The organism is Lysobacter olei (assembly GCF_054777355.1).
In genome coordinates this window covers 1-115,343 of record NZ_BAAHAT010000004.1, presented here as the reverse complement: position 1 = coordinate 115,343, position 115,343 = coordinate 1, and the positions used below count along the sequence as shown (strand labels likewise).

The window sequence follows — 115,343 nt, the reverse complement described above, 5'->3', positions numbered from 1 at the left end:
CGCCGGCCAGGCGCTGACCGTCGCCGCGGTCACCGGGCCGCTCGACGTCCCCTTGCCCACCGCACCTCTGTATGGCGGCATTGCCGTCCTGGCCGCGTTCAACCTCATTGCAACGCTGCACGCGCGGCAGGCCCGCACGGCCTCCAGCCTGGAAGCCTTGGTCCACCTGCTCGTCGACATCGCGGCGCTGGCGTGGCTGGTGGCGTGGAGCGGCGGGATGGCGAACCCCTTCGCGTCGCTGCTGGTATTGCCGCTGGCGCTGTCGACGCTGGCGCTGTCGCGACGCTGGGTCGCCGGCACCGCCGCAGCCTGTGTCGCAGCCTATGCCGCGGTGGCCACCTTTGGCCATGACCTGCCCCACGTGCATGGCGGCCCCGCCGCCGGCTTCAACCTGCACGTGTGGGGCATGGCGGTGAACTTCCTGGTGATGGTGGGCGTGGTGCTCTACTTCTCCACCCGCCTGGTGGGCCTGTTGCGCCAGCGCGAACGCGAACTCGCCGACCTGCGCGAACGCTTCGTGCGCAACGAAGGCATCGTGGCCCTGGCCACGCACGCGGCCTCGGTGGCGCACGAGCTCAACACGCCGCTGGGTACCTTGACCCTGATTGCGGACGATTTGCTGGACAGCCCATTGCCCGCCGATGCGCGCGATGACCTGGCCACCATCCGGCAACTGGTGGACGTGTGCCGCGAGCGCGTGCGCGAGCTGGCCCGCCCCGCCGAACACGCGCGCGAGGACGCAGTGGACTTGCAGCAGGTCATCGACCGCTGGCAACTGGTCAGGCCCGACGTGGAACTGCATCGTGAAGGCGTCTTGCCCGCCGCGTTGCGCGTGGACCCGGGTGTCGGCCATCTGCTGTTGGCGCTGCTCAACAACGCAGCCGATGCGGGACTCGCCAGCGACCATCCGCGCGTCGACCTGTCATTGCAGATGGACGGCCCGCAATTGATGGGGGGCATACGCGACCACGGCGCCGGCTTCGACCCCGCACGACCACCGCTGCCCGAATTGTTCCGTAGCGGCAAGCCACACGGCATGGGTGTGGGCCTGGCCCTGTCGCACGCCACCATCGAACGCCTGGGCGGCGACCTGTGGGTGGAGTCGACCGGCGCGCGAGGCAGTTGCGTGCGCTTTCGCGTGCCCCTCGCCCCCGGGGCCCTCGACATGAAGGGGTTGCCGATCCCCGGGGGCGCCGCATGAAGGGCCTGCTGGTCGACGACGACGCGCTGTACCTGCGTACGCTGCAACGCTCCTTCGCCCGCCGCGGCATCGAGACCGAGACCGCGATGGACATCGATTCGGCGCTTGCGCTGGCGCGTGCCACGCCGCCCGAGTTCGCCGTGCTGGACCTGAAGCTGGCACACGAGTCCGGCCTGGCGCTGATCGAACCGCTGCGCGCCTTGCACCCGGACATGCGCATCCTGTTGCTCACCGGCTATGCCAGCGTGGCCACCGCGGTGGAGGCGATCAAGCGCGGCGCCGACGATTATCTGCCCAAGCCGGCCACGCTTGCGGCCATCCTGCGCGCGTTGGGCCTCGCTCCTGACGATGAGCCCGCCGAGGGCCCCGATGTCGCGCCGGACACGATGACCCCGCTGCACCGGCTGGAGTGGGAACACATCCAGCAGGCACTCAACGACACCGGTGGCAACGTCTCGGCCACCGCACGCCTGCTGGGCATGCACCGACGCTCACTGCAGCGCAAACTGGCCAAGCGACCGGGACCGGAACGCACGCCGCGCGACGAGTAGCCAGCCCGCGCCACCCTCCCCGCTCCCGGAGACCGTTACGCGGCCCGCGATGCAGGCCGCGCACGACGCGTCAGTACTCCACGTTGAGCTTCAACCACGCGGTGCGGCCCGGCTCACTGATCCGCACCGGGTCGCCGGGGTAACCGAAGGCGCTGTTGCCCGCCAGGTTGAGGTGTTCGGCATAGCTGCGGTCGAACACGTTGTCGATGCCCGCACTCACGCGCATCCGTGTTCCGATGCGGTACGCCGCGTTGACCGAGAAGACGCCAAAGCCCTTGCTGGGCCCGATGTCCCGCCCCACCACGTTGCCTTCGTTCACACTGACCCGCGACTGGTCGTCCACGCCGCGCAGCAGCGCGCCCGCCGACCACGTCCGTCCTTCGTACGACGCGGACAGTCGCGCTTCCAATGGCGGCATCTGCGGCAGTGCGCGGCCGTTTTCGCGCTGTTCGCCCCAGGCATAGGCCAGCGAACCGTCCAGCTTCCACCCCTCGGCCGGGCGCCAGCCGATTCCCGCTTCGCCGCCGCGGATGTCGGCATCGATGTTGAGCGCACGGGTCATGCCGGCCATGGTGCCGGTGCCGTAGCGAAACAGGATGTAATCGTCGATGCGGCCCACGTAGGCCGATGCCCACGCCTCGAATTGCTTGCGCTTGTAGTGCAGCCCGAAGTCCAGCTGGGTAGTGGTTTCAGGCTGTACGCCCGCGAAGGCGTTGACGCTGCCGAAGGGGCCATTGGTCGGGGAAAACAGCTCCCAGTAATCGGGCATGCGCTCGCTGCGACCGATGCCGGCGTACCACCCCAGCGGGACGTTCGCCAACTCGCGTTCGTAACGGACGAAGCCGGCCGACAGCGTCTCGTCGCGCGTCATGCCAGTGGTCGGATTGGGCCGCGGCATCATGCCACCGGTGTCGGGGCGCTGGTCGGTGGCTTCCGCGCGATCAATGCGCGCGCCCGCGACCCAACGCTGGCGTTCGCCCAGAGGCAGCGTGGCCTCGGCGAAGACGCCGGTGTTTTTCAGACGGGCATCTTCCAGCCACGGCCGCAACAGGTACGTGCCGCGGCCGGGAGCATTGCGCCGGCGGTGCTCGTTTCGCTGGTGGTCCAGGCCCGCTTCCAGTTCCAGGCTGGTCCACGCCCATGACAGGGCCACCCGCGCTCCCTGCGTGCTGCGGCCGACGTTGGACGCCATCGCCATCGGCATGCGGCTGGTGGGGTCGGGGTCGCGCAGAGTGTAGTTGTCCATCACGTGGTCGACGCGGTTGTCGTACACGTTGGCCTTCACGCGCTGCAGTGCGCCATCGAAGCCGCCGCGCTCGAAGCGCAAGCCCACGCTGTCGCGGCGGAAGCGCGTGCCGTCCATGGTGCGACCGGCATAGGCCGCCTCGCCATCACCGATGCCGGCGCTGAGCTCCAGGACGGTATCCGGATCGGGCGTCCAGCCGAGCGCGGCGTCGGCGTTCCACTTGTTCCAGCCCGAATGCACACGGCGGCCGTCGCCATCCACGTAGTCGCCCGACTCGGAACGGTTGGCCGACAGCGTCGCGTAACCCAGCGGTTTTCCTGCGGCAACGTCCACTACCTGGTCGTTGCGCGCGTGGCTACCGGCCAGCGCACTTGCCAGCAGGCGAACGCCGGGCACTTCGAAGTACTCCGGATCGCGTTCAAACAGCACCGTGCCGGCCGAGGCGCCCGGCCCCCACAGCACCGTCTGCGGCCCTTTCACCACGGTCAAGCGGTCGTAGGTTTCTGGCGCGACGTAGGACAGGGTGTTGTCCATGCGCGACGGGCAAGCGCCATGCAGCGCGCCACCGTTGGCGATGAGATTCAGGCGCGAGCCGAACATGCCGCGCAACACCGGGTCGCCGTTGGTGCCGCCATTGCGCAGCGTGGTGAAGCCGGGGATGGTTTTGAGGTAATCGGCGCCATCGCTGGCCGGCACCGGCTGCCGCGGCAGGCGCGGGTCGGTGGCTACCGTCAGGGGCGCGGTGGGCGTCAGCGAGGTGACGACCACGGTCGGAAAAGTGACGGCGGCGTCCTGCAACGCCGCGACCCCGGTCATCTGTGGGGTCGGCGCGTCGAGCGAGGCACCCGACGCAGGTGACACGGGGGCCGCCACGGTGGAGGCCCCTACCACCGAATCGTCAGCGGGCGGCGCCGCCTGTGCGTAGGTCGCAACTGGCGCGGCGAACAGCGCGCCCGCCAGCGCCAGGAAAAGAGGATGGGAACGCATGGAATCTGCCCTGTGTGTGCTGGGCAAATTTCACCAAGACCCTCGCTGAATGGGGATGCGACACAATGTCGCAGGTGGCCCGTGCGCAGCCCGCACCGGGCGTCCAACGCCGGGTCAGGCGCGGTGGTACGGGTGGTTGGCCAGCAGCGCGGCCGCACGGTACAGCTGCTCGGCGGCCACCAGCCGCACCAGCATGTGCGGCAAGGTCAGCGGCCCCAGGGACCACTTCTCGTCGGCGCGGGCCAACACGTCCGGCGCGTGCCCCTCGGGGCCCCCGATCAAAAACGCCAGGTCCCGCCCCTGGCCGCGCCAGAACTCCAGGCGCTGAGCCAGGTCCTCCGACGACCAGGTACGACCACGACCGTCCAGCGCCACCACGCACGCCCCTTTCGGCAGTGCGGCAAGCACGCGCGCGCCTTCGTCCTGGGTGGCCCGGGCGGCATCACGCCCCTTCCCGCGCAGGCCGGGTTCCACTTCCACCAGATCCAGGGGGAGCCAGTGCGATAGCCGCTTCTGGTATTCGCCAAAGCCTTCGGCCACCCAGCGCGGCGCGCGCTCTCCCACGGCGATCAGCTTGGCCTTCATGGTGATGCTGTCCGTTGGCGGGCTCGGGTGGCGCGGGAGAGAACAACGGCGCCGATGCGGCGCCGCGTTCCAGACGATCGATGACGGGGAAAAGCCCTCTGGCGGACTTACGCGTCCGTCGGGCCGTCCGCGTCGTCGCCCTCGGGGCGCTGGTCACCCACGGTCCACAGCCGCTCCAGCGCGTAGAACTCGCGCACGCGCGGCAGCATGACGTGGACCACGACGTCGCCCAGGTCGACCAGCACCCACTCGGCCTCGCGTTCGCCTTCCACGCCCAGCGGCATCACGTCGAGCTGCTTGGCGAACTTCACCACCTCGTCGGCAATGGACTTCACATGGCGGGTGGAGGTGCCGGAGGCAATCACCAGGTGGTCGGTGACGGTGCTCTTGCCGCGCACGTCGATTTCGACCACGTCCTTGGCTTTGAGGTTCTCGACGGCGTCTCGGACTGCCTTGAGCAGGGCGTCCACGGACGGCGGCGGGCTCGGCATGCGGGTCTTGATGACTTGGGCTTGGCTGGACAAGGGCGCTGGACTCTCGGTTCTTGGGGGGCGGGGCAGTGAGCCGCCCCCGGTGGGGCGCGATCACGCCGCGTACGGCAAATTATAACGGAGGCCGGGGGCCGACCCGGTCCACGCCGCCGTCACCCGCATACAGGCCGTGACGCTCGATGTAGGTGGCCACCGCGGGCGGCACCCAGTCGCGCCAGGTGGCACTGCCCCGGACAATGGCCTCGCGGATGGCCGTGGCCGATTCCGGCCGGAGCGGATGGCGCAGACGCAGCACGCGGCCGGCGGTGGCCTGCCGCAGAGCGGCGGGATCCCTGGTCAGGCGGCCCTCGACCAGCGGTACCAGCGCGGGCGGCCACGGGGCGTCCAGGTCATGCCCCGGGCGCTCGGCGACGATGAAGTGGCACAGGCCGAACAACGCCTCCCAGCGGTGCCAGGTCGGCAACCCCAGGAAGCTGTCGGCCCCGATGACCAGCGCCACCGGCCGGCGCTCGCCTTCGCGCTCGCGCAGGTCGGTGAGTGTGTCGAAGGTGTAGGAACGGCTCTCCCGCGCCAGCTCCCGCCGGTCGACGTGCAGGCAGGACTCACCGGCGACGGCCAGGTCCAGCATGCGTGCGCGCTGTGCGGCCGTGGCACCCGGGCGCGAACGGTGCGGCGGGTCGGCCGAGGGCATCAGGTGCACGCTGGCCTGCACGGTGTCGCGCACCAGGCGGGCGATGGCCAGGTGGCCGTTGTGGATGGGGTCGAAGGTGCCGCCGTAGAAGACCAGCAGGTCGTCGGCCATCGCGGTTTACCCGGCAGCGAGCAGCAGGCGAGCGGCGCGTGGCTCGGCCACGGCCAGCAACACGCGCTCCAGCGCCACCCATGCATCGCCGGGTTCGCGGCCCTTGGCCATCCGGTCCACCCGCCCCACAGCCACCAGGAATCGGTCCCAATGGCCTTCGGCGTGGCGCTGCAACGCGCGCTTGTAGGCGGGCTGCTTGGAGTCCCAGACCCGCAGGGCCTTGAACTCGCCCATCAGGGCGCTGCCCCCTCGGGCCTGCGCGCGTGCGAGCTTCGCAATCAACTGCAGTTCACGCACCACCATGCCCATGACGGCGGGCACCGCCTCGCCTTCCGCGCGCAGGCCGGCGAGCATCCTGGACACCTGCGCGGGTTGCCCGTTGAGCGCGGCATCCAGCACGCGGAACACGTCAAATCGCGCCGCGTCGGCCACCAGTTCCTGCATGCGGTTTGCGCTGAGCGACGTTCCATCGGCCAGCAGCGCCAGCTTGTCGACTTCCTGCGCCGCGGCTAGCAGGTTGCCGTCAATGCGCTCCACGAGCACCTGCACCGCATCACGGTCGGCGCGGACGCCATGCGCCCGCAGGCGACGCTCGATCCAGTCAGGCAGTTCGTGCGGCTTCACCTGCCAGGCGATGGCGATGTGGCCAATGCGGCCAATGGCCTCACTCCATTTGCCACCGTGTTGCTTGCTCCACTCGCCGCCCGTGACCAGCAGGGTCACGTCCGAAGGCGGCGCGGCGCAGAACGCCTCGATCACCTTGATGCCTTCCTTGCCCGGCTTGGCCGTCGGCAGGCGCAGTTCGATCAGTCGCCGCGCGGCGAACAGGCTGGGGGCACTGAAACTGGCCTCCATGGCGGCCCAGTCGGGCTCGCGGTTGCCTTCCTGTTCGTAGACTTCGCGCTCGGTGAAACCCTGGGCACGGGCGGCCGCCCGCAACGCATCGGCGGCCTCCAGCACGCGCAGCGTCTCGGGGCCGGCGATCAGGTAGGCAGGCTTGAGCGGCCCGGACTCGAGCTGGGACGCCAGCTGCTCGGGCTTCAGCTCCATCTCAGGGCTTGTCTTCCACCGGGGCCGGCGTCGGGGCCGGCACGTCCTCCACCGGCGGAACGTCGCCCACGGCGTCCATCGCCGCCTTGGCCGCATCGGTCTCGACCGGCGCGGTGGCGCTGCCGCCCTCCTGGCGTCGCGCCACGGCGTCGATGCGGCGCAATACCGCCGCCGACATTTCGCGGCGCAGCTCGCGCACCAGCACCTCGCGCTCGCCTTCGGTACCAATGGCATTGGTCGGCGCGGCGATGTAGTCGCGCGACAGTTCGATGGCCTGCTGCGGCACCAGCACGGTGCCGTCGACGCGGCGCAGTTCGAAGATCACGGCATAGCGCAGGCTGTATTCCTGCGAGCGGCCGAAGGCGTCAATGGCGATGGGCAAATCGCCCCAGCGCTCGGACAGCAGGTCCAGCACCGCCGAGGGCGCGGCCTCGTCGGTGGCCGGCACGGCCCCGGCACGCGTCAGCGAATCCGCCAGCGACTGGGCCAGCGGGCTGTAGCGGTCCACCGACACCACTTTCACCGGCCCCAGGTCCGGCGGCAGGGTCAGCGCATTGCGCAACTGGAAGCCGCAGGCCGAGAGGGCCAGCACGAGAATTACAGGCGCAAGGGCGCGCAACGGGCGTCGGGTCATGCTGGAAGTCTGGACGAGGTGCCTCTTCGCATCAAGGCTGCCCGCTGAAGACAGTCCTGGAATCGCATCGGCCCAAGGACGGGAGGGCGGCACATCAGCCCGCCACGATGTTCACGATCTTGCCCGGCACCACGATGACCTTGCGCACGGCCAGCCCCTCCAGGTACTGGGCCACATGGGGCTCGGCCAGCGCCAGGCGTTCGGCGTCTTCCTTGCTGACATTGACCGGCACCTCGATCGTGCCGCGCAGCTTGCCGTTGACCTGCACCGCCAGGGTGACCGCATCGCGGACCATCGCGGCCGGGTCGGCGGCCGGGAACGGCACGTCCTCCAGCACGGTTTCCGTATGCCCCAGCGCCTGCCACAGCGCGTGGCACACGTGCGGGGTAACCGGGTTGAGCAGCAGCACCATCGCCTCCAGCGCCTCGTGGCGCACGGCGCGGCCGGCGTCGCTCATGTCGTCGAACTTGCCGACGTGGTTGAGCAGTTCCATCAGCGCGGCAATGGCGGTGTTGAAGCTGTGGCGGCGACCGTAGTCGTCGCCGACCTTCTGGATGGTTTCGTGCAGCTGGCGACGCAGCGTCTTTTGCGCCGGGGTCAGATCGGTGCCGGCCTGCAGCAGCGCGGCTACATTCGGGTGGTCAGGCTGCGACACATGGGTCAGCACTTCGCGCCAGAAACGGCGCAGGAAGCGCGCCATGCCTTCCACGCCGGCCTCGTTCCATTCCAGCGACTGCTCCGGCGGCGCGGCGAACATCGAGAACAGGCGCACCGTGTCGGCGCCAAACTTGCCCACCATCAGCTGCGGGTCGACGCCATTGTTCTTCGACTTCGACATCTTCTCGGTGCCGCCGATCACCACCGGCTGGCCGTCGCTGCGCAGCGTGGCGCCGGTGATGCGGCCGCGTTCGTCGCGCACCACGTCGACATCGGCCGGATTGAACCAGTCCTTCGCCCCGTTCGGCTGTTCGCGGTAGAACGTCTCGGCGATCACCATGCCCTGGGTGAGCAGGTTGGTCGCGGGCTCGTCGCTGCTGACCAGGCCCTGGTCGCGCATGAGCTTGTGGTAGAAGCGGAAGTACAGCAGGTGCAGGATGGCGTGCTCGATGCCGCCGATGTACTGGTCGACCGGCGTCCAGTACTTGGCGCGCTCGTCCACCTGCTGCGCGGCGCCCGGCGAGGTGTAGCGCGCGTAGTACCAGCTCGACTCCATGAAGGTGTCGAAGGTGTCGGTCTCACGCTCGGCCGCGCCGCCGCACTGCGGGCAGGTGGTCTTGCGCCATTCCGGATCCGACTTGATCGGCGAGGTGACGCCGCTGAACGCGACGTCTTCCGGCAGCACCACGGGCAGCTGGTCTTCCGGCACCGGCACGTCGCCGCACGACGGGCACAGGATGACCGGGATCGGGCAGCCCCAGTAGCGCTGGCGGCTCACACCCCAGTCGCGCAGGCGGAAATTGACGCGTCGCTGGCCGCGGCCCTCGGCTTCGAAACGTGCGGCCAAGGTGTCCAGCGCCTGCTGGAAATCCATGCCGTCCAGATCGCCTGAATTCACCAGCCAGCCACGCTCGGTGTACGCGCCCTGCTCCGCAATGGCGCGCTGGAACTCCTCGATAACCTGCACCGCGGCGTTGTTGTCGTACACGTCGGTGCTGGCGCCGGTCAGGGCATTGGACATCATGTCGACGTGGCGACCAGCGTGCATGCCGAGTTCGACCAGCGCATCGCGCACCGCGTTGGACACGATCACCATCTTGATCGGCAGGTGGTAGGCCTTCGCGAATTCCCAGTCACGTTCGTCGTGGCCCGGCACGGCCATCACCGCGCCGGTGCCGTAGTTCATCAGCACGAAGTTGGCCACGTACACCGGCACCTGTTCGCCGGTGAGCGGGTGGATGGCGCGCAGGCCGGTATCGCGGCCGCGCTTGACCTGCGTCTCCAGTTCGGCCTCGGACACGCCGCCCTGGCGCAACTCGGCGATGAACGCGGCCAACTCGGCATCCGTCTGTGCGGCATGCAGCGCCAGCGGGTGCTCCGCGGCAATCGACACGAAGGTCACGCCCATCAGGGTGTCGGGGCGCGTGGTGAATACGGTGATGGGCTCAACGGCATTGCCGGCGCCATCGACCACGTCGAAGCGGATTTCCAGCCCCTCAGAACGCCCGATCCAGTTGCGCTGCATGGTCTTCACTGCGTCCGGCCAGCCCGGCAGCGTGTCCAGGCCGTCCAGCAGTTCCTGCGCGTAATTGGTGATCTTGAGGAACCACTGCGGGATCTCGCGCTTCTCCACCAGCGCGCCGGTGCGCCAGCCACGGCCGTCGATCACCTGCTCGTTGGCCAGCACGGTCTGGTCCACCGGGTCCCAGTTCACCACCGAGTTCTTGCGGTAGGCCAGGCCCTGCTTCATCAGGCGCACGAACATGCGCTGCTCGTGCACGTAGTACTCCGGCGTGCAGGTGGCGAACTCGCGCGACCAGTCGATCGCGTAGCCCATCTGCTGCAGCTGCGCCTTCATGTGCGCGATGTTGGCGTAGGTCCACTTGGCCGGCGCGGTGTTGTTCTTGATCGCGGCGTTTTCCGCCGGCAGGCCGAACGCATCCCAGCCCATCGGCTGCAGCACGTTGTGGCCGGTCATGCGCTTGTAGCGGCTGATGACGTCGCCGATGGTGTAGTTGCGCACGTGACCCATGTGCAGCGCGCCCGACGGGTACGGCAGCATCGACAGGCAGTAGTACTTGGGCCTGGCCGAGGCCTCGTCCACCTCGAAGGCCTTGACCTGGTTCCAGTAGCGCTGGGCGGCGCCCTCGACGGTCTGCGGGTCGTAGGCCCGGGGGTCGGTGGCGTTGGAATCGGTCTGGGCGGCTTCGGTGGACACGGCGGCGTGCTGGACGGTATGGGGACCGGACAGGGTACCGCAGCGCACCATGGGTGACCATCGCGAGGGCCATCGGGGGCGCCCCCGGTCCAGAACCACCCCCAACCAATGGCCTAGAGGCACGGAGCGTGACCCGGGCTAGAGTCGGACGATTATTCCCGGGGGAACTTTTGCCATGCGCTATTGCCTGTCCACGCTGATGCTGATGATGGCCGCGTTGCCGGCCGCGGCCACCACGACCGCCCTCCAGTGCGGCGACGTGTTCGACGCGCGCAGCGGTAAGCTGACGGGTCCGCGCACCGTGGTGGTCCGCGACGGCAAGGTGGCTGACGTGCTGCCCGGTGGCGCCACCGTGCCCGACGCGCGCACTGTCGACCTCTCCGGCCACACCTGCACGCCCGGCTGGACCGACCTGCACGTGCACATGGCCAGCCAGTCCAGCCCGCAGAGCTATTCCGAAGGATTCCGTCTGGATGAGGTGGACTTCGCGTTCCGCTCGGTGGATTACGCCAAGAAGACGTTGATGGCCGGCTTCACCAGCGTCCGGGACCTGGGCGGCGAAGTGGCACCGCACCTGCGCGACGCCATCAACCAGGGGTTGGTCGATGGCCCGCGCATCTGGGCCGCGGGCAAGTCCATCGCCACCACCGGCGGCCATGCCGACCCGACCAATGGCGTCAACAGCGTGCTCGCCCACCTGATCGGCCCGCCGGGCCCGACCGAGGGCGTCATCAACTCTACCGACGATGCGCGCCAGGCCGTGCGCCAGCGTTACAAGGAAGGCAGCGACGTCATCAAGATCACCGCCACCGGTGGCGTGCTGTCCTACGCCAAGTCTGGCGATGCGCCGCAGTTCACCGTCGACGAGGTCAAGGCCATCGTCGACACCGCCCGCGACTACGGCTACCGCGTCGCCGCCCATGCTCACGGCGCGGAAGGCATCAAGCGTGCGGTCCTCGGCGGGGTGACCACCATCGAGCATGGCACCTACATGACCGACGAAGTCTTTTCGCTGATGAAGCAGAAGGGGACGTGGTATGTCCCCACGATCTATGCCGGCCGCTTCGTGGCGGAAAAGGCCAAGCAGGACGGCTACTTCCCTGAAGTGGTCCGTCCCAAGGCCGCGCGCATTGGCGCGTTGATCCAGCAGACCGCGGGCAAGGCATACAAGTCTGGGGTGAAGATCGCCTTCGGCACCGACATGGGCGTGGGCCCGCACGGCGACAACGCACGCGAGTTCGTCTACATGGTGGAGGCCGGCATCCCGGCAGCGGTGGCGTTGCAGGCCGCCACGATCCGCGCCGCCGAAGTGCTGGGCGTGGACGACCAGGGCGTGATCGAAACCGGCAAGCGCGCCGATATCGTCGCCGTCCCCGGCAATCCGCTGCAGGACATCGGCACGGTGATGAAGGTCGATTTCGTGATGAAGGACGGCAAGGTCTACCGCCAGCCCTGATCGCGAAATAGCCGTGGCGCGGCTCGCTCAGCGTAGCGACCGCGCCACCATCACGTAGGCCAGGAACCAGGCGAGAAGCGCGACGCGCTGGGCGACCGGCCCGGACAACAACCACGGCGGCAGCGCCGCGAACAGCAGCACCAGTGTGCCGGTGCCCAAGGCCCACGCGGCCGGGACGCGTCGCGATCGCCACAGCCCGGCGGCCATCAACAGCGCGCCCGGGATGAAGGCGATCCACCACAGCGTCCACATGCTCGCGTGACGCTGGCTGGTCGCACCGTCCAGATCGTGGGGATCCAGCGGCCAGACGCCCTGCGCCGCGAATGCCATCGCCGACAACAACCACAGGCTGGCACCAATCCGCGCGGCCCACCCTGCCGGCGCCCCCGCACCTGTCGACCCAGATCCTGCGACCAACGCCGCACGAAGCCCGGACGCGCTCCACGCCAGCAGGGCGCCCGGCACGATGAAGCCCAGCACGTTGAACGCCTGCGCCCGCGGCACGCCCTGGCCCCCCAGCAGGCCGACGGGCATCAAGCCGTGCACGTAACCCGGCAGCAGCAGTGCGAAGCCAATAAGGCTCGCCAGGCAAAGCAGCGCGGCAAGCCACGCGGAGGGGGCGGCACTGTGGGCCAACAACGGTCGATTCATGCGTGCATGCTAGCGTGCCCGCACCCAACCGACCGCTTCCCGGTTGCATGGTGCCCCGCCCGCCCCCATCTGTGCCGAAGAACCTGCCGAGAGCCACGCAATGACTGCCAACGCCCCCGCCGCCCACGTATTCGATGCCACCGCCGAAACCTTCGAAATGGAGGTGCTGCAGAAGTCGCTGCAGACACCGGTGCTGATCGACTTCTGGGCCGAATGGTGCGGTCCGTGCAAGCAACTGGGACCGATCCTGGAAAAGCTGGCGTCCGACTACAACGGCGCGTTCGTGTTGGCGAAGGTGGACGTGGACAAGCAGCAGGAACTGGCCGCCGCGTTCCAGGTGCGATCCATCCCGACCGTGTTCCTGGTCAAGGACGGGCAGGTCGTGGATGGCTTCCCGGGTGCGCTGCCGGAAGGCCAGCTGCGGGAGTTCCTGAAGCACCACGGCGTGGAGCCTGCCGAAGCGATCGCGCCCTCGGACGAAGCCGAGGCCGCGGCGCCCCTCGACCCGCATGCCGAGGTGGCACGCCTGCGGCATGAAGTGGCCGAGGCCCCAGAGCGCGACGAACTCAAGCTGGACCTGGCGCTTGCGCTGCTCAAGACCGGCGCCGCCGAGGAAGCAGAACAGCTGCTCGACGCGCTGCCCGCCAACCTGTCCACGGATGACCGCGCCGTCCGCGCCCGTGCCCGTCTGGGTTTTGCCACTGCGCTGAAGGGCGCGCCGGCCGTCCCCGCACTCAACGCCGCCGTCGCCGCCAATCCCGACGACCTCCGCTCCTGGCACCTGCTGGGCGTCCAGCACCTTGTCGCGGGCGACTCGGAGCAGGCCCTGGAGGCTTTCCTCGAGATGCTGCGCCGTGACCGCAATTTCGACGATGGTCTGCCCCGCAAGGCGTTGATCGACGCCTTCCGCGTCATCGAGGACGAAGACCTGGTGGGCCGTTATCGCCGCAAGATGGCCTCGCTGCTGTTCTGAGGCCGCCCGTCGGATCACCCCCTTGACTGTACGCATGCGTATGGCACGCTAGCCGCCCTGCCATACGCCCCTGCCCGATGAATGCTCGCCTGCTGCGCCACGGCCTGAACTGGTGGCCCCCCTTCCTGTTTGCCGGCATCCACGTCACCGCGCTGTCGGACGACTTCCGGCATGCCCGGGTGGAGCTGCGGATGCGCCCGTGGAATCGCAACTACGTCGGCACGCACTTCGGCGGCAGCCTGTTCGCGATGACCGACCCGTTCTGGATGTTGCTCGCCATGAACGCCCTGGGGCGCGAGTACTACGTCTGGGACAAGGAGGGCTCGATCGAGTTCATCAAGCCTGGACGCGGGGTCGTGCGCGCGGACTTCGACCTCACATCCGACGTCCTCGACGACATCCAACGCGCCACCGCGGACGGCGACAAGCACCTGCATTGGTTTTCCACCGATGTCGTGGACGCACGCGGCGAAGTGGTGGCCCGGATCCGCAAGCAACTGTACGTGCGTCGCAAACCTGAACACCGACCCGACGAGGCCGCTCGCGACCAGGCCTGAACGGCGGGCGCGCATGCGCGGTTGTCAGCGGACTGGGGTATGCTCGGGCCGCCACAGGGGGCCGTGATGACCAGCACTTCGATCAATCAGACCGACGCAGATGCGCCGCTGCCGGAGATTCGCGGCTTCAAGGTGATCCGTCTGATCAACCGGGGTGGCATGTCGTCCGTCTACCTGGGCGAGCAGATCGCGCTGGGCCGCGAGGTCGCGATCAAGGTGATGGCACCCCACGCCCTCGCCGACGAAGTCAGCCGACGCCGTTTCGAGAACGAAGTCCGCACCATCGCCCGGCTGGAGCACCCGCACGTGGTGCGTATCCACGACGTGGGTCGTACGTCGACCGGCCTGCCCTACTACACCATGCCGCACCTTTCGCGCGGCCACCTCGGCCGGCGCAATTACGTGGGCGATGAAGCCCGCATCATCGCCACGCTGCGCGCGCTGCTTTCGGCCCTCGACTATGCGCACTCGCGCGGCGTGGTCCACCGGGACGTCAAGGCCGAGAACGTACTCTTCGACGAAGCCGACCAGCCGCTGCTGGCCGATTTCGGCATCGCACTGCGGCGCGGCTTCGGGGCTCGCGTAACCTCGGCCGGGCTTGCGGTCGGCAGCACCGCTTACATGGCGCCCGAGCAGGCCCGCGGAGAGGATGTCGACGGTCGCGCCGACCTTTACAGCCTGGGTGTACTGACGTGGGAAATGCTCACCGGCTTGCTGCCCTACCGGGCGGCGGACGCGCTGTCGATGGCCGTCATGCACGCCCAGGACCCCATCCCGAAGCTGCCGCCCGCCTTGCGCCACTGGCAGGGCTTCATGAACCGGGCCTTGGCCAAATCGCCTCAGGACCGTTTTGCCAATGTGGCGGAGATGTCGGCGGCGCTGGACCTCATCGAGCGTCGCCACGGTTGGCCGGTGTGGACGCGACTGCGTGACCGTGCCGCGCGCGCGGGTCAGGTCGTGCGCAGGCGGCCCGGCGTGTGGGCCGGAGCGATGGCCGCGCTTGCGGTCTCGGTCGGCATCGCCTTCGCGCTGGGCGGCGGTCGCGAGAATAGCGACGGCTTCCTGACCTTGGGCGCACCGTCGTCCGACACCCCGACCGAGGCCGCGCAAGACGCCGTCGCCCCGATGCTGCGCCCGCTGCCAGAGGCGCCATTGCAGGCGGCGCTGGAGGATGCGCGCAGGCAATTGGGCGAAAGCAAACTCCTGGAGCCGGTGGACGACAACGCGCGGGCCAGCGCGTTGGCCGCCTGGCGCCTGGATCCGTCCAGCCAACAGGTGGCCGAAGTGCTGGATGCCCTGACGATGGCCTTGGGTGCGAAGGCGGCGTCCGCCATCCGCAGCGGGGACGACGCCAAGGCGCGCGAATTCATGGCCGCGATGCACCAGTTGGGCGAGCAGACCGGATCAATGACGTCGCCGGGCCACCGGGATGCCATGAAGCAGGCAGGCAAGGCCATCGACGTGCGCATGCGGGCGAGCGAGACCCGCGTGGACCACCCGGGTGCGCGTGCCACGGCGATACTGGCCCGCGACATCGGCTTGCCCGCGGCCACGGTGAAGGCACTGGTGGACCGCGCCGATGCCGTGCCTGCGGCGGGACAACGCGTGCCGGGTGATCCTGCCGGAAGTGTCGTCGGACGCAACCGCGTGGCGTTGGCCAGCAAGCCGGTAACGGTGGGCGATTACCAACGGTTCGCGCGCGCAACCGGACGCAAGGAGACGCTTTGCCGCGAGCGGATTTCGGTCCTACGCGTCATCAAACCGCGATCCTGGCGCGAACCCGGCTTTGCCCAGTCCGACAGCGCCCCGGTGGTCTGCGTGTCCGTGGCGGATGCGGAGGCGTATGCACGCTGGCGCAGTCAGCAGACCGGGCACCGCTACCGCTTGCCCTCCTCCGGGGAGGCGGGGTCCCTGGACGCCCAAACCGGCAACCGGGCGATGTCGCTGTGGTCCGCCGATTGCGGGACCAACTGCTCGCGCCGCGTCGCATTGGGGCCGTCCTGGCGCAGCAAGCAAGCCAATCGCCCGCTCATGGCTGATCGCGGCTACGACGACGTGGGCTTCCGATTGTTGCGCGAGCTCTAGCCGTCTGGGCGCCTATACAATGGCGCCCATGCGCAAACCCACCCTGCAACGGCTGTTCATCACCGGCCTGCTGACCCTCCTGCCGATCTGGCTGACGTGGGTCGTCGTCAAGTTCGTCTTCGTGCTGTTGTCCGACATCAGCCACCCGTTCACGACGCCATTGCTTGAAGACCTCGCCCTGACTTACCCGGCCACCTTGAACTGGCTGGTGGAGCCGTGGGTGCAGTACGGCATTGCACTGCTGGCCACCCTCGCCGTGATCCTGCTGTCGGGGCTGATGGCACGGCGCGTTTTCGGCCAGAGGCTGTTGCGCTGGTTCGAATCCCTCATTCAGCGCGTGCCGTTCGCGAACATCATCTACGGCAGCGCTCGTCAGCTCCTGGACATCCTGCAGACCAAGCCCGATGGCACGCAACGCGTGGTGCTGATCGACTTCCCGCACACCGAGATGAAGTCCATTGGCTTTGTCACCCGCGTGCTGCGCGAGCAAGGTACCGGGCGCGAGCTGGCGGCGGTGTACGTGCCGACCACGCCCAATCCGACCTCGGGCTACCTCGAGATCGTGCCGGTGGAGAAGATCACTCCCACCGACTGGACCGTCGACCAGGCCATGAGCTTCATCATCTCGGGCGGCGCAGTTTCGCCGGAGACGATTCCGTTTTCGGTACCACAGACCGCCGCGGACGCGGGTTGATGTCAGGCCACGTGCTTGGCGACCGGGCCACCCGGCTGTTCGTCGGGCTGGCGGCCTTCTTCTGCGTCAATGCGGCATTGGCCGAATTCATCGGGGTCAAGATCTTCGCCCTCGAGGACACCCTGGGCCTGCAGCCGTTCGAATGGAACCTGTTCGGCCAGAGCGGATCGCTGAGCTTCACCGCTGGCACATTGCTATGGCCGGTGGTGTTCCTGATGACCGACGTGGTCAACGAGTTCTACGGTCGTCGTGGCGTGCGCATGATCTCGTGGATCGCCGCGGGGCTGATCGTCTACGGCTTCGCGTTCGCGTTTGCGGCCATCGCGCTGGCACCCGCGGGCTGGTGGGTAGGCGCCGCGCAGGCGCAGGGTGTCCCGGACTACCAGGCCGCGTTCGCCGCGGTGTTCGGGCAGGGCCTGTGGACCATTGCAGGTTCGCTCGTCGCCTTCATCATCGGCCAGTTGATCGACGTGGCGGTGTTCCACCGCATCCGCCATGCCACCGGCGAGCGTTTCGTGTGGCTGCGCGCCACTGGCTCGACGGCGGTGTCACAACTGGTGGACAGCTTCGTGGTGCTCTACATCGCCTTCGTGCTGGGACCACAGAAATGGTCGATGTCGCTTTTCATGGCGGTGAGCACGGTCAACTACCTGTACAAGATGGTCGCGGCCATCGCGTTGATTCCCCTGATCTACCTGATGCGTGCTGCCATCGTCCGCTATCTGGGGCACGCGCGTGCGGACCAGCTGAGGGCGGAAGCCGCGGCCTGAACGCGGGTGGATGACCTTTGGCCCATGCCGTGAGGGCCGGAGGCGGGCGAGGCTCTGGGGCATTCACCCCGAGCCGGAGCCACCCATGCTGCACCGCCTGCCCCATCTTTCGCTGCTGACATTGGCCCTGGCCGCCACGCTGGCCGGCTGCGCCACCGCGCCGACCGCACCGTCCGCCACGGCGCCGGCGCAGACCGCCCCCGCGCAGGACAAGGCCACGCGACTGACTGCGCTGTATGAGCAGTACTGGGAAGAGCAACTCAAGCTCAATCCGCTCGCGGCCACGTTCCAGGGCGACCCCCGCTACAACGACCAGCTGCCCAACTTCTACTCCGCCGACTACCGGGCGCAGGCACGGGCGTTTACCGAGCGCTGGCTCAAGACCATCGAGTCGATCGGCGCCGAGGGACTGACAGGCCAGGACCTGCTCAGCTACGAGATCTTCGTGCGCGACGCAAAGCTGTCGCTGGAAGGCGACCGCTTCCCGGGTTGGCAGCAGCCGATCAACCAGTTCTACAACTTCGCCGCGATGGCGGTGCAGCTGGGCTCGGGCACGGGGGCGCAGCCGTTCAAGACGGTGCAGGACTACGACAACTGGCGCAAGCGCGGCGCGCGCATCCCCGAACTCTTCGACCAGGCCATTGCCAACAGCCGCGAGGGCATGAAGAGCGGCGTGGTGCAGCCCCGCGCGCTGATGGTGAAGGTGTTGCCGCAGCTGGATGCCCTGATCAAGGCCAAGGCCGACGACACGCTGTTCTGGATGCCAGTGAAGAACCTGCCGGCCTCGTTCTCCGATGCCGACAAGGCGCGCATCACGGCCGAATACCGCCAGATGATCGAGGGTGAACTGCTGCCGGCTTACAAGCGCCTGCGCAGCTTCATCAAGGACGAGTACATGCCCGGCACCCGCACCACGGCGGGCATGAGCGCGCTGCCCGACGGCGACGCCTGGTACGCCTTCAACGCGCGCACGTCCACCACTACCGACCTGTCCCCGGCCCAGATCCACCAGATCGGCCTGGACGAGGTGGCGCGCATCCACGGCGAAATGCGCAAGCTGATCGCGGAAGTGGGATTCAAGGGCGACCTGCAGGCCTTCTTCAAGTTCATGCAGACCGACAAGCGCTTCAGCTTCAATAGCGAGGAAGCGCTGCTCGCGCACTATCGCGGTCTGGAGGCAAAGATCAACGCGAAAATCCCCGAGCAGTTCTCGCTGTTGCCCAAGGCCCCGTTCGAGATCCGCCCGGTCGAACCGTTCCGCGCTCAGTCCGCGGCCGGTGGCTCCTACATGAGTCCGAGCGAGGACGGCACGCGCCCGGGCATTTTCTACGTCAATACCTACGACCTGCCCACGCGCAAGACGTGGGACGCCGAGGACCTGTACCTGCATGAGGCGATCCCGGGCCACCACTTCCAGATCGCGTTGCAGCAGGAACTGACCGACCTGCCAAAGTTCCGCCGCTTTGGTGGCGAAACCGCCTTCTCGGAAGGCTGGGGCTTGTATGCGGAGTCGCTGGGCAAGGACCTGGGCGTTTACACCGATCCGTACGACTACTTCGGCTACCTGCAGAACGAGCTATGGCGTGCAATCCGGCTGGTGGTGGACACCGGCCTGCACAGCAAGGGCTGGACCCGCGAGCAGGTGATCAAGTACATGCTCGACAACTCGGCCGAAAGTGAAACGCAGGCCACTGCGGAGGCCGAGCGCTACATGGCCATTCCCGGCCAGGCGCTGGCGTACAAGATGGGCGAACTGAAGATCAAGGAACTGCGTGCGCGGGCCGAACGCGAATTGGGCGCCCGTTTCGACGTGCGCGCCTTCCACGCCGAGGTCCTGAAGGACGGTGCGGTGCCGCTGTCGGTCTTGGAGCGCAAGGTCGACCGCTGGATCGCAGCCCAACGGGGTTGAAGCCTGCACGATCGGGTGATTGCGGGGGGCCGGCCATGCCGGCCCTTCTGCATTTCAGGCTGCGGAAGCGCCTGTGTGACCAGGGATGGCCCGCGCGCCGCAGGGCCTTTGTCCAGCGCTGTCAATTTCCTGCAAGACAAGGCAAACTCAGGGGACTTCCACTGTGCCGGGCTGCCGCCCGAGCCATTCGCACACACGCCCATGGCCCCATCCACTCACGCGCCCCTGCCCCTGCCTATTGCCGGCCGTCAGCGGATGATCCCGGGCGTTCCGCCCCTGGGGACGCCATGAGCCGCACAGGCATCCTGCTGGCGGATATCGGGGGCACGAACGCGCGGTTCGCCTTGTCGGGCGGCGGTGCCGATGATCCGCCGCTGGCGATGGACAGCGTCCGCGAGTTCTCGGTGGCCGATTTCCCGTCCCTGGCCGACGCCGCCCGCCATTACCTGCAACTGATCGAGGGCGAAGCCAGTCGCGGTGTGTTCGCGGTTGCAGGTCGCGTGGACGGCGACGAAGCCCGGATCACCAACCATCCCTGGGTGATCTCGCGTTCGCGCACGCGCGCCATGCTCGGCTTCGAGGAGCTGGCGTTGATCAATGATTTCGCCGCGCAGGCCATGGCGATCACCCTGCTGACGCCGGACGACGTCGCGGTGATCGGCGGCGCCACTTGGATGCCACCGGGGCGAGCCGACCATCGCACCTATGCGGTGATCGGCCCCGGCACCGGCCTTGGCGCCGGCGGCCTGATGATCCGCGAAGGCATTGCGCACCCGCTGGAATCGGAAGGCGGCCACGCCAGCTTCCCGCCCGGTACGCCCGAGGAAATCCAGATCCTGGAGCGGTTGTCGGAACAGTTTGGCCGCGTGTCCAACGAACGCCTCATCTGCGGGCCGGGGCTGGTCAACATCCATCGTGCGCTCAGCGAAATCGCAGGCGAGGATCCGGGGCCCATGCAACCCTCGGACGTGACACGCCGCGCCGCCGAAGGTGACGCACGCTGCCTGCGCACGCTGGACGTGTATTGCGCGGTGTTCGGCGCGATTGCGGGCGACCTGGTGCTGACCCTCGGCGCGTGGGATGGCGTGTTCCTGACCGGCGGCCTGGTGCCGCGCATCCTGCCGGCGCTGCAGCACTCGGGTTTCCGCCAGCGCTTCGAGCACAAGGGGCGCTTTTCGGCCGCGATGTCCCACGTTCCCACGGTCGCGGTATTGCATCCCCAAGCCGGGTTGCTGGGCGCCGCAGCGCTCGCTCGTCGCGAGGCGTCTCCCCTGCCCCGCTGATCACCGTCCACCGGACCGGAAAACGCGAAGGCCCCGCAGGTAAGCGGGGCCTTTGCATTTCTGCCGCACGCAGCGACGGCAGTTCCGCCATGACAAGGCCCACCAGACGGCGGGCCCTGCCGGCAGCCTTCAAGGTGTCGTGCTGGCCAAAGGGCAAGCCACCGCATCGGCGTGCTTGGCCGCACCGGCCACCACCTTGATGTCAGTGAATGCGGCAGAGAACGGCGCGGTGGCCGACACCGAGAAGGGCACTTCCACACCGCCGAGGTTAAGCCCGCGGTCGGCAAAGCAGGCCAGTGGCACCCTGACCGTGTGCTTGCTGCCCATCGCATAACCCGAGAGCGTGGCGGTCAGATCGACATCGGCGCCACAACCCGCGCCACAGCCCATCGACAGCAACACCGGCGCCTTGGGACGCTGATGCACCACAACATCGAACTGCAACGCCGCATCGGCACGGCCAAAGGAGATCAGGCTGTTACGCGCAGGATTGGCCGCGTAAAAGCGCGCCGGCGCCAGCCAGGTCACCTGCTTGGCGTCCTGCTGGGTGTTCACCTGCACGGTCTGCACGCGCAATGCCGGCTTGCCAGCCGGGAATTCGAAGCTGCGGTTGAGGTCCGCGCCCACCGGCCGGCTTGCGTCACCGGCAGCGACGTGCAGGTTGAACGGCGGAATATCGGCCATCTTGAATACCGGCAGCACGCTCGCCTCCGCGCAGGCCGCGGTGGTATCGACGGGCAAAGTGCCCAGCTGTGAGCCACTGCCGTGGCGAAGCCCGTACCCCACCGGGAACAACGGCGCCGCCTTCGCATTCGGACATGCCGTTGCCGGCCAAGGGAATCCGAGAGAGCCGCGGAACTCATGGGCGACACGGCTGCCGCGCTTGGCGAACAGCACGTCGGTCACGCCCTTGCCCTCGGTGCCCGGCAGCCAGGCTGCGACAAACACCTGCGACAGGTTCATGAGGTCGTTGGTGTAACGCGGACGGCCCGACAGCAACACGGTGATCACCGGCTTGCCGGCCGTTGCCACGCGCTGCAATACCGCGAGGTCTTCGGGATATTGACGGCTGTGGGCGACTGTGTCCGAAGGCGCAATGTCACCGTTGTACTCGGCGTAGGGCGTTTCACCGATCACGGCCAGCACGACATCGAACCCGCCTTGCGTGGCGCTGCTTCCGTCAGCGCTGTAAACGACATTGCCCTCGCCCACGGCCTCGCGCACGCCGGCCAGGATGGTGTCCGCGTTTGGAAAATCCGCGTTCGTGGTATCGGTACCCTGCCACGTGAGCGACCAGCCACCGGCCTGCAGCGGCACGCTGTCGGCACCCTTGCCCACCACCAGCACGCGCTGGTCGCGGCGGATGGGCAGCAAGCCGCCTTCGTTCTTGAGCAGAACCAGTGACTCGCGAACCGCGCGACGGGCCAGGTCCCGGTGCTGCAGCGCCTCGGCATCGCCGGCGTAGCGGTTGGCCGATGGCTTGCGGCCAAACAGGCCCGAGCGCAACTTGACCCGCAGGATGCGGGTCACGGCGTCATCGATTCGTGCCTGCGTGATTTCGCCGGACTCGACCTGGCGAATCGTGTTGCCGATGAACGCCTTCCAGTCATCCGGCACCATGATCATGTCCACGCCCGCGTTGATCGCCGGTGCGCAGCTGGCATTCGTGCATCGCGGCAGCTGGCCGTGGCCGTTCCAGTCACCGATGACGAACCCGTCGAAACCCATCTTGTCCTTCAACGCACCGGTCAGAAGATGACGGGCGCCGTGCATCTTGCCGTGTTCCTCGCCCGTGTCGGCATCGGTCCAACTGTTGTAGGAAGCCATGACCGTCTGCACGCCGGCCTCGATTGCGCCGTAGTAGCCCTGCGCATGCTCATTGAGCATCTCGGCACGGGTCACCCGCGCCAGGCCCTGGTCCTTGCCGTTCTCGGTAGCGCCATCGCCCAGGAAGTGCTTGGCCGTGGCCACGACGTTGCCGTCGTCCCGGAACCGGTCCTGCGCCCCAAGCACGTAGGCAACGCTGTAATCGCGCACCAGCGCGGCGTCGGAGGAGAAACTCTCGTAGGACCGCCCCCAACGGGTGTCCTTGACGACCGCCACCGCTGGCGCGAACACCCACTGGATGCCCGTCGCACGCACGCTTCGCGCCGTTGCTGCGGCGATCTGCTCGATCAACGCGACGTCATGCGCCGCGCCCAGCCCCACGTTGTGCGGAAACAGCGTGGCGCCGTGGATGTTGCTGTGGCCGTGCATCGCATCGGTGCCCCAGATCACCGGCACCGGAATCTTCGCATCGCTGGCCACCGACGCGTCGTAATAGCGATCCGCCAGCGATAGCCAATCGGCCACCGTCGCATGCTTGTTCTTGTCCGGCCATGAGCCGCCACCGTTGAGCACCGAACCGATGTAGTACTGCCGCACCTCGTCCGGCGTGATCGACTTGATCTCCGCCTGGGTCATCTGACCCACCTTCTGCGCCAACGTCATGCTGGCCAGGATCTCGGCCACGCGGGCTTCGATGGCCGCATCCCGGGTGATGCCACTGCGCAGCGCCGGCCAATCGGTCAGGGCGGCGCCGGCCGACGCGGCGGAAGGCGACGACTGACGCGGCGCCGGGGTGGTGGTACAGGACAGGCACGCCAGCATGCTGGCGCCCAACAAGGTCATGCGAATCAGATTCACTGGCATCTCCAGGGTATTGCGGCATGCGGCGCGCCCGGAGCGTCGCAGCCCAAAAACAGAAAGGCCGGGGAACACGGGAAAGCCCGTGTTCCCCGGCCATGCGATCACCCGCGTCGCGGGCCGGTCACAGCGTGTAGCGGAAGCCGAGCATGTACTGACGCCCGTACTCGGTGTATTCCTCGGGGAAGAACAGGCCCAGTCCGTTGGAGTCGCTGACCTCGGTGCGGAACGGCTCGTTATTCAGGTTGTTGACCTGGAACAGCACCGACAGGCCCGACAGACTGCTGGACTCGGGGAAGTCATAGCCCAGCTGCAGGTCGATGGTCCGCTCGTTGAGGGTGTAGCGATAGCTGCGCTGCCCAAAGATGTAGCTGTACTCGCCGCGGTACGGGTCGCGGAAGCGCTGGCTCAGGCGTGCGGAGAAACCGTTCTTCTCGTAGTACACGGTCGCGTTGCCCACGATCTTCGACAGACCGGGGAACGTGTCGGTGCTCGAGCCACCCGGGCCGTCCGGATCGATGGAGGACTCGGTGTACGAAGCGTTCAACAGGGAGCCGAACCCATCCAGCGCCGGATGAATCAGGCCGCCCTCAAGCGCCACGCTGAACTCCACGCCGCGCATGTAGCCACCGCTGCCGTTGGCGGGCGCCGAGAACGTACCCCATTCGGACGCCGGCGGCGTATCCGTTTCGAACTCATAACCGGCAAAGTTCCACGGGATGGTCTGGTTGTAGACGTACGACTCCAGGTCCTTGTAGAACGCCGCCAGGGCCACGTAGCTGGCCTCGCCGAAGTACTTCTCCACCGACAGGTCGACGGCGTTGGCGCGGAACGGTTCCAGCTTGGGATTGCCGCCGGAGCCGGCCCACTCACCGGCACCGTTGACGACGTTCACCCACACGCTGGCATAGGCGCCCATCTCGTTGATGCGCGGGCGCATCAGCTCCTTGGCGGCACCGAACCGGACATTCCAGCCATCGCCGAATTCCGCCACCAGGTTCAGGCTGGGCAGGATGTCGCCGTAGGACGTACCGACCCCGCGAACCGCCGCCGGACCGTCAGGGGTGATGGCCACGCCATCCGAACGCTGGTCGGTGTCGATGTACTGCACGCCGACGTTGCCGCGCAGCCGCACGTTGTCGGTCACGTCGATGTCCAGGTTGGCCTTGGCGTAGAAGGTACGGATTTCCTCCTCGATGGCCTGGTCCTTCTGCAGGTCGCTGTTGCTCTCGCTGAGGTAGACGTCGTAGTAGCGCGACAGCAGCGCGCGCGGATCGAAGGTCAGCACGTCGCCCATGCCGGCGAAGCCCAGGCTGGTGGGCGACTGCAGCAGGGAGGGATCGACCAGGGTCGGCACGCGACCGGGCAGGTCGGCGAAGTAGACCTGCGCGCTCTTGTCCTTGGTGCGCTTGGTGTAGTTGAAGCCCACGTCGTAGCTGCGCAGGAAGTCCGAGGATTCGACGACGCGGTTGAGGTCCAGTCGGAAGGACTTGATCACGTCCTCCTGCTGGGAATCCTCCATGCGGCCGTCGTGGCCCCACCCCTGTGCGTCACGCAGGTAGACCGAGTTGGGGTCGGACAGGTCGGGCAGCCCGTAATGCGCGTAGCCGGCCGTCAGCGGCACGGTGAAGTCGACATCCAGGCCACCGATCATGCCGGCGTAGGTCTCCAGCAACGACTGTTCACGCTCGGCGCGGGAATACGCGGCGTCGGCGGTCAGGGTGTAGACGTCCCACTTGAACTGGTTGTTCCAGCCAAACGCCGACAGCTTGTCTTCGCGCAGGTTGTTGTCGTTGCGGATGACCGGCTCGATGCCGCTCAGCGTGCCGCTGGTGACGACCGGGACACCGCCGTGCATCGTGGTGTTGGCCTGGGTGTAGGTCACCTGCCCGCCATTCCACCACGGGTCATTGGTCCACATCGCGCCGCGCATCCACTCTTCCTGGTCGAAGCGCGAGTGGTACAGGTCGAGCACGCTGTGCCACGTGTCGTTCGGCTTGAATTCCAGTACGACCATCACGCCATCACGCGTGGTGTCGCGGGACTTGACCCAGCCCTCCGCACCCTGGAGCGCAATCGCGTCATTCGGCTTGGCGCCCTGCGGCGCACCCCACAACGACGTGTTGGCCCACCACCACGACTTGTAGTGCTGCTCCTGGAACGGGGAGCTGAGCCGTGCGATGCCGACGGCCAGGCCGAAGGTGTCGTTGGCGAACTGGTCCACGTAGGACGCCGAGAGCCGGTAGCCCTTGTCATTGCCGCCGTCGGTCAGCTCGCCGAGCGAGTTGTACTCGCCGTGGCCACTGAACACGATCCGCTGCTCGCCAAAGTCGAGCGGGCGGATGGTCTGCATGTTCACGGTACCGGACAGGCCCTGGCCCACCAGCGATGCGTCGGGCGTCTTGTACACGGTGACGCCATTGATCAACTCCGCCGGGTACTGGTCGAACTCGACGCCACGGCTGTCGCCGGTGCTGGCCTGCTCACGCCCGTTGAGCAGCGTGCCCGAGAACTGCTCGGACATGCCGCGGATATGGATGACCTCGCCGCGCCCTTCCTTGCGCTGCATGGTCAGGCCCGGCAGGCGCGAGATCGAGTCCGCGATGCTGATGTCCGGCAGCTTGCCCAGGTCCTCGGCGGAGATGGCTTCCACGATGGAAGTCGACTCCGACTTGGTCTCGACGGCGGAAATGATCGCGGACCGGATGCCCGTGACCTTGACGGTCTCGACGGTCGTTTCGGCCTGCTGGCCCTGCGTTGCGGCTTGCTCCGCCTTTTGTGCTTCCTGTGCCTGCGCTTGTGCGCTGGCGATCAGCGCGAGGCAGCAGGCGGCTGCCAGCATGTGGCGTTGCGGACGTTGGCGTTGCATGCGTGCGGATGCGCCACGCGAGGTGGTCTTGCTGGTCATCAGGGTCCCCTCCCAAGGAATTTGACAGCGCTGTCATACCGCGCTCTCATGGTGCTGTCAATGAATCCATGGTCGCGACTACGGCCAACCCTGCCACCACCGGCCGGGAGCGGATGACGGGCAATGGATTTCGCGGCAGTGCAGCATGTCGTTTGCGCGCCGGACTGGGGACAATCGATGCGGGAGGAATGCGCGGGAATGAGCATGCAAGACCGGGGTGTCCAGACATTGGCCCGCGTGGGGCTAGGCCTGCTGTTGGGATTGGGCGTCGCGGCCGCCGCGCATGCCGCCGGCAAAGGACCCGCCCCTCAAGTCACCTCATGGGTCACGACGGACGACCATGCGCGCGCCCTGTCGCCCGCCGAGTCTCCCGCGTTTGGCAACCTTGGCCAGCTCCCCATCCATGTCGAAGTCGACGGCACACGCCACCAGCGCGTGGTCGGTTTTGGTGCCGCCCTCACGGACTCGTCCGCTTGGCTGATCACGCACAAGCTCAGTGCGGCGCAGCGCGATGACCTGCTGCGGGAACTGTTCGGGCGCGAAGGCCAAGGCATCGGGCTGGACTTCACCCGCCTCACCATCGGCAGTTCGGATTTCTCGTTGAGCCACTACAGCCTCGACGACATGCCCCGCGGCCAGACCGACCCCCAGCTCCGCCAGTTCTCCATTGCACCCAATCGCGGGGACGTCATCCCGGTGGCGCGGGCCGCCCTGGGGATCAATCCGCAGCTGAAGGTCATGGCGTCGCCGTGGAGCGCGCCCGGTTGGATGAAGACCACCGGTAGCCTCGTCAAAGGCACGCTGGCCGACGAGCACTTCGACGCCTTCGCGCGCTACCTGGTGCAATTCACCGAAGCCTATGCCGACGCGGGCATCCCGATTTTTGCGTTGACGGTGCAGAACGAGCCCGACTACGAACCCTCTGACTACCCGGGCATGCGCTTGAGCGCCGCGCAGCGCGCCAGGCTCATCGGCCGCCACCTTGGCCCGCTGCTGGCTCAACGCGGCTCAAGCACGCAGATCTTCGACTGGGACCACAACTGGGACAAACCCGAGCACCCGTTGGAGGTGCTGCGTGACCCTGTGGCGGCGCGCTACGTGTCCGCGGTAGCATGGCACTGCTATGGCGGCAATGTCGCGGCGCAGAGCCAGGTGCACGATGCGTTTCCGGACAAGGATGCCTACATGACCGAATGCTCCGGCGGCGATTGGGAGCCGGTGAAGAGCGGCGGCCTCACGTTCCTCGCCCGCGAACAGATCATCCGGACGACGCGGCACTGGGCGCGTGGCGCCCTGTTCTGGAATCTCGCACTGGATGAGCGCAAGGGCCCGTTTGCCGGCGGCTGCAAGACCTGCCGCGGCGTCGTCACCATCAACACGGCCGACGGCACCATCACCCGCAACGATGAATACTACGCCCTCGCCCATGCCAGCCGCTTCGTCCGCCAGGGTGCCTGGCGCGTTGGCTCCAGCGCGGGCAGCGACGGCATCGACAACGTGGTGTTCGAGAACGCCGACGACCACTCGATGGTGATGGTCGTGACCAATTCAGAACGCGCGCCACGGCGCTTCTCGGTCGGCCACCGAGGCAAGGTCTTCCATTACACCGCCCCGCCCCGCAGCCTCATCACACTCTCTTGGAACAGCGACCCGGCCGGAGGCAGCCGCTGATCCTCGCCGGGCGCCACGCGCCCGTCGGGGTACGATAGGACCCAAGGGGAATCACCGCAGACGCCACAGGGACCGATGCAGGCCAGGACGAAGGACACCAACGGAACACGCGCGCGCATCGAAGACGTCGCCGAAGCGGCTGGCGTCTCGATCAAGACCGTGTCACGCGTGCTCAACCACGAGCCCAACGTCCGCGAGGAAACCCGGCGACGCGTGGAAGAAGCAGTTGCCCGGCTGCAGTACAAGCCCAACCTGTCCGCGCGCAGCCTGGCGGGACAGCGTGCCTACGTCATCGTGCTGGTGTACGACAACCCGTCGCGCAACTACCTGACCGAGATCCAGGGCGGCGTACTGGAGGCCTGCCGCGCCCGGCATTTCAGTCTGGTCCTCGCGCCCGTCGACCCGGATGACCGCAACTACCTGCCCGAGCTGGTCGACCTGATCGATCACTCGCGCGCCGACGGACTGGTGCTGGTGCCGCCGCTGACGGACGACGCCAAGCTGCTCGACGCACTGCATGAGCGCCACCTGCCCTTCGCGTCCATTTCACCGCGCACGCCCGAGGGCCGCTTTGGCGTCACCCTCGACGAACGCGGCGCGGTGCGTGAGCTGATGGCGCACCTGATCCAGCTCGGCCACCGTCGCATCGGGCATATCAAGGGCCCGCCGCAGCATGGCGCCGGCACCTGGCGCCATTCCGGCTACCGTGAGGCGCTCAAGCAGGCCGGCATTCCCTACGACCCGGCCTTGGTGGTCAAGGGCGAGTTCACCTTCGAATCCGGCATGGAGGGCGCCCGGCAACTGCTCGACCTGTCCGATCCGCCCACCGCCATCTTCGCTGCCAACGACGACATGGCCGCGGGCGTGCTGCGTGTGGCCGGCGAGCGCGGACTGTCGGTGCCGGGCGACCTGTCGATCTGCGGCTACGACGACACGCCGCTGTCGCGGCAGATCTTCCCGTCACTTACCACCGTGCGTCAGCCGACCAACGACATGGGTCGCGTCGCCACCGAGGAACTCCTCAAGGCGATCCGCGACCCGGACGCTGGTGACATGGTGAAGATGGACTACGCCCTGCAGCTGCGGGAGTCGACCGGACCTCGCCGCAGCCGCCACTAGGCCATCACCAGAACACGGCGTACAGCGCCACCAGAATGGCGATCACCGCCAGGCTGGCGATATTGAACGACACATCGGTGCGGTAGCTGACATCGTCCACGCGGATGAGGTCGCCCTCGCCCGTGGGCTTGCCCATCAGCGACACCGCCACCGCCAGCGCCAGCGCCATCAGGAACACCAGGCCCACGCGGTCCATGAACGGCAGCGACGGCCATGCCAGCTTGAGCACGATCGACAGGGCGAACGAACCGATCGCCGCGGCCAGCGCGCCGGCCTCGTTGGCGCGCTTCCAGAACAGGCCGAGCATGAAGATCACCACGATGCCCGGGGTGAAGAAGCCGGTGTACTCCTGGATGTACTGGAAGCCCTGGTCGAACCCGCCGATCAGCGGACGCGCCGTGGCAATCGCCAGCACGATGGCAATGGCCGCGGCAATGCGACCGATGCGCACCAGGCCAACCTCATCGGTGTCCTTGCGCCACTTGGCGTAGAAGTCGAGGGTGAAGATGGTCGCGACCGAATTGATCTTCGACGCCAGCGACGCCACGATCGCTGCCACCAGCGCCGCGAACACCAGCCCCAGCACGCCGCTGGGCAGCAGCCCCATCATCGTCGGGTAGGCCTGGTCAGGACGCGCCAGCTCCGGCGCCAGCATCACCGCGGCAATGCCCGGCAGCACCACGATCACCGGCATCAGCAGCTTGAGGAACGCGGCGAACACCACGCCCTTCTGCGCTTCCTGGATGTCCTTGGCCGCCAGCGCGCGCTGGATGATGTACTGGTTGAAGCCCCAGTAGCTGACATTCATGATCCACATGCCGCCGACCAGCACGCTGATGCCCGGCAGGTCCTTGTAGAAAGGGTTGTCCTTCGACAGGATCATGTGGAAGTGCTCGGGGCTGGTCTCCCACAACTTGTGGAAGCCCGCCACCACGCCCGCGCCGTCGCCGATCTTGGCCAGCGTCAGGCCCGTAACCAGCAATCCGCCCAGCACCAGCAGCGATACCTGCACGATGTCGGTCAGCGCCACCGCCTTGAGGCCACCGTACAACTGGTACGCCAGCGCGAACGCGCCCAGCAGCGCCAGCGCCAGCATCTGGTCCATGCCCGTGACCTGGTTCACCGCGATCGAACCCAGCCACAGGATCGAGGTCAGGTTCACGAACACGTACAGGCCCAGCCAGAACACCGCCATCAGCGTGCGGATTCGGTGGCCGTACCGCTCCTCCAGGAACTGCGGCATGGTGTAGATGCCGTTGCGCAGGAACACGGGCAGGAAGAACTTGCCGACGATCAGCAGCGTCAGCGCCGCCATCCACTCGTACGAGGCAATGGCCAGGCCGATGGCATAACCGGAGCCGGACATGCCGATGATCTGCTCGGCCGAGATATTGGCTGCGATCAGCGACGCGCCCACCGCCCACCACGGCAGCGCCTTGCTGGCAAGGAAGTAGTCCTTGGCGGACTTCTGGTGGCCGGCCTTCTCGCGCGACACCCACTGCGCGAGAACGAAGATGCCGGCCAGGTAGGCCAGCACGATGGTGGTGTCGAGAGCGGAAAGTCCCACGTAGAACTCCTGGTTGGAGGGTGGCGGAACCGGATGTCGCGTGCCCCCGCATGCCCACTCCGTCGGCACCCTCGACGCCCGACCCGGCGTGATGGCACTCGATGGGCGCACTGGCGACCCCCGTCCCCCGGTCCGCTGTCAGCTGGCAGCGAACACGTCATCCCGATAGTGCACGACCGGCACAGGCTTCGCGGATGACAGCGCTGTCAGAATACCGCTCGGCGGTCGCATTGCATTTTGCAGTGCAACATCGCGCGACGTTGCGGCCGCCCGGTGCGCGCGAGCCTGCCGCCCCCCCAAAGAAGAAGGGGCCGGCAATGCCGACCCCTTCCTGTACCACCCGTTCGATCAGGCGCGCGAATCGCGGCGCTGCCCGCCACCGCCCGCACCGCGGCCACCCTGCCCGCCCCGGTGCTGCTTCGGCCCGGCATGCGCATGGCGTGCCGTCGGCTTGCCGTGCGGCCGGTTGCCCGGCTTGCGCGGCGGCTGGTTGCCGCCGTTGCCACGGCGCGGGTTGGGAATGGCCGTATCCAGGCGGATCGGGCGGCTCGGCGCATAGCCTTCCACTTCGACCAGCTCGATGTCGGCCTTCAGCAGGCGCTGGATCTGACGCAGCAGGCCGCCTTCGTCATGCGACACCAGCGACAGCGCCTCGCCCGTACTGCCGTTGCGGCCGGTGCGGCCGATGCGGTGCACGTAGTCCTCGGCCACCATCGGCAGGTCGTAGTTGATGACCAGCGGCAGGTTCGGGATGTCCAGGCCGCGCGCGGCGACGTCGGTGGCCACCAGGATGCGCACCCGGCTGGCCTTGAAGTCGTTCAGCGCCTTCTGGCGCTGCGCCTGGCTCTTGTTGCCGTGGATGGCGGAGGCCTTCAGCCCCGCGTCTTCCAACTGCTCGGCCAGGCGGTTGCAGCCGTGCTTGGTGCGGCCGAAGACGATGGCCTGCTCGCCGTGGCGCTTGGCCAGGATCTCGATCAGCAGGTCACGCTTGTTCGCCCCGTCCACCGGGTGCGCACGGTGCGCGATGGTCTCGGCGATGGTGTTCTGCGCCGCCACCTGCACCTGCTGCGGGTTGCGCATGAACTCCAGCGCCAGCTGCTTGATCTGCGCCTCGAAGGTCGCCGAGAACAGCATGGTCTGGCGGTCCTTCGGCAGCTTGCCGAGGATGCGCTTGATCGCCGGCAGGAAGCCCATGTCGAGCATGCGGTCGGCTTCGTCCATCACCAGGATCTCGATCTCGTCGAGCTTGACGCTGCCGCGCTCCAGGTGGTCGATCAGGCGGCCCGGGGTGGCCACCAGCACGTCCACGCCACGGCGGAACGCATCGACCTGCGGGCCCATGCCGGCGCCACCGAAGATGGCGATGGTGTTCATGCGCAGGTGCTTGCCGTAGCCACGCAGGCTGTCGCTGACCTGCACCGCCAGTTCGCGGGTCGGGGTCAGGATCAGTGCGCGCGGACGGCGGAAGCCCTTCACCGGCGTCTGCTTGGCCAGACGGTTGAGCAGCGGCAAGCCAAACGCGGCGGTCTTGCCGGTGCCGGTCTGGGCGCCGCCCAGCACGTCATGGCCGGCCAGCGCCAGCGGGATCGCCTCGGACTGGATCTGGGTGGGGGTGGTGTAGTTCTGCTCGGCAAGCGCGCGCAGCAACGCGGGCGCCAGGCCCAGGGATTCAAAAGACATCGGTACAGCTCCTTTTCGCCGCAAGCGCGCGGGGCGACCCTGCGCCACGCGCACGGCCACGGACCGGAGAACGGTTGCGTGATGACCCCAGCGTTCCCTTGAACCGCGCTGCGGGTGATCGGATTTTGACGGCACCGGATGCTCCGGGCCGTGTCTGCGCGACGAAAGACGTGCGGGATAAAAGCCGCGGTCGCATGAGGCACAAGGCCTGCGAGGGCGGCGGGCATACCTGGGAAACGTACCCTTTCGGGGAGGCAGCCGTGCGCTGAACAGGGCGGACTGTACGCTAACCCGCCCTGCTTCGCCAGCAAACGCCATCCTGCCGTTCAGCCAGCAGGCATACCGAGGCTCCCATCAGGCGTCGGCGTGCATCCCCGGGCGAGCCAACATCACGTCGACGCCAAGCCGGTCCCATATCTCGCCGGCCAGCGTTTCGCGCGCCTTGTCCTCGCCATGGACCAAAACCAGTGACGGCTTCGCGCCAAACTGCCCGTACCAATCCAGCAGGCCTTTCTGGTCGGTGTGTGCCGACAGGCCGCCCACGGTGTGCACCTGGGCCGACACCCGGTAGTCCTTGCCGTGGATGCGTACCCATCGTGCGCCGTCCACCAGGCGCCTGCCCAGCGTGCCCTGGGCCTGGAAGCCCACGAACAGGACGTGGGCGTGGCGCCGGCCCAGGTTGCGCTTCAGGTGGTGCACGATGCGGCCGCCATTGGCCATGCCACTGCCGGCGATGATGATCGCGCCGCCGTCCATCCGGTTGATCGCCATCGACTCGTCCGGCGTCTCGGTAATGCGCAGGTTGGGCATGCGGAAGGGATGGGGCTTGGAGCGCCACACCCGCTGCGCTTCGGCGTCGAACAGGTCTTCGTGCCGCTCGTACACTTGGATCACCTTGGCCGCCATCGGACTGTCGAGGAAGATCTTCCAGCGCGACAGCCCCCACTCGTCCCAGTATTTGGCAAACCAGTACAGCAGTTCCTGGCTGCGCCCCACCGCGAAAGCCGGAATCAGTACGTTGCCGCGGTCATGCCAGGCGCGTTCGAAGATCTCACCGATCTCCTCCACGGTCGCCAGGCGCTCGCGGTGGTTGCGATCGCCGTAGGTGGACTCCATCAGTACCAGGTCAGCCTCGGTGATCACCGCCGGGTCGCGCAGGATCGGCGAGCCCTTGGGGCCGACGTCGCCGGAGTACACCAGCTTGCGGTCATCGCCCCACAGCTCCACGCAGGTGGAACCGAGGATGTGGCCTGCCTCGCGGAACTGGATCTCCACCCCCGGCAGGATCTGTTCGCGCCGATCGTAAGGCAGCGGGCGCACCAGCTTCATCGCCGTATGCACGTCGTGCTTGGTGAACAGGGGCACCGCCATCGGCTCGCCGTGGCGACGATTGCGGTTGGCGCGTTCTGCATCGCTCTCGGCCAGCGACGCAGCATCCAGCAGCATCACTGGCATCAGGTCCGCGGTGGCGGCCTGTGCGTAGATCGGCCCGCGGTAGCCCCGATGCACGAGCAAGGGGACTCGGCCGATATGGTCGATGTGCGCATGGCTGAGCACCAGCGCGTCCACCGCCGTGGGTTCGAACGGAAACGCCTCGCTGTTGCGCCGCTCCGCCTCAAAGCTGCCCTGGATCATGCCGCAGTCCAGCAACACCCTTTGGCCCGCGACCTCGACCTCGTGCAACGACCCGGTCACCTCGCCGGCGGCCCCGTGGAAATGAACCCGCATGCCCTGCTCCTGAATGACTCGGCTTCACGCTAGCACACCCCCACCGTGACCAATGACACCCGCCCCCGTCGGCAAAGCCCGCTACTGTCGGTGGTGGCCCATTGCGGGCCCACTACCCCTCGCCTGTCCGGTCGGAGCCGCCCGTGAACCAACCCCAAGTCCTGTTGTTGTCCCTCGCCATCGCCGCCGGCCTGACCGCGTGCTCGAAGAAGGAAGAGGCCGCGAATACTGCCGATGCTGCCAAGCCGGCCGACGCCGCAGCCCTCACGCTCGACGAGAGCAAGCTCCCGGGCGTGAACCGACTCCAGATCGGCGATCTCGACACTTCCAAGGACGCGTGCACCGACTTCGGCGGCTACGTGAACGGCAAGTGGCTGGCCGCCAACACCATCCCGGGCGACCGCACCTCGTGGGGCGCCTTCGAAATGCTGGACGAGCGTTCGCAGGCCATCCAGCGCCAGCTGGCCGAGCAGGCCGCGGCCATGAAGGACGCCAACGGCGTCGAGAAGATCGTCGGTGACTTCTGGTCCACCGGCATGGACGCGGCCAAGATCAACGGTCAGGGCCTGGCGCCGCTGAAGTCGCACCTCGATGCCATCGCCACGCTCGACAGCAAGGAAAAGATCGCCGACTACCTGCGCACCAGCGCGGCCAAGGGCGAGAACTTCCTGTTCGGCTTCGGTCCGGAAGCGGACTTCAAGGACTCGAAGATGAACATCGCCTACGCCATGCAGGGTGGCCTGGGCCTGCCGGACAAGGGCTACTACTTCGACGCCGACAAGAAGGACAAGCTGGCCGCCTACCAGGCCCACGTCGCCAAGGTGCTGGAGCTGAGCGGCGTGCCGGCGGCCGATGCCCTCACCCAGGCAAAGGACGTGGTCGCGTTCGAGACGCGCCTGGCCAAGGTGTCCAAGTCCAGCGAGGAGATGTCGCGCGACGTCGCGCTGTACTACAACCCGGTGTCGCCGGCCGATGCCGACAAGCTGACCCCGAACTTCGCCTGGACCAAGTTCTTCGAGTCGCAGGGCGTGGCCGTGCCGAAGATGTTCTCGCTGGCGATCCCGGCGTTCCACCAGGAAGTCAGCAAGATGCTGGCCGACGTGCCGGCGGCGCAGTGGCAGAGCTACCTGCGCTTCCACACGGTCGATGGCGCCTCGCCGTACCTCGCTGACGCCTTTGCGGAAGAGCACTTCAGCTTCTACAACAAGACCCTTCGCGGCCAGAAGGAAATGAAGGAGCGCGGCAAGCGCGTGCTGGACACCGTGCAGCGCACCACCGGCGAAGCGCTGGGCCAGATGTACGTCAAGGTCGCGTTCTCGCCCGAGTCGAAGGCGCGCATGGAGCAGCTGGTCAAGAACCTCAGCGAGGCCCTCAAGGCCCGCATCGAGAACCTCGACTGGATGGGCGACGAGACCAAGAAGAAGGCCATGGAGAAGTGGGCCAGCTTCACCCCGAAGATCGGCTACCCGGACAAGTGGCGCTCGTGGGAAGGCCTGGCCACCGGACGTGACAGCTACATCGGCAACGTGCTGGCCGCCAACGAGTTCAACTACAAGTGGATGATGGGCAAGATCGGCAAGCCGGTCGATCGCACTGAATGGGGCATGCCGCCGCAGATGGTGAACGCCTACTACAACCCACTGCAGAACGAGATCGTGTTCCCGGCGGCCATCCTGCAGCCGCCGTTCTTCGACGCCAACGCCGACGACGCCCTCAACTATGGCGGCATCGGCGCGGTGATCGGCCACGAGATGATCCACGGCTACGACGACCAGGGCAGCCGTTTCGACGCCACTGGCAAGTTCGAGAACTGGTGGACCGACGCCGACGCCAAGGGCTTCTCCGGCCGCACCGACAAGCTCGTGTCGCAGTTCAACGCCTATGAGGCCGTGCCGGGCAAGTTCGTCAACGGCAAGCTGACCCTGGGCGAGAACATCGCCGACCTCGGCGGCCTGGCCACGGCCTTCGACGCACTGCAGCGCGCCACCGCCGGCCAGCCGGACCCGAAGCTCGACGGCCTGACCCGCGACCAGCGCTTCTTCGCCAACTGGGCCACCGTGTGGCGCCGCAACTTCACGCCGGAAGAGCTCAACGTGCGCCTGACCACGGACCCGCACGCGCCCGCCAACTTCCGCGCGGTTGGCGCACCGTCCAACCTGCCGGCGTTCGCGGCGGCGTTCTCGTGCAAGCCGGGCCAGCCGATGGTCCGCGAGGGCGACAAGCAGGTCGTGATCTGGTGAGTTGACACGGGTCGATGACCCGCACGTGTCTGGCCTTTTCTCGTCGGCCAACAGCGGAGGCCCGGGGCGACCCGGGCCTCCGTTTTTCGTTTCGCGCCCCGTACGTCGAGGGTTGCGTCGCGCTGCCGAGGGCCGCCAACCCCGGGCTCGGTGTGACGACGGTGTTCAGTGCCGCCAAGGACACGATTGCTAGACTCGGGGCACCCCGTTGCAAGGACCCGCGAATGCCCCTGCGCCCACTTGCCTGCGCCCTGGCCCTCGGTCTTGTCGCCCTCGCCGCCCACCCTGCTGATGCCGCGAAGAAGCGCAGCAGCAAAGCGGCCGCCTCATCGGCCAACGCGGCCTGCTCCGACTTCTACACCCACGCCAACCGCGACTGGCTCGCGTCCCATCCGCTGCCTACCGGCGTTGGCGCCATTACCGCCCTGGGCGAACTGAATGCTCGTGCCGCACGGCAGCAGGTGGAACTGCTCGATGTCGCCATGCGCCAGCCGCAGGACAACGTGCAAAAGCTGCTGGGTGATTTCTGGGCCAGCGGCTTGGACGAAGCGGCCGTCGAGCGCGACGGGGCCGCCCCGATTCAACCGCTGCTCACCCGCATCAATGCCATTCGAAAGGCGAAAGATGTCGCGCCGTCGATCGCCGCCCTGCACCAGGTCGGCATACCGGTGGCATTCGATTTCGGCGCCGATGTCGACCTCGCCGACCTTGACCGACACATCGGTTACTTCAGCCAAGGCGGCCTCGGCCTGTCCGACCCGGCGTTTTACACCCGCACCGATGCCGCCACGCAACAGGTGATGGCCCGCTACCGCGAATACGTGCAGCGGCTGCTCGCCCTCACCGGCACGCCCCAGGGACGCCTGGCGCAAGAAGCCCAACAGGTCATCGATCTGGAAACGCGCATCGCGCGGCTGCACGCCTCCCCGTCGACCTCGAACGACCCACGCAGCCTGTACGCGCCGGTGGCCACCGCATCCCTGGGCAAGCAGTACCCGCGCCTGCAACTGGATGCCTTCCTCCGGGCGCAGGGCGTGAACGACGACCGCGTGTCGCTCGCCAATCCCGGCCTGTTCTCGCAACTTGATGGATTGGTTTCCAGCCTCAAGCCCGCGCAGTGGAAGACTTACCTGCGCTGGCGGGTCGCTGACACCATGGCGCCCTACCTGTCGAAGTCGTTCCAGGACGCCAGCTTCGATTTCCGCGGCCGGCTCTTGGCCGGGCAAGCGGCACCCGCGCCGCGCCCCCAGCGCGTGCTGGACGCCATCAACCTCGCGGCCGGCCCGATTCTGGCCAGGCAATACGTCGGTGCCTATTTGCCTGCCGCAACCCGTGACCGTGCGTTGGGAATCGCCAACCAGGTGCGCGATTCCCTAGCCGCTGCGATTGATCGCGACACGCGACTGGGTTCGGCCGCCAAGGTCGAAGCCAAAGCCAAGCTCGCGGCGCTGAAGATCGAAGTGGGCGCCCCTCGCCGCGACCTGGACTACAGCGTGCAACCGATGGGACGGGCCAGTTTCGGCGGCAACATGCTGATTGCCTCCACTTGGCACCATCGCGAGGAAATGAGGCGCATTGGCCGCGGCAACGCCGACCGGCGTTGGAACGTCCTGCCTCAGCAACCCGCGCTCACCTACGACGTGGCGCAGAACCGCTTGATCGTGAGCGCCGCGATGCTGCAACCGCCGGTGCTGGATCCCAACCGGGACATTGGTCGCGATTACGGGGCCTTCGGCGCCCTGGTCGGCCACGAGCTCAGCCACGCCGTCGGACCGCGCGGCCGCCTGGTCGATGCCAAGGGTGAGGTGCGCGACTGGTGGAGCGCAACAGATGCCGCGGCCTGGCACGAGCTCGGCAATCGCGTCGCCGCGCAGGTGAGCCAACGCCCCGTGCCCGGCGCCGCTAGCATGCGTGTCAACGGCAGTCGCGTGCGCGACATCGCCGTGGCCGACCAGTCCGGGGTCGAGCTTGCGTGGGCGGCGTTTCGCGCCGCCGCACCGTCTGCCACCCGCGATGCCCAACAGGGCTTCTTCAGGGGCTGGGCGGGGCTATGGGCGGAGCAGGTGGCGCCCGACCTCGCGAATGAGCGCGCGCTGCACAGCGCCTACGCCCCCGGGCCAGTGCGTACCCACGCGCCCTTGGCGAACTTGCCAGGCTTCGCCAGCGCTTATGGCTGCAAGGCCGGTCAACCGCTGCAGGCCCATGCCACCGACCGGGTCACGGTCTGGAGGTAGTCCACGCCTGCGGAACAGCACCGTCTCTCGGGCGGTGCTGCCAACGGGACGCCCTCAGCGCACGATGCGCATGCGGGGCGGGCCTTTGCGGCCAAACGGCGGCTGCCCACGCCAGTAGCGGATCAGCAGCCAGCCAAACACCATGCCGCCCAAGTGCGCGAAATGTGCCACGCCCGGCATCGTATTGGTGATGCCCATAAGCAATTCGATCACGCCATAGACGATCACCAGCGTGCGTGCCTTCATCGGGATGGGCGGGATCAACAGCATCACGCGCTGGTTGGGGAACAGCATCCCGTATGCCAACAGCAGGCCAAAGACGCCGCCCGACGCACCCACCGTGGGATACGCCTCACCGCCCTGGGCCATCGTCCACCAGCCCACCGCCAACTGGAACGCGGCGGCGCCCACGATGCACGTCAGGTAATAGGTGAGGAAACGCTTTTCGCCCCACGTGTGTTCAAGCGGCGCGCCAAACATCACCAGCGCCAGCATGTTGAACGCGAGGTGGGCGAAGCCGCCGTGCATGAAGCCGTACGTCAGGACCTGCCACGGCAGGAACCCACCTTGCGCATACGGGTCACTGCCACTGTCGAGCGGCCAGAGCATGAACGACGCCAACGACGCATCGCCCACCACCAGTTGCAGCAGGAAGACCAGTCCATTGGCGATCAGCAGGGCCCGCGTCACGGGCGGCAGGTTGGCGAACATCGCGACTCCTTCGTGTCCGCACATGGTAGCCGCTGCCAGCCCGGGAAGGGCCGTCGCCCCCTCAAGGCTGGGCCCGTCGCCAGCCCCTGTTCAGCCAGCCTGAGGCCCCCACACCAGGTCGTCCAGCGTGGCCGCGGCGCGCTGTCCGCGCACCCGCCCAGAGTCCACCACGATCCCCTCGGCGCGCAGGCGCGCGCTTTGTTCCAGATAGCCCTCGGAGCCCTCGGGGAACGCGATGCGCCCATCCGAGCGCAAGACGCGATGCCAAGGCAGGCTGGCGTCTACGTTCTGGCTCAGCAGCCTGGCGACCAGTCGCGCCCGGCCGGGCAGTCCGGCGCGCCGCGCGACCTCTCCATATCCGGCCACCTCACCGCTCGGGATGGCCCACACCGCCGCGAGGATCCGGCGGCATGCCTCTTCGGCAGGAATGGCGACGGTCTTTGCGCGCATCGCGGTAGCATAGACCCAAGCCCGTCCGCGAATGGAGCCGCCCGTGCGCAACTTCGAATCGATCCGCCGTCACGTCAAGGCGTCCGGCTTCCACATCAAGATGGAAGACGAGGACGTCCTCTGCATCGAGTTGTCGCTGGAACAGGGCACGCGACACCAGGCAATCTTCCTGTCCGAGCTGGACGACGATGACGGCCGCCCTTACCTGCGCGTCAGCACCGCGGTGGCGCCGACCACCGGCCTGGATGCCCGCCGCGCCCTGGTGTTCAACTGGGAAAGCCGCGTGGGTTACCTCTGCATTGGCGACCTCGACGGCGTGCCGTACCTGCAGCTGTGTGAGAACCGCCCCTACGAAGGCCTGGATGCCGCCGAAGTGGATCGCCTGGTGCTGGAAATCGGCGGACTGGGCGATCGCATGGAGCGCATGATGTCGGCCGGCGGCGACCTGTTGTAGCGCAGCCCAGCCCTGACATCTTCGGCCGCTTGTGTACCTACGGCGGCAGGCCGGTGTCCGCGGTGACACCTTCCGGAAGCGCGGCACCGCGGCACGAATGGGATGCGCCGCCCCGATGAAACGCAAGAGGCCCGCATACGCGGGCCTCTTGCATGGGAAGCGCTTTGCGAAGCGCCCTGGGCCGTCAGACCCAGCCCATCAGCACGAACAGCTCGTAGCAGAGCCAGGCCATGAAACCGGCCGCAGGGATCGTCAGGATCCACGCCCAGATCATCTTTTCGACCACGGTCCACTTGATCGAATTGAAGCGCTTGGCCACGCCCACGCCCATGATGGCCGACGAGATGTTGTGCGTGGTCGACACCGGGATGCCCAGCGACGACGCCAGCAGGATCACCGACGCGGCGCTGGTCTCGGCCGCGAAGCCGTGGATCGGGTGCAGCTTCACCAGCTTGTGACCCAGCGTCTTGATGATGCGCCAGCCACCGGCCGCGGTACCCGCCGCCATCACGATGGCGCAGGTGATCTTGATCCACGTGTCGATGTCGTTGTTGTCGATCGCGCCCTGTGACGGGTGCAGGAAGGCCAGCCACGACGGCAGGTTGTTCAGCGTGCCATCGGACTGCGCCGCCACCAGAGTCAGCGCGATGATGCCCATGGTCTTCTGCGCGTCATTGGAACCATGCGCGAAGCCCATCGTGGCCGCACTGGCCAGCTGCATCTTGCCGAACAGGCTGTTGACCCAGCGCGGGCGGGCCAGGCGTGCCAGCAGGCCGCCGCTGGAGGCCATGCCGGAAATGATCGCGAACAATATGCCCATCACCACGAAGCCGGCCATGAAGCCCAGCAGCGGTGACGAGAACATCGGCACGATCACCTTCCACAGCACGCCGGCGCTCTTCCAGACCGGCTCCTTGGGCTCCGACCAGACGATGGCGTCGAAGTTGTTCATGGCCGCGGCGAAGGCCGCGCCGCACAGGCCGCCGATCAGCGCATGCGAGGACGAGGACGGCAGGCCCAGCCACCAGGTGATCAGGTTCCAGACGATGGCGCCCACCAGCGCGCACAGGATCAGCTGCGAGGTGACGTCGACCACGCCGGCATCGATGATGCCCGACGCGACGGTCTTGGCCACCGCAGTGCCCCACAGCGCGCCGATGAGGTTGGTGCCGGCGGCCAGCATCACCGCCTGCATGGGCGAGAGCACTTTGGTCGCCACGACCGTCGCGATGGAATTCGCGGTGTCGTGGAAGCCATTGATGTACTCGAAGATCAGCGCCGTCGCGACGACGACGAGAACGAGGGTCAACATGATCCCGCTCCCGTCAGGAATTCTTCAGCACGATCTCGTACGCCACCACCCCTGCTTCGCGGCAGCGGTCGATGGCCTTCTCGAGGATCTCGAAGAACTCCTTGAGCAGGAACATCTGCAGGTGGTCGAGCTTGCCCGAGTAGATGTCGCGGTACAGCTCGAGCATCAGCCGGTCGGCCTCGTTCTCGATGGCACGGAGCTTGTCGTTGAGCTCCTTCATCGGCTCCAGCTTCATGCCGCGCAGCGCTTTCACCATCTCCACCACCACGCCCGAGGCCTGCTCCAGCATCGCCGCGCGCGGGGCGAAGTCGATGTGGCCCAGGTGCTGGGTCGCCAGCGAGTAGCGGTCGGCGAACTTCTCGATCTGCTTGGGAATCTTGTAAAGCGCCGAACCCAGCGCCTCGATGTCCTCGCGCTCGATCGGGGTGATGAAGCTGTTGACCAGCTCCTGGCTGATCTTTTCCGAGGCCGTGCGCTCGCGCTGGCGCGCCAGCTTGAAGGCATTCAATGCCGGCTCGCGGTCGGCCGCCTTGAGCATGGCGTGCAGCGCCTTGGCGCTCTCGTGCCCCGCGGCCGCCGCTTCCTCGAGGAGGGTATAGAACTGGTTGCCTTGGCCAAAAATGGTTTGCAGGGAGAACATGCGGGGCCTCTGGGTGCCGGGGCTCGGGAGCCGGGTTAAGGGTAAGCGGGCGGAATTATGACGGTTTCGAGACGCTCGCGCTGCCCTCAAGGCGGCGTGAAGGGCCCGCCTGCTAAGATCATCCGGCGGTTCTCCCTGCCGTATGACTGCCCGCTCCATGGACGACGACCCTGATCCGGCGCCTACCGACGCCACCCCGACAGCCTCGCTGACCCCGCCCCGCCCCTCGGGCGCCCCGGAGTGGAGCCGATGCTGGAGCTGCTGATCGTCTTCGCCCTGATCATCCTCAATGCCTTCTTCGCGATGTCGGAGATGGCGCTGATGACCTCGCGCAAGCTGCGCCTGAAGCAACTGGCCGAAACCAGCCGTGGCGCCCGTACCGCGCTGGCCTTGGCCGAGCAACCGGACAACCTGCTGTCCACCGTGCAGGTGGGCATCACCCTGATCGGCGTATTGACCGGCGTGTTCGGCGGCGAGTCGATCGGCCTGTTGATTGCGGACGCCATCGACAGCCTCGTCCCGGCCGCGCGCGAGTACGCACGCTCCATCGGCGTAGGCACGGCGGTCGGCCTGATCACCGCCTCGTCGGTGATCTTTGGCGAGCTGATTCCCAAGCGCCTGGCCCTGACCAACCCGGAGGGCATTGCGTCGGCCGTGGCCATCCCGCTGGACGGTCTGGCTCGCGCGGCGCGGCCGGTGGTGGCGGCGCTGGGGGCGATCAACCGCGGCGTGCTGCGGCTGCTGGGCTTTGGCGACGATGCCCGCAGCGAGATCAGCGAAGAGGAAATCCGCCTGCTGGTGACCGAGAGCCACGAGCAGGGCGTGATCGACGCCGACGAACGCAAGATGATGAACCGCGTGCTCAGCCTGGGGGACCGCACTGCGGAAAGCCTGATGACGCCGCGCATGCGCATCACTTGGCTGGATGCCAGCGCATCGCTGGAGGAAAACCTGGCGGCGATGCAGGACAGTCCGTTCTCGCGCTTTCCGGTCTATCGGGACAGCGACCAGGACGTGGTCGGCATCCTCGAGGCCAAGTCCCTGTTGCGCGTGTTGAAACCCGGCGTCCCGGTGGACCTGTTCGCCGACCTGCGCGAGGCGCTGTTCGTGTCCGAGTCCACGCACGCGCTCAAGCTGCTGGAGATTTTCCGCGAAGAGCAACAGTCACTTGCACTGGTCGTCGACGAATACGGCGACGTCAGCGGCCTGGTGACCATCAACGATGTCATGGGCGCCGTGATTGGCCGCCTGCAACCGGTGGAGGCCGATGCCGAAGCGCACGCCCCGGTGGTCCAGCGCGCCGACGGTTCGTACCTGCTCGATGGCGCCCTGCCGGTGGAGGACCTGCGCGAACTGTTGGGAGGCGGTCGCCTGCCCGACGAGGACGAACACGACTTCCACACCGCCGCCGGCATGGTGATCGCGCACTTTGGTCGCATCCCGCACGTCGGCGAACACTTCGAGTGGTCGCACTGGCGCATCGAAGTGGTCGACCTGGACGGTCCCCGCATCGACAAACTCCTGCTGCAGCGCCAGGCGCCTCCGGCCGGGGATCCCGATGACGCCGCAGCGGCCTGATCGCCACCCCCACGACGTCGGGACGCGGGCGCTGCTGGACCTCATGGCCAGTGGCGCCCCCACGGATCGGCTGCGCCTGGGCGACGTGCTGGCCGGACTGGGCAACCGTTCCTTCGGCATGATGCTGTTCATCGCCACCCTACCCGCCTTCATCCCCATCCCGGGGGTCGCCGGCGCGATCAGCGGGCCGCTGGTGATGCTGGTGGGGCTGCAATTGCTGATCGGACTGCGCCGGCCCTGGCTGCCACGCGCACTGGCCCAGCGCGGGCCACAGCGTCAGGCGCTGGTGCGCTTCCGCGACCGGCTCGCGCCCTGGCTTGATCGGCTGGAGCGCCTGGTGCGGCCACGTGGCGAAGGCGTCCTGGATGTGCGGGTGGCCAGTTGCTTCACGGGCTTGCTGCTCGTGCTGCTTGGCCTGCTGCTGTCCCTGCCGATCCCGTTCACCAACTTCGTCTTCGGCGCCCTTCTGCTGCTGTTCGCCCTGGCGCTGCTGGAGCGCGACGGCTGGCTTATGCTCGTCGCCTGGGCCGCGGGCATTGCCGGCATCGGGGTGTTTGGCGTGCTGTCCGGCAGTCTGGCGAGCGCCGCCAGCCGCTGGATCGACCTCGCGATCTGAGGGCGAACCGGCGTTATGCCTGCCGAACCGGGGCTCCGCCCAGCAAGGTCATGAACTCGTCGATCGCCACGGGATAGCCGATCCAGTAGCCCTGGGCCAGGTCGCAGCCACGCTCACGCAGCAGCGCGTACTGCCCCTCCTTTTCCACGCCCTCGGCGACCACGGTGATGCCCAGCGAATGGGCCATCGCGATGATCGCGCTGGTGAGGGCGAGGTCGTCCGGGTCGCGCAGGATGTCGGCAATGAAGCTGCGGTCGATCTTGACGCCATCGACGGGGACCCGACGCAGGTGGCTGAGCCCCGAGAAGCCGGTGCCGAAATCGTCCAGCCACACCTTCACTCCGGTCTCCCTCAGGCGAGACAGCAGGTTGCCCGCGTGGATTTCGTCGCCGATCACCGCGGTCTCGGTCAGTTCCAGGTGCAGCTGCTGCGGCGAGAGCCCTGTCTCGGCCAGCGTCGCGGCCACCACGCGCGGCAGGTCGCCGCTACGCAGCTGCCGCGGTGACACGTTGACCGAGACAAACGGCATCGGCCCGCCCGGGTTGCGTGGCTTCCACCGGACCGCATCCCGGCAGGCCGCGCGCAACACCTGCGGCCCCAGCGATTCGATCAGGCCACTCTGCTCCGCGACTTCAATGAAGACCGAAGGCGCCACCAGGCCGTGTTTCGGGTGTCGCCAACGCAGCAATGCCTCGGCGCCGACCATTTCGCCATCCGACAGGCGGAACACGGGCTGATAGACCAGGCTCAATTCGCCGCGATCCCACGCGCCCCGCAGCTCATGCTCCAGATGCACGCGGCGCTCCACCGCCTGGTCCATGGCGCGGCTGTAGAAGCGGTAACAGTTCTTGCCGGCGACCTTGGCCTGGTACATGGCGATGTCGCCATTCTTCATCAGGGCGGTCGCCCCCGACGCATCGTCCGGGAACAGGGTGATGCCCACCGAGGTGCTCAGGAATACCTGGCGGCCTTCGACGGTGATCGGCTGGCTGAGTTCTTCGACCAACGCCTCCGCCAGCCGCGTCGCGGTCCAGCGCACTTCGTCGCCATAGACCGCCCCGGACTCCACCAGGATCACGAACTCATCGCCGCCAAACCGTGCGAGCAGCGCACTTGCCCCGCCCACCCGTTGCACCAGGTCCTGGATACGGTTGGAGAACTGCACCAGCACGTCATCGCCGGCTTCGTGTCCCAGGGTGTCGTTGATCCGCTTGAAGTCGTCCACGTCGGCAAACAGCAAGGCCAGCTGCCGCCCGGCGCCGTGCAGCGTCAGCAGACGCTGGTCCAATGCCTCGCGGAACGCCAGCCGGTTGTGCAACCCGGTCAACGCGTCGGTGTAGGCCATGCGCCGGATCTCGCGGTCATGGCGGGCGACGCTGGTTCCCATGCGCGAGAACGCATTCATCAGGTCGCCGATTTCGTCATTGCGCCTGTTGGTCGGCAATGCGGTGTCGAAGTGGCCGGCCTCGATGGCACGCGCGGCATCGGCCAACTGGCGGATCGGCCGCACCAGCGATCGCTGGATGAGCCACGCCATGCCGGCCGCCACGACCGCCAGCACCCCGCCCAGCAGACCGATCCACAGCAGGTGTTGCTGCCCGAGCGCCTGCAACTGGCCGCGCAGTCCGGCGGAGGCGCGCTCCTGCTGCTCGCGCACTACTTTCAGGTCGTAGCCCGCTCGAACACCGCCAATGCGCAGGTCCCCGATGGTGATCGGCGCCGATACGTCCATGGTGTCGCCCAAGACCTGGGTGTGCACCCGCCGGGCACCGATGGCCTCGTAGGCCATCGGGTCGTTCATGAGCAGGCCGTACTCGGGAATATCCTCGCTGCCGTCGTGGATGATGCGTCCCTGCGCATCGAACACCTTCACGTAGCGGGTGCCGGGCTGCCGCAGCGTGGTCTGGCCCAGCCGGCCGATCGTATCCAGATCCGAGTAATACAAGGGGTTGGCCATGGTCTGCGCCAACTCGCCGACGACGCTCTCGGCGTTGCGGCGCAACGTATCGTTGGCCATGTCCTGCATGGCCGCGCGGCTGGTGACTTCGACGGCTTCCTGCATGCGCTGCTGGCGCTGCCAGAGCACGCCCATCGCGGACAGGACCAACAAAACGACCACGGCCATCAACAACAGGAAACGGGCCTGAAGTCCCAGTCGCAACTTCATTCGACCTCCCGGTGCACGCGGTCGATCCCCGTGGCCAACCGCGCAAGCGAGGCCCGCGCCGGCTCATCCAGGGGCAGGAAACGCGTGGTTCGGAAGAACTTCAGCAGCGCCTCGCTCGCGTCAGGATCGGCCGCGGCATCCACCAGGACCTGGGCCAGCCGTTCGCGCACCCGCTCGTCCAGGTTTCCACGCACCAGTTCCAACGCACGGGGATACGGCTCGGACTTGCCGATGATCACCAGGTCGCGCGCGAAGCTGGGCGGCATGCGCCGCGGGTTTTCCCAGTCCAGGTTGCTCATCGCACCAGCATCGACCAGGCGCTTGTGCACCCACGTGGATATGTTCAACTCCGACCGCGCGAACAGATAGCCCACCTCGTCGGACGCCACGCCATCGCTCGGCGCCAGCAGCAGCTCCAGGCGCAACCCGCGCTGCAGCAGTTCGGCCGCCGGCACGTAATAGGCACTGGTCGAGGAGAAACGCTGGAAGGCGACGCTGTGCCCGCGCAGGTCATCCAACGACTGGATCCCGCTGTCGCGTCGGACGAAGAAGACGCTGCGGTAGTAGCTGGTCCCGTCGCGCTCCGTCAGCAGGATCGGCTGCGCGTTGGCCCGCTTCTGCAGCAATACGGCGCTCGCGGCGGTCTCGGTGACCCAGTCCACCTTGCCACGCCGCAGGTAACTGGCCATCTGCTGCGCATCCTTGGCCATGAGGATGTGCCCCTCGCGAATGCCGACACTGGCCATCCGCGGCACCACGTAGTCCAGCAACGGCTTCAGTTGGGCGTAGTGCTCATGGGGATCGTCGCTGATCCGCCCCAGCACCAGCACGCCATCGTCCGACCCCGCCTTGACCGGGAACACCGCGCCACAGACAAGACCCAGCAATGCCAAGGCGAGGCCACGAAACTGAACGATCAAGGAACACATCCGGATACCAGACCGTCTCGCAGACTAAACGAAACCGTTGCGCGCGGGTATACGCCCGGCGGCGGTGCCTCACGCATCGGGAGCCCCGTCCGGCCGGAATGCCGGCACGCGATCAATCCGGCTTGACGCCCAGGCGGGCGGTCCGCTCCACATCGGCCAGAATGCCCCGCAGCAGGCGAACCTCTCGCTCATCCAGGTCGGCCCGCAGGAACAGGCGCCGCAGCTTGCGCATGGCCGATTCCGGCACGCGACCCTTGTGGAAGTCGATGAGGTCCAGCACGTCGCCCAATTGGCCGAAAAAGCCCTCCAGCTGGGCGTGGGAGGCGAGCGGATCGGTTCGCTCGGTCGCGGCCGCAACGGTCCGGGGTGCCAGTGCGGGCGCACCTTCGTCCAAGCACAGCAAGGCCAAGCGCAACTCATACGCCAACACCTGCACCGCCATGGCGAGGTTGAGCGAGCTGTACTCGGGGTTGGCCGGGATGTGCACCGCGGCGTGGCAGAGTTGCAGTTCCTCGTTCTCCAGGCCGGTGCGCTCGCGCCCGAACACCAGCGCTACCTCCCCGCCCGAGCCGGCACGGCCGATGGCGCGCGCGGCCGCTTCGGACGGCATCAGCTCCTCCAGCGCCACCCGGCGACTGCGGGCGGTGCAGCCCAGCACAAAGTGGCAGTCGGCCACCGCTTCGGCCAGGGTGGCATGGGTCACGGCGGCGGCGAGGACGTCGTCAGCACCGGCGGCCAGCGAGTAGGACTCGGCGTTGGGGGCCTTCTCGGGCGCCACAAGGACCAGCCGCGACAGGCCCATGGTCTTGATGGCACGGGCCGCGGAACCGATGTTGCCGGGGTGCTGGGTGCCGACCAGGACGATGCGCAGGCGGCTGGCGAGTGCGTGGGGTGCAGTGTTCATCGGCGGTAATGGTAAACTGGTCGGCCGGCCTCGAGCCGGATCGCTCTTTATCGCCGCCAGTCCGACCCCAACCTCAGCCACGAGAGGCCCGTTGCCATGCAGAAACCCGCCGTCACCCTCATGGTCAAGGCCGCCCGCGCCGCCGGCAACGTGCTGCTGCGCCACATGTACAAGCTGGACGCGCTGAACGTGGTGGAAAAGGACCGCATGGACTTCGCCAGCGAAGTCGATGGCCTGGCCGAGAAGGAGATCATCAAGGAATTCCGCCGCTCCACCCCGGACTACGGCATCCTCGGCGAGGAAAGCGGCCCGCTCAACGGCGCCGAGGGCCGGGCCCGCTACGTGTGGGTCATCGACCCGCTGGACGGCACCAGCAACTACCTGCGTGGCATCCCACACTTTTGCGTGTCCATCGCGCTGCTGGAAGCCGGTGAACCGATCCACGGCGTGATCTTCGACCCGCTGCGCAACGAGCTGTTCACCGCCAGCCGCGGCAGCGGCTGCGTGCTCAACGAGAAGCGCGTGCGCGTGGCCGACCGCAAGGACCTCACCGGCGCGATGCTCATCACCGGCTTCCCGCCGCGTGAGCGCGCCCGCGCCAGCGCCCAGCTCAAGTGCGTGGACAGCCTGCTGACCGAGGCCGAGGACATCCGCCGCACCGGTTCTGCCGCGCTGGACCTGGCCTACGTGGCCTGCGGCCGGGCCGACGCCTATTTCGAGGCCGGCGTGAAGCCGTGGGACATCGCCGCCGGCGCACTGATGGTGCGCGAAGCGGGCGGCAAGGTCTGCGATTTCCGCGGGCGCACCACGGGTCCGATGGACGTTCGTGGCATCAATCCTCGCCCGCTCGTGGCGGGCAACGTGCGCGTCGCCGAAATGCTGCAACAGCGCATCGTCAACACCGGCTACGCCGCCGCGTTCGATTGATCGGCGGGGCGCCGGGTTAACCCGGCCGGCTACCACCACCTCCAGCGCAGACAACTCCTAGGCAGGGGCCGCGGTGTCATCGCCGCGGCCCTTTTCTGCATGCACCCGTGCAGCCTTTTTTGGCCCGGGTGGAACCATGCGCACGTCAGACCTCTCGCCCCTGGAACGCGTCCTGCACCTGCTGGCCACGGTGCGCCCCGGCGAAGGCCGCTGCATCGCGCTGATGGTGCTGCAGGTGTTCCTGCTGCTGCTGGCCTACTACCTCATCCGGCCACTGCGGGAGGCCCTGATCCTGGCCGAAGGCACGTCCGTGGTGCGCAGTTATGCCGTGGGCGCGGTGGCGGTGACGCTGATCTTCCTGATCCCGCTCTACAAATTGCTGTTCGACCGCCTCGACGGGCACGGTCGCAAGTCCAGCGTGCTGCGCTGGGTCATGGGCTTCTTCATCGCCAACCTGCTGGTGTTCTGCGCGCTGGGCGCCGCCGGGGTGCCGATCGGCGTGCCCTTCTTCGTCTGGGTGGGCGTGTTCAGCGTGATGCTGCTGGCCCAGTTCTGGGCGTTCGCAGCCGACCTCTACAACATTCGCAGCGGCCAGCGCCTGTTCGCGATCATTGCCGTGGGCGCGGCACTCGGCGCCTGGTGCGGCAGTCGCCTTTCAGGATGGCTGATACACGTTACCGGACCGTTCCTCCTGATGCTGGTGGCAGCCGTCTTGCTAATGGTGGCCCTCGGGTTGAGCGTGCTCGTCGAGCGCAGCGTCCCGCCCGAGGCCAGTGCAAACGAGGTGGCCGCACCCGTCGCCCGGCCGCTGCAGGGGCTGGGTGATCTGCACTCGGGATTCGACGTCGTGTTGCGAAGCCGCTACCTGCTGTTGATTGCAGTGTTCGTGGCGCTGGTCAACTGGATCAACTCCACGGGCGGATTCATCCTCGCCAGTTTCGTGGAAGAGTACGCCGCCCAGCGCGTCACGCCGGGCAATGTGGAGGCGGAGCGCGAGGTCATCGGCCAGTTCTATGGCGATTACTTCGCATGGATCACGCTGCTGCAGCTGTTCCTGCAGATGTTCGTCGTGTCGCGCGTGCTCAAGTACCTGGGCATGCGCGCGGCGCTGATGATGCTGCCGGTGGTCATGGTGGCCAATTACGGTCTGATGGCCGGGATGCCGGTGTTCGCGCTCGTCCGCATGACCATGATTGCCGAGAATGGCGTGATCTACTCACTGCACGGCACCAGTTGCCATTCGCTGTTCCTGCCGCTGACCCGCGAGCAGAAGTACGTGGGCAAGACGACCATCGACACGTTCTTCTGGCGGTTCGGCGACCTGCTGCACACGTTGACCATTGTGGTCGCGGTTCAGTGGCTGGAGGTGGGGCTGCCCCGCGTGATGCTGTTCAACCTGGCACTTGCCGTGGTGGCTTTGGGCGTTTCGCTGCTGATCGGCCAATACCACGCGCGGGCCGTGAAGGCACATGGCTCCGGGCGGAGAACCCGAAGCCGGGGCGCGTATGTGCCGTCCGGGGGGCCACGCGCCCCATCGTCAAGGTGATGCGCGCAATGCCTTTGCCCGCGCCAGCAGCGCACGGATCTGGCGGACATGCAGGTATGGGGCCAAGGGCGCCAGTTGTTCCTGCGTGACGTTGGACAGGGCCGCCCGGAACTGCGGCGAAACGACGATGGGTGTCTGGCGCAACTCCGGCGGTCGCCCCTCCTCCGTACTGAAGGCACGGGTATGGTCGATCATCCAGACCTGCCAGTTGGCGTCGTACAGGATGTTGCCGGTATTGCGGTCCAGGTTATGGACGAGCACGTCGAAGGCATTGATCAGCTGGTGCTGGCGGGCATAGCTGCAGTCCGAGTCGTACTGCAGTTTCTGCTGGATCCGGTCGGTCTCGTTGTGCGCGCCTTCCACCCAATACTGCACCAGGCCGCGTTCGCCGCCGACCTGGCGCTCGACCGCCACCGGCACCATTTGCAGTCCCAGGATGCGGTCGAGCTTGTAGGCGGCAATCTCGTACTGGTAGCGATCGGCCTTGTCGTACCGGCGTTCCCAGCGACCGTTCGGGCGAAGGTCTGGATCACTGTCAAAGGATTTAAATACCGCCCGCACGCGCAGGCCATCGCGCTCCAGGGTCAGGCGCCGAGGCTTGGTGACGCCCAGGTCCAGTTCCTCATCCCGGACGATCGGCGCGTTGAGCAGGAACGCCTCCAGTTGCGCATCCGTCATCCCGGACGGCCGCAACCATTCCCGATTGGCTTCGGTGCGGGGCGGCGCGAGCCCCTGCCCCACATGGAAGGCCTGGACGCGACCGCGCTCGATGACCAGCGCCGCAGGAATGCCTTCGTATGCGGCCTTGTTCATGCCGGTATCAATGCGCGCCACCTGCCCTTCCAGGCGAAGGCTGACGCGATGATCCAGTGTGGGGGTGTGCCCCACGACCACCCGGGTCGCGCCCAGCGAGCGCAACGCGCTTTTGACGACCTCCGACTCCGTATAGGGATGGCACAGCGAACTGCCCCGGTACCAGACCGGCCCGTTTGACTGGAACGGCAATCCCTTTACCGCTGCCACAATTGCCTGGGCAGGGCCCCGTGACGGAGGCGGACTTGCGGAATCGAGTACGGGCGCAGAGGCCAGTTCATTGGCGACGGCCAGGATCCGGTCGAAATCGTCGGTGGGCTTGAGTGCACCGGCCGCCACCAGCGCATGCCAGCTTTCGGCAAACGCACGCACATCGCGCAGGGCACTGGCGTTGACCTGCTCCAGCGTCTGCCCGACGAGTTTGTCTGACAGCCCGCCGTGGACAAAGAGATCATCGTTGATCGTGATCATGACGGGCCGCTGCAGCAACCAGCGTCCGATGCGGCCCTCCGGGGCCAACGCCTGCATGCGCTCCAGGTAACCGGGACGCGCGCCGATGGCGGCATCGCGCGTCTCACCCTCCCGGGTGGCATAGGTGCCGAATTCCCCCGGGCTGACATACCGGAGGTCGCCCGTCAGCGACATCACCTCATGGTTGCCCAGCAGCGGATGCACCGCGCCGCCCGCGGCGGCGGCCTCCCCCTGAAGGCGCATGAGCAGCTCAACCACCTTCAAGGCCTCGTCGCCACGACTGAACAGGTCCCCGGTGGAAACCAGGTGCGTGCGCCCACCTGTCCAGCGAAGGCCTCCGTCGACAAGGCCCGTGCCCTTCAGGGCCTGGACGAACTCGGGGTAAGCGCCGTGCACGTCGCCGATCGCGACCACGCGATCAACGTTGCTGAACCGGTAGGGTTGCGCACCGGCCGACGCAGTTGCGAACGCCATCAGCAGGCCGGCGACCCAAGGTCCCCATGGGCGGCGAAGCCTTCTGGTCAGGTCAGACGGGCGCATCGGGGCCACTCCATCCGGGCATGAACACTAGAACGGAAAGAGGCCGCACAAGGCGGCCTCTTCCAGACGAACGCTGCGCCAAGCCTTACGGGCGACGCGCCAGCGCCTCCTCGTCCTTGGCCTTGGGCATCAGGTCCTGCTTGGTGACCTTCAGCGGACCCAGGGTCAACAGCGGCGCGGCCACGAAAATCGAGGAGATCGTGCCCAGCACGATGCCGACGATCATGGCTTCGGCCATGCCCTCCAGCGAACCGCCGCCGTACACGTACAGCGCGACCACGGTCAGCAGCGCCACCACCGAGGTGATCACGGTACGCGACAGGGTCTGGTTGATCGAGGTGTTGAGGATCGTCACCGAGTCGGCACGCATCGAACGGAAGTTCTCGCGGACACGGTCGAACACCACGATGGTGTCGTTGATCGAGAAGCCCATCACCGACAGCACGCCGGCCAGCACGGTCAGGTCGAACTCACGGCCGCTGATCGCGAACCAGCCCAGCACCACCACGACGTCGTGCAGGGTGGTCAGCACCGCCGACACCGCGAACTTCTTCTCGAAGCGGAACGAGATGTAGAGCAGGAAGCCCACCACCACGAAGATCAGCGCCCAGACGCCGTTCTGCGCGAGGTCCTTGCCCACCTGCGGACCCACGAACTCGCTGCGCAGCACCTTGCCGGGGTTGCCCTCAAAGGCGAGCGCCTTCTGCACGGCTTGCGCGGTGTCGTGCTGCCCATGGGAAGCCGCATCGCCACCCTCCTTGGGCTGCAGTCGGATGAGCAGGTCATTGCCGGAGCCAAAGGTCTGCACCTGGGCGTTGGCAAAGCCGGCGTTGTCCAGCCGCGCGCGCACGTCATCGATGTCCACCGGACGCTCGAAGCGCAGTTCGGTAACGGTGCCGCCCGTGAAGTCCAGGGCGAAGTTGAAGCCCTTGAACGCCATTGCGCCGATGGAGACCAACAGCAGGCCCAGTGCCAGCGCCAGCGATACCCAGCGCAGGCGCATGAAGTCGAACTTGCTGTCGTACGGGAAAACATTGAACGGTTTCATGGTCGCGTGCTTCCCGTCAGATAGCGATGGACTTGAGCTTGCGGCGGCCGCCGTAGATCAGCGTGGCGATGCCGCGCGAGACCGAGACCGCGGTGTACATCGACGTCAGGATGCCGACGATGGTGGAGATGGCGAAGCCCTTGACCGGACCGGTGCCGAAGGCGAACAGCGCCACGCCGGCCAGGATCGCGGTCAGGTTGGCATCGGCAATCGTGCCCGAGGCCTTCTCGTAACCGGTGGCGATGGCGGCTTGTGGTGGCACGCCCGCGCGCAACTCCTCGCGTATGCGTTCGTTGATCAGCACGTTGGCGTCCACCGACATGCCCACGGTCAGCGCGATACCCGCCAGGCCCGGCAGCGTGAGCGTGGCTCCGAACAGAGACATGACCGCGATCAGCGCCAGCATGTTGATCAGCAACGCCAGGCAGGTGATCACGCCGAACATGCGGTAGTAGACCAAGAAGAAGCCCAGTGCGAACAGGAACGAGAACGCCACGGCGCGCATGCCGCGCTCCACGTTCTCACGGCCCAGGCTGGGACCGACGATGCGCTCTTCGATGAAGTCCATCGGCGCGGCCAGCGAGCCGGAGCGGATCTGGCGGGCTAGGTCGGTGGCGAACTGTGCACTCTCCAGGCCGGTGGTCTGGAAGTCCTTGCCGAACACACCGTTGATGCTGGCGACCGAGATCACCTCCTCGCTGACGCGGGTGGTGCGGATTTCCTGGCCATCGACCACGCGCACCTCGGGGATGCGCTCGATGTACACCACCGCCATCGGCTTGCCGACGTTGTTGGAGGTGAAGTCGAACATGCGCTGGCCGCCTGCGCTGTTCAGCGTGACCGACACGGCCGGCGAGCCGGACTGCGAGTCAAACGTCGAGGTCGCGCGGACCAGCTGGTCGCCGGTGGCGATCACGCGCTTGCTGAGCAGGATCGGCATCGGCTTGCCGTCCGGACCCTTTTCGGTGCGGTAGTACAGCTTGGCATCCGGCGGGATGATGCCGCTGGCCACGGCATCGTAGGCGTTGGCTTCCAGCGCGGCGCGGTACTCCAGCGTGGCGGTGGCGCCCAGCACGCGCTTGGCCTGCGCGGTGTCCTGCACGCCCGGCAACTGGACCACGATGCGGTCCTCGCCCTGGCGCTGGATGATCGGCTCGGCCACGCCCAGCGAGTTGATACGGTTGCGCAACGTGCCGACGTTCTGCTCGATGGCCTCAACGGCCAGGCGCTTGATCTCAGCCTCCGGCAGCAGCACCGTGACGACGTTACCCGTCGCCTCGATCTGCATGCCCTGCTGGCTGGTCGCCAGCAATTGGCGCACCTTCTCGGCCTCGGCCGGGTTGGACAGGGTCGCGATCACGGTGTTGTTGGCACCCCGCTCGACCGACTCGTAACGAATCCGGCTGTCGCGCAACTGCGCGCGGATGCCTTCAGCGGTCGCGTCCAGGCGCTTTTCAATCGTCGCCTTCTGGTCCACCTGCATGGTGAAGTGCACGCCGCCCTGGAGGTCCAGGCCCAGCGTCATGGCGCGGGCGCCGATCTTCTCGAGCCACGTGGGCACGGTGGACGCCAGGTTCAGCGCAACGGTGTAATCGTTGCCCAGTGCCGGGCGCAGCACATCGGCTGCCTTGCCCTGTGCATCGGGATCGTTCAGGCGCACCAGCAGGTTGCCCTTGTCGATCTCAACCAGCTTTGGAGTGACGCCCGCCTTGGCCAGGTCGGCCGAGACACGGGTTTTCAACGCTTCGTCCACCACCGCGCCGCGGTTGGCGGTGACCTGCACGGAACTGTCCTGCGGGTACATGTTGGGCAACGCATACAGCGTGCTCAGCACGAGTACGACCAGGATGACGAAGTACTTCCAGCGTGCGTAAGTCAGCATCGATTGGACCCCACGGCGGCACTCGGGCCGCCGTCTATCGGCGTAAGGTTGGCGTCAGCAGGTGTTGGAGCCGGCTCAGGCCGACTTCAAGGTGCCCTTGGGCAGGACGTTGGCGACCGCGCCCTTCTGCACGCGGATCTGCACGTTGTCCGCCACTTCGACGGTGATGAAGTTCTCACCGATGTCGGTGACGCGGCCGGCGATGCCGCCGTTGGTCAGCACCTCGTCGCCCTTGGACAGCTTCTCGAGCATGCCCTTGTGCTCCTTGGCGCGCTTCATCTGCGGGCGGATCATCAGGAAGTACATGATCGCGATCAGGATGATCGGGAACAGCAGGGTGCCCATGCCGCCGCCAGCAGCCGGAGCGGCCTGGGCGTACGCGGGGGCGATCACGAGGTCGAGCAGGTTCATGTCGGTCTTCCGTCAATACAAATAAGCGGGGGATTATGCCATGGGTCCCGGCATGGCCGGTTTCAAGCGCGCATTGGACATCGCCTGCCCCGTCCGGGGCCATCAGGTCGTCCCGAATGTCGGCCTGCCCCGGCGACCCGCAGGTCTGACCGGGATCGGAACGAACAGTTCCCGCCCGCTCAGTCCCCGCCGCCGGCTCGCGCGGCATAGAACGCCTCACGGAAGGACTGGAAGGCCCCCTGCCCGATCGCCTCGCGCATCTGGGCCATCAGCCGCTGGTAATACCGAAGGTTGTGCAGCGTACCCAACATCGGCGCCAGCATTTCATTGCAGCGGTCCAAGTGGCGCAGGTAGCTGCGACTGAACCCACGCGAGCACGCGTAGCAATCGCAGCCCTCCTCGATCGGGCGCAGGTCGCGCTCGTACTTGGCATTGCGCACCCGCACCGTGCCGAACGAGGTGAAGTAGTGCCCGTTGCGCGCGTTGCGGGTGGGCATGACGCAGTCGAACATGTCGACGCCGCGCGCCACGGCCTCGACCAGGTCTTCCGGCCGTCCTACGCCCATCAGGTAGCGCGGGCGGTCCTCCGGCAGTTGCGGGGCAATGTGGTCCAGGGTGTGGTTGCGCACCTCTTCCGGCTCGCCCACCGCCAGGCCGCCGATGGCATAGCCGTCGAAGCCGATCTGCTTGAGGCCTTCGGCCGAACGCGTGCGCAGCTCCGGGTACATCCCGCCCTGCACGATGCCGAACAGCGCAGCGTCATTGCCTTCGTGCGCCTTCTTGCTGCGCTCGGCCCAGCGCAGGCTCAACTCCATTGACTTGCGCGCCACCTGCTCGCTGGCCGGCTGGCCATTGACCAGGTAGGGCGTGCACTCGTCGAAGATCATCACGATGTCCGAATCGAGCACCTTCTGGATGTGCATGCTCTCCTCGGGTCCGAGGAACACCTTGCGGCCGTCGGTCGGCGCGGCGAAGGTCACGCCCTGCTCGGTGATCTTGCGCTTGTGCGCCAGCGAGAACACCTGGAAGCCGCCGGAGTCGGTCAGGATCGGTCCGCTCCAGCGGCCGAAGCCGTGCAGCCCGCCGTGGTCGGCGATCACGTCCAGTCCCGGACGCAGGTACAGGTGGAAGGTGTTGCCGAGAATGATCTCGGCACCGAGCTCGCACACCTGCTCGGGCATCACGCCCTTCACCGAGCCATAGGTACCCACCGGCATGAAGGCCGGCGTCTCCACCGTCCCTCGCGGGAACGTCAGGCGGCCGCGACGGGCCTGGCCGTCGGTGCCCAGCAGTTCAAACGACATCCGGCAGTCGACAGAGGTGGTGCCGCTGCCACCGCCCTCGCCCTGGACCGCACCGGCCTCGTGATTGGAGGCGGCACTCATGCCAGCACCTGCGGGGCATCGTGGGGAAACAGCAGCATCGCGTCACCGTAGGAGAAAAAGCGGTACGCCTCGCGGATGGCGTGGGCGTAGGCCTCGAAAATGCGTTCCTTGCCAGAGAACGCCGACACCATCATCAGCAAGGTGCTCTCGGGGAGGTGGAAGTTGGTGACCAGCGCATCGACCGCGGTGATGCGGTAGCCGGGCAAGATGAACAGACGGGTCTCGCCGGCATACGGCTGCAGCTCGCGCTGGCCGGCATCGTTGGTGTAGGTGGCGCTTTCCAGCGCGCGCACCACGGTGGTCCCTACGCCGACCACGCGACCGCCGGCGGCGCGCGTGCGGCGGATGGTCTCCACCAGTTCCGCGCCGACATTGAGCCATTCGCTGTGCATCACGTGCTGGCCCAGGTCGTCCACGCGCACTGGCTGGAACGTCCCAGCACCCACGTGCAAGGTCACGTGTCCAAACTGCACGCCCTTGGCCTGCAAGGCCGCCAGCAGCGCCTCGTCGAAATGCAGGCCGGCCGTGGGCGCCGCCACCGCGCCGACCTCGCGGGCGAACACGGTCTGGTAGCGCTCGGCGTCGTCCTGCCCCGGTGCACGCTGGATGTAGGGCGGCAACGGCAGGCGACCCGCGTGCAGCAGCCACTGTTCCAGCGACTCGGGCACGTGGAACTGCAACACATAGAATTCGCCGTCGCGGCCCAGCACTTCGGCCTCGCCACCGGCATCCAGCGCGATGCGGGCACCGGCCTTGGGCGACTTGCTGACGCCCAACTGCGCGCGGGCCTGGTTGCCACCCAGCAGGCGCTCGATCAGGATCTCGACCCGGCCACCGGTAGCCTTCTGCCCGAACAGGCGCGCCGGGATCACGCGGGTGTCGTTGAACACCAGCAGGTCGCCGGGCGCGAGCAGGTCGATCAGGTCGCGGAAATGGCGATCTTCAAGCGGCGCGGGCGCAGGCGGCACCACCAACAGGCGACTGGCGGAGCGCTCGGCCAGCGGGGCCTGGGCGATCAGCTCGGGCGGCAGGTCGTAATGGAAGTCGGACTTCTTCAAGCGGGCGGGACGGTCGACGGGAACCGGTCATTGTATAGGGCGCGGCCCACGGCGCCGTTCAGGCGGGCAAAGCGCGGGCCTGCCACGCGGCGCTTACCGCTCGAACTTGGCCGACAGAATGATCGACGAGGTGGTGCGCTCCACGCCGTCGATGGCGCCAATGCGGTCGGTCAACTGGTCCATGTCGGCCACGCTGGGCACCACGCCCAGCGCCACCAGGTCGAAGGGGCCACTGACCGAGTGCAGGGTCCGCACTTCGGCCATCGCATGCAGCGCCTTCACCACCGCAGGGGTCTGCTTCGGCAGCACGGTGATCATGATGTACGCGCGGATCCAGCCGCGCTCGGCCTCGTCGTCCACCCGGACGGTGTAGCCGGCGATCACGCCCTGCCGCTCCAGCCGCTCGATCCGGCTCTGCACGGTGGTGCGCGACAGCTTTAGGCGGCGCGCGATCTCCGCGGTGGAGGCGCGGGCGTTCTCACGCAGGATGGAAAGCAACTGCTGGTCGGCCGAGGAAATCTTCATTTCGCTCAATTGTGCTCGTCATATCGACGAAACACGATCTTATTCCGCACGGATTCACGCTGTCTATCGACGAATTCCAACCGGATAATGAACGGATACGCACCGCATTGACCCTCCGGAGGGCGCCATGACCATCCTCGATACCCTTGCGCCGCTGCGCGCCCACGGCGGCGCCCGCCGCACCACCGGCCTGGACGACGCCACCGTGCTGCGCTTCGCCGCCAGCCACCCGGAACTGGGCGAGGCCATTGAGGCCGCCGCCGCCGAATACGCGCGGATCAAGGACGACGTCGTCGACCTGCTCGACCTGGACGAAGATGCCCAGATCGGTGCCCTACAGGCCGGTTACGTCAACTTCTACGCCAACGACGCGGTGAACCCGTACGTGGCGCTGACCGCGCGCGGCCCGTGGATCGTGACGCTCAAGGGTGCCGTGCTGCACGACTCGGGCGGCTACGGCATGCTCGGCTTCGGCCACGCCCCCAAGGCAGTGCTTGAGGCAATGGCCAAGCCGCAGGCGATGGCCAACATCATGACCCCGTCGCTCTCGCACCTGCGCTTCGAGCGCGCGCTGCGCGCGGCGATCGGCACCACCCGCGGCGGCTGTCCGTACGACAAGTTCCTGTGCCTGAACTCCGGCTCCGAGTCGGTATCGCTGGCCTCGCGCATCGTCGACGCCAACGCCAAGCTGATGACCGACCCGGGTTCGCGCCACGCCGGTCGCGCCATCAAGCGCCTCGTGGTGAAGGGCAGCTTCCACGGTCGCACCGAGCGCCCGGCGCTGTATTCGGACTCCACCCGCAAGACCTACCTGCAGCACCTGGCCAGCTTCCGCGGCGAGGACAGCGTGCTGGCGGTCGAGCCCTACGACGTCGACGCGCTGAAGAAGATCTTCGCCGACGCCGATGCCAACGGCTGGTTCATCGAGGCGATGTTCCTGGAGCCGGTGATGGGCGAAGGCGACCCGGGCCGCAGCGTGCCCGTGGACTTCTACAACACCGCCCGCGCGCTGACCAAGGCGCACGGCGCGATGCTGCTGGTGGACTCGATCCAGGCCGGCCTGCGCGCGCAGGGCGTGCTGTCGATCGTCGACTACGTGGGCTTCGAAGGCGTCGATGCGCCGGACATGGAGACCTACTCCAAGGCGCTGAACGCCGGCCAGTACCCGCTGTCGGTGCTCGCCGTCAGCAAGCACGCCGCCGAGACCTACAAGAAGGGCCTGTACGGCAACACCATGACCACCAACCCGCGCGCACTGGACGTGGCCTGCGCAGTGTTGAAGCAGGTGACCCCGGCCGTGCGCGACAACATCCGCGCGCGCGGTGTCGAGGCATTGCAGAAGCTCGAGGCGCTGAAGGCGCAGCTGGGCGGTGCCATCACCAAGGTGCAGGGCACCGGTCTGCTGTTCTCGTGCGAACTGTCGCCGGAGTACAAGTGCTACGGCACCGGCTCCACCGAGGAATGGCTGCGCGAGCACGGCATCGGAGTGATCCACGGCGGCGCCAACTCGCTGCGCTTCACCCCGACCTTCACCATCACCAGCGACGAGATCGACCTGCTGGTGGCGATGGTTGGCCGCGCACTCAAGGAAGGTCCGCGCGCGACGCAGGCCGCGGCGGCCTGATTCACGCCCTCCGCTGTTACGACGAGGCCGGGCATGTCCCGGCCTCGTTCTTTTTGCGGCTGGCACCGTGCCAACCGCACGGCCGTCAGATAGGCTGAAGGCGTTCCCCCTCCGGCCGCCGGCATGAAAATCGTCGAAGTCCAGCATCCGCTCGTCCAGCACAAGATGGGCCTGATGCGCCGCAAAGACATCAGCAACAAGGAATTCCGCGAACTGGTGGCGGAGGTCGGCACGCTGGTGGCATTTGAAGCCGCCCGCGACCTGCCAACCGAGGAGGCGGTCATCGAAGGCTGGGCCGGCCCGACCCGCGTACGGCGGCTCGCCGGCAAGGTCACGCTGGTACCGATCCTGCGCGCGGGATTGGGCATGCTGCAGGGCGTGCTGGCCGCGCTGCCCACCGCCCGGATCGGCGTGGTGGGGCTAAAGCGCAATGAAGAAACGCTGCGACCGGACCGGTATTACCTCAACCTGCCCGCGCGCATGGCCGAGCGCGTGGCAATCATCGTCGACCCGATGCTGGCTACCGGCGGCAGCACCATCGCCGCCATCGACCAGCTCAAGTCGCAGGGCTGCCAGCGGATCAAGGGCGTGTTCCTGGTCGCGGCGCCGGAAGGGCTGCGGGCCGTGGAAGCCGCGCACCCTGACTTCGAGGTGTATACCGCGGCGGTCGACGAGCGGCTCAATGACGTGGGCTACATCCTGCCTGGCCTGGGCGATGCCGGCGACAAACTGTTCGGCACGGACCTGGACTAACGGCGATCCCCTGCCGAGAGGCCGCGACGCCGGCGCCTGAAGGTCACCAGGGTTACCAATGCGAGCCCGACCAGCCCTCCCGTTCCCCACAGCCACCATTGCCAGGGAACCGTGCCGGCTTCGTCGATGGGCTCGAGGGGTTCCTCGAGGGGCGGCGGCGTGACTGGAAGGGCGGCGGCTGCCACCGGCTGCCACACCCCATCGCGCAACTCCACCTTGCCCAGCAGCGGCGGCAACACCAGTTCGCGCCACGTGACGCGCAGATCCCCGATCTGCGGGTCGAGAGGATTCTCGCTGCTGCTCAGCCCATCGCCGTCGGGCTGGAACGTGGCCGCCAGGTTGGCCGGCAAGCGCCGGTAGCTGGGACGGAACTCCCGCCATTCGCCCAGCATGCGCAAGACGTCCGGGGCAAGCGGCTTGCCATTGAGGGTGGCATCGGTGGACCACCAGCGCTCGCCGCCAATCGGCAGCTCACCCGGATTGCGGTGCGCTACATCGAACTCGCCAGAGTCGATGGGCGCGGCATTCCACACGGGCTGGTAGCCCGCGCCTTCGCGCCGCCACTGGAGCATTTCCACCCGCCGGTCGAGCCCGAACTGACGGGTTTCCACGCGGAAGTCGGGGTCGCGAATGACGCGCCCGGGCTGCGGCACGGGCACCGGCGCCTCCTGCGCCCGCGCGACCTGCCCCACCACCAGCAGCGCAAGCACTGCCAGCGCAAACTTCATGCCGCCAGCGCCCTTGCGTGCAGCTCGGCTACCTCATGGGTCGTACCGAACTTGCCCTTCTCGTCACGGGTGACCTGCGCCAGCGCGCAGCCCGGATCGTGGGTGAAGAACAGGTGCACGTTGCGCGCCAGCTTGTCGGCGAGGAAGGTCTTCTTCTCGTCGATCAACAACTCCGCATTGCGGTCATAGCCCATGGTGATGGGCACGTGCACCCACGGCCGCCCGGGAACCAGGTCGGCGCAGAACACCACGCCCCCGTGCGACTGGCCGTCCACGGTTTCGGGGCCGACGATTTCCGACAGCATCAGCCCCGGCGTGTGGCCGCTGCTGAAGTGGAAACGCACGCTGTCGCCCAACGTTCGGCTGTGCGGGCCATCGACCAGTTCCAGCCGGCCAGTGGCTTCAATCAGCGCGGGCAATTCCGGGATGAAGCTGGCGCGGTCGCGGGCGTGCGGCTGCAACGCGCGCTCCCAGTGCTCACGGCCGACGACGTACGTGGCATTGGGGAACACCAGCCGTGGCGGCTGGCCTTCCTCCCACTGCGCCAGCAAACCGCCGGCGTGGTCGAAATGCAGGTGCGAGAGCACCACCACGTCGATGTCCTCGGGCTTGAAGCCGGCGGCGGCCAGCGAGTCGAGCAGCACATGGCGTTCCTCGACGACGCCGTAGCGCTCGCGCAGCTTGGGCTCGAAGGATGCGCCGATCCCCGCTTCGAACAGCACAGTCTTGCCGTTGAGCGGCGTCGCCAGCAGCGCGCGACAGGCAAGATCGATACGGTTCTGCTCGTCCGGTGGCGCCCACTTGGCCCACATCGCGCGCGGCGCGTTGCCGAACATGGCCCCACCGTCGAGCTTCTGGCTGTTGCCCAGCAGCGACCAGAGTTTCATGTCCACCACCTCACGCGCACGATCCTGAATGACGACCAATGATAGCGCCGTCGCCTGCGTCCAGCCGCAACGACCCAATCACGCCGCGATGCGTTATGCCGACATGGCGGACGTGTCGCACGGGCGACCACATCGCCCAACGATGCCCTGCGCGCAGACCGGTAAAGCCGTCCGCGCGCGGCCCACCCGCTTACCGCGTTGACGGCGCCAGCAGCACGTCGGCCTTCCCCACTGGGTTGCGCGGATCGGTGCCGCCTTCCAGCGTGTTGTTGACCTTGTCCCAGGCCACGGTCTGCAGATTGCCCCACGGCGGCTCGCCGGCGTTGACCTTGTGGCCCATCGCTTCCAGCGCCTTCACCGTTTCCGGCGCCAACGCTGCGGCTTCGGCGGAGATCACGTCAGGCATCCATTGGTGGTGGATGCGCGGCAATGCGGCGACCTGCTGCGATGTCAGGCCATCGTCGTAGCCGAGGATGCCGAGCAGCACCTCGGTGATGATACGGCTGCCACCCGGCGCACCCAGCGCGGCCACCTTGTCCTTGGACTCGATGAAGCTGGGCGTCATCGAACTGAGCATGCGCTTGCCGGCCTTGGGCGCATTGGCCTCGAAGCCCATCACGCCGAAGGCGTTGGGCGTGCCCGGCCGCAATGCGAAATCGTCCATCTCGTTGTTCAGCAGCACCCCGGTGCCGGGAGCCACCAGCCCCGAGCCGTACAGCAGGTTGACCGTCTGCGTGGCGGCAACGCGATTGCCTTCGGCATCGATGATGGAGAAGTGCGTGGTCTCGTCATCCTCCAGCGGTGCCGGCTGGCCGGAGAGCAGTTCGCTGGGCAGCGCCTTGTCCGGGTGGATGGACGCGCGCTGGCCGGCAGCGTAATCGGGGCTGGTCAGGCGCGCCACGGGCACGCGGACGAAATCGGGATCACCCAGATAGATCGTGCGATCGCGGTACGCGCGGCGCATCGCCTCGGTGATGAGATGGGTGCGGTGCGCGGCATCCAGCTTGGACAGGTCCCAGCCTTCCAGGATCTGCAGGATCTGCGCCATCGCCACGCCGCCCGACGACGGCGGCGGTGCGGTGGTGACGTCCCATTCGCGGTACTTGAACCGAAGCGGCTCGCGCTCCTTGACGCGGTAGCCGGCCAGTTCATCGGCGCGCCATTGCCCGCCCTCCTGCTCGACCGAAGCCAGCAGTTTCTTCGCCACGTCACCGCGGTAAAATCCGTCGAAACCCTTGTCGCCCAGCAGTTCCAGCGTGCGCGCCAGATCCGGCTGCTTGAGTATCTCGCCCACCTGCGGCGGCGTGCCATCGGCCAGGAACACCGCACGGGTGCCGCGGTAGCGCTCCATCACCTCGCGACGCGTGGCGTAGCCCCGCTCCAGCCGCGCGTAGATGGGGAAGCCTTCGCGCGCGATGCGGATGGCCGGCGCCAGCGACGTCTTGAGCGACAGCCGGCCGTAGCGTTCGGCCAGGTGCACCAGCGCCGCGGGCAGGCCGGGGATGCCGGCCGACCACGGCCCATTGACCGAGCGGTCGCGGTTGAGCTCTCCCTTGGCATCCAGATAGGCCTCGGGCGTGGCGGATGCGGGCGCGGTCTCTCGCGCGTCGACGAACACGTCGCGGCCGGTACGCGCATCGTGCAACAGGAAGAAGCCGCCGCCGCCAATGCCGGAGCTGATCGGCTCCACCACCGACAACGTCGCCGACACCGCAATGGCCGCATCAAAGGCGTTGCCACCCGCGCGGATGATTTCCATGCCGGCATCGGTGGACAGCGTGTGTGCGCTCGCGATGGCAGTCCCCGGCGGCGTGACCGGGGATCGGGTCGCAGCGCCGGATTTCATCTCTGCCACAGGCGCCGCGGGCTCCTGCGTCGCTCCGTTACCGCGTTCCGCGGGACCGGCCATGACCGGCGCGACCACCAAACCAACCGCCAACAACAGCAGCGCGGTGCGTGCGCGCAGATCAATGGGCATGCGAAATCACTCCTGCCGCAGCCTCGCCAGCTTGGCGAGCAACTGCTCTTGGGTTTCAGGGTATTCGGGATCAGGGTCGATGCATTCGACCGGACAGACGACCACGCACTGTGGTTCGTCGAAGTGACCGACGCATTCCGTGCAGCGCGCGGGATCGATCACGTAAATGGTCTCGCCCTGCGAAATGGCCTGATTGGGGCAGGCGGGTTCGCAGACGTCGCAGTTGACGCAGAGTTCGTTGATCTTCAGCGACATGGCGGTGGGGCGCCAGCACGCCGGCGGTCCCTGCCGCGCCGTGACAGGCACGGCAGGGAGGGCCGGTTACTTGGTTTCGATGAACTTGTAGTCGACGCCGGCCGGCGCGACGGCCGCCTTGACGCGCTCGTTGTCCGCCGACTTGCCCAGGAACAGCACCTTGACGCCCTTCATCGCGCCCGGCTGGACCTTGGCGAACGAGGCGACCACGAGATCAGCCATCTTGGCCGACGACGGCGAACCGTAGGCGACCAGGTTGCCTTCCAGGATGCCGCGCTGCAGGTCGGTGGAGGCCTGTTCCAGCAGGCGGTCGTAGTAGCCCTGGAAGTCCGGGGTGTCCTCGGCCGGCAGGAAGTACAGGTACGGCTGGCCGGTCACGCCATCGAGGTTGCGCTTGACCACATCCTGCAGGTAGGTGCCCCAGGCGTTTTCGTCATTGGTGGTCGGCGCGACCAGCGGCGCCTCGACGACGGCTTCCTGCTTGGCGGCGTCTTCCTTCTTGCACGCGGCCAGCAGCGGCAGCGCGAGGCAGGCGGTGAGCATCAGGCGGGTGGTGGTCTTCATCGGGGAGCCCCTGTTGTGGTGTGTGGTGCGGTTGGAAACGCTTGGAGACTTGGATCGGAAGTCGGTGCGCGCGGCAGTGGTCAGCCTGCCGCCCGGCGCCACTGCGCCTGCAGCGCGGCGGCCACGGCCGGTGGCACGAAGCCGGAGACATCCCCGCCCAAGCGCGAGATTTCCCGCACCAGCGACGAGGAAATGAAGCCGTACTGCTCGGCCGGCGTCAGGAACAGCGTCTCGACCTCGGGAATGAGGTGGCGGTTCATGCTGGCCAGCTGGAACTCGTATTCGAAGTCGGACACCGCGCGCAGGCCGCGGAGCAGCACCCCGCCGCCCACTTCGGCCACGAAATGCGCCAGCAGGCAGTTGAACCCGCGCACCTCGACGTTCGGATGGTGGGCAACAGCCTGTTGGGCCAGCTCCACGCGCAGGTCCAGCGGAAGCGCCGGGCCTTTGGCGGGGCTTTCAGCCACGCCGATGATCAGCCTCTCGAACAGCGGCGCCGCACGGTCGACGAGGTCGACGTGGCCGTTGGTGATCGGATCGAACGTGCCGGGATAGACGGCGATGCGTTGTCGGGCCGCGGTCATGCGTAGGTCATGGGCTGGGGTGGCGCAACGGAAAGAACCGGACGGACCGGCCGTGGTCAGGCCAGTGTATCAGCGGCTGCCGGGCGCCGGCGGTACAGGGCGTAGCGGACGTCCCGGGTGTGGCCTTCGCGGTGGAGGTCCCATTCCGGGGGAAGTTCGGGGGCGACGCCCGTCGGCGACTCGACATACAGCCAGGCCTGCGGGGACAGGCAGGCGACCAGCCGGGGCAGGACGGCTTCCCACAGCCCGGCTGAGAAGGGAGGGTCGAGGAAGGCCAGGTCGAAGCGGCCCGCCTCCGCGGTGGCCAGCCAGGCCAACGCGTCGGCATTGACCACCTGCGCGGCTTTGCCGCCCTCCAGGCGGGACAGCGTGCCAGAGAGGGCTGTCGCAAGGCTGCGGTCGCGCTCCACCAGGACGGCGGACGCCGCGCCCCGCGACAGCGCCTCCAGCCCCAAGGCGCCGCTGCCGGCGAACAGGTCCAGCACCCGCGCGCCGGGCAGTACGGGCATCAGCCAGTTGAACAGGGTCTCGCGCACCCGGTCGGCGGTCGGCCGAAGGCCGGGCGCCTGCGGGACGTCCAGCCGCGTGCCCCGCCATTTGCCGCCGATCAGCCGTACGCGCCCGGGCGTCCCCGAGGCGGGCGAACGGGGGCCGGCAGAGCGTGGGGGATGGGGGGCTTTCATCAGGGACTCGCAGGGGCCGGTGCTAGCATGTGCACATTCTCGCGCATTCACGGAATGTCCCCACGCGATGCTCAGTTTTTTCCGCCGCAAGAAGCCCGACGCGGCCGCCACCGACGTCACCAAGCGCCCCAGCATCGATGAGCTGGCCGCCGCCTTCCCGCAGGCTTCGCCCCCCGAAGGTGACGATCGCCCCGCCGATGCCCCCTTGCCCACCGGCGAAGCCCCGGCGGACGACCCGGCGACAGCCGCGCCAGCACAGCCTGATGCCGCTCCCGCACACCCGGGGGCTTCAGGGACGCATTCACTGTCGGAACCGCTGCCGGCCGAAGTCATCGCGGCCGCGCTGGAGACCGAATCTGCCCCCGGCCACATGGGTGCGGTGGCCGCACACGAGCGGGTCCCTGAGCACCCGGCCGATACTTCGGCGCCGGAGGCCGCCAGCGCCCCCCTCGCCCCGACCACTCATTCTTCGGCCGCGGATGCAGCCGCCGAGGGCAAGAAGGGCTGGCGCGACCGCCTGCGCGGCAGCGCCTTTGCACGCGCCTTTGGCGGCCTGTTCTCGCGCAACCCCAAGCTCGACGATGACCTGCTCGACGAGATCGAGACCGCACTGCTCACCGCCGACGTGGGCGTCGCGGCCACCACGCAACTGGTCGAGAGCCTGCGCAAGCGCATGAAGGCCCGTGACTTCGCCGATGCCCAGGCCCTGCTGGCCGCACTGCGCGCCGACCTGCTGGCCATGCTCCGGCCGGTCACGGTGCCCTTGCAGATCGACCGTCAGGCGAAGCCCTTCGTGCTGCTGACGGTGGGTGTCAACGGCGTCGGCAAGACCACCACGATCGGCAAGCTGGCCAAGCGCTTCAAGGATGAAGGCCGCACGCTGATGCTGGCCGCCGGCGACACCTTCCGTGCCGCCGCCGTGGCCCAGCTGCAGGCCTGGGGCGACCGAAATGGGGTGCCCGTCGTTGCGCAAGGTCAGAATGCCGATGCCGCCTCCGTGGCCTTCGATGCGCTGCAAGCCGCCAAGGCGCGTGGCACCGAGGTCCTCATCGCCGACACCGCAGGTCGCCTCCACACCCAGCAGGGGCTGATGGCCGAACTGGGCAAGATCAAACGTGTCCTGGCCAAGCTCGACCCCGCTGCGCCGCATGAGGTGCTGATGGTGATCGACGGCACCACTGGCCAGAACGCGCTGTCGCAGCTTCGCCAGTTCCATGCGGCGGTCGGCGTGACCGGGTTGGTGGTGACCAAGCTCGACGGCACGGCCAAGGGCGGCGTGGTGTTCGCGCTGGCGCGCGAGTTCGGCATTCCCATCCGTTTCGCTGGCATTGGCGAACGGCCGGAAGACCTGCGGGTGTTCGACGCCGAGGCCTTCGTCGACGCGCTGCTGCCCGAAGCGCTGGGCGCCTGAGCGACGCATGGTCCCAACGAACCGGTCCGCCGCGGGATGATGGGGCAGCGCAGGCGCGTCCTGTTGGCCGTGTTGGCGCTGGTCGTGGCCGGCATTGCCGCCCTGCTGTTCTGGACCAGTCGCCCCCCGCAGTTCGCCCGGCTCGTCACCGGGGCGCTCGGCCGCTCGCTAGGCCTGGAAATCAGCGCCCGCGGCACCAGCGAATACCGCCTGCGCGGGACCCCGGTACTGGTGCTGCGCGAGGTGGTGGTGCGGGAGCCCGGTGCTGCCACTGCGCTACTGCGTGCCGACCGCATCCATGTCTCGTTACCGTGGTCCACCGTCCGCAGCCGCGGCCAGTCGCTCTCGATACGCCGCATCGAACTGGACAGCCCACGCCTGGATCTGCCCGCAATGCAGCACTGGCTGTCGTCGCGACCGCCGAGCAAAGAGCGCATCCCGACATTGACCGATGGTCTGCACGTCAACAACGGAACCGTCATCGGCACCGACTGGTCCATCGATGGCATTGAACTGCGCCTGCCGTCCCTCCACCCGGACCGGCCGGCGCGCGCGCGCCTGCGTGGCCGCTACCGCGACGCCCCACTGTCGGTCCCTTTCGACCTGGACATTGCCTTGTCCCGCCCGGCCAGGCAGGCAGACCTGTCCGCGCGCGGCGAACTCACGCTGGATCACGGCGACTGGTCGATGCCGGCGTCGATAACCATATCCGGCCCACTGGACCTTGGGTCGGACGCAATACGGCTGACACCGGCACGCATCGGCATCGCAACCCAGTATGTGGGCGGCGAACAGCGCATTCCCTTTTCGCTGGGCCTGCATGGACCGCTGCGGTTCGTCGACGCCACCTGGACGTTGTCGCCTGCCAGTGTCGTCCTGCGCGATCGCGCCGTTCGCCACGGCGGCACCGCGCCGCCCACTATCGTCCCTGACCTGCATTCACGCGGCCGGGTAGTGATCGGCAAGGCGCTGTCGGTCGAACTCGATGGCTCGATCGCGAGATGGCCGGCAGGCTGGCCCACCCTGCCGCCGCCGATTGGCCAATCCACGTCCCCGCTGCCGTTCCGCCTCGGCTACGAAGGCGCCGCGGATCTTTCCGCCCCCACGACGCTGGCACTGCGCCGCGATACGACGCGCTTCGATGGTCGCTTCCGCGTTCCCGCGGTACTGGAGTGGACGCGCGCTGCCTCGAGCGGCAACCCCCTGCCCCCCTTGTCGGGCACGCTGGTAACGCCTCGCGTGGATATCGCCGGCGCCCAACTGGAAGGGGTGGAACTGCAATTCGAAGAAAGTGACGGTGCCGCCCCATGAGCGTGGAGACGTTCGCCCCCCGACTCCTGGCGTGGTTCGACGTATCCGGCCGCCACGACCTGCCCTGGCAGCACCCGCGCACGCCGTACCGCGTATGGCTGTCGGAAATCATGCTGCAGCAGACCCAGGTCAAGACGGCAGCCCCCTACTTCGAGCGTTTCGTCGCGGCGCTGCCGACCCTGCCGGCGCTTGCCGCCGCGCCCTTGGATGACGTGCTCGCCCTCTGGTCGGGCATGGGCTACTACGCCCGAGCGCGCAACCTGCACGCGGCCGCGCAGCGTTGTGTTGAAGTGCATGACGGTGAACTGCCGCGCGATATCGATGCACTCACGCGCCTGCCCGGCATCGGCCGCAGCACCGCCGCGGCGATTCTTTCGCAGGCGTGGAACGACCGCCATGCCATCCTCGATGGCAACGTCAAGCGCGTGCTGAGCCGCTACCACGGCATCGACGGTTGGCCTGGCCAGCCTGCGGTGGAAAAACGACTGTGGGCCCTCGCGGCGGCGCACATCGACAGCCCGCACCTGCCGGATGCGCGGATGGCGGATTACACGCAAGCGCAAATGGATCTCGGCGCGACGTTGTGCACGCGAAGCGACCCGGCGTGCGTGCTGTGCCCACTGCAGGACGATTGCGTCGCCCGCCGCGAGGGCCGCACCGCCGAACTGCCCACGCCAAAACCCGGCAAGCCGTTGCCGCAGCGCCAGGCACGGGTGCTGTGGCTGGAAGACACCAGCGGCCGCATCCTGCTGCAGCGTCGTCCGACCCGCGGCATCTGGGCCTCACTCTGGACCCTGCCGCAGGCTGAAGACGAAGCCGGTGCGAAAGCCTGGTTTGAGGACCACGTGGCGGGTGAGCTTCTGCGCGGCGACCAACTCGCACCGATTGCCCACGCCTTAAGCCATTACAAGCTTGAATTGCAGCCTCTGCGCGTGCGCCCGGTCGCCCTGCGCACGCACGTGGGCGACAATGACGACCTGCGCTGGGTCGCCCGCGATGAGTTGGAGTCGCTGGGCATCCCGGCACCGATTCGACGGCTGCTGACCGGCGCCTGATCCCCATCAAGGATGCCGGGCCGACGCACCCGCATCCTTGCACCCTCCCCATCCACGGAACCGCCATGCCCCGCACCGTCTTCTGCCAGTACGAACAGCGCGAAACCGATGGCCTGGATTTCATCCCCTGGCCAGGCGAGCTGGGCAAGCGCGTTTTCGCGGGCGTGGGCAAGGCCGCGTGGGCAAAGTGGCTCGCACACCAGACCATGCTGATCAACGAGAATCGCCTGTCGCCGATGGACCCCAAGCACCGCGCCTTCCTTGAAGGCGAGATGCAGAAGTTCCTGTTCGGTGGCGGCGCGGAAAAGCCCGCCGGTTACGTGCCCGAAGGCTGAGCCATGGCGCGCCGATCGCTCTCGGCGTGACGAATGGCCTTGATGTCCACGGGGCGGATCTCGCGGATCTGACACGGGATGGCCGGCGCATTGCGATCCAGCACTACCACCTTGTCGAACCGCGCGTAGACCGTGCCCATCTGGCTGGTCACGTTGATTGCGCTGGCGAAATCCAGCCCCGGGCAACTGCCGCTGAGCTCCAGCAGGTAGACGTCGTTGGGCCGGGCCCAGACCGCCAAGGCCTCGTCGCCCAGTGGTGTCCAGCCCTCCAGCGCGGTGAAATAGCGGAAGCTCTGAACGGGTTCGCCGGCATGCGCCCGGTAGATCTCAAGCCGGTCGGAATCACTGAGCCGGTTGGTGGCGCAGCCTCCCATCGCGAGCGCTGCCGCGACAACCATCAACAGCATGCGTTTCATTGCTGCCTCCTCACAAAGTGCCTTGGCATCCTGGAACTGCGCCCATGATGCGCCTTCGCTGACGGCATGGCACACGGCCCATTTCAATGTTCAGCCACGGTGGTGCTTGCCAGCCGGCGCCAGTACCCGTATCATGCCGCCTCTCGCGTTACCGGCGAGTTGTTGGCCGGGTAGCTCAGTTGGTAGAGCAGGGGATTGAAAATCCCCGTGTCGGGGGTTCGATTCCCTCCCCGGCCACCATTTTCCAGGTAACGCTGAAACGTAAGCCCTGCAAGGCCCTGAGCCCTGCGGGGTTTTTCGTTTTGCGACCCACCGTACCAGTCCGTGGCCCATCGGGGGTAGCTCAGGGATCGCGCGCGCCGTGCACGACCAACGCGACCACCGCACGGAGACATCGCATCAATGGCCGCCGGACACCGACAGCCAGTCGATCACGCTGCCATGCGGTGCTCGTAGTACGGCCGGTCTCGGTCATCCAGGATCGCGTAGAGCGCGTCCAGATTGTCCGGGTCAGGATTGAGCCACGCATCGATGTGCTCGGGCTTGATGGGGATGATGCAGCGGTCATGGCCCGCCGCCGCCACCTCCGGCGGCGGCGCGTCGGTGATCGCGGCGAACGACCACAGCTCCTCGCCATCCACCCCCTCCCAATGCGACCAGAGGCATGCGACCAGCATGTCGTGGGCGGGCCGCGGCCGAAATTCGAGCACCACGTTTTCCTCGGCCTCACCCGGGGCGAGTTCACGCCCTTCCGCGGCGTGGCGCGCCACGTTCTCGTAGAAGGCGTTGACCACCATGATGCCGTGTGTGTGTCCGAACTGGCCTTTCCAGAATCCTTCCAACTTGTCCCGGCGGGCGTTGTAGGTCCCGGGATATTTGGTGTCATAGAAGGCTGGCTTTCCCGCCGGCCGGCACTGGTAGCGCATTGGCTTGACCACCCTGCGTCCGCCTTCCGAGATCAACACCGGGGCATACCAGCCTGGAAAAATGCGGCTGTCCCGCTCCTTGGGTTCGCTGCGCTTTGTGTCCGCAATCCTGCCCTTGGCCCACTGGATCTTGGACGTGGCGATGCGCTGGTTTTCCAATGCGCTCTTGGTGACCTTGCTTCGAAGTATGCGCTCCGCGTCCGCAAGCCGCTTCTTCTGCTTGAACAGCTCCTGTTCCAGCTTGGTCAACTGCGCAGCGTCGTAGGCCCGGATGAGCTCGCGAATTTCGCGTTCTTCCGGACTGCTGGGGTGCGCGAAAGCAGCGTCCAGAGCCTTCGGAAGCCGGATGGGAGCACCGCCATGGCGACTCCCATACAGTTTCACGAATTCCTTGAGCGAGATATCCGCACCGAACATGCGGACATACTTCTCGTAGGCGGCCTCGACCAGCGCGGAATAGCACATGGGTGGAGCATACCTCCGGCGGCCATCCGTATCAGGTGGCGTGCGGCCTGCTGGCCTCGTACGCCTTCAGGTGCGCGTACGCGATATGCAGCAGCGGGATGCGGCCACGCTGACGCCCGGCGCGTTCAATCATGTCGCCCACGATATGGTCGGCCTCGATGCGTCCGCCACGCTGGATGTCACGCAACATCGATGCGGTCAGCGTGGATCCGGTCTCGGTCAGCGACTGCCGGGTACGCTCGATCATGGCCGGATCGGGAGCGTGGCCGGCCTCCGCGGCAACGACCAGGCAATTGTCCAGCAATTCCAGGGTGATCTCGCGTCCACCCGGCGCCGCCATGACATGGCCCACGGACGCGCGCATCAGGCAGGTGATCCCCGCCAGCGTGGCGAGGAACACCCACTTGTCCCACATGTCCTGAAGTATGCGACGGCTCGGGCGCGCATCGAATCCTGCATCGGACAATGCCGCCGTGACCTGCTGCATGCGTATCGAGGCGCTTCCATCGCGCTCGCCAAACGTAAGGCTGTGGGTGCGATTGAGGTGGCGGATCACGCCTTCGGCATCCAGCGTGGCGGCGATATGGCACTGGCCACCCAGAATCCGCCCGGCACCAAAACGCGCGTCCAGGACGTCCAGGTGGCCAAGGCCATTGAGCAGCGGCAGGATGGCCGTGTCATTGCCGACCGCAGGCGTGATGTCATCCATGACATGGGCAAGGTCGTACGCCTTGCAGGCCACGATCACCAGGTCGAACGGTGCGTCCAGCGCGTCGCGGGTGATGGTCTGCGGCTGTGCCAGGTCGATGTCGCCAAATTCGCTGCGCACGCGCAATCCCTCCTGCGCAAGTTTGGCAGCGCGGGCTTCCCGCACGAGGAACGTGACATCACGACCAGCCGCTGCCATCCGTCCGCCGAAATAGCCACCTACACCGCCCGCGCCCACCACCAGGATTCGCATCGTCCAATCGTCCACTTCATCGGGGTCATCCATGGTACCGGGGACGCAGTAGGCACGCCTCAGCGTGAGCGTCGATGCATGGACAACGAGCCCCAAAAAATAGGGCCCGGCAATGCCGGGCCCAAGTTCTTTGCGTTCAATCAGGACTGATCAGTCCTCGGCGCTCTGGTAGTGGGCCATGTACCGACCGGCGGCGACCGCGAAGCCCGCCCGGGTTACGGTCTTGCCCGGATCGAAGTACGCGTGCAGCGTCGGCTGCAGGTCAAACGGTCCCTGGGTAAGCGCGAAGCGCGCATTGATCAGTCCGTGATCCAGTGCCAGTTGCACATAGCCGCGCAGGCTTGCCGGGATACTCGCCGCGTCTTCCACCGGAATGCGTCGACCGTCGTGGAACACCGTGAGGTCGCCATTGAACGCCTGCGCCTGCGACTGCAGTGCCAACGCCTGCACCAGCGAATACGCCAGGCTCACGCGGGTCACGTTGTCGGTCGGACGGAATGCCCCGTTGACCGTGCCCATGACCGGATCCTGCGCCTGACTGAGGTCACGCAGTGCCCCGCCACGGGCCACGACGGCCTCGACGTACGCATACGCCGGGTTGGACGTGTCGACGTCCGTGATGGTGCGCTTGCCGTCGAACGGCAGGTGCTGCCGCACGCTCGCCCCCATCACCAGGTACTGGGCCAGTTCGCTGCGCTTGAGGGTCTGCTCGGGGCGGAACTTCTTGTCCGAGTAGCCATCGACGAGGCGGTTGGCGACGGCATATTCAATGGCCTGGCGCGCCGCGTGGTTGGACACGTCATCCATGCCGGTGTAACCGCCACTCTTGAGGAAGCTGAGCTCACCATTGACCGTGCCCGGCGCGGCGTAACCGTTGGTGGCATTGAGCGGGTCGACGTCCGTGCCCGACACCGAACCGATGCCACGCGCGCTCACCTTCCAGGTTCCGGGCTTGCCCGGTGCCCCCGTGGTCACGGTGTCACCCAGCACTGGCAGCGAGATCGACGACCCATACTTCACGCCGTCAGGATCAGTCAGGACCAGCGCCAGCGTGTTCTCACCGATGGTGGCGCGCGCAGACACCCACGCGATGTCACTGCCCACGGTGAAGGAGTGCTCCTCCACCTCTCCGACCGGTGCAAAGAACACGGAAAACGGCTGGTTCGGCACGCCCCCGGCCAGCACGGCATTGGCATTGAACTCACGAAGCGCATTGACGGTGGCGCCATGGTCGGTGCGCAAGCCCGACGCCTCGGCGACAGCCTCATAGGCATTGATGTGGCCCGTGCCCGCCTCCCAGTACACGCGGCCGGTCATGTTGGTGGCAGTACGCTCGATGATGTCCTTGACCTGGGCCGGCGTGAGGTAGGGGTTGGCCTCCAGCATCAGCGCCACGACGCCTGCCACGTGCGGGGTGGCCATCGAGGTGCCGCTCATGTGGCTGTAGAAGGGCTGGTGTGCCGGGTCCAATGAGCTGTCGTCGGCCAGCAGGTGCAGACCACCGGTCGTGGCGCGCGTGGAGACGATGTCGACGCCGGTGGCAACGATGGTGGGCTCGTTGCTGTAGGTCCAGTTGCGTCCGTCGGGCATGGTGAAGGCACCGGTTTCGCCGCGCTTGCCGCGCGATGAGAACGAAGTCAGCACACCGTCTTTCTCGCCGGCGCCCACCGAAATCACCCACGGGGCCTGCGCGTAGGGGTTGTGGGTGTCTTCGCCCGGGCCGTCGTTGCCGGCGGCGAACACGCTGACGATGCCGCGCTTGTACAGCTCGTAGGTCGCGATATTGACCGGGTTCATCGGCTCGAACTTGCCCGAGGAGCCCCACGAGTTGCTGGTCACGCGGATGGTGTTGGCGTAGGTGAACTGGTTGGTGGCGGCATAGTCCAGGCCACCGACCGCATCGAGGATGAACAGCACCGCGCCCGACCCGTAGCCGACCAGATCGGCGCCCGGGGCCACGCCCCGATACTGGCCGTTGGACTTGGCGCCGGTGCCGCCGATGGTGCCGGCGCAGTGCGTGCCATGGCCTGAGCCCCAGTCCGTGTTGGGAATGCCTTCGAGGTAGGTGATGGGCAGCATGCTGTCCACCGAGGCAAGGTTGGTCACGCCCTGCGTGTTCTGCACCAGGTGATCGCCAAACTTGATGTCGTCGTGCGTGCCGTCCACGCCCGAGTCGTTCACCAGCACGGAAATTCCCTTGCCGCTGTAGGGCACCGCACGGCCGAAATCCGCCGGGTTCTGCACGGTGCGGGCGGCACCGGACATTTCACGCGCCTCTTTGTTGAAGTAGCGCAGCGGTGCGTTGAAATAGATGGAGGCGACGTCGTCGCGCTGGGCAAGCGCACGGATCTCGGCCGGGGTGGCCAACGCGCCGGCAATCGGCAGCGTGCGCATGGTGATGCCCTTGGTGATGCCCAACTGCTGCAGCGCGGCGGTCTGGACGGCGGTAACGGGACCGGACTGCTCGTAGCTGACCACGATCTGCAGTTCTTCGGCTGCACCGGCTTTCTGCATGAGGGCGACCAGCTGAGGGTCGAGGTGGGCATCGGCAAGGGCGACGCCGCTGGCGAGCAGGCCAACGGAGATCGCGGAAAGACGCAGGGGATGGCGGGAGCTACGGCGGGACAACATGGTCTGGGCACTCCGGTGGCTGGCGCCCGGAACTGGGCACGAGACCAGCATGCGAAGCCACTCGCCGCGCTCCCATCCGGATTGCCCCCCAGTGCGTGAGGGGGAATTCCCTCAGCGTCCCTCCCGTCGCTGAACGAAAGCGCCAATGAGTGAAAGTCCCTACAGACGGCCTTCACACGCTGTAGTTAGTCTTAAGCCGCGCCTCTAGGACAGGCGTGGCCCGCCCGCCCAGCCCCCGGACGCGCCGGAACGGACCTCCACAAGCGCCGGGGGCGATCGGTTGGGAGTGGTGGTATGGCAATCCTGAGGTGGACTTCGAAGCTTTTGGTGGCCGGCGTCTTGTGCGCTGCGGGTAATTGGGCGAATGCACAGTCCGCTCTCCCCGTCCTGGTGGACGCCTCCGGCAACGACGCCAGCATCGTGATCGGCGACCCGGTGAACCCGCTGGCCGACGTCACCCTCGTCTTCCAGGACGCGAGCGGCCTGAGCCCGGCCAGCCTGGGGGTTTCGGTACAACAGGTCAGCCTGACGGATCCGACGTTTCTGGCGCGACTCCCCGACGTCAGCCTCACCGCCCTGCCCTCCGCGCTGCCGCTTCTGATCACCATCGAGCCGCCGGCGAACGGCGGCCTGACATTCCGCAACACCGGCCGTCTGGAGATCCACACGCACGCACTGGCCTACGCACCCGGCAGTGCGTTCCGCGTGCTCAAGGCGCCGTTGGGCGGCAACTTTCGCGACGTAAGCGATGAGATCGCCCAGGGCAGCGTCCGGGCCCGCACAACCTACGGCGGCTTTTCCCAGTTCCTGATCGTGACCGACCTGCGCCCGACCGGTGTCGTCATCAACGAAAAAATCGCCTACCTGCGCGATCACATCAGTGCCCTCCCCCTGAGCGAGCGGCAACCGTTCACCGCCAAGCTCGACCTTGCCCAAGCCGCAATCGCCGCCGGAGACTACGCCGCCGCACTGGGCGCCATCGACGACATCCGCGCGCGCGCCCAGGCGCGGGCCGGCAGCTTCCTGGCCAACGAGTGGCGCGCAACCCGCGACGTGACCAACCACGCGGGCGAACTGGTGGCGGGCGCGGCGACCCTGCGCTTCAGCGTGGCCTACCTGCGCGATTACGGGCAGTAAGCCACCTGCCCATTCGGCTGCCCCATCCCGGATATAAGATGGGGCCATGCCGGCCCGCCTGATCGTCTACCCGCCCGACGCCGCCGCACTGACCCGTTGGGTGGACGCGGGGGCGCGGCTTCGCATCGGCCGGAACTCGGACTGCGATCTCGTGCTGGGGCATTCGTCGGTATCCCGCACCCATGCCGAACTCGTCGAAGACGCCGGCCACTGGCGCCTCAACGACCTGGGCAGCAAGAACGGCACCTTCATCGATGGCATTGCCACGCTCGGCCAGGCCTTGCCGCGCAACGCATGGCTGCGCCTGGGCGACGTGCACTGCGAATTCGAGGTATTTGACGACGGACAGGCCCGCGCGCTGCGTGACCGCCAGCAGGAGCGCCGCGCTCTCTCGATGGCCGCCACCCGCCGCATCGCGGCCCACCACGACGCCGACTCGCTGCTGGACGACGTGCTGCGCGGCGTGGTTGAACTGGCCGGCTGCTCGCGCGGCTTCATGTTGCTCGCCAACGGCAACGATTTCGCCGTGTGTGCCAGCCTGCTCCTGGATCCGGCCGTGATGGACCCGAACGTGTTCCAAGGCAGCGTGGGCGCGGTGCAACGTGCGCTGGAAAGCGGCATGCCGGTCGTGGTCAACCACGTGGACCGCGAACCCTGGCTGGCGCGCCGACAATCCGTCGCTGGCAGCGGGCTGCAGAGCCTGGTCTGCCTGCCGCTGCTTGACCACGGCCGCACCGTCGGCGCCATTTACGCCGACCGCAGCGAACCGGGCGAGCCGATCACCGACTTTGACCTTGAACTGCTCGGCGCGTTCGCCGAGAGCGCCACCCTGTGGCTGCTGGCCCGCCGAGCGATGCAGTCGCTCGACAGTGCGCCGCGGTGGGGCACCGTGGTGCATCGCGTCGGCGCGGAGGCGGCGCCGTGACCGACCCCGCCCCACCCACTGCCACCAGCGTCCAGGCGTCGCAGCACTTTGCTCCGGGCACGCTCCTAGGCGGCCGCTTCCGCGTCGAGTCGATGCTCGGCATCGGCGGCATGGGCGTGGTGTACCGCGCCACCGACACGGCACTGAACGTGCCGGTCGCGCTCAAGCTGCTGCGTCCCGAGTTGGCGAGCCGGCCCGATGCGTTCGAGCGCTTTCGCCAGGAGTTGTTGATGGCGCGGCAGGTGTCGAGCCCGCGCGTCGTGCGGATCCACGACCTGGCCCAGCACGAGGGCCAGTGGATGATCAGCATGGACTTCGTCGATGGCGAAGGCCTCGACCACCTGATCGACCGGGACGGGCCGCTGCCGGTCGAGCGCGCCACCCGCATTGCGCGGCAATTGGCCGAGGGCCTCGCCGCCGCGCATGCGCGGAGCGTGGTTCATCGGGACCTGAAGCCCGCCAACGTGCTGGTGGACGGCGACGGCGATGCGTACATCAGCGACTTTGGCGTGGCGCGCTCGCTCGCCAGCCAAGGACTGACCCAAACCGGGGCGGTGGTGGGCACGCCGGACTACCTTTCACCGGAACAGGCGCGCGGTGAGGCGGTGGATGCCCGAAGCGACCTCTATGCGCTCGGCCTGATCCTGTACGAAATGCTGACCGGGAGAATGCCTTTTGCCGGAGCCACGGTCAGTGAAGCGCTCGCGCAGCGGATGGTACGCACGCCCCCGCCGGTCACGCGCCATCGACCGGACGTCCCGCCTTGGCTGGCGCGGCTGATCGACCGCCTCCTGCGTCCCCAGCCCGCACACCGGCTGCAGCGGGCCGAGGACGTGATTCACGCGATCGACCGACGCGAAGTGCCACGTGAGTGGCGATTGTGGTCACGCGGGTGGTGGAGCCTAGCGCTGGCGCTGGCCGTGTCGCTTGGCGCCGTCGCGGTCTGGCAGTGGCGACAGGCCCCTGCGCCAGCGGGCGTGTCTGCGGTCGCTCCCTTGCATCGCCTGCTGGTGTTGCCAGTGGCATCGGCAAACGGGTCGCTGGATGCAATGCAGCGGGTGGGAATGGCGGCGCTGCTGCGTCAGGCGCTGGCCTCCGGCAGCACCCTCGCGGTCGTCGACGAGGAGCGCACGCAACAGGGACTGCGCCAGTTGGATCCCACCGGCACCACACGCTTGGACGTACCAGCGCTGCAACGCATCGTCGGCGCGGATCGCACGCTGCTGGTCGACGCAAGCGGCGCCGGCGCGCGCTGGCAGGCTTCCGCCCGACTCGTGGGCCCAGGCGAAGCACCACTGCAGGTCCGTGCCGTCGGCAACGATGCCGCCGGTGCCGTGCAAGCGTTGCTCACGGATCCCGCGCTGACACCGGCATTGGGTGGCCGTGCCTTGAACTTGGGGGCGCCGAGCGACCGGCAGGCTCTGGGTCTTTACGGCGCTGGCCTGACGGCATGGCAGCAGGGACGCCCAGCGGATGCGCTCACGCAATGGAGCCGCGCCACCGAGCGGGCCCCCGGGTTCATCGCCGCATGGCAGGCGAAATCCGAAGTCGCGCATCTGATTGGCGAGCACGATGTGGCCTACGACGCCATTGAGCGTGGGCAAGCCAGTGCGAAGACCGCCCCCGCGGCCCTCCTGCAACGGCTCAATGCGGACCGTGCCATGCTCGATGGCGACGCGCCTGCGGCGGCCGCCATCTGGCGCGCCAGGCTGCAAGCTGCGCCCGATGACACCTTTGCCGAACTGCAGTGGGCACGTGCACTCGGAAGCGGCGGTGACTTCAAGGCGGCCACCCAACGCCTGCAGACACTCACCACACGCGACCCCAACGATCCGCGCGCGTGGTTCGAACTGGGCAAGTTCTCGATCCTGCAGGGCGATGCACGACGCGCCGTCGATGATTACCTGGTACGGGCGCTGGTCCTGTATAAGCGCAGCGGCAATCGCTTTGGCGAAGGCGAGACCGTCAACGCGATGGGCATCGGCTACGCCCGCCTCGGCCAGCACGCCGACGCGGAGGAGCAGTACCGCAAGGCCATCGAATTGCGCCGCGGCGTCGGCAATCGACGCGGTCTGGCCACAAGCCTGCGCAACCTGGGCTCGGCCCTCAGCCAGCGCGGCGAGTTCGCGCAGGCCGCCACCCATCTGGAACAGGCCCGCGCATTACATGAATCGCTCGGTGACCGGGGTGGCCTCGCCGCGGTGGAACAGGAACTCGGGCTATTGGCCGAGGAGCGCGGCGATTACCCTGCCGCGCTGGCGGCTTTCCGTCGCGCCCTGCAGACATGGCAACAGGTCGGTGACCCCCGGGGCACCGCCATGGTGCTTAACGACATCGGCTTTGCGCACTTCCAGTTGGGCAACTACGACGACGCCCAGGCCTATCTGGCGCAATCGGCATCGGCCAGCGCGACGTTGGGGGACGACACCGGCCGCATCCGCGCCCAGCAGAACCAGGGCCTCGTCGCAATGGTGCGTGGGCAATGGCCCGAGGCGCGCAAATTGTTCGAGCAAACCCGCGACGTGGCCGAAGCACAGCAGATGCTGGAAGAAGCTGCTGTCAGCTACCGCAATCTCACCGAACTGGCGCTGCTGCAAGGCCACGTCGACGACGCACTGGCGCACGCCGACAAGGCCGCCGCGCTGTTTCGCCAACGCAACGATGACCGCGGCCTGCTGGACGTCGACCTGCTGCGCGCCCAAGCGCTGATGGCGGCCCATGCCGACACCGACGCGCGCGCCATCCTCGACGGCATTTCCAAAGCCATTACCACCGCATCCAGCGAACAGCAGGCCATCGCCGCCCTGGTCAGAGCGGAACTGGCACATCGCCGAGGCAGCCACACGGACGACGCGAAGGCCTTGCGCGAAGCCGCGCGACTGGCCAAGGCATCAGGCGTCCGCAGTCTGATCCTTCAGGCTGCATTGCAGGGTGCGCACCATGCCCCGATGGCCGCGTCGTTGGAAGCCAACGCCTCGGCACTGGGCCACTTGCCGCTGCGCCTGCAGTGGGCACGCCTCTCCATGCAACGCGCGCTGGACGATCAACAACCCACGCGCGCCGCCATGATCTATCGACACACGCTCCCCATGCTGCGCAAGCGTGATCATCTCGACGCCGCGCTGCTGCACACGCTCGGCGCGTCAGCCTTGCGTACCGAAGGTGACGCCGATGCCGCGGCCAGTGCGTTGCGCAGTGCGGTTGCCGCCTGGGCCACACGGCGCGACCACGTGCCATCAGAACGTCGCGCCGCATTCGACGCCGCCACCGACCAGGCACGGCCAACGCCCGCCGCCGTGGAGCCACGCCATGGATGACCTCGTTCGGCTGCGCCAGCAATACCAGGACCTGCTCGACCGCCTGCAACGCAACGAGCGCGAATTTCGCCGCCTTGGCCGCGCGGTGTGGCGGGTCCAGGAAGACGAACGTCGCCGTCTCGCCCGCGAGTTGCACGATGGCCTGGGCCAGAATCTCACGGTCCTCAAGCACCGGTTGTCGCAGGTTACCCATGCGTTGCCTGCGGACGACAACGGCATCCGGACACAACTCGAAGGCGCCATCGCGCTGTGCAGCGACACCCTCGAAGACACACGCAACCTCTCGCGGCTGCTGCGCCCCCCGATCCTCGACGACCTCGGCCTGGAGGCGGCATTGCGATGGCTGGTTCGCGCACAGTCAGAGGCCAGTGGCGTCGACGTGGTGCTGGACCTCGAGCCCCTGCCGCCCCTTGCCGGCGAGGTGCAGACCCTGCTGTTCCGCGTGGCACAGGAAGCGTTGAACAATGCGATCAAGCACGCCCGCGGCCATAGCGTGCTGGTCCGCCTGGTGACGCGCAGCGGCCGCGTGCAGTTGCAGGTCATCGACGATGGCGATGGCTTCGACGTCACGGCGGCCCTGCACTCCGGCGGCAGCGGCCTTGGTGGTATGCGCGAACGTGTCCGCCTCTACGAAGGCCAGTTCGACGTGCAATCCGCGCCAGGCCAGGGAACCCGGGTGCGGGTCTCCGTGCCAGTGGCGGCGCCGCCCCCGTCTTGACGCCGCGACGCGGCCCGCGCAGGGTGGTGTCATGCCACTGGGGCCCATCCGAATCCTGATCGCCGACGACCACACACTGGTCAGGGAGAGCCTTGTCGGCCTGCTTCAGGCCGAGGGCGATGTCCAGGTGGTCGCACAGGCCGCCGACGGCTTCGAGACCGTCGAAAAGGCCATCGCCACGCGACCGGACATTGTGGTCACGGATCTGTCCATGCCCCGTCTCAGCGGCATTGAGGTGGTCCGCCGCCTGAAGGAAGCCCTTCCCAATACCCGGGTGCTGGTGTTGACCATGCACCAGGAGGACGAGTACGTGCTGCAGGCCGTGCGCGCGGGCGCCAGCGGCTATCTGGTCAAGGACAGCGCCGCCGCCGATCTGCTGGCCGCGGTGCGAAACCTCCAAGCCGGCCGAGGTCATTTCGGCCCGCAGGCCGCGCGCATCCTCGCCGACCAGTTGCAGAACCCTGACCGTGGCGTGGATGACCCTTATGGCCGGCTGACGGCCCGCGAACGCGAGGTCTTCCACCTGATCGCCGAAGGCCTGACGACCAAGGAAATCGCACGCAAACTCGACATCAGCGCCAAGACCGCCGAGAACCATCGCGCCCGGGTCCTCGACAAGGTTGGTGTCCGCAACACCGCCGAGCTGGTTCGGTATGCACTGCGCAAGGGACTGATGGACTAAGGCGACCCCGCCCGACCGCATCCCGCGTCCACCATGCGCCGTAGTATGCTCGGACTCCCCAATCACGGAGCGAGCGAATGAAGTTGATGCGATGGACCGGTCTGGCCCTGTGTGCCGCGCTTCTGGCCAGCTGCGCGAGCGGCCCGGTCCGCCGGGTCTCCGAGCCGGCCGCGCGCATCCAGCAACTGACCGTCCGTGCCGATGGCCACTGGTCCATCGACCTGCGCCTTGAGAACTTCAGCAGCGTCGCCATGCGCTTTGACCGCGTTGACCTCGCCCTGACCATCGCCGGCCAGGAGGCCGGTCGACTGACCGCGCAGCCGGCGCTCTCGGTCGGCAAGGAGTCGGCCGACGTCGTCACCGTCACCCTGGCCCCGACCGCGGCCGCCAAGCTGGCCGTCGCCGATGCGCTCGCCGCCGGCCGCGGCGTGGACTACACGCTGAAGGGCACCGTCGACGCCACGCCGGACGAAGCCAAGCAACGCAACTTCAAGATCGATCGCAGCAGTGCGCTGAGTCCCGCGCCCGGCTTGCCCGGCGTGCTGCGCTGACCCCTTCCACCACCGCCCCCTCTTGTATCCGGTCCCGCCATGAGCAGCTACAAAGCCCCCCTCAACGACATCCGCTTCGCCCTGTTCGACGTCATGGGTGCCGATGCGCAATTCCAGCGTCTTGGGTTCGACGAGGCGTCTCGTGACGTGATCGACGCGATCCTCGACGAAGCCGCCCGCTTTACCGAAACCGTGCTCGCCCCGCTCAATGCCGTCGGCGATCGCGAAGGCTGCAAGCTCGACCCGTCCACCGGCGAAGTCACGGTTCCCTCCGGCTTCAAGCCGGCGTTCGACCAGTTCGTCGAAGGCGGCTGGACCGGCCTCACCTCACCGGTGGAGTTCGGCGGCCAGTCCATGCCGCAAACGCTGGGTTTCCCGCTCAAGGAGATGATCAACTCCGCCAACCTGGCCTGGGGCAACTTCCCGCTGCTGTCGCACGGCGCCACCGAAGCCTTGTTGCACTTCGGCACCGACTGGCAGCGCGAAGTGTTCCTCAAGCCGCTGGTGGATGGCCGTTGGACCGGCACCATGTGCCTCACCGAACCGCACTGCGGCAGTGACCTGGGCTTGCTCAAGACCAAGGCCGAGCCCACCGCCGATGGCACTTTCGCCATCTCTGGTACCAAGATCTTCATTACCGCCGGCGAGCACTCGCTGACCGACAACATCGTCCACCTCGTGCTGGCGCGCCTGCCGGACGCGCCCGCCGGCGTGAAGGGCATTTCGCTTTTCGTCGTGCCCAAGTTCAAGGTCGCACCCGATGGAACCCAGGGCGAGCGCAACGCCGTGCGTTGCGGCAGCCTCGAGCACAAGATGGGCATCCACGGTTCGGCGACGTGCGTGATGAACTTCGACGGTGCCGAAGGCTACATCGTCGGCGAACCGAACAAGGGCCTGATGGCCATGTTCGCCATGATGAATTCCGCGCGCCTGGGCGTGGGGGTGCAGGGCCTGGCCCTCTCCGAGCGCGCGCAGCAGAACGCGCTGCGCTATTCACGTGAACGCCTGCAGATGCGCGCGCTGTCCGGCCCGCAGTTTCCCGACAAGCCGGCCGACCCGATCATCGTCCACCCCGATGTGCGCCGCATGCTGCTGACCTGCAAAGCGCTGATCGAAGGCGGCCGGGTGATGTCGTACCACGCCGGCCTGCAGCTCGACATCGCCCATGCCGCCACTGATGCCGCCGAGCGCGAGCAGGCCGATGCACTGGCTGGCTTCCTGACGCCCATCGTCAAGGCGTGCCTCACGGAATGGGGCGTGGAGTGCACCTACCACGCCGTGCAATGTTTCGGCGGCCACGGCTACATCGCCGAGCACGGCATGGAGCAGCTGGCGCGCGATGCGCGCATCACGACCTTGTACGAAGGCACCACGGGCATCCAGGCACTCGACCTCCTGGGGCGCAAGGTCATGCAGCTCAAGGGGGCCGGGCTGCGAGCCTTCCTCGCGATGGTCGAGCAGTTCTGCACGGAACATGCCGACAATGCCGCCGTTGCCGAATTCATCGGCCCGCTGCGTGACAAGGCGACGCAGTGGCAGCAGCTCACCCAGCAGGTCGGCCAGCGCGCGGTAGGCAACCCGGACGAGATCGGCGCGGCCGCATACGACTACCTGATGTTTTCCGGCTACGTCGCCTTGGCCTACTGGTGGGCGCGCAACGTGGCCGCCAGCGAAGCCTCGTCGCAGTCGGAGGCGTTCAAGGCCGGCAAGCGCGAGACCGCGCGCTTCTACTTCGCGCGCCTCCTGCCACGCACGCTGACCCACGCGGCCGCCATCGAAAGCGGTGCCGGGACACTGACCGCACTCGACGCCGACGCGTTCGACGCCTGACGTCCAGGGAAGCCCGGCGCGGTGTCCCCGCGCCGCGGCTACCCCGCCCGCCCCCTGGCGGGGTAGCAAATTCGTCACCAAAGGCGTATATCCTTGATCTCCAATGGAGACTGACAGAGCGATCCTGCGCCTTGTCCAATCCGGCACGCTGGCCAACCACGGGTGGCGTGATCCGGACAGTCCCCGCTTCACTCCGCGCATCGTCCCGCGCCATTCCGCCGAACAGTTCAACGCGATCCGCCTGCTGGCCCTGGATGCGCACGGGCGCGCCCTGGACTGGATCAACTGGCAGGACGCCGCATGCCTGTATGCCCGCGATGCGGTCGCCTGGACACTGGGTGACCCATGCATGGAAGTGCATGGCGGCACCTGCCGCCGGACCGGCGTGCGCAGTGTCATCGCGCTGCACCCGATCGTGGCAGGACGGGGCCATCCGCACGCGCGCGCGCTGTCGCCCACGCCGACACTGACCAATCCCGCGCTGTTCGCGCGCGACGGCTACCTGTGCCTGTATTGCGGCCGGGGCTTCAGCCGCGCCCACCTCACCCGCGATCACGTGCTGCCGGTGTCCAAGGGCGGACGCGACACATGGGAAAATGTGGTGGCCGCCTGCTTCCCGTGCAATTCACGCAAGAGCAACCGCACCCCGCAACAGGCCGACATGCCTTTGCTGGCCGTACCCTACCGGCCCAGCTGGATCGAGCATCTGATCCTGTCCAACCGCAACATCCTGGCCGACCAGATGACCTTCCTGAAAAACCAGTTGCCGCGTAACGCGCGATCGTCGGCTTGACCCCTGCACGCATTCGGAAACTGCCCAGCGGCGCACATTCGCCAAGCCCTTGCCGCGTTGACGATTGATCCAGCCTCCGCAACACTCAGCTGAATCAATCTGCAACGGTGAAACGATGTCACTGACCCTCGGCCTGACCGGAATGGATCCGGACACCGAATCCGCCCTCAGGCACGCGTTCACCGAGGCCTCCGCTGAACTGGGCGGGCTCTGGCAACTCGAGTCCGAATCCGATGCCGCCTTTGTCGTGGTGGACATGGACACCCTGTACGGCCCGATGAGCTGGCTGCGCCTGCATGCCGCCGAGAAGTCGGTCATCGGCTTGACCACAGCCTCGCGTACCCAGGCGGACTTCCGGCTGGAGCGTCCGTTCACCGCAGAGAGTCTGGCCGCCGTGCTCGGCGAGATCGCCCAATCCCTGGGCCAGCAGATTGTCCCAGCGCCCGTCGCGGCGGGCGTAACGAATGCGGCACTCCAGACGCCTTCGGCGCTGGCGCCGGAGCCGGAGGCCGAGACCATGGAAGTGGCATCCCTGGCGGTCTTCGCCGACCTTGCCGACGCGATCCCCTCAGGTGGCCGGGAGACCGCGCCCCCGGAATCACCGCCGACGCCCGCCATGGAGGCACCCGCCCCCACGGCCGAACACATCGCGGCACCCGCCGAGGAGGTGGCTGCTCAGTCGACTCCGATAGCCGCGGCGGCTGAGGTTGCTCCGGCTCCCATGGCCCCGCCCGCTGGTGACGCGGCTGAGGCGGCTGAGGCGGCTCCGGCTGCTCCGGTTGCTCCGGTTGCAGAGGCTCCTCCAGCCGCTCCTGCTGCACCAGCACTCACTTCCCTGGCCAATTGGCTCGCGTCGGGGCAACTCAAGGGGCGCCACCGCATCCGAACGGGCCAGATCTCCGTCATGATCGATCCTGCAGCCCAGGTGTACTTCGGCCCGCCTGCGCTCAAGCCATTAACCGAACTCTTCACGAGCGGCTTGAATCAGGACGCTTTCGAGCCTGTGGACGATGCGACGTGGCAGCAGGCCACCCCGGCACTGGGCGCCTCACAGCCGCTTTCGCGCTTGGTGTGGTTTGACGGCCTGATCGGCGGCGCGGGCGCGCTGGTGGCCGGCTATGACCCCCACGAACGCTTCCACCTGCTCAAGTGGCCGCAAACCGAACGCGAGTACCCCAAGCACTTCCGCATCGCCACCGTAATGATGAAGGGGCCGGCCACGCTCGCTGAAATCACCGAGGCCAGCGGCGTGGCCCGCGAGGACGTCAACGATTTCGTCAACGCCAGCCTGGCCACCGGTTTCGCCCAGCCATACCGCGAGCCGGAACCCGAACCGGAAGCTTCGAAGTCGGGCGGGCTGTTCGGACGCCTGCGCGGGCGCTGAGTCCCGATCCACCCGCCCCGGCGTACGGGGCGGTATGCCTTGCCGCACTCCCGGCGTCGCGGGACAATGACAGGCTAACCGTCATACTGCGACGAGATGATCGATCCGCAACGCTACCCGCGCCTGTCGCGCATTGCCCTGCCTGCCGACCTGCGCCAGTTCCCCGAATCGGAACTGCCGGCGATCGCCGATGAACTGCGCGCGTACCTGATCGAACAGGTCGCCAAGGTCGGCGGCCATTTCGGCGCCGGCTTGGGCGTGATCGAGCTGACCGTCGCCCTGCACTGGCTGTACGAGACGCCCGTCGACCGCCTGGTCTGGGACGTCGGCCACCAGTGCTACCCGCACAAGATCCTCACCGGTCGCCGCGACACGATCAGCACGGTCAAGCAGAAGGACGGCGTCGCGCCGTTCCCCAAGCGCGAAGAGTCCGAATACGACACCTTTGGCGTCGGCCATTCGTCCACGTCCATTTCCGCCGCACTCGGCATGGCGATCGCCCTGCAGCGCATGGGCGACGAGCGCAAGGTCGTGGCGGTGATTGGCGACGGCGCGATCACGGGCGGCATGGCGTTCGAGGCACTGGCCCACGGCGGCGGCATGGGCGACCAGCCTGGCGGCATCGAGCCGAACCTGCTGGTGATCCTCAACGACAACCAGATGTCGATCTCGGAGAACGTCGGCGGCGTCACGCGCATGCTCGGCCGGCTCTCCGGCAGTCGCACGCTCAACGCGATCCGCGAGGGCGGCAAGAAGCTGCTGGGCGACAAGCACGGCGCGCCGGCGCGCTTCGTCAAGCGCTGGGAAGAGCAGTGGAAGGGCATGGTGCTGCCATCCACCTTCTTCGAAGAGTTGGGCTTCCACTACACCGGCCCCATCGATGGCCACGACATGGGCGCGCTGGTGGGCGCGCTGAAGACGCTGAAGGGCCTGAAGGGCCCGCAGTTGCTCCACATCATCACCACCAAGGGCAAGGGCTACGAACTCGCCGAGGGCGACCAGATCGGCTACCACGCGGTCAGCCCGTTCGACCCCGCGCAGGGCATGGTCAGCAAGGGCGGCGCGAAGAAGCCGACCTATACCGACGTGTTCGGCGACTGGCTGTGTGACATGGCCGCAGCCGACCCCAAGCTGATGGGCATTACCCCCGCGATGCGCGAAGGCTCGGGCTTGGTGCGCTTCAGCAAGGAATACCCGCAGCGCTACTTCGACGTGGCCATCGCGGAGCAGCATGCGGTGACCTTGGCCGCGGGCATGGCCTGCGAAGCCGCCAAGCCCGTCGTCGCGATCTACTCGACCTTCCTGCAGCGCGGCTATGACCAGCTGGTGCATGACGTCGCCATCCAGGAGCTGGACGTGCTGTTCGCGATCGACCGCGGCGGCGTGGTCGGTCCAGACGGCGCCACGCATGCCGGCAATCTCGACCTGAGTTACCTGCGCTGCGTGCCCAACATGCTGGTCATGGCGCCTGCCGACGAGAACGAGTGCCGGCAGATGCTCACCACGGGCCACCTGCACCCGGGTCCGGCGGCGGTGCGCTACCCGCGCGGCACGGGGCCCGGCGTGCCGGTGCAGGCGGAATTGCATCCGCTGCCAATCGGCCAGGCGCAACTGCGACGCGAAGGCCGCGGCGTGGCCCTGCTCGCGTTCGGTGCCATCGTGCCGGCCGCGGAACAGGTGGGCGCGGAACTGGGCCTGACCGTGGTCAACATGCGCTTCGTCAAACCGCTGGACCGCGACATGATCCTGTCGCTGGCCAAGACCCACGATGGCTTCGTCACGTTGGAAGACAATGTCGTGGCCGGTGGTGCGGGCAGCGGTGTGGCCGAGTTGCTGGCGGCCGAAGGCATCACGAGGCCCGTGCTGCACCTGGGTCTGCCAGACGCATTCCAGCACCACGCCAGCCGCGAGCAACTGCTGGCAGAGGCGGGGCTCGACGTGGCCGGCATCCGCACGGCAGTGCTGGCGCGCTGGCCGCACCTGTCGCCGGAAGCGGCAAGCCAGAGCGCGGTGGGCTGACACGCAGCCCCATCGCGCTGGGGGTGGATGCGCGGTTCGCGCCAGCAAGTGATTTCTCCCCTCGCACGGCTTGCGTCAGCAGCACCGTGCGACCGCCATGCCGCCCCGCTGCATGCGGGGCGCAGACGGCGCGCCCTTGCGAGCGCAGTTCACTCCGGCGCGACCACCTCATAGCCCCGCGCGCGCAGGCGGGCGAGCCAACCCGTGTCACCGAGCATCGAACTCACCGATAGCACCGCAAAGGTGTCATGGTTGCGCTCAAGGGCCGTGTCGACCGCTTTCAGCCACTGCCCCTCCGCGCGCGCGCGACCGTCCGCAAGCCCGAGCTCCGCGGCAACCTCGCTGGCAAAGAACGTGTCGTCGCATGCCCGCTGCGAGCCACGTTCGCTCAACGCAGTCAGCGTGGCCACATCGCCCTCGGCCCAGGCATTGGCTCGCAGTGTTGCTTGGGTCACGTCGCGCTCCAGCGCGTCCAACACCTCACGCAGGCATTCCGTTTCATCCACCTTGGAGCGGATGACCGTCTTCGCCACGCCTTTGACGTCGCGCACTTCGGTCTTCACCGACGTGCTGACACGCTCCACGTCGTGCTTCTTGACCACGGCGCCAATGCGCTCGTAGACGGCTCCGGCAGGGACCAGCCCGGCGCGCTCCAGTGCCGCCGCGTACAACTTGCTGGCCGCGTAGGACGGACGGAATTCCTCGATGTCATCGTCCTTCGGCACGTATTGCTGACGGAGTTGCGACCAGCGGGCATACAGCGGGGCCGGCAATACCTCGCGCAACGTCTTCCCGTCGGGATTCTTGCGCGCTTTGAGCAGCGTCGGCATGGCGAAAGCGGCTCGGAACATCCCGCCCATGCCCACCGATACGCCCACGCTCGGTGCACCGATAATCTGCGTGCTGCGCGCCAGCGCGCGTTCGGCCTGGGGCGAGTACCACTCCAGCCCCTTGGGAATCGGCGACACGGTGCCGAAGATCCATAGGGTGTTGCCACCCTTGCGCACCTGCCACAGCCCTGGCCCGGCCTTAAGGCCGTTCACCGGCACCGGCGCTGCATCCACGATCGGCAACGGCGCGGTCGCGGTCGCGGTCGCGGTCGCGGTCGCGGTCGCCGGAGAGTCTGGCTGGGGGGCCTTCGACTCCGCCATCACCTGCCCTGACAGCACCCCTGCGCACAAAAGCGCGACACATCCGATGGCCTTCATACAGATTCCCTTCCAGTCCATGAAGTCCGGTGTGACAGAGGCAGCAAAGTGAAAGTTCCATCGGGCCCCACCGGCGCGCTCCAAGGCACTTCGCCGACCCCAGCCATGAGCACAAACGAAAACAGCGGCCCGGATCGCTCCGATGGCCGCTGTTCGCGATGTGCAAGTTTGGTCGGGACGGCCGGATTCGAACCGACGACCCTCTGCCCCCCAGGCAGATGCGCTACCAGGCTGCGCTACGCCCCGACTGAACCTGCAATGTGCCGCCGTGTGGCGGTCGCAAAGTATAACCGCTTGCGGCCAGCTTGGGCCATCCTCGGAGCCCTGCTCAGCGCTTGAGCAGCTGCAGCACCTCTTCCAGCTCCATCCGTACCTGCTTGATGATCTGCGAGCTCAGCGCCGACTCTTCCTTTGCCGACTCACCCTCCAGACGCAGGCGCGCGCCACCGATGGTGTAGCCCTGTTCGTACAGCAGCCCGCGGATCTGGCGCACCATCAGCACCTCGTGGCGCTGGTAGTAGCGGCGGTTGCCGCGACGCTTGACCGGATTCAGCGACGGGAACTCCGTCTCCCAGTAGCGCAGCACGTGCGGCTTGACGTCGCACAGCTCGCTGACCTCACCGATGGTGAAGTAGCGCTTGGCCGGGATTGGCGGCAGTTCGCGGTTGCTGCCGGGATCAAGCATTCACACCTCCAGCGTAGGCCTCGACGCGCTCCTTGAGCTTCTGCCCCGGACGGAACGTCACCACCGTACGCGCCGAAATCGGAATTTCCTCGCCAGTCTTCGGGTTCCGGCCCGGCCGCTGGTTCTTGCGGCGCAGGTCGAAATTGCCGAAGCCCGACAGTTTCACCTGCCGGCCCTGCTCCAGCGCCTCGCGGAGCGCGTCGAAGAAGGCATCGACGAACTCCTTCGCCTCGCGCTTGTTGAGCCCGACTTCGTCGAACAGGCGCTCGGCCATTTCAGCCTTGGTCAAAGCCACATCGTTCCCCTGTTTACGATGGCCCGGACATCGACCGGACCACCGATATTGCAACTGCCTGCGGTCGTCAGCCGCGGATCCTGGCGCCGTGGGCGGCATCGATGGCCTGGGTCACCGACGACACCACCGCGTCCACATCCTGATCGGTGAGGGTGCGTGATTCCTCCTGCAGAATCAAGCCCATAGCCAGACTCTTGAAGCCGGTTTCGACGCCCTTGCCCTGGTACCGGTCGAACAGCACCAGATCCCGCAGCGACGGGCCTGCGGCGGCCTTCACGGTGGCGGCGATGGCGCCCCATTCCACCGCTTCCGGCACGACGAACGCGAGGTCGCGGCGGACGGACGGGAAGCGCGACTGGCCCCCGGCGCGCGGCAGGGCGCGGGCCAGCAGCGGCGACAGGTCCAGCTCGAAGGCCACCACGTCTACATCGAGGTCCAGAGCGCGCTGCAGGCGCGGGTGCAGCTGGCCGATCCAGCCCAGCTTGACCGCAGCGCCGTCGTCACCGATGCGGTAGACGTCGGCTGAACGCCCCGGGTGCGCCCAGCCCGGCTGCGAGGCGCGGTATTCCAGGCGCGCGCCGGAGACGGCGGCCAGGCTGTCCAGGTCACCCTTCAGGTCATGGAAGCCGACCGGCTGTGCCTTGGCGGCCCACTGCTCGGTCCCGGCCGCACCGCAGGCCACGGCGGCCACGCGCTGGGTATGCAGCGGGGCACCGTCACCGGCACTCGTCCCGTGCGCGGCGGGTCCACCCACCCACGGCGTCGCGCCATCGGTGGTGAAGACGTTGCCCAGCTCGAACAGGCGCACGCGGCCCTGCTGGCGCGCGGCGTTGCGGCCCAGCGCAGCGACCAGCCCCGGCAGCAGCGACGGCCGCATCACGCCCAGCTCGGCGCTCAGCGGGTTGGCCAGCGGCACTGCACCTTCGGCAAGACCCCAGCGGGCCAGCAGCGCGGCATCCACGAAGGCGTAATTGATCGCTTCCAGATAGTCGCGCGCCGCAATCTGGCGGCGCATGGTCATCTCGTCCACACGGGTTTCGGTGGGCGCCACCAGGCGCGCGGCACCGGCCGGCAGCGTGGTCGGGATGCGGTCGTAGCCGTGGATGCGGGCGATCTCTTCGATCAGGTCCTCTTCGATGGCGATATCGAAGCGGCGGCTCGGCGCGGTGACGCGCCAGCCGTCCGACACGACTTCCACCGCCAGACCGAGCGCACGCAAGATGCGGTCGACCTCGGCGTCGGCCACCTGCAGTCCCAGCACGCGGGCCAGGCGGGCGCGGCGCAGCATGATCGGCTGCGGCTGTGGCAGGTGCTCAGCCAGCGTGGCCTCGGCCACCGGGCCCGGCGCGCCGCCGGCCACTTCCACGATCAGGCGCGTGGCGTATTCCATCGCGATGCGCGGCAGTTCCGGATCCACCCCGCGCTCGAAGCGGTGGCCCGCATCGGTGTGCAGGCCCAGCTTGCGGCCGCGCCCGATGATCGCCGCCGGCGCGAAATGCGCCGACTCCAGGAACACGTTCTTCGTCGCGTCGGTGACGCGCGTGTCGAAGCCGCCCATGATGCCGGCCAGCGCCACGGCGCGGTCGGCGTCGGTGATGACCACGAACGGGTCATCCAGCGTCACGTCACGGCCGTCCAGCAGCTTCAGTGTCTCGCCTGCACGCGAGTGACGCACGCCCACCGGCCCCTTCAGCAGGTCGCGGTCGAAGGCGTGCATCGGCTGGCCCAGCTCGATCATGACGTACTGGGTGACGTCCACCAGGAACGACACCGGACGGATGCCGCTGCGGCGCAGGCGCTCGGCCATCCACACCGGCGTGCTGACCGTGGCGTTGACGCCTTCGATCACCCGGCCGACGTAACGCGGTGCATCCGCACCGGCATTGAGTTCGATCGCCAGCACTTCATTGTTGAGCGCCGGCATCGGCGTCGCGTCGAAATGCGCCACTTCGCCGCCGCATGCCGCCGCCACGTCATAGGCGATGCCGCGCACGCCGAAGCAGTCGGCACGGTTGGGCGTCAGCTTGATCTCGATGCTGGCGTCCGGCAGGCCGAGGTAATCGGCCAGCGGCGTGCCCACCGGCGCATCGGCCGGCAGCTCCAGCAAGCCCGACGCATCGGCGTCGATACCCAGTTCCTTCGCCGAGCACAGCATGCCGGCCGACTCCACGCCGCGCAGCTTGGCCGCCTTGATGTTGATGCCGCCCGGCAGCACCGCGCCCACCTGGGCCAGCGGCGCCTTCAGGCCCGCGCGCGCATTCGGCGCGCCGCACACGATCTGCACGGTGCCATTGCCGGTGTCCACCTGGCACACCTGCAGGCGATCGGCCTCGGGATGCTTCTCGGCGCTGACGATCAGCGCCACGACCACACCGTCCAGCGAATCGCCCAGCGGCGTGACCTCTTCCACCTCCAGGCCGATCGCGGTCAGCGTCGCGGCGAGTTCGTCGCGCGTGGCGGTGGTCGGGACGTGGTGGCGCAGCCAGTTTTCGGAGAATTTCATCGCGAAGTCATTCCGATTTCATGTCGAAGCGGCCGGAACCGCAATCGTGTGGCGACAAGGGCCGCACACACTTCAAATCACAACGTTACCTGTCGTTGCCGCCCATCCTCATGGCGGGCGGCGGGCTGCCTGCCCGCGCACGGTGGGCCGCCCAACATCGCGTCGCCATTACCCGGCGCCGCAACGGTTGCCTCAGGCGAACTGCTTCAGGAAACGCACGCCGCTCTCGAAGAAGCTGCGCAGGTCGTCCACGCCATAACGCAGCATGGTGAAGCGCTCCACGCCCAGACCGAAGGCGTACCCGGTGTACTTCTCCGGGTCGATGCCCACGTTGCGCAGGACATTGGGGTGCACCATGCCGCAGCCCAGCACTTCCAGCCAGCGCGTGGAGCCATCGGCCTGCTGCCAAGCGATGTCCACTTCGGCCGACGGCTCGGTGAACGGGAAGTAGCTCGGACGGAAGCGCATCTCGAAGTCGCGCTCGAAGAACGCGCGCACGAACTCGGCCAGCGTGCCCTTGAGGTCGGCGAAGCTGGCGTGCTCGTCGACCAGCAGGCCTTCGACCTGGTGGAACATCGGCGTGTGGGTCTGGTCGCTGTCGCTGCGGTACACCTTGCCCGCCGCGATCATGCGCAGCGGCGGCCCGCTCTTGCCGGCCACGGCATCGAGCATGTAACGCACCTGCACGCCGGAGGTGTGCGTGCGCAGCAGGCGGCCGTCGTCGAAGTAGAACGTGTCGTGCATCGCACGCGCCGGGTGGTGCGGCGGGAAGTTCAGCGCTTCGAAGTTGTGCCAGTCGTCCTCGATCTCCGGGCCGGTGGACAGCTCGAAGCCGAGTCGGCCGAAGATGTCAACGATGCGTTCCAGCGTGCGGCTGACCGGATGCAGGCCACCGCGCGCGCCATTGATGCCCGGCAGCGTGACGTCGATGGTTTCGCTGGCCAGGCGCGCGTCGAGCGCGGCATCGTCCAGTGCGGCCTTGCGCTGCGACAGGGCCTCGCCCAGCACGTCACGCGCCTTGTTGATCGCCTCGCCCGCGGCCTTGCGCTGGTCGGCCGGCAACGCGCCCAGCGCCTTGAGCTGCGCGGTCACGCTGCCGGACTTGCCCAGCAGCGACACGCGCAAGGCCTCGATCGCCTCGGGCGACGACGCGGCGGCAATGTCAGCCAGCGCCTGCTGCGTCAGTGATTCGATTCCACTCATGTCCCATCGAACCTCAAGAATGCATGGCGCCGTTTGCGGCGCCGCAAAAAGCAATGGGGAAGGACTTGCGCCCTTCCCCATGCGTGTACCTCATTGTCTTCGACCTGCAGCCGGACCGGCACCTGGGTGCACCACCGTCCGCGGCCTGCGACAAATTACGCCGCGAGCGCGCCCTTCGCCTTCTCCGCCAGGGCGGCAAAGCCGTCGGCGTCGTGCACGGCGATGTCCGCCAGCACCTTGCGGTCCAGGGTGATGCCGGCCTTCATCAGGCCGTTCATGAAGCGGCTGTAGCTCAGGCCGTTGATGCGGGCAGCCGCATTGATACGGGTGATCCACAGCGAACGGAAATTGCGCTTCTTCTGCTTACGGCCGATGTAGGCGTACTGCAGCGCCTTGGTGACCGCCTGCTTGGCGACGCGGAAAACCTTGCGACGGGCGTTGTAGTAGCCCTTCGCGGCCTTCAGGATCTTCTTGTGACGACGGCGCGCTTGCACGCCACGCTTGACTCGTGCCATTTCTCAGTCCTCCCTTAGGCGTACGGCAGCATGCGAGTGATACGGCCGGCGTCTTCCGCGCGGACGTGGTTCGTCTGGCGCAGGTTGCGCTTACGCTTCGTCGCCTTCTTGGTGAGGATGTGGCTGCGGTTGGCGTGGCCGCACTTGAACTTGCCGGATGCCGTCTTGCGGAAGCGCTTGCCTGCCGCACGGCTGCTCTTGATCTTGGGCATTGCGATGTCCTTTCGGATGTTAGGTCACTGGCCTGGGCGGTGGCTGTCGCCACGCTTTCCGTCCTGCCCTTGCCGGCTGTAAGTCGTTGATCTTCCGAGGAAGATCCCGACGGGTCCGTGCTGTTACGTACAACAAACCCGGGTTAGCGGGCCGCACATTATGGCGGGGGTCGTGGGGGATTGCAATCTTTCCCTTTGAAATCAAAGGCGTCTCGGCTGGTTGGGCTGAGGTCGGCGGCCCTCGGGCATTCCGGGCAGTCGCGGCCCGTAATCCGCTTGGTGCCCGGAACACCCGAGGACCGCCCCCAACCACATCCCCAACTGACCGGAGAGCGGAGCCAAAGCAAGAGCCAAAAGGGCAGAGGCAAGAAAGACTGCAATCACCCGGGTTGAGGGAGAAAGAAGCAAAGCCAGACAGAGCCCCGCTTCCCGCTCTTGTGTTTGATGCCCACCCTCACCCAAGCGGGACGACCGTGCGCTGGGATGGCATCAAACACCTACCCCACCCCCCGCCGAAAAAGAAACAGCCGCCTCACGATTCGGAGGCGGCTGCCGGGTGTCTCGGTCACCGAGCGAGTATCGGGGAGCGAATGACCGAGATACCCGGTAGCCGCCCCCACAAACCCGTCAGATCACTGCTTCTTCTTCGGCGCAATCATCATGACCATTTGGCGACCTTCCAAGCGCGGCCGCGACTCGACCACGATGTCCTCGCCCAGATCCGCCTCGATGCGCGCCGCCATCTCGCGACCCAGCTCCTGGTGGCTCATTTCACGGCCACGGAAGCGGATGTTGACCTTGACCTTGTCGCCTTCCTCCAGGAAGCGGCGCATGTTGCGCAGCTTGATCTGGTAGTCGCCTTCGTCGGTAACGGGCCGGAACTTGAGTTCCTTGATCTCGACCTGCTTCGTCTTCTTCTTGGCCTCGTTCGCCTTCTTCTGCATCTCGAACTTGAACTTGCCAAAGTCCATGACCTTGCAGACCGGCGGATCCGCGTTGGGCTGGATCTCGACAAGGTCCAGGCCTTCGTCTTCGGCCATGCGCAGTGCTTCGTCGCGCGAGAGCACGCCGATCATTTCGCCGTCGCTACCAATCACGCGTACGCGGGGAACGCGGATTTCCTGGTTCTTGCGGTTGGGCTTCTCGGGGGTACTGATGTTGCAATCTCCGGTATGGATCGTGCCGTCCCGCATTCCAGCGGGACGGGCCTATTAGGTTACACGCAGCGCTTAATGGGCGCCTTCACCCTGCAAACGCGAGGCGAAATCGGCGACGGACATCGTCCCCAGATCCTCCCCTCCCCGCGTGCGCACCGAGACCTCGCCATTGTCCCGCTCGCGGTCGCCAACGACCAGCAAGTAGGGCACGCGCTGCAGGGTGTGCTCGCGAATCTTATAGCCGATCTTTTCGTTCCGCAAATCGGCCTCGACCCGGAGACCTTGATTTGCAAGGGTTTTCCGGACCTCGGCCACATAGTCGGCCTGGGCGTCGGTGATGTTCATGACCACGGCTTGGACCGGGGCCAGCCAGGCCGGGAATTGACCGGCGTGGTGTTCGATCAGGATGCCGATGAAGCGCTCCATGGAGCCCACGATGGCCCGGTGCAGCATCACCGGGTGGCGGCGCTGGCTGTGCTCGTCCACGTACTCGGCGCCCAGACGGCCCGGCATCATGAAATCGACCTGCATCGTGCCCAACTGCCAGGTACGGCCGATGGCGTCCTTGAGGTGGTACTCGATCTTCGGGCCGTAGAAGGCGCCCTCGCCCGGCAACTCCTCCCACTCCACGCCGGCGGCCCGCAGGGCCGAACGCAGCGCGCCCTCGGCCTTGTCCCAGGTCGCGTCATCACCCAGGCGCGAATCCGGGCGCAGGGCGATCTTGATCTGGATCTCGTTGAAGCCGAAGGCGTCATACACGGCCAGCGCCTGACCGTGGAAGGCCGCGACCTCGGCCTCGATCTGATCTTCGGTGCAGAAGATGTGGCCGTCGTCCTGGGTGAAGCCGCGCACGCGCAGGATGCCGTGCAGGGCGCCCGACGGCTCGTTGCGGTGGCAGGCGCCGAACTCGCCGTAACGGATCGGCAGGTCGCGGTAGCTGTGCAGGCCCTGGTTGAACACCTGCACGTGGCCCGGGCAGTTCATCGGCTTGAGCGCGTAGGTGCGCTTCTCCGACTCGGTGAAGAACATGTTCTCCTGGTAGTTGTCCCAGTGGCCGGACTTCTTCCACAGCGACACGTCCAGGATCTGCGGGCAGCGCACTTCCTTGTAGCCGCTGTCGCGGTACACCTTGCGCATGTACTGCTCCACCACCTGCCAGACCGACCAGCCCTTGGGGTGCCAGAAGATCAGACCGGGGCCTTCTTCCTGCAGGTGGAACAGCTCCTGCGCCTTGCCGATCTTGCGGTGGTCGCGCTTTTCGGCCTCCTCCAACTGGTGCAGGTAGGCCTTCAGGTCCTTGTCGTTGAGCCACGCGGTGCCGTAGATGCGGCTGAGCATCTGGTTATTGCTGTCGCCACGCCAGTAGGCGCCGGCCACCTTCATCAGCTTGAATGCGCGCAGCTTGTCGGTGCCCGGCACATGCGGGCCGCGGCACAGGTCGGTGAAGTCGCCCTGGCTGTACAGGGAGAGGTCTTCGCTGGCCGGAATCGACTCGATGATCTCGGCCTTGTACGCCTCGCCCAAGCCCTTGAAGAAGGCCACGGCATCGTCGCGCGACTTCACGCTGCGACTGACCGGGAGCGCCTCCTTCACGATCTTCTGCATCTCCGCCTCGATGGCCGGCAGGTCCTCGGGCGTGAACGGGCGCTCGTAGGCGAAGTCGTAGTAGAAACCGTTATCAATCACCGGGCCGATGGTGACCTGCGCGCCGGGGAACAGGCGCTGCACGGCCTGGGCCAGAAGGTGGGCGGTGGAGTGACGCAGGATGTCCAGCGCCTCGGGCGACTTGTCGGTGACGATGGCCAGCTCGGCATCGCGTTCGATGCGGAAGCTGGTGTCGACCAGCTTGCCGTCGACCTTGCCGGCCAGCGCGGCCTTGGCCAAGCCAGCGCCGATCGAGGCGGCGACGTCACCCACGGTCACGGGGTTGTCGAATTCGCGGCGACTGCCGTCGGGAAGGGTAATGGCGATCATGGGGTTGGGACTCTGTGATGCGTCGATGGTGCACGCCCGGTACCAGGGCACTCGGCGGTGCGGCAAGCGGCATTGCAGGCTAGGGCCTTCGCTGCGCGCAACAAAAAAGCGCCACGAGGGCGCCTGCTAGGATGCGGGGCCTCGCGGAGGTCAGCGATGGGCGGTGCTAGTGCTCATGTCACACGCTCGGCCGGCGCGTTGGCGCGGGCCACCTGGAAGGCTGCGGCGGCCATCATGGCCGGGGTGTGTCTATGGTTGGCCAGTGGTGGCGGCAAGTCAACGCTCTTGGCCTGCTTGGCCATGGGAAGCCGGTTGGCAATCTGCCTTTGCGGCGGCTAATGGCGCCCCCCCTCTCACCCCGGGCACACCCGGCGCCTCGCCCAAAGCAAAACGGCGCAATCCCGGGGGATCACGCCGTTCTGTCACCAAATTGGTGGGCGGTACAGGGTTCGAACCTGTGACCCCTACCATGTCAAGGTAGTGCTCTACCGCTGAGCTAACCGCCCGTCGCCATGCAACCCGGCGAAGGTCGCGCAGTGTAAACCGTCTTGGCGGTGTCGGCAAGAGCCTCACGCCCCCAGTTCGGCATCCTTGAGCTTGCGAAGCTCGTCGCGCACTGCCGCCGCCTGTTCGAATTCCAGGTCGCGGGCGTGCTGGTACATCTTCTGCTCCAGCTCCTTGATTCGGGTCGCGATCTGGGCCGGTGGCAGGGTCGCGTAGTCCACGACCTCCTCGGCGACCTTGCGGCCCCGCCCCCGGGTCTTGGCGGCATCGGGCTCGGCACGCGCGCCTTCCATGATGTCCACCACCGGCCGATGCACCGACTTGGGGGTGATGCCATGCTCAAGGTTGTATTCAACCTGTTTGGCCCGACGGCGGTCCGTCTCGTCGATGGCCTTCCGCATCGAGTTGGTGATGCGGTCGGCGTACAGGATCGCCTTGCCCCGCACATTGCGCGCTGCGCGGCCGATGGTCTGGATCAGTGAACCGGCGGAACGCAGGAAGCCCTCCTTATCGGCATCGAGGATGGCCACCAGCGACACTTCGGGCATGTCCAGCCCTTCGCGCAGCAGGTTGATGCCCACAAGCACGTCGAACTTGCCCAAGCGCAGGTCGCGGATGATTTCCACCCGCTCCACGGTATCGACGTCAGAGTGCAGGTAGCGCACTTTGACCCCGTGCTCGCCGAGGTACTCGGTCAAGTTCTCGGCCATGCGCTTGGTCAGCGTGGTGATCAGCACACGGTCGCCCTGCGCGACGCGCAGGTTGATCTCTCCCAGCACGTCATCGACCTGGGTGGCGACCGGGCGGATTTCCACCTCCGGGTCAATCAGGCCGGTAGGACGCACCACCAGCTCCACGATCTCGCCCTCGGACTTCGTGAGCTCGTAAGGCCCCGGCGTGGCGGAGACGAAGATGGCGCGCGGCGAGCGCCCTTCCCACTCCTCGAATTTCAACGGACGGTTGTCCAGCGCCGACGGCAGGCGGAAACCGAACTCCACCAGCGTCTCCTTGCGCGAACGGTCACCCTTGTACATCGCGCCCACCTGCGGCACGGTCACGTGCGACTCGTCCACGACGAGCAACGCGTCGGGCGGGAGGTAGTCGAACAAGCACGGCGGCGGCTCACCGGGCATATGTCCGGTCAGGTGGCGGCTGTAGTTTTCCACGCCATTGCAGTAACCCACCTCGGCGAGCATTTCGAGGTCGAACTGGGTGCGCTGCGCCAGGCGCTGCGCCTCCACCAACTTGTTGGTCGAATACAACTGCTCAAGGCGCACGCGCAGCTCTTCCTTTATCGCCTCGATGGCGTCCAACACGGTGCGGCGCGTGGTCACGTAATGTGACTTGGGATAGATGGTATAGCGCGGCAACTTGCGCAGCGTCTCGCCCGTCAGCGGATCGAAGGCAGTCACTGATTCAATCTCGCCATCGAACAGCTCGATGCGCACCGCCTCGCTGTCGCTTTCGGCGGGGTGGACGTCGATCACCTCGCCACGCACGCGGTACGTGCCGCGGCGAAGTTCGGTGTCGTTGCGGGTGTACTGCATCTCCGTGAGCCGGCGGATCAGCTCGCGCTGGTCGATGCGCTCACCGCGCACCATGTGCAGCACCATGCGGAAATATTCGTTGGGGTCACCCAGTCCGTAGATGGCCGAGACCGTGCACACAATGATCGCGTCACGACGCTCGAGCAGCGCCTTGGTGGCCGACAACCGCATCTGCTCGATGTGCTCGTTCACCGAACTGTCCTTCTCGATGAAGGTGTCCGACGAGGGCACGTAGGCTTCTGGCTGGTAGTAATCGTAATAACTGACGAAATACTCGACCGCGTTGTGCGGGAAGAACGCCTTGAACTCTCCGTAGAGCTGCGCCGCAAGCGTCTTGTTGGGCGCCATCACGAGCGTGGGCTTCTGCACGTGCTGGATGACGTTGGCGATGGTGTACGTCTTGCCCGAGCCCGTGACGCCCAGCAGGGTCTGGTGCGCGAGGCCGGATTCGAACCCGGCCACCAGGCGCGAGATGGCAGGCGGCTGGTCGCCGGCCGGCTCATAAGGCGCCACCAGCTGAAACTGGCCCTGTTGACGTAAGTCGAGCGTGTCGGATTCGTTCATGCGGGGGGATCGCACACGGGGGGCGATCGTCCAGTGTAGCGCGGCGATTTCCGGATTGCGGCCGGGAAAATCCTGACGCCCAGAGCCGTTTACCTCCGATTGGCGGTGACCAGATCCGCAGGAAAGCTATCCGCACTCAAGGAGAACGGCATGCGCACGGACGTTAGAGGATTCACAATGCTGGAGGTCGTGATCGCAACGGCCGTGGTTACGGTATTGGCAGGAGCGGCCATTCCTGCCTGGCAATCGGCTCGGGCGGCAGCGTCCGCGGGAAAAGCGCGGACGGAAATGCTGCAGACCATCATGGCGGCGGTGCGCCACTCGGCCTTGGCAGGCACTGAAGTCGTCCTGTGCCGCCCCTCGGGCCCGTCCGTGGAGCAATGCGCCAGGACCACCAACTGGACCGATGGCTGGGCCTTGTTCGCGGACCGCAACGGCAACGGATTACGCGAGGCGAACGAGCCGGTGATTCTTCGCCAGCCGCCCCTGTCGGGAGGGGTCAGGCTCTGGACCACCGAAGGCCGGACGCGGCTCGTGTTCCACCCCAGCGACGGCAATGCGGGGTCGAACGTCACCTTTACCCTGTGCGACGACCGCGGACCGACCAAAGCCGTCACGTTCGTCCTGGCCAATGACGGGCGGATGCGCTGGGGGCGCCCCACTGCATCGGCAGCAGGCCAATGTGTATTTGGCAGCTAGGGCCTATTGACCTGACGCCCGGGGCCACCTAGGATATGCGTCCCCGCCCGAATAGCTCAGCCGGTTAGAGCACTTGACTGTTAATCAGGGGGTCGTTGGTTCGAGTCCAACTTCGGGCGCCAAGAGATTCAAAGAGATAGGGTCGCTTCGGCGGCCCTTTTTCGTGGGCGATTTTCATTGTGGGGACACTGTGGGGGCGGCAGCGTCTTTCAGGGTGGGTGACCGTTCCTTCAGTGGGATGGCTCGGACACCGATTGCCGAGCATCGCAGGCACGCCAACGTTGTAGCCCACTCGTTGCACTCCGACCGGCCTGCCTCACCGAGCTACTTTCACGGCGTGTACGGACATCCCGGGAAATTGGGCCATGGCGATGTTTCGAGCCATCCCCGGCGTCAATGCGTGAATGACCGCGGAGAAGGTTCCCGCGCCACCGCCGGGACGGCCCATCGTGACGACATATGTGACCATGGAATTCCTGCAATTGTCGGGGGCGGCACTGTAGGTGCCGTCTATGTCACGCGGTGCGAATCATGCCGGCAAGAGCGCCTTGGTCACCCAGCTTGTCGCAGATGGTCCGGACGGCTTGCAGAAGCGTCTCGCTCGGTACGTACTGCGGGTCTACATCAAGCTTGTTCATGATGAGATGGGCCAGCTCGATTTCGTCTCGCGCCAACGACCGGCACTTGAGCAAGGTGTTGGATGCCCGGGCATTCAGAAGTTCGGCCACTTCTGGATTGGCTGCATGCCGCTGAGCGTTGTCGGCCGGCTTCGAGCGGCTTGTGATGTCATCTATCTTCATGGAACTCCTCCGTCGCACCGCATCTGCGGCGCATGAAGGTATTTATCCGGAAGGCATTCGCGCCATGCGAACAGGTCCCGTGCAACACGCACCAAAAAGCGCGCTATTCGGCCATGAATCCTCGTGTTGTAACGGGCCGATGGCTTGAACTTTGTTGACACCTAAGTCTTCGGAACCCGGAAAGACTGATAGAGGGCAAACACGCGTTGTCGTACACCTAGGTTGTGCTTCGCATCTTTGTCCTTGTCTGACAGCTTCCAAGGATAGAGGTGGTCGAGCAAACCACTGAACAAGTGGGTAGCCCTCTTTGCGTTGTCTGATAGCGCCAAGTTGACCTCGTCCCGTGCGGCAAGGTCGAGACTGCGGTCCCACGTGAAGTGAGTGAGGCAATGGGCGAGGCGCGCCAGACGCATGGCCATACGTGGGGCGGGGAGCGCGTCACGTTCCGCGGCAAGCAACGCCAACATTTTGCGGTGGCGACGACCATCCGTCAGGGTGTCGAGCTGGTTCAACATGGCTTCCAGCACGCTGTGTTGAAATTTGGTGCCTTTGGGAGCGACGGAAAGTGGTGTTGTGCTCTTGCTGTGATTGCTTCTCCCCCAGTGCCCCAACCTGATGGGGTCCACACCCGTCAGTGAACCGAGCGAGCGTGCGAGGGTGGGCGATACCAACACGACAATTTCCGGGTTCTTTGCGTTCTCACCGATGGCCAGCAGGGCTGCCCTAACATGGTCCCTCGCTCGGATTTCACTGTAGTCGTGTCGGGGCACCTTGACTTGCAGTCGCATCACAGCAGCTTCTTCATCCCGTGGATGCGTCACCTTGACCACCGCTCGGGAGAGTGGCCTCTCCCCTGACATGGAAAGGCTGTCAGGTGTGAAGGCACCGAAGATGCCTTGACCCACTAGCTGTTGGCCTGAGTCCCCCCGTAGCGCAATGCTGAGGAACGTGGTTGTATCGAAACCGGCGTGCACAAGGTCGGTTGAGAACACCGAGATGTTGATGTCCTTGCGAAGACACAGGTCGGTCGCGACTTCGGCAACAGTCACGCCATGTCGGGAGAAGTGCGCCGACACCAACTGGCACGCCCATTCATCGCGCATCACGTACACCTGCGGAATGCGTTCCGCGAGTAAGCGTGCCGGCGCGTACTTTTCGGGAGGTTGGGTTACAACCCTGCTCGCGAAATCCCCGAAACCATCACGCACATCCTTCCATCGGACGTTGAGGCTGGTGACGTGGTCGAGGACGACCATGGGTGAAGCCCACTCCTTTACCTGCCCGATGATGCCGGGCTGCATCAACATGCCCAATGACATCAAGGTGACACAGCCCGGCGAGGGAGCGCCCATCGGCATATCCGCTAATTCGCAAAGCGCCTTTAACCGTGCCTCGTCACGCTCCGTGAGGTTTGCGCGCCTAGCTCTGTCGGCATCAGGGTCAACCCGTGGCTGTTCGAAAGGCTCAATGTTGTCACTGAGGTACTTGGTGGGAATGCCCGTGACATGGGCAACGGCCTCGTTCGCTCCGAAGTGCCGGCGTACAGCTATGCCGGCGCTCTTCAGTGCTGCCGCGGCCACATTCCCGCGCTCGGCAGAAGGGTAGACCCATGCCACCGCATGGCCAGCATCGAGTAGTTGTCGAGCTACCTCGACGGGAAAGTCACTCAGTTGCCAGTGAATGACGACTGGCACGTCCGGAGTGCGTTCAAGCGACTGTGAGAGTGCTTGAGCGGCATCTGCCGCGGTAAGGGTGGACGACATGGAGGGGTACTGCCTTCAGTGACACCATCAACCCGTCAAGCTCGGATTGCCCTCATGCCCATCACTTGGGTACCTGACAGCTCGCTGATTGGTGGTGTTAGGATGTCATCCTATCACCTTTCTTTTTTGATAACAAGCTGTTTTTATTAGCGAAAACGCAAAAGAGCTATTAAGGGACTTTAAAGAGAGATACAGGCTGGCGGCACCCGAAGGAACTGCAACGGATGTCCGTGGTGGCCAACCCCGGAGTGGCCACGGAGGGTGGGCCACCCGCATGAGACAGCGCGAGGCGATGGCTCATGGACCATCCAATATGTAGGCAACCGCTCGTCGCACGCGTCCTCGCCGTTGCCTAAGCCGAGACAACTCGTACCTCGTCCGTCTCGGCTGTGGGTTGTTGGGCTGCACTTCGCCCGCGGTGCGGTACGTGATGGACTCATCGACCAAGCTCCGGGCGCTTACATGGGGACCGAATCGGACCCAAGCACGTAGGACCGAGCTTGGAGGTAACCCCCAATGCACAGGGGCGGCTACGCAGCTAGCGCCCTGTACACGGTGGCTCTCGAAACATGGAAGCGGGACTGCAACTGCCCGACTGCGAAGCCCTCCTCGCGCCGCAGGCGTCGGATGGTGGCCGCCTGCTCCTCGGTGAGGCTCGGCTTGCGACCGAACTTGACGCCAGCCTTGAGGGCCGCCTCGATTCCCACTTTCTGGCGCTCCGAACGGATGTCCAGCTCGAAGGCTGCGAACGTGCTGAGGATGCCGAACAGCAGCTTGCCTTCCGAAGTGGACGTGTCGATTCCCTGATGGACCACCCGCAGGTTGACACCCTTCTTGTGGAGGCAGTCGGCGATTGAGGCTAGGTCCAGCACACTACGGGCCATGCGGTCCAGACGCGAAATGACGAGCGTGTCCCCTTCCCTGACGTAGTCAAGGCACGCCTTCAGTTCAGGCCGGTTATCACTGAATCGGCCGGACTTCTTTTCGGAGAAGACCTTCGTGCATCCGGCAGCCTTCAGTTCGTCTAGCTGCACGGCCAGAGACTGCGAACTGGAACTCACTCGACAGTAGCCGACCATCTGGCCCATGACTTGTCTCACAATGTCTTAGAGTTTATGAGAATAGCATAATGAGACGACTTTTGATACGGCTTGAGAGCCGTCTCACGAGGTATACCTTTCGCGACACTCAGGGCACGGGTCTTGCGTACGGCTGCGCGTGGCGAGAGCCCTCTTCCACTATCATCAAGATTGCGCAATCACGATGCCGGGCATGACAGACAAAGCACCCACGATTCAGCAACAGCTGGCGGATTGGTTCATGCGCTTTTCGCCGCCGTCCGGGGTGCGAAGGGTGATGCCCTTAGCCGCCGCCGTCGCTACCGACACAGGCCTTGTTCGGAACGAGAACCAAGACCGGGTGGCCTTAGCGCGCGGGCGGAACATGGCGGGTCAGGCCTTTGCCATCGCTGCCATTGCAGACGGTATCGGGGGCATGAAGGAAGGGGCCTCCTGTGCCTCCAATGCGCTGGCGGAGCTGTTCGCTAGCGCGTTCCGACACGCCCAGCGCGGGGAGCTCCCGGAAATCTGCCTAGAATGGGCTGTAAGGGACGCCAATGGCCTCGTGCACTCGCAATCACGGCTCAACGGCGGGACCACTCTGGTAGCCCTCCTACTGGTCGAAGGTTATGGGGCGTACTGGACGAGCGTTGGAGACAGCCGCCTCTACCGGGCTTCCGGAGCCAAGCTAGTTCAGCTTTCCAAGGACGACACCATTGCAGGTCAACTCGGCCGCCAAGCGGATATCGCATTGGAGCAGTCGAAGCTGTTGCAGTTCGTGGGGATTGGAGAACCTCTTGAGATTCGCGTCGAGCAAGTGGACGCCGGCGCAGATGACATGGCGCTCCTCACCACAGATGGGGTGCACTTCTTGGAGCGCTCTGGTGGCGTCTTCGGCTTGGTCGCCCATAACTCGCAAGACGTGGGAACCTGCGTAAGGCGCCTCACCGAGCTCGCCCGCTGGGCAGGCGGCCCCGACAACGCGAGTGCGCTTGCCATCCCGTTCTTCCCGGACCTTGGCAAGCACCCGATACCGCCCCAGTGCCTCGACGTCTGGGACCCATTTGGCGAGATTCGCATTGTCGAGCAGCCCGGAAGCGCCGTGACCGAGCAGCCCTCACGCACCACCAGCAAAACCCAGCCCGCAGTAATCGAACCGTGGGACGCCGACTCCATGGAGCCGCCGACCGAAGAGCATGTTGCGGTACCGGGCTCCGAGAACGCTGAGCGGCCCAAACGTAAGCGGAAAAGCCGGAAGAAGGCGGACCTTCTCGGGGGTAAGGCGCCCCAAGTCCAACTTCACTTTTCGGGAAAGGATGACTAACCGTGCAGCTTGGGGGAAGGTATACGGTTCTGGGGGATGCGCTTAACGGCGGAATGGGTCTGGTCTATCCCTGCCAAGACGAGATTTTGGACCGCCGGGTAGCGGTAAAAGTTATCCAAAGTGGAGTCGAAGAACGCCGCATGCTCGACGAGGTTCGAGCGCTCCTTAAGCTTCGGTCGAAACATGTTGTGCAGGTCTACGACCTGCTTCGACTCGATGGCGGCTCCCTTGCCATCGTGCAGGAGTTCGTCGAGGGCCCTGACCTTTTCGACGGAAGTACTCAGGCCGCCACAACGGAGCAGCTTTACAGGCAGCTCTGGCAGATTGCCTCTGGAATTGCTGACATCCACGACGCAAACGTCATCCATCGCGACGTAAAGCCCAACAACATGAAGTTGGACCCCGAAGGCGTCATCAAGATTTTCGACTTCGGGCTGGCCCGTGATGAAGGCCCCGACGCGTCAACGATGGGTTTTGTCGGCACTCGTGGTTTCGCCGCGCCCGAGCTCTATGCGGACGATGTTCAGTTCACGCCCGCGATTGACGTGTATGCCTTTGGAGCAACCGCCTTGTACTTGGCCGCACGGGACTTGCCCACTGAGCTCGTAGCCCAACCGCCCCTCGCGGCGCCAGATGAATTCATCGACCGCGCCTGTAACGGCTGGGCGCCAGACATCAAACGAGTTATTGCGCAATGCCTCGCACCTCGTCCTCACGAAAGGCCAACCATGGGCGAAGTGCGTCATCTGCTGTCTCGATACCTACTCGTCAATCGGCATCAGGGTCTCCTCGTCTATCAAGGCCAGCCCTCCTACTTGAATGCAGGCAATCGAAGCGTCACGGCGGACCTTCCGGGGATGGGAGGCCTCAAGATTAATTATGACGGCTTGGATTTCTTTGTCGTGGCACTCAACGGGGACGTCTATATCAACAACCAGCAGGCTCGCGTCGGACAACTTCTTCCGGGTTCATGCGTCATTGCATTGGGTGCGCCCGACCAAGGCGCGCGCAGGCGCTACATAACGTTCGACCTGTCCTCGCCCGAGGTTTTGATATGACCGGACCCTTGGAAGCCGGGCGCGTGATTGGCAACCGCTATGAGATTACTCGTTATATAGACGAAGGCGGCATGCAGTTCGTGTATGCCGCGTATGACCGACTCACGGAACGCAACGTAGCTCTGAAGACCCCCAAGAATCGCTCCTCGACCAAGCGGTTTCGACGGAGCGCAGTGGTAGCAGCCCGAGTTAACCACGCCAGCGTGGCGAAGACGCTCGACTACGTTAGAGAGGGTGAGGACCGGTACCTAATTGAAGAGCTTGTAGACGGCAGGGACCTATCGAAGGCGCTCCTGCAACGCACAAGCTTCCTTGACCCGTACCTCGCTGCGCGCGTCTTTCATCATCTTGCAAAGGGCGTAGCGGCGGCGCATCACGCCGGCGTCATTCACCGCGACCTCAAGCCATCGAACGTCATGGTTTCGGGAGGCTATTGCCTCGATGAGGTGAAGGTGACTGACTTCGGCATTGCCAAGCTTGCGCAGGACGAAATCGAAGAGGCCGTCGCCGGTGGCGAGACAAGTCTTTCCATGTCGCAAACGGCGGTCGGGGCCCTTCCTTACATGGCCCCCGAAGCTATCGACACCCCCAAGGACGTCACGCAAGCTGCCGACATCTGGTCGGTTGGCGCCATGATGTTCCACCTCTTGACGGGTAGCCCACCCTTCGGTGTCGGGCTCAGGGCGGTCCGCAATATTCTTGCAGCTGAAGTTCCAGATGCTCCGGCATTTCTGTGGAGAAATCCGCAGTTCGCTCCCCTTTCCAAAGAGGTTCTTGCGCTCGCACTCACCTGCTTGCAGAAGGACCCTGCTGCTCGCCCCACGGCTGACCAGTTGGTGCAGAGTTGCGGCAATCTGTACTACAACGCTTCTGCGCGGCGCTTCGGTGTAATCAAGAGAATTGAGTACGGCAAGTGGGGGTTCATCGCAACGCAAGGTGATGATGTGTTCTTCCACATAGAAAGTTTCTACGGCCCAGACCTACCGAAACTCGGCGACCATGTCCTGTTTTCGAGCTACGCGGGTGGGGGAGCGCATCGCGCATATCCAGTGGTGAAACTGACGCCCGAGTGAAGCCCGAGCGCACCCACAACATTCCGGGCACCGCCCCGGCTACTCCCAGACCCGAACTGGCGTCGACGAGTCAGCAACCTTAGACCACAAGCCTGTGTAGCCCATGGAGGCTGCCAGCACAGCACCCAAGGAGTCAGCGTGTCCCGAATTTCCGACCTCATCGCCCAAGCCAAGGCAAAGGAACCTGCACTTGGGGCCGATTTGGAGCGCGAGTTCAAGGCCCTGTCCTCACGACTGCCCTTTGGCCTGAACTTCGAGCGACACAGCCCTGAGGCTGTCGAGCTACCCGAGCGCCCCATCCGCAAGGGCGACAAAGTCCACATGCTTGCTCCGAGAGGCTCCACCAAGAAGGGCGACCAGCGCCTGTGGCAGGTCAAGGCTATCGACCGCTCGAAGAAGGTGGCAGAGCTGGTCTTACTGGGCAGCGGGGAGAGAGAGCAGCAGTCCGCACTACTGCTCGACCTTGTCGTGGTAGCTGAATTCCGAGACACCATCTACCCCGGACTAGTGAGCACCGGCAAGGTCCAGCGCGGCGGGGACAAGCCCCACCATACGGTTATCAATGGCGAGAACTATCACGTCCTTAAAGCCCTGACCTACACCCATCGCGGGAAGGTAGATGCCATCTACATTGACCCCCCGTACAACTCGGGCGCGAAGGACTGGAAGTACAACAACGACTACGTCGAGAGCGACGACCTCTACCGACACAGCAAATGGCTGGCAATGATGGAGCGCCGCCTCTTGTTGGCCAAGGAACTTTTGAACCCCGAAGACTCCGTCCTCATCGTCACCATTGACGAGAAGGAATATCTGCGTCTTGGCTTGTTGCTCGAACAGACTTTCCCCGAAGGCAAAGTCGAGATGGTGTCGTCGGTTATCAACCCGAAGGGCACGGGACGGACGGGGGATTTTGCGCGAACGAACGAGTACCTGTTCTTTGTGCGATTTGGAGCAGCGACGGTCGGCACTCGCCCAGACGAAACATCACTCGGCGATGAAGTTGGCTGGGAGACAATGCGCCGACGAAACCTTGCCTCAGTCCGCGGAAGGAAAGGCAAGGGAGCCTGTGGGCCGAACCAGTTCTACCCAATCTTCGTCAATGCAAAATCGGGAGCAATTGTTGGGCGAGGTGACGTTATCCCACCGGACATCGCCCGAGACTCGATTACCCCTCCGCGAGGTTGCGTAGCGGTATTCCCCGTTCGGCCCGACGGTACGGAGATGAACTGGGAGTATACAGACACGGCTTTTGACCGTTGGTGGAATCTCGGCTACATCAGGGCCAACGGAAGAAAGGATGAGCCACAGCCTTACATCATTCAGCACCTGCCGAACAAGGCCAGAAAGGAAATTCAAAGCGGTGTGGCAACCGTCGAAGGGAAGCGAGACGACGGCTCTGTAATTGCTCGTTACGCGGACGCCAGCACTAAGACTGTGACGACCCAATGGGACTTCACATCCCACAGCGCCGAACATGGCGGCACTCGCGTACTCAAGGCGCTTATACCTAATCGCCTTTTCCCGTATCCGAAGTCGCTGTACGCAGTCGAAGATGCATTGCGGCTCTTCGTCGCAGACAGGCAGGATGCCGTCATCGTTGACTTCTTTGCTGGCTCGGGGACGACAGCGCACGCCACCATGCGCCTTAACCGACAGGATGGCGGCAGCCGCCAGTGCATTTCGGTCACCAACAACGAAGTTGGTGCAGACGAGCAGAGCAAACTGCGGGGAAAAGGACTGCGCCCGGGCGACTCAGACTGGGAGCAGTGGGGAATCTGCGACTACATCACCAAGCCACGTGTCAAGGCAGCCATAACGGGCGAAACCCCGGACGGAGCCAAAATCGATGGCACCTACAAGTTCAACGATGAGTTCCCCATGTCCGACGGGCTTGAGCAGAACGCCGAATTCTTCACACTAACCTACGAGACTCCTGTCTCCGTTAGCCACAACATGGCATTCGCCAGAATTGCGCCGCTGCTATGGCTTCGAGCTGGCGCGCGAGGCACGCGTATCGACAGAATTCCAGAGGATGGCTGGGCAATCGCAGACACCTACGGAATCCTCTTCGACGTGGACTCCGCGACTCCGTTCATCAGGGCCATTAAAGGTGCGAGCGAATCCAAGCTTGCCTACATCGTTACCGATGACGACAGGCGATTCCAAGCGCTCGCCAAGCGCTTACCTGAGGGCGTTGAACCAGTACGCCTGTACGAGTCCTACCTGACCAATTTTAGCTTCGCCAACGGGGACTGACGGATGAAGTTCACTCTCAAGGATTACCAGCGCGAAGCTGTTCAAGACGCGCTCACCAACCTCCGCAAAGCTCGCAGGATGTGGCGTGCCGATGCTGACCGAACGGCCTTCTCACTATCTGCCGTCACCGGTTCAGGTAAAACGGTCATGGCGGCAGCTACGTTCGAAGCGCTTTTCCATGGTGACGATGAGCTCAACTTCGACGCTGACCCGGGCGCAGTGGTCATCTGGTTCAGTGATGACCCCTCTTTGAACGAACAGACTCGTTTCCGCCTGATGGAGGCGAGCGACCGCATCGAGCACACATCCCTCGTGGTTGTCGAAAACACATTCAGCCGTCCGAAGTTCGAAGCCGGGAAAATCTATTTCCTGAATACACAGAAACTCGGCAAGAACTCGCTGCTGGTACGTGGCCACGACCAAGCCGAGCTAGAGGCTAATGCCGGCGACCTGCTCCCCGAGACCCGTCCTGACCTTCGTGCGTACACCATCTGGGACACCATCCAGAACACCATTGAAGACCCTGACCTCACGTTGTACCTCGTGCTGGATGAGGCCCATCGAGGCATGGGCAAGCCTTCTGCCGCTAGCCTGTCTGACAAGAGCACGATTGTTCAACGGCTAATCAACGGTGCTGGCAGCGTTAAGGGTATTCCCGTGGTCTGGGGTATCTCGGCAACCGTTGATAGATTCAACAAGGCGATGGAAGGGGCCGTGGCACGCATCAAGCTACCGGATGTGCTCGTCGATTCCACGAAGGTGCAGGACTCCGGTCTCATCAAGGACACAATCCTGCTCGACTTCCCCGATGAGGCAGGAGATTTCGACACAGTCCTTGTGCGACGAGCAACGGACAAGCTGAAGGAGTCCACCCGAGCTTGGGCCGAGTACGCGAAGCACCAAGAAGACCCGAACCCAGTCACGCCACTGATGGTGCTGCAAGTTCCGAACACGCCTGACCCGAACGAAATCGGGCGAGTTCTGGATACCATCTGTGAACGATACCCAGAGCTTCCCCCCGGTAGTTTCGCTCATGTACTGGGTGAGCATACGACCCAGCGCTACGGCAACCGCGACGTTCCCCACATTGAGCCGCAGCGAGTGCAGGACGCGCACTGGGTCCGAGTCCTCATCGCCAAAGACGCCATCAGCACCGGCTGGGACTGCCCTCGCGCGGAGGTCATGGTGTCCTTCCGTGCTGCGAGTGACCGAACGCATATTACCCAGCTTCTGGGGCGCATGGTGCGGTCGCCCCTTGCGCGACGCATTCCGGGCGACGACCGTCTCAATACTGTCGACTGTCTGCTTCCCAAGTTCGACCGGAAGACCGTGGAAAGCGTGGTCAAGGCCCTCACCGATGGAGACGACGGCAGCCAAGCCACGCCCGGCCGCATTCTCATCAAGCCTGTCGAAGTGAAGCCAAATCCGGATGCACCGCAAGAAGTCTGGGACCTGTTCACGTCACTTCCGTCGCAGACCCGCCCACAGAAAGGAGCTAAGCCCGCGAAGCGCCTAACCGCCCTCGCACACGAGCTTGCCTCCGACGGCATCCTCCCGGATGCGGGGAAAAAGTCTCATGGCGAGATGCACAGGGCGCTCGATGCCTTCCTCTCGGAGGAGGGGGAGAAGGTGGTCCAGAAGCGGAAGGCTGTGCTGACTGTGGATGGCAAGACCGTGGTGGCTGACCTGCAAGGTAAGTCGAAGAGCCTCGATGAGTTCTATGAGGATGCTGACATGGCGGTCATTGACGACGCCTACCGTCGAGCATCCCGCATCTTCAGCCCTGACATTTCGCGCACGTATGCCGACTACGTCGCTCGCAAGACTGTGACGCCCGAGAAAGACCCAGAGGAGTTCCTTGAAGCCATTGTTGAAGCACGAGTGACCATTGCTGGACTTGGGCTCGTCACGGAGGTACAGGACTACTTCGACCGCGAGGCAGACAAGCTGGCCAAGGCGTGGCTAAGTGCGTATGGGGCCATGATTAAGGGGTTGAGCGATGACCGAAGGGAGTCCTACCGCCAGATTGTGGAGATGAGTTCCGACCCGCAGGACGTGGAGCTGGTGAAGCCAGAGGCCAAGTTCGAGCCAACGAAGGCCCTTGAGAATGGGAGCGAGACTGACCTTCCGACGTGGAAGAACCACTTGCTGTGTGACAAGGAACGGAGGTATCCGGCCGAGTTGAACGGGTGGGAACGCAAGGTCCTTGAGACCGAGTCGAAACGCGACGGCTTCAAGTTCTGGTACCGCAACCCTCAGCAGCCGGGGCAGTCTTCGCTGGGCATTGCTTACATCGAAGCAGAACAGCACAAGGTGGTGAGACCGGACTTCCTCTTCTTTGCCGAGCAAGACGGGAAACTCGTGGCTGACCTCGTTGACCCTCACGGGCTTCAGTACGCGGACGCGCTGCCCAAGCTTCGGGGACTCGCCACCTATGCCGAGAACCACCCGGCTGCCTACCGTCGCATCGAGTCCGTGGCCGAGGCCAATGGCGTCCTTCGCGTCCTCAACTTGAAGCTTCCCGAGGTTCGAGAGGCCATACGTAAAGCAACCGACGCAACCGCCCTCTTCCGCAGCAAATTTGCATCAGACTACGTCTGATTTGGCTGAGCAAATACTCGGATGAAGAAGCAGAAATGATATGGACCTCGCTGGACTTCGGTAAGCACGAGGGGTTGACCCTCCCGGAAGCACTGTTCAAAGACCCGGACTGGTTCTTCTGGATGATGAAGGAACCAGACCCATTCAAAAATTGCAGGGCACTGCGCGTCCAAGCACAAGACCTGCTCAGGAAAGCCACGAGCATTCGCATACCGGGTGACGGCGAAGAGGAGGAATTGGAAATTGAACACATGGTTCACTTTCCCAGCCGGAAGTACGGCGGGTTCCTCGTCGTACCCGCATCGAAGCCGCCGCATCAGGGGTTCTGACCTGCCCCCGCTGTTAGGGCCACGAGCTACTTCGTAGAGTCCAAGGTTGCGAGCTTATCGCTCGATGGGTGGGTTGCAAGGGTGCCGCTC

Annotated in this window: 93 protein-coding genes and 4 tRNA genes (1 of these 97 running past the window's edge); 44 read left to right on the top strand and 53 right to left on the bottom strand. The window is 66.4% G+C overall.

The window, feature by feature from the left end; translation table 11 throughout:
• Both ACYVBS_RS07150 and ACYVBS_RS07145 read left to right on the top strand, forming a co-directional pair.
• A protein-coding gene (locus ACYVBS_RS07150) for an ATP-binding protein (protein WP_460822741.1) crosses the window boundary here: on the top strand, positions 1-1,201 show its 3' portion. The gene continues 59 nt to the left of window position 1, outside the view; 1,201 of the gene's 1,260 nt are visible here — the last part of the coding sequence; its start codon lies off the left edge, out of view; the stop codon is at positions 1,199-1,201.
• Entirely contained in the window at positions 1,198-1,752 is a 555-nt protein-coding gene (locus ACYVBS_RS07145) for a response regulator transcription factor (RefSeq protein WP_460822739.1), read from the top strand. The genes ACYVBS_RS07150 and ACYVBS_RS07145 overlap by 4 nt, the downstream gene beginning before the upstream one ends.
• A 70-nt stretch (positions 1,753-1,822) precedes the next feature.
• Here the strand turns inward: ACYVBS_RS07145 and ACYVBS_RS07140 are convergent, their stop codons facing one another.
• The 7 genes from ACYVBS_RS07140 to leuS form a co-directional block, all read right to left on the bottom strand.
• Positions 1,823-3,814 carry a TonB-dependent copper receptor gene (locus tag ACYVBS_RS07140; protein ID WP_460823010.1) on the bottom strand — a complete coding sequence of 664 codons (1,992 nt, stop codon included), beginning with the start codon at positions 3,812-3,814 and terminating at the stop codon, positions 1,823-1,825.
• A 285-nt stretch (positions 3,815-4,099) separates the two neighbouring features.
• On the bottom strand, positions 4,100-4,570 hold the full coding sequence (gene rlmH / locus ACYVBS_RS07135) for a 23S rRNA (pseudouridine(1915)-N(3))-methyltransferase RlmH (RefSeq protein WP_460822738.1): 471 nt from the start codon (positions 4,568-4,570) through the stop codon (positions 4,100-4,102).
• A 107-nt stretch (positions 4,571-4,677) separates the two neighbouring features.
• Positions 4,678-5,094 carry a ribosome silencing factor gene (gene rsfS / locus ACYVBS_RS07130; protein ID WP_460822737.1) on the bottom strand — a complete coding sequence of 139 codons (417 nt, stop codon included), beginning with the start codon at positions 5,092-5,094 and terminating at the stop codon, positions 4,678-4,680.
• 79 nt (positions 5,095-5,173) lie between these two features.
• Positions 5,174-5,863 (bottom strand): nicotinate-nucleotide adenylyltransferase, encoded by a 690-nt coding sequence (nadD, locus tag ACYVBS_RS07125; protein ID WP_460822736.1) that lies wholly within the window; start codon positions 5,861-5,863, stop codon positions 5,174-5,176.
• Positions 5,864-5,869: 6 nt separating this feature from the next.
• Positions 5,870-6,913: a DNA polymerase III subunit delta gene (gene holA, locus ACYVBS_RS07120; protein ID WP_460822735.1), complete on the bottom strand. Its 1,044-nt coding sequence runs from the start codon at positions 6,911-6,913 to the stop codon at positions 5,870-5,872.
• 1 nt (position 6,914) lies between these two features.
• The gene (locus ACYVBS_RS07115; protein WP_460822734.1) at positions 6,915-7,547 is read right to left on the bottom strand and encodes an LPS-assembly lipoprotein LptE; all 633 of its coding nucleotides are present in this window, start codon (positions 7,545-7,547) and stop codon (positions 6,915-6,917) included.
• A 94-nt stretch (positions 7,548-7,641) separates the two neighbouring features.
• The gene (leuS, locus tag ACYVBS_RS07110) at positions 7,642-10,422 is read right to left on the bottom strand and encodes a leucine--tRNA ligase (RefSeq protein WP_460822733.1); all 2,781 of its coding nucleotides are present in this window, start codon (positions 10,420-10,422) and stop codon (positions 7,642-7,644) included.
• 175 nt (positions 10,423-10,597) lie between these two features.
• Between leuS and ACYVBS_RS07105 the strand changes: the two genes are divergently transcribed.
• Positions 10,598-11,878, top strand: coding sequence for a metal-dependent hydrolase family protein (locus ACYVBS_RS07105; RefSeq protein WP_460822731.1), 1,281 nt, complete (start codon positions 10,598-10,600; stop codon positions 11,876-11,878).
• Between the two features lie 27 nt (positions 11,879-11,905).
• Here ACYVBS_RS07105 and ACYVBS_RS07100 read toward each other — a convergent pair whose 3' ends face one another.
• Positions 11,906-12,529: a DUF998 domain-containing protein gene (locus ACYVBS_RS07100; protein WP_460822730.1), complete on the bottom strand. Its 624-nt coding sequence runs from the start codon at positions 12,527-12,529 to the stop codon at positions 11,906-11,908.
• Positions 12,530-12,629: 100 nt separating this feature from the next.
• Between ACYVBS_RS07100 and trxA the strand changes: the two genes are divergently transcribed.
• The 7 genes from trxA (at position 12,630) to glk (ending at position 20,800) form a co-directional block, all read left to right on the top strand.
• A complete protein-coding gene (gene trxA, locus ACYVBS_RS07095) occupies positions 12,630-13,502 on the top strand; it encodes a thioredoxin (protein WP_460822729.1) in 873 nt (290 codons plus the stop codon).
• Positions 13,503-13,579: 77 nt separating this feature from the next.
• Positions 13,580-14,059 carry a DUF4442 domain-containing protein gene (locus tag ACYVBS_RS07090; protein ID WP_460822728.1) on the top strand — a complete coding sequence of 160 codons (480 nt, stop codon included), beginning with the start codon at positions 13,580-13,582 and terminating at the stop codon, positions 14,057-14,059.
• Between the two features lie 66 nt (positions 14,060-14,125).
• Positions 14,126-16,144 carry a serine/threonine-protein kinase gene (locus ACYVBS_RS07085; RefSeq protein ID WP_460822727.1) on the top strand — a complete coding sequence of 673 codons (2,019 nt, stop codon included), beginning with the start codon at positions 14,126-14,128 and terminating at the stop codon, positions 16,142-16,144.
• Positions 16,145-16,163: 19 nt separating this feature from the next.
• Entirely contained in the window at positions 16,164-16,838 is a 675-nt protein-coding gene (locus ACYVBS_RS07080; protein ID WP_460822725.1) for a DUF502 domain-containing protein, read from the top strand.
• The gene (locus tag ACYVBS_RS07075; RefSeq protein WP_460822723.1) at positions 16,838-17,608 is read left to right on the top strand and encodes a queuosine precursor transporter; all 771 of its coding nucleotides are present in this window, start codon (positions 16,838-16,840) and stop codon (positions 17,606-17,608) included. The genes ACYVBS_RS07080 and ACYVBS_RS07075 overlap by 1 nt, the downstream gene beginning before the upstream one ends.
• A gap of 85 nt (positions 17,609-17,693) precedes the next feature.
• The gene (locus tag ACYVBS_RS07070) at positions 17,694-19,517 is read left to right on the top strand and encodes a DUF885 domain-containing protein (protein ID WP_460822722.1); all 1,824 of its coding nucleotides are present in this window, start codon (positions 17,694-17,696) and stop codon (positions 19,515-19,517) included.
• Between the two features lie 287 nt (positions 19,518-19,804).
• Positions 19,805-20,800: a glucokinase gene (gene glk, locus ACYVBS_RS07065; RefSeq protein ID WP_460822721.1), complete on the top strand. Its 996-nt coding sequence runs from the start codon at positions 19,805-19,807 to the stop codon at positions 20,798-20,800.
• 129 nt (positions 20,801-20,929) lie between these two features.
• On the opposite strand, the gene ACYVBS_RS07060 is transcribed toward glk, so the two are convergent.
• Positions 20,930-23,485 carry a glycoside hydrolase family 3 protein gene (locus ACYVBS_RS07060; RefSeq protein ID WP_460822720.1) on the bottom strand — a complete coding sequence of 852 codons (2,556 nt, stop codon included), beginning with the start codon at positions 23,483-23,485 and terminating at the stop codon, positions 20,930-20,932.
• A gap of 124 nt (positions 23,486-23,609) precedes the next feature.
• On the bottom strand, positions 23,610-26,393 hold the full coding sequence (locus ACYVBS_RS07055) for a TonB-dependent receptor (RefSeq protein WP_460822719.1): 2,784 nt from the start codon (positions 26,391-26,393) through the stop codon (positions 23,610-23,612).
• A gap of 198 nt (positions 26,394-26,591) precedes the next feature.
• Here ACYVBS_RS07055 and ACYVBS_RS07050 point away from each other — a divergent pair, with 198 nt between their 5' ends.
• Positions 26,592-28,064, top strand: a complete 1,473-nt coding sequence (locus ACYVBS_RS07050; protein WP_460822717.1) for a glycoside hydrolase family 30 protein — start codon at positions 26,592-26,594, stop codon at positions 28,062-28,064.
• A 75-nt stretch (positions 28,065-28,139) separates the two neighbouring features.
• Positions 28,140-29,183, top strand: coding sequence for a LacI family DNA-binding transcriptional regulator (locus ACYVBS_RS07045; protein WP_460822716.1), 1,044 nt, complete (start codon positions 28,140-28,142; stop codon positions 29,181-29,183).
• Positions 29,184-29,187: 4 nt separating this feature from the next.
• On the opposite strand, the gene ACYVBS_RS07040 is transcribed toward ACYVBS_RS07045, so the two are convergent.
• From ACYVBS_RS07040 to ACYVBS_RS07030, 3 genes are all read right to left on the bottom strand, one after another.
• Positions 29,188-30,750, bottom strand: coding sequence for a sodium/sugar symporter (locus ACYVBS_RS07040; protein WP_460822715.1), 1,563 nt, complete (start codon positions 30,748-30,750; stop codon positions 29,188-29,190).
• Positions 30,751-31,098: 348 nt separating this feature from the next.
• A complete protein-coding gene (locus tag ACYVBS_RS07035; RefSeq protein WP_460822714.1) occupies positions 31,099-32,430 on the bottom strand; it encodes a DEAD/DEAH box helicase in 1,332 nt (443 codons plus the stop codon).
• 354 nt (positions 32,431-32,784) lie between these two features.
• Positions 32,785-34,158 (bottom strand): MBL fold metallo-hydrolase RNA specificity domain-containing protein, encoded by a 1,374-nt coding sequence (locus ACYVBS_RS07030; RefSeq protein ID WP_460822713.1) that lies wholly within the window; start codon positions 34,156-34,158, stop codon positions 32,785-32,787.
• A gap of 161 nt (positions 34,159-34,319) precedes the next feature.
• On the opposite strand from ACYVBS_RS07030, the gene ACYVBS_RS07025 reads away from it, so the two are divergent.
• Together ACYVBS_RS07025 and ACYVBS_RS07020 are read left to right on the top strand one after the other, a co-directional pair.
• The gene (locus tag ACYVBS_RS07025; protein WP_460823008.1) at positions 34,320-36,398 is read left to right on the top strand and encodes a M13 family metallopeptidase; all 2,079 of its coding nucleotides are present in this window, start codon (positions 34,320-34,322) and stop codon (positions 36,396-36,398) included.
• Between the two features lie 224 nt (positions 36,399-36,622).
• On the top strand, positions 36,623-38,632 hold the full coding sequence (locus ACYVBS_RS07020; protein WP_460822711.1) for a M13-type metalloendopeptidase: 2,010 nt from the start codon (positions 36,623-36,625) through the stop codon (positions 38,630-38,632).
• 54 nt (positions 38,633-38,686) lie between these two features.
• Here ACYVBS_RS07020 and ACYVBS_RS07015 read toward each other — a convergent pair whose 3' ends face one another.
• Both ACYVBS_RS07015 and ACYVBS_RS07010 read right to left on the bottom strand, forming a co-directional pair.
• On the bottom strand, positions 38,687-39,343 hold the full coding sequence (locus tag ACYVBS_RS07015) for a rhomboid family intramembrane serine protease (protein ID WP_460822709.1): 657 nt from the start codon (positions 39,341-39,343) through the stop codon (positions 38,687-38,689).
• Positions 39,344-39,433: 90 nt separating this feature from the next.
• Positions 39,434-39,793 (bottom strand): MGMT family protein, encoded by a 360-nt coding sequence (locus ACYVBS_RS07010; RefSeq protein ID WP_460822707.1) that lies wholly within the window; start codon positions 39,791-39,793, stop codon positions 39,434-39,436.
• A gap of 43 nt (positions 39,794-39,836) precedes the next feature.
• Here ACYVBS_RS07010 and ACYVBS_RS07005 point away from each other — a divergent pair, with 43 nt between their 5' ends.
• The gene (locus ACYVBS_RS07005) at positions 39,837-40,247 is read left to right on the top strand and encodes a hypothetical protein (RefSeq protein WP_460822706.1); all 411 of its coding nucleotides are present in this window, start codon (positions 39,837-39,839) and stop codon (positions 40,245-40,247) included.
• Between the two features lie 184 nt (positions 40,248-40,431).
• On the opposite strand, the gene ACYVBS_RS07000 is transcribed toward ACYVBS_RS07005, so the two are convergent.
• Positions 40,432-41,559 carry an inorganic phosphate transporter gene (locus ACYVBS_RS07000; RefSeq protein WP_460822704.1) on the bottom strand — a complete coding sequence of 376 codons (1,128 nt, stop codon included), beginning with the start codon at positions 41,557-41,559 and terminating at the stop codon, positions 40,432-40,434.
• A 13-nt stretch (positions 41,560-41,572) separates the two neighbouring features.
• Positions 41,573-42,199 (bottom strand): DUF47 domain-containing protein, encoded by a 627-nt coding sequence (locus ACYVBS_RS06995; protein ID WP_460822703.1) that lies wholly within the window; start codon positions 42,197-42,199, stop codon positions 41,573-41,575.
• Between the two features lie 249 nt (positions 42,200-42,448).
• Here ACYVBS_RS06995 and ACYVBS_RS06990 point away from each other — a divergent pair, with 249 nt between their 5' ends.
• Together ACYVBS_RS06990 and ACYVBS_RS06985 are read left to right on the top strand one after the other, a co-directional pair.
• Positions 42,449-43,777: a hemolysin family protein gene (locus tag ACYVBS_RS06990; protein ID WP_460822702.1), complete on the top strand. Its 1,329-nt coding sequence runs from the start codon at positions 42,449-42,451 to the stop codon at positions 43,775-43,777.
• Entirely contained in the window at positions 43,758-44,393 is a 636-nt protein-coding gene (locus ACYVBS_RS06985; RefSeq protein WP_460822701.1) for an exopolysaccharide biosynthesis protein, read from the top strand. Before ACYVBS_RS06990 ends, ACYVBS_RS06985 begins: the two co-directional genes overlap by 20 nt.
• 13 nt (positions 44,394-44,406) lie before the next feature.
• On the opposite strand, the gene ACYVBS_RS06980 is transcribed toward ACYVBS_RS06985, so the two are convergent.
• The 3 genes from ACYVBS_RS06980 to ACYVBS_RS06970 all read right to left on the bottom strand — a co-directional run bounded on the left by ACYVBS_RS06980 (position 44,407) and on the right by ACYVBS_RS06970 (position 48,393).
• The gene (locus tag ACYVBS_RS06980; RefSeq protein ID WP_460822699.1) at positions 44,407-46,560 is read right to left on the bottom strand and encodes a putative bifunctional diguanylate cyclase/phosphodiesterase; all 2,154 of its coding nucleotides are present in this window, start codon (positions 46,558-46,560) and stop codon (positions 44,407-44,409) included.
• Positions 46,557-47,480 (bottom strand): phosphate/phosphite/phosphonate ABC transporter substrate-binding protein, encoded by a 924-nt coding sequence (locus ACYVBS_RS06975; protein ID WP_460822698.1) that lies wholly within the window; start codon positions 47,478-47,480, stop codon positions 46,557-46,559. The genes ACYVBS_RS06980 and ACYVBS_RS06975 overlap by 4 nt, the downstream gene beginning before the upstream one ends.
• Before the next feature lie 121 nt (positions 47,481-47,601).
• Positions 47,602-48,393, bottom strand: a complete 792-nt coding sequence (locus ACYVBS_RS06970; protein ID WP_460822697.1) for an RNA methyltransferase — start codon at positions 48,391-48,393, stop codon at positions 47,602-47,604.
• Positions 48,394-48,489: 96 nt separating this feature from the next.
• On the opposite strand from ACYVBS_RS06970, the gene ACYVBS_RS06965 reads away from it, so the two are divergent.
• Together ACYVBS_RS06965 and ACYVBS_RS06960 are read left to right on the top strand one after the other, a co-directional pair.
• Positions 48,490-49,320, top strand: a complete 831-nt coding sequence (locus tag ACYVBS_RS06965) for an inositol monophosphatase family protein (protein ID WP_460822695.1) — start codon at positions 48,490-48,492, stop codon at positions 49,318-49,320.
• 136 nt (positions 49,321-49,456) lie between these two features.
• Positions 49,457-50,866 (top strand): NTP/NDP exchange transporter, encoded by a 1,410-nt coding sequence (locus tag ACYVBS_RS06960; protein ID WP_460822694.1) that lies wholly within the window; start codon positions 49,457-49,459, stop codon positions 50,864-50,866.
• On the opposite strand, the gene ACYVBS_RS06955 is transcribed toward ACYVBS_RS06960, so the two are convergent.
• The 7 genes from ACYVBS_RS06955 to ACYVBS_RS06925 all read right to left on the bottom strand — a co-directional run bounded on the left by ACYVBS_RS06955 (position 50,858) and on the right by ACYVBS_RS06925 (position 58,999).
• Positions 50,858-52,624, bottom strand: coding sequence for a metallophosphoesterase (locus ACYVBS_RS06955; protein WP_460822693.1), 1,767 nt, complete (start codon positions 52,622-52,624; stop codon positions 50,858-50,860). The genes ACYVBS_RS06960 and ACYVBS_RS06955 overlap by 9 nt on opposite strands.
• A 151-nt stretch (positions 52,625-52,775) precedes the next feature.
• Positions 52,776-53,738, bottom strand: coding sequence for a protein translocase subunit SecF (gene secF, locus ACYVBS_RS06950; RefSeq protein WP_460822692.1), 963 nt, complete (start codon positions 53,736-53,738; stop codon positions 52,776-52,778).
• A 16-nt stretch (positions 53,739-53,754) separates the two neighbouring features.
• On the bottom strand, positions 53,755-55,620 hold the full coding sequence (gene secD / locus ACYVBS_RS06945) for a protein translocase subunit SecD (protein ID WP_460822690.1): 1,866 nt from the start codon (positions 55,618-55,620) through the stop codon (positions 53,755-53,757).
• A 75-nt stretch (positions 55,621-55,695) separates the two neighbouring features.
• Entirely contained in the window at positions 55,696-56,031 is a 336-nt protein-coding gene (gene yajC, locus ACYVBS_RS06940) for a preprotein translocase subunit YajC (protein ID WP_460822689.1), read from the bottom strand.
• Between the two features lie 179 nt (positions 56,032-56,210).
• Positions 56,211-57,335, bottom strand: coding sequence for a tRNA guanosine(34) transglycosylase Tgt (gene tgt / locus ACYVBS_RS06935; RefSeq protein ID WP_460823007.1), 1,125 nt, complete (start codon positions 57,333-57,335; stop codon positions 56,211-56,213).
• Positions 57,336-57,412: 77 nt separating this feature from the next.
• Positions 57,413-58,474 (bottom strand): tRNA preQ1(34) S-adenosylmethionine ribosyltransferase-isomerase QueA, encoded by a 1,062-nt coding sequence (queA, locus tag ACYVBS_RS06930; RefSeq protein ID WP_460822687.1) that lies wholly within the window; start codon positions 58,472-58,474, stop codon positions 57,413-57,415.
• 93 nt (positions 58,475-58,567) lie between these two features.
• Positions 58,568-58,999: an Lrp/AsnC family transcriptional regulator gene (locus ACYVBS_RS06925; protein WP_460822686.1), complete on the bottom strand. Its 432-nt coding sequence runs from the start codon at positions 58,997-58,999 to the stop codon at positions 58,568-58,570.
• A 127-nt stretch (positions 59,000-59,126) separates the two neighbouring features.
• Between ACYVBS_RS06925 and ACYVBS_RS06920 the strand changes: the two genes are divergently transcribed.
• Both ACYVBS_RS06920 and upp read left to right on the top strand, forming a co-directional pair.
• Positions 59,127-60,623 carry an aminotransferase class III-fold pyridoxal phosphate-dependent enzyme gene (locus ACYVBS_RS06920; RefSeq protein WP_460822685.1) on the top strand — a complete coding sequence of 499 codons (1,497 nt, stop codon included), beginning with the start codon at positions 59,127-59,129 and terminating at the stop codon, positions 60,621-60,623.
• Between the two features lie 123 nt (positions 60,624-60,746).
• Positions 60,747-61,376 carry a uracil phosphoribosyltransferase gene (upp, locus tag ACYVBS_RS06915; protein WP_460822683.1) on the top strand — a complete coding sequence of 210 codons (630 nt, stop codon included), beginning with the start codon at positions 60,747-60,749 and terminating at the stop codon, positions 61,374-61,376.
• Here upp and ACYVBS_RS06910 read toward each other — a convergent pair.
• The 7 genes from ACYVBS_RS06910 to rsmD all read right to left on the bottom strand — a co-directional run bounded on the left by ACYVBS_RS06910 (position 61,373) and on the right by rsmD (position 67,055).
• Positions 61,373-62,104 (bottom strand): TMEM43 family protein, encoded by a 732-nt coding sequence (locus tag ACYVBS_RS06910; protein WP_460822682.1) that lies wholly within the window; start codon positions 62,102-62,104, stop codon positions 61,373-61,375. The two genes, upp and ACYVBS_RS06910, sit on opposite strands and share 4 nt — an antisense overlap.
• Positions 62,101-62,991, bottom strand: a complete 891-nt coding sequence (locus ACYVBS_RS06905; protein WP_460822681.1) for an MBL fold metallo-hydrolase — start codon at positions 62,989-62,991, stop codon at positions 62,101-62,103. Before ACYVBS_RS06905 ends, ACYVBS_RS06910 begins: the two co-directional genes overlap by 4 nt.
• A 190-nt stretch (positions 62,992-63,181) precedes the next feature.
• On the bottom strand, positions 63,182-64,900 hold the full coding sequence (ggt, locus tag ACYVBS_RS06900; protein WP_460823005.1) for a gamma-glutamyltransferase: 1,719 nt from the start codon (positions 64,898-64,900) through the stop codon (positions 63,182-63,184).
• 75 nt (positions 64,901-64,975) lie between these two features.
• Positions 64,976-65,224 carry a YfhL family 4Fe-4S dicluster ferredoxin gene (locus ACYVBS_RS06895; RefSeq protein ID WP_460822680.1) on the bottom strand — a complete coding sequence of 83 codons (249 nt, stop codon included), beginning with the start codon at positions 65,222-65,224 and terminating at the stop codon, positions 64,976-64,978.
• A 66-nt stretch (positions 65,225-65,290) separates the two neighbouring features.
• Positions 65,291-65,788: a hypothetical protein gene (locus ACYVBS_RS06890; RefSeq protein ID WP_460822679.1), complete on the bottom strand. Its 498-nt coding sequence runs from the start codon at positions 65,786-65,788 to the stop codon at positions 65,291-65,293.
• Positions 65,789-65,868: 80 nt separating this feature from the next.
• Positions 65,869-66,372 (bottom strand): pantetheine-phosphate adenylyltransferase, encoded by a 504-nt coding sequence (coaD, locus tag ACYVBS_RS06885; RefSeq protein WP_460822678.1) that lies wholly within the window; start codon positions 66,370-66,372, stop codon positions 65,869-65,871.
• Between the two features lie 56 nt (positions 66,373-66,428).
• Entirely contained in the window at positions 66,429-67,055 is a 627-nt protein-coding gene (rsmD, locus tag ACYVBS_RS06880) for a 16S rRNA (guanine(966)-N(2))-methyltransferase RsmD (RefSeq protein ID WP_460822677.1), read from the bottom strand.
• 67 nt (positions 67,056-67,122) lie between these two features.
• Here rsmD and ftsY point away from each other — a divergent pair, with 67 nt between their 5' ends.
• From ftsY to ACYVBS_RS06860, 4 genes are all read left to right on the top strand, one after another.
• On the top strand, positions 67,123-68,466 hold the full coding sequence (gene ftsY / locus ACYVBS_RS06875) for a signal recognition particle-docking protein FtsY (RefSeq protein WP_460822676.1): 1,344 nt from the start codon (positions 67,123-67,125) through the stop codon (positions 68,464-68,466).
• A 39-nt stretch (positions 68,467-68,505) separates the two neighbouring features.
• A complete protein-coding gene (locus ACYVBS_RS06870) occupies positions 68,506-69,777 on the top strand; it encodes an AsmA family protein (protein WP_460822675.1) in 1,272 nt (423 codons plus the stop codon).
• Positions 69,774-70,832 carry an A/G-specific adenine glycosylase gene (gene mutY / locus ACYVBS_RS06865; RefSeq protein ID WP_460822673.1) on the top strand — a complete coding sequence of 353 codons (1,059 nt, stop codon included), beginning with the start codon at positions 69,774-69,776 and terminating at the stop codon, positions 70,830-70,832. Before ACYVBS_RS06870 ends, mutY begins: the two co-directional genes overlap by 4 nt.
• 65 nt (positions 70,833-70,897) lie before the next feature.
• Positions 70,898-71,167 carry an oxidative damage protection protein gene (locus ACYVBS_RS06860; protein WP_460822672.1) on the top strand — a complete coding sequence of 90 codons (270 nt, stop codon included), beginning with the start codon at positions 70,898-70,900 and terminating at the stop codon, positions 71,165-71,167.
• Here ACYVBS_RS06860 and ACYVBS_RS06855 read toward each other — a convergent pair.
• A complete protein-coding gene (locus ACYVBS_RS06855) occupies positions 71,149-71,583 on the bottom strand; it encodes a DUF6491 family protein (protein ID WP_460822671.1) in 435 nt (144 codons plus the stop codon). The genes ACYVBS_RS06860 and ACYVBS_RS06855 overlap by 19 nt on opposite strands.
• Positions 71,584-71,747: 164 nt before the next feature.
• Between ACYVBS_RS06855 and ACYVBS_RS06850 the strand changes: the two genes are divergently transcribed.
• A tRNA-Phe gene (locus ACYVBS_RS06850) sits at positions 71,748-71,823 on the top strand.
• Between the two features lie 191 nt (positions 71,824-72,014).
• Here the strand turns inward: ACYVBS_RS06850 and ACYVBS_RS06845 are convergent.
• From ACYVBS_RS06845 to ACYVBS_RS06835, 3 genes are all read right to left on the bottom strand, one after another.
• Positions 72,015-72,974, bottom strand: coding sequence for an SOS response-associated peptidase family protein (locus ACYVBS_RS06845; RefSeq protein ID WP_460822670.1), 960 nt, complete (start codon positions 72,972-72,974; stop codon positions 72,015-72,017).
• Positions 72,975-73,005: 31 nt separating this feature from the next.
• A complete protein-coding gene (panE, locus tag ACYVBS_RS06840; protein ID WP_460823003.1) occupies positions 73,006-73,935 on the bottom strand; it encodes a 2-dehydropantoate 2-reductase in 930 nt (309 codons plus the stop codon).
• Between the two features lie 150 nt (positions 73,936-74,085).
• Positions 74,086-76,566 (bottom strand): S8 family serine peptidase, encoded by a 2,481-nt coding sequence (locus ACYVBS_RS06835; protein ID WP_460822669.1) that lies wholly within the window; start codon positions 76,564-76,566, stop codon positions 74,086-74,088.
• 327 nt (positions 76,567-76,893) lie between these two features.
• Here ACYVBS_RS06835 and ACYVBS_RS06830 point away from each other — a divergent pair, with 327 nt between their 5' ends.
• The 10 genes from ACYVBS_RS06830 (at position 76,894) to dxs (ending at position 89,922) form a co-directional block, all read left to right on the top strand.
• The gene (locus ACYVBS_RS06830) at positions 76,894-77,703 is read left to right on the top strand and encodes a DUF6689 family protein (protein WP_460822667.1); all 810 of its coding nucleotides are present in this window, start codon (positions 76,894-76,896) and stop codon (positions 77,701-77,703) included.
• Positions 77,704-77,749: 46 nt separating this feature from the next.
• Positions 77,750-78,628, top strand: a complete 879-nt coding sequence (locus ACYVBS_RS06825; RefSeq protein ID WP_460822665.1) for an FHA domain-containing protein — start codon at positions 77,750-77,752, stop codon at positions 78,626-78,628.
• A complete protein-coding gene (locus ACYVBS_RS06820; RefSeq protein WP_460822664.1) occupies positions 78,625-81,945 on the top strand; it encodes a protein kinase domain-containing protein in 3,321 nt (1,106 codons plus the stop codon). The genes ACYVBS_RS06825 and ACYVBS_RS06820 overlap by 4 nt, the downstream gene beginning before the upstream one ends.
• Entirely contained in the window at positions 81,938-82,663 is a 726-nt protein-coding gene (locus ACYVBS_RS06815) for a sensor histidine kinase (protein WP_460822662.1), read from the top strand. The genes ACYVBS_RS06820 and ACYVBS_RS06815 overlap by 8 nt, the downstream gene beginning before the upstream one ends.
• Positions 82,664-82,694: 31 nt before the next feature.
• Positions 82,695-83,345: a response regulator gene (locus ACYVBS_RS06810; RefSeq protein WP_460822661.1), complete on the top strand. Its 651-nt coding sequence runs from the start codon at positions 82,695-82,697 to the stop codon at positions 83,343-83,345.
• 77 nt (positions 83,346-83,422) lie between these two features.
• A complete protein-coding gene (locus tag ACYVBS_RS06805) occupies positions 83,423-83,896 on the top strand; it encodes an LEA/WHy family protein (RefSeq protein ID WP_460822660.1) in 474 nt (157 codons plus the stop codon).
• Between the two features lie 39 nt (positions 83,897-83,935).
• A complete protein-coding gene (locus tag ACYVBS_RS06800; protein WP_460822659.1) occupies positions 83,936-85,726 on the top strand; it encodes an acyl-CoA dehydrogenase C-terminal domain-containing protein in 1,791 nt (596 codons plus the stop codon).
• Between the two features lie 103 nt (positions 85,727-85,829).
• Positions 85,830-86,519: an HNH endonuclease gene (locus ACYVBS_RS06795; protein ID WP_460822658.1), complete on the top strand. Its 690-nt coding sequence runs from the start codon at positions 85,830-85,832 to the stop codon at positions 86,517-86,519.
• Between the two features lie 115 nt (positions 86,520-86,634).
• Complete coding sequence (locus tag ACYVBS_RS06790; RefSeq protein WP_460822657.1) at positions 86,635-87,903, top strand: hypothetical protein; 1,269 nt, start codon at positions 86,635-86,637, stop codon at positions 87,901-87,903.
• Between the two features lie 96 nt (positions 87,904-87,999).
• Entirely contained in the window at positions 88,000-89,922 is a 1,923-nt protein-coding gene (gene dxs / locus ACYVBS_RS06785; RefSeq protein WP_460822656.1) for a 1-deoxy-D-xylulose-5-phosphate synthase, read from the top strand.
• A 149-nt stretch (positions 89,923-90,071) separates the two neighbouring features.
• On the opposite strand, the gene ACYVBS_RS06780 is transcribed toward dxs, so the two are convergent.
• The 12 genes from ACYVBS_RS06780 to uvrB form a co-directional block, all read right to left on the bottom strand.
• Positions 90,072-91,130 carry a TraB/GumN family protein gene (locus ACYVBS_RS06780; RefSeq protein WP_460822654.1) on the bottom strand — a complete coding sequence of 353 codons (1,059 nt, stop codon included), beginning with the start codon at positions 91,128-91,130 and terminating at the stop codon, positions 90,072-90,074.
• Between the two features lie 169 nt (positions 91,131-91,299).
• Positions 91,300-91,376, bottom strand: a tRNA-Pro gene (locus ACYVBS_RS06775).
• A gap of 82 nt (positions 91,377-91,458) precedes the next feature.
• Positions 91,459-91,815, bottom strand: a complete 357-nt coding sequence (locus ACYVBS_RS06770) for a MerR family transcriptional regulator (protein WP_460822653.1) — start codon at positions 91,813-91,815, stop codon at positions 91,459-91,461.
• On the bottom strand, positions 91,808-92,110 hold the full coding sequence (locus tag ACYVBS_RS06765; RefSeq protein WP_036133982.1) for an integration host factor subunit alpha: 303 nt from the start codon (positions 92,108-92,110) through the stop codon (positions 91,808-91,810). Before ACYVBS_RS06765 ends, ACYVBS_RS06770 begins: the two co-directional genes overlap by 8 nt.
• A gap of 67 nt (positions 92,111-92,177) precedes the next feature.
• Positions 92,178-94,613 (bottom strand): phenylalanine--tRNA ligase subunit beta, encoded by a 2,436-nt coding sequence (gene pheT / locus ACYVBS_RS06760; protein ID WP_460822651.1) that lies wholly within the window; start codon positions 94,611-94,613, stop codon positions 92,178-92,180.
• 192 nt (positions 94,614-94,805) lie between these two features.
• The gene (locus ACYVBS_RS06755) at positions 94,806-95,816 is read right to left on the bottom strand and encodes a phenylalanine--tRNA ligase subunit alpha (RefSeq protein WP_460822650.1); all 1,011 of its coding nucleotides are present in this window, start codon (positions 95,814-95,816) and stop codon (positions 94,806-94,808) included.
• A gap of 155 nt (positions 95,817-95,971) precedes the next feature.
• Entirely contained in the window at positions 95,972-96,331 is a 360-nt protein-coding gene (rplT, locus tag ACYVBS_RS06750) for a 50S ribosomal protein L20 (protein ID WP_036133976.1), read from the bottom strand.
• Between the two features lie 14 nt (positions 96,332-96,345).
• Complete coding sequence (gene rpmI / locus ACYVBS_RS06745) at positions 96,346-96,543, bottom strand: 50S ribosomal protein L35 (RefSeq protein ID WP_036133974.1); 198 nt, start codon at positions 96,541-96,543, stop codon at positions 96,346-96,348.
• Positions 96,544-97,175: 632 nt separating this feature from the next.
• Entirely contained in the window at positions 97,176-97,736 is a 561-nt protein-coding gene (infC, locus tag ACYVBS_RS06740) for a translation initiation factor IF-3 (RefSeq protein WP_460822647.1), read from the bottom strand.
• Between the two features lie 36 nt (positions 97,737-97,772).
• Positions 97,773-99,674, bottom strand: coding sequence for a threonine--tRNA ligase (gene thrS, locus ACYVBS_RS06735; protein WP_460822646.1), 1,902 nt, complete (start codon positions 99,672-99,674; stop codon positions 97,773-97,775).
• A gap of 431 nt (positions 99,675-100,105) precedes the next feature.
• Positions 100,106-100,180: transfer RNA gene (locus ACYVBS_RS06730), tRNA-Val, on the bottom strand.
• A 63-nt stretch (positions 100,181-100,243) separates the two neighbouring features.
• The gene (uvrB, locus tag ACYVBS_RS06725) at positions 100,244-102,289 is read right to left on the bottom strand and encodes an excinuclease ABC subunit UvrB (protein WP_460822645.1); all 2,046 of its coding nucleotides are present in this window, start codon (positions 102,287-102,289) and stop codon (positions 100,244-100,246) included.
• A 150-nt stretch (positions 102,290-102,439) separates the two neighbouring features.
• Here uvrB and ACYVBS_RS06720 point away from each other — a divergent pair, with 150 nt between their 5' ends.
• Together ACYVBS_RS06720 and ACYVBS_RS06715 are read left to right on the top strand one after the other, a co-directional pair.
• Positions 102,440-102,988 (top strand): GspH/FimT family protein, encoded by a 549-nt coding sequence (locus tag ACYVBS_RS06720; protein WP_460822644.1) that lies wholly within the window; start codon positions 102,440-102,442, stop codon positions 102,986-102,988.
• Between the two features lie 45 nt (positions 102,989-103,033).
• Positions 103,034-103,110, top strand: a tRNA-Asn gene (locus ACYVBS_RS06715).
• Between the two features lie 393 nt (positions 103,111-103,503).
• On the opposite strand, the gene ACYVBS_RS06710 is transcribed toward ACYVBS_RS06715, so the two are convergent.
• The 3 genes from ACYVBS_RS06710 to ACYVBS_RS06700 all read right to left on the bottom strand — a co-directional run bounded on the left by ACYVBS_RS06710 (position 103,504) and on the right by ACYVBS_RS06700 (position 106,639).
• Entirely contained in the window at positions 103,504-103,788 is a 285-nt protein-coding gene (locus tag ACYVBS_RS06710; protein ID WP_460822643.1) for a hypothetical protein, read from the bottom strand.
• Positions 103,789-103,949: 161 nt separating this feature from the next.
• Positions 103,950-105,551 carry a hypothetical protein gene (locus tag ACYVBS_RS06705; RefSeq protein WP_460822642.1) on the bottom strand — a complete coding sequence of 534 codons (1,602 nt, stop codon included), beginning with the start codon at positions 105,549-105,551 and terminating at the stop codon, positions 103,950-103,952.
• A gap of 530 nt (positions 105,552-106,081) precedes the next feature.
• Positions 106,082-106,639, bottom strand: a complete 558-nt coding sequence (locus tag ACYVBS_RS06700; protein WP_460822641.1) for a recombinase family protein — start codon at positions 106,637-106,639, stop codon at positions 106,082-106,084.
• A 184-nt stretch (positions 106,640-106,823) separates the two neighbouring features.
• On the opposite strand from ACYVBS_RS06700, the gene ACYVBS_RS06695 reads away from it, so the two are divergent.
• The 6 genes from ACYVBS_RS06695 to ACYVBS_RS06670 all read left to right on the top strand — a co-directional run bounded on the left by ACYVBS_RS06695 (position 106,824) and on the right by ACYVBS_RS06670 (position 115,253).
• Entirely contained in the window at positions 106,824-107,933 is a 1,110-nt protein-coding gene (locus tag ACYVBS_RS06695) for a PP2C family protein-serine/threonine phosphatase (RefSeq protein ID WP_460822640.1), read from the top strand.
• Positions 107,934-107,986: 53 nt separating this feature from the next.
• Positions 107,987-108,991, top strand: coding sequence for a serine/threonine-protein kinase (locus ACYVBS_RS06690; RefSeq protein ID WP_460822639.1), 1,005 nt, complete (start codon positions 107,987-107,989; stop codon positions 108,989-108,991).
• Positions 108,988-110,064 (top strand): protein kinase domain-containing protein, encoded by a 1,077-nt coding sequence (locus tag ACYVBS_RS06685; protein WP_460822638.1) that lies wholly within the window; start codon positions 108,988-108,990, stop codon positions 110,062-110,064. Before ACYVBS_RS06690 ends, ACYVBS_RS06685 begins: the two co-directional genes overlap by 4 nt.
• A 138-nt stretch (positions 110,065-110,202) precedes the next feature.
• Positions 110,203-112,323: a site-specific DNA-methyltransferase gene (locus ACYVBS_RS06680; protein ID WP_460822637.1), complete on the top strand. Its 2,121-nt coding sequence runs from the start codon at positions 110,203-110,205 to the stop codon at positions 112,321-112,323.
• A gap of 3 nt (positions 112,324-112,326) precedes the next feature.
• A complete protein-coding gene (locus tag ACYVBS_RS06675; RefSeq protein ID WP_460822636.1) occupies positions 112,327-114,924 on the top strand; it encodes a DEAD/DEAH box helicase in 2,598 nt (865 codons plus the stop codon).
• 35 nt (positions 114,925-114,959) lie between these two features.
• Complete coding sequence (locus ACYVBS_RS06670; protein ID WP_460822635.1) at positions 114,960-115,253, top strand: hypothetical protein; 294 nt, start codon at positions 114,960-114,962, stop codon at positions 115,251-115,253.
• Positions 115,254-115,343 lie beyond the last annotated feature (90 nt).

Coding starts and splice junctions, on each gene's coding strand:
- ACYVBS_RS07145 (WP_460822739.1), top strand. CDS start 1,198: ATGAAGGGCCTGCTGGTCGACGACGACGCGCTGTACCTGCGTACGCTG.
- ACYVBS_RS07140 (WP_460823010.1), bottom strand. CDS start 3,814: ATGACCGGGGTCGCGGCGTTGCAGGACGCCGCCGTCACTTTTCCGACC.
- rlmH (WP_460822738.1), bottom strand. CDS start 4,570: ATGAAGGCCAAGCTGATCGCCGTGGGAGAGCGCGCGCCGCGCTGGGTG.
- nadD (WP_460822736.1), bottom strand. CDS start 5,863: ATGGCCGACGACCTGCTGGTCTTCTACGGCGGCACCTTCGACCCCATC.
- holA (WP_460822735.1), bottom strand. CDS start 6,913: ATGGAGCTGAAGCCCGAGCAGCTGGCGTCCCAGCTCGAGTCCGGGCCG.
- ACYVBS_RS07115 (WP_460822734.1), bottom strand. CDS start 7,547: ATGACCCGACGCCCGTTGCGCGCCCTTGCGCCTGTAATTCTCGTGCTG.
- ACYVBS_RS07105 (WP_460822731.1), top strand. CDS start 10,598: ATGCGCTATTGCCTGTCCACGCTGATGCTGATGATGGCCGCGTTGCCG.
- ACYVBS_RS07100 (WP_460822730.1), bottom strand. CDS start 12,529: ATGAATCGACCGTTGTTGGCCCACAGTGCCGCCCCCTCCGCGTGGCTT.
- trxA (WP_460822729.1), top strand. CDS start 12,630: ATGACTGCCAACGCCCCCGCCGCCCACGTATTCGATGCCACCGCCGAA.
- ACYVBS_RS07090 (WP_460822728.1), top strand. CDS start 13,580: ATGAATGCTCGCCTGCTGCGCCACGGCCTGAACTGGTGGCCCCCCTTC.
- ACYVBS_RS07085 (WP_460822727.1), top strand. CDS start 14,126: ATGACCAGCACTTCGATCAATCAGACCGACGCAGATGCGCCGCTGCCG.
- ACYVBS_RS07080 (WP_460822725.1), top strand. CDS start 16,164: ATGGCGCCCATGCGCAAACCCACCCTGCAACGGCTGTTCATCACCGGC.
- ACYVBS_RS07075 (WP_460822723.1), top strand. CDS start 16,838: ATGTCAGGCCACGTGCTTGGCGACCGGGCCACCCGGCTGTTCGTCGGG.
- ACYVBS_RS07070 (WP_460822722.1), top strand. CDS start 17,694: ATGCTGCACCGCCTGCCCCATCTTTCGCTGCTGACATTGGCCCTGGCC.
- glk (WP_460822721.1), top strand. CDS start 19,805: ATGAGCCGCACAGGCATCCTGCTGGCGGATATCGGGGGCACGAACGCG.
- ACYVBS_RS07055 (WP_460822719.1), bottom strand. CDS start 26,393: ATGACCAGCAAGACCACCTCGCGTGGCGCATCCGCACGCATGCAACGC.
- ACYVBS_RS07050 (WP_460822717.1), top strand. CDS start 26,592: ATGAGCATGCAAGACCGGGGTGTCCAGACATTGGCCCGCGTGGGGCTA.
- ACYVBS_RS07045 (WP_460822716.1), top strand. CDS start 28,140: ATGCAGGCCAGGACGAAGGACACCAACGGAACACGCGCGCGCATCGAA.
- ACYVBS_RS07035 (WP_460822714.1), bottom strand. CDS start 32,430: ATGTCTTTTGAATCCCTGGGCCTGGCGCCCGCGTTGCTGCGCGCGCTT.
- ACYVBS_RS07030 (WP_460822713.1), bottom strand. CDS start 34,158: ATGCGGGTTCATTTCCACGGGGCCGCCGGCGAGGTGACCGGGTCGTTG.
- ACYVBS_RS07020 (WP_460822711.1), top strand. CDS start 36,623: ATGCCCCTGCGCCCACTTGCCTGCGCCCTGGCCCTCGGTCTTGTCGCC.
- ACYVBS_RS07015 (WP_460822709.1), bottom strand. CDS start 39,343: ATGTTCGCCAACCTGCCGCCCGTGACGCGGGCCCTGCTGATCGCCAAT.
- ACYVBS_RS07010 (WP_460822707.1), bottom strand. CDS start 39,793: ATGCGCGCAAAGACCGTCGCCATTCCTGCCGAAGAGGCATGCCGCCGG.
- ACYVBS_RS07000 (WP_460822704.1), bottom strand. CDS start 41,559: ATGTTGACCCTCGTTCTCGTCGTCGTCGCGACGGCGCTGATCTTCGAG.
- ACYVBS_RS06995 (WP_460822703.1), bottom strand. CDS start 42,199: ATGTTCTCCCTGCAAACCATTTTTGGCCAAGGCAACCAGTTCTATACC.
- ACYVBS_RS06990 (WP_460822702.1), top strand. CDS start 42,449: ATGCTGGAGCTGCTGATCGTCTTCGCCCTGATCATCCTCAATGCCTTC.
- ACYVBS_RS06985 (WP_460822701.1), top strand. CDS start 43,758: ATGACGCCGCAGCGGCCTGATCGCCACCCCCACGACGTCGGGACGCGG.
- ACYVBS_RS06980 (WP_460822699.1), bottom strand. CDS start 46,560: ATGAAGTTGCGACTGGGACTTCAGGCCCGTTTCCTGTTGTTGATGGCC.
- ACYVBS_RS06970 (WP_460822697.1), bottom strand. CDS start 48,393: ATGAACACTGCACCCCACGCACTCGCCAGCCGCCTGCGCATCGTCCTG.
- ACYVBS_RS06965 (WP_460822695.1), top strand. CDS start 48,490: ATGCAGAAACCCGCCGTCACCCTCATGGTCAAGGCCGCCCGCGCCGCC.
- ACYVBS_RS06960 (WP_460822694.1), top strand. CDS start 49,457: ATGCGCACGTCAGACCTCTCGCCCCTGGAACGCGTCCTGCACCTGCTG.
- ACYVBS_RS06955 (WP_460822693.1), bottom strand. CDS start 52,624: ATGGCGTTCGCAACTGCGTCGGCCGGTGCGCAACCCTACCGGTTCAGC.
- secF (WP_460822692.1), bottom strand. CDS start 53,738: ATGAAACCGTTCAATGTTTTCCCGTACGACAGCAAGTTCGACTTCATG.
- secD (WP_460822690.1), bottom strand. CDS start 55,620: ATGCTGACTTACGCACGCTGGAAGTACTTCGTCATCCTGGTCGTACTC.
- yajC (WP_460822689.1), bottom strand. CDS start 56,031: ATGAACCTGCTCGACCTCGTGATCGCCCCCGCGTACGCCCAGGCCGCT.
- tgt (WP_460823007.1), bottom strand. CDS start 57,335: ATGTCGTTTGAACTGCTGGGCACCGACGGCCAGGCCCGTCGCGGCCGC.
- ACYVBS_RS06925 (WP_460822686.1), bottom strand. CDS start 58,999: ATGAAGATTTCCTCGGCCGACCAGCAGTTGCTTTCCATCCTGCGTGAG.
- ACYVBS_RS06920 (WP_460822685.1), top strand. CDS start 59,127: ATGACCATCCTCGATACCCTTGCGCCGCTGCGCGCCCACGGCGGCGCC.
- upp (WP_460822683.1), top strand. CDS start 60,747: ATGAAAATCGTCGAAGTCCAGCATCCGCTCGTCCAGCACAAGATGGGC.
- ACYVBS_RS06910 (WP_460822682.1), bottom strand. CDS start 62,104: ATGAAGTTTGCGCTGGCAGTGCTTGCGCTGCTGGTGGTGGGGCAGGTC.
- ACYVBS_RS06905 (WP_460822681.1), bottom strand. CDS start 62,991: ATGAAACTCTGGTCGCTGCTGGGCAACAGCCAGAAGCTCGACGGTGGG.
- ggt (WP_460823005.1), bottom strand. CDS start 64,900: ATGGCCGGTCCCGCGGAACGCGGTAACGGAGCGACGCAGGAGCCCGCG.
- ACYVBS_RS06895 (WP_460822680.1), bottom strand. CDS start 65,224: ATGTCGCTGAAGATCAACGAACTCTGCGTCAACTGCGACGTCTGCGAA.
- ACYVBS_RS06890 (WP_460822679.1), bottom strand. CDS start 65,788: ATGAAGACCACCACCCGCCTGATGCTCACCGCCTGCCTCGCGCTGCCG.
- coaD (WP_460822678.1), bottom strand. CDS start 66,372: ATGACCGCGGCCCGACAACGCATCGCCGTCTATCCCGGCACGTTCGAT.
- rsmD (WP_460822677.1), bottom strand. CDS start 67,055: ATGAAAGCCCCCCATCCCCCACGCTCTGCCGGCCCCCGTTCGCCCGCC.
- ftsY (WP_460822676.1), top strand. CDS start 67,123: ATGCTCAGTTTTTTCCGCCGCAAGAAGCCCGACGCGGCCGCCACCGAC.
- ACYVBS_RS06870 (WP_460822675.1), top strand. CDS start 68,506: ATGGGGCAGCGCAGGCGCGTCCTGTTGGCCGTGTTGGCGCTGGTCGTG.
- mutY (WP_460822673.1), top strand. CDS start 69,774: ATGAGCGTGGAGACGTTCGCCCCCCGACTCCTGGCGTGGTTCGACGTA.
- ACYVBS_RS06860 (WP_460822672.1), top strand. CDS start 70,898: ATGCCCCGCACCGTCTTCTGCCAGTACGAACAGCGCGAAACCGATGGC.
- ACYVBS_RS06855 (WP_460822671.1), bottom strand. CDS start 71,583: ATGAAACGCATGCTGTTGATGGTTGTCGCGGCAGCGCTCGCGATGGGA.
- ACYVBS_RS06845 (WP_460822670.1), bottom strand. CDS start 72,974: ATGTGCTATTCCGCGCTGGTCGAGGCCGCCTACGAGAAGTATGTCCGC.
- panE (WP_460823003.1), bottom strand. CDS start 73,935: ATGCGAATCCTGGTGGTGGGCGCGGGCGGTGTAGGTGGCTATTTCGGC.
- ACYVBS_RS06835 (WP_460822669.1), bottom strand. CDS start 76,566: ATGTTGTCCCGCCGTAGCTCCCGCCATCCCCTGCGTCTTTCCGCGATC.
- ACYVBS_RS06825 (WP_460822665.1), top strand. CDS start 77,750: ATGCCGGCCCGCCTGATCGTCTACCCGCCCGACGCCGCCGCACTGACC.
- ACYVBS_RS06815 (WP_460822662.1), top strand. CDS start 81,938: ATGGATGACCTCGTTCGGCTGCGCCAGCAATACCAGGACCTGCTCGAC.
- ACYVBS_RS06810 (WP_460822661.1), top strand. CDS start 82,695: ATGCCACTGGGGCCCATCCGAATCCTGATCGCCGACGACCACACACTG.
- ACYVBS_RS06805 (WP_460822660.1), top strand. CDS start 83,423: ATGAAGTTGATGCGATGGACCGGTCTGGCCCTGTGTGCCGCGCTTCTG.
- ACYVBS_RS06800 (WP_460822659.1), top strand. CDS start 83,936: ATGAGCAGCTACAAAGCCCCCCTCAACGACATCCGCTTCGCCCTGTTC.
- ACYVBS_RS06795 (WP_460822658.1), top strand. CDS start 85,830: ATGGAGACTGACAGAGCGATCCTGCGCCTTGTCCAATCCGGCACGCTG.
- ACYVBS_RS06790 (WP_460822657.1), top strand. CDS start 86,635: ATGTCACTGACCCTCGGCCTGACCGGAATGGATCCGGACACCGAATCC.
- dxs (WP_460822656.1), top strand. CDS start 88,000: ATGATCGATCCGCAACGCTACCCGCGCCTGTCGCGCATTGCCCTGCCT.
- ACYVBS_RS06780 (WP_460822654.1), bottom strand. CDS start 91,130: ATGAAGGCCATCGGATGTGTCGCGCTTTTGTGCGCAGGGGTGCTGTCA.
- ACYVBS_RS06770 (WP_460822653.1), bottom strand. CDS start 91,815: ATGCTTGATCCCGGCAGCAACCGCGAACTGCCGCCAATCCCGGCCAAG.
- pheT (WP_460822651.1), bottom strand. CDS start 94,613: ATGAAATTCTCCGAAAACTGGCTGCGCCACCACGTCCCGACCACCGCC.
- ACYVBS_RS06755 (WP_460822650.1), bottom strand. CDS start 95,816: ATGAGTGGAATCGAATCACTGACGCAGCAGGCGCTGGCTGACATTGCC.
- rplT (WP_036133976.1), bottom strand. CDS start 96,331: ATGGCACGAGTCAAGCGTGGCGTGCAAGCGCGCCGTCGTCACAAGAAG.
- rpmI (WP_036133974.1), bottom strand. CDS start 96,543: ATGCCCAAGATCAAGAGCAGCCGTGCGGCAGGCAAGCGCTTCCGCAAG.
- infC (WP_460822647.1), bottom strand. CDS start 97,736: ATGCGGGACGGCACGATCCATACCGGAGATTGCAACATCAGTACCCCC.
- thrS (WP_460822646.1), bottom strand. CDS start 99,674: ATGATCGCCATTACCCTTCCCGACGGCAGTCGCCGCGAATTCGACAAC.
- uvrB (WP_460822645.1), bottom strand. CDS start 102,289: ATGAACGAATCCGACACGCTCGACTTACGTCAACAGGGCCAGTTTCAG.
- ACYVBS_RS06720 (WP_460822644.1), top strand. CDS start 102,440: ATGCGCACGGACGTTAGAGGATTCACAATGCTGGAGGTCGTGATCGCA.
- ACYVBS_RS06710 (WP_460822643.1), bottom strand. CDS start 103,788: ATGAAGATAGATGACATCACAAGCCGCTCGAAGCCGGCCGACAACGCT.
- ACYVBS_RS06705 (WP_460822642.1), bottom strand. CDS start 105,551: ATGTCGTCCACCCTTACCGCGGCAGATGCCGCTCAAGCACTCTCACAG.
- ACYVBS_RS06700 (WP_460822641.1), bottom strand. CDS start 106,639: ATGGGCCAGATGGTCGGCTACTGTCGAGTGAGTTCCAGTTCGCAGTCT.
- ACYVBS_RS06695 (WP_460822640.1), top strand. CDS start 106,824: ATGACAGACAAAGCACCCACGATTCAGCAACAGCTGGCGGATTGGTTC.
- ACYVBS_RS06690 (WP_460822639.1), top strand. CDS start 107,987: ATGGGTCTGGTCTATCCCTGCCAAGACGAGATTTTGGACCGCCGGGTA.
- ACYVBS_RS06685 (WP_460822638.1), top strand. CDS start 108,988: ATGACCGGACCCTTGGAAGCCGGGCGCGTGATTGGCAACCGCTATGAG.
- ACYVBS_RS06675 (WP_460822636.1), top strand. CDS start 112,327: ATGAAGTTCACTCTCAAGGATTACCAGCGCGAAGCTGTTCAAGACGCG.
- ACYVBS_RS06670 (WP_460822635.1), top strand. CDS start 114,960: ATGATATGGACCTCGCTGGACTTCGGTAAGCACGAGGGGTTGACCCTC.